This is a genomic window from Vreelandella nigrificans, from assembly GCF_002374315.1.
Taxonomy (GTDB): domain Bacteria; phylum Pseudomonadota; class Gammaproteobacteria; order Pseudomonadales; family Halomonadaceae; genus Vreelandella; species Vreelandella nigrificans.
The window spans coordinates 57,672-173,014 of the sequence record NZ_NWUX01000005.1; the positions used below are offsets into that span (position 1 = coordinate 57,672).

General features: G+C 54.1%; 102 protein-coding genes (2 of these 102 cut by a window edge). 53 read left to right on the plus strand and 49 right to left on the minus strand.

The window, feature by feature from the left end; genetic code table 11:
* Window positions 1-1,300: the 3' portion of a PepSY-associated TM helix domain-containing protein gene (locus CPA45_RS08200; protein ID WP_096651075.1), read on the plus strand. The gene continues 68 nt to the left of window position 1, outside the view; only the last 1,300 of its 1,368 coding nucleotides appear in the window; the start codon falls outside the window, past its left edge; its stop codon occupies window positions 1,298-1,300.
* Window positions 1,301-1,319: 19 nt separating this feature from the next.
* On the opposite strand, the gene CPA45_RS08205 is transcribed toward CPA45_RS08200, so the two are convergent.
* The 4 genes from CPA45_RS08205 to CPA45_RS23070 all read right to left on the minus strand — a co-directional run bounded on the left by CPA45_RS08205 (window position 1,320) and on the right by CPA45_RS23070 (window position 3,766).
* Window positions 1,320-1,913 (minus strand): SCO family protein, encoded by a 594-nt coding sequence (locus CPA45_RS08205; protein WP_096651076.1) that lies wholly within the window; start codon window positions 1,911-1,913, stop codon window positions 1,320-1,322.
* 2 nt (window positions 1,914-1,915) lie between these two features.
* The gene (locus CPA45_RS08210) at window positions 1,916-2,464 is read right to left on the minus strand and encodes a copper chaperone PCu(A)C (protein ID WP_096651077.1); all 549 of its coding nucleotides are present in this window, start codon (window positions 2,462-2,464) and stop codon (window positions 1,916-1,918) included.
* Window positions 2,465-2,533: 69 nt separating this feature from the next.
* Entirely contained in the window at window positions 2,534-2,926 is a 393-nt protein-coding gene (locus CPA45_RS08215) for a hypothetical protein (protein ID WP_096651078.1), read from the minus strand.
* Between the two features lie 210 nt (window positions 2,927-3,136).
* A complete protein-coding gene (locus tag CPA45_RS23070) occupies window positions 3,137-3,766 on the minus strand; it encodes a TetR/AcrR family transcriptional regulator (RefSeq protein WP_096651079.1) in 630 nt (209 codons plus the stop codon).
* 286 nt (window positions 3,767-4,052) lie between these two features.
* On the opposite strand from CPA45_RS23070, the gene CPA45_RS08225 reads away from it, so the two are divergent.
* From CPA45_RS08225 to CPA45_RS08260, 8 genes are all read left to right on the plus strand, one after another.
* The gene (locus CPA45_RS08225; protein ID WP_096651080.1) at window positions 4,053-5,852 is read left to right on the plus strand and encodes an ABC transporter ATP-binding protein; all 1,800 of its coding nucleotides are present in this window, start codon (window positions 4,053-4,055) and stop codon (window positions 5,850-5,852) included.
* Window positions 5,846-7,615, plus strand: coding sequence for an ABC transporter ATP-binding protein (locus CPA45_RS08230; protein ID WP_096651081.1), 1,770 nt, complete (start codon window positions 5,846-5,848; stop codon window positions 7,613-7,615). Before CPA45_RS08225 ends, CPA45_RS08230 begins: the two co-directional genes overlap by 7 nt.
* Entirely contained in the window at window positions 7,615-8,586 is a 972-nt protein-coding gene (locus CPA45_RS08235; RefSeq protein ID WP_279628803.1) for an ABC transporter permease, read from the plus strand. Before CPA45_RS08230 ends, CPA45_RS08235 begins: the two co-directional genes overlap by 1 nt.
* Window positions 8,586-9,533, plus strand: coding sequence for an iron chelate uptake ABC transporter family permease subunit (locus CPA45_RS08240; RefSeq protein ID WP_096651082.1), 948 nt, complete (start codon window positions 8,586-8,588; stop codon window positions 9,531-9,533). Before CPA45_RS08235 ends, CPA45_RS08240 begins: the two co-directional genes overlap by 1 nt.
* Complete coding sequence (locus tag CPA45_RS08245; RefSeq protein ID WP_096651083.1) at window positions 9,530-10,306, plus strand: iron ABC transporter ATP-binding protein; 777 nt, start codon at window positions 9,530-9,532, stop codon at window positions 10,304-10,306. The genes CPA45_RS08240 and CPA45_RS08245 overlap by 4 nt, the downstream gene beginning before the upstream one ends.
* Window positions 10,303-11,310 (plus strand): siderophore ABC transporter substrate-binding protein, encoded by a 1,008-nt coding sequence (locus CPA45_RS08250; RefSeq protein WP_096651084.1) that lies wholly within the window; start codon window positions 10,303-10,305, stop codon window positions 11,308-11,310. Before CPA45_RS08245 ends, CPA45_RS08250 begins: the two co-directional genes overlap by 4 nt.
* A gap of 121 nt (window positions 11,311-11,431) precedes the next feature.
* Window positions 11,432-13,720, plus strand: a complete 2,289-nt coding sequence (locus tag CPA45_RS08255) for a TonB-dependent receptor (protein WP_279628804.1) — start codon at window positions 11,432-11,434, stop codon at window positions 13,718-13,720.
* A 375-nt stretch (window positions 13,721-14,095) separates the two neighbouring features.
* Complete coding sequence (locus CPA45_RS08260) at window positions 14,096-14,872, plus strand: enoyl-CoA hydratase/isomerase family protein (RefSeq protein ID WP_096651085.1); 777 nt, start codon at window positions 14,096-14,098, stop codon at window positions 14,870-14,872.
* A gap of 141 nt (window positions 14,873-15,013) precedes the next feature.
* Here the strand turns inward: CPA45_RS08260 and CPA45_RS08265 are convergent, their stop codons facing one another.
* Together CPA45_RS08265 and CPA45_RS08270 are read right to left on the minus strand one after the other, a co-directional pair.
* On the minus strand, window positions 15,014-17,056 hold the full coding sequence (locus tag CPA45_RS08265) for a TRAP transporter permease (protein ID WP_096651086.1): 2,043 nt from the start codon (window positions 17,054-17,056) through the stop codon (window positions 15,014-15,016).
* Between the two features lie 58 nt (window positions 17,057-17,114).
* Window positions 17,115-18,296 (minus strand): TAXI family TRAP transporter solute-binding subunit, encoded by a 1,182-nt coding sequence (locus CPA45_RS08270; RefSeq protein ID WP_096651087.1) that lies wholly within the window; start codon window positions 18,294-18,296, stop codon window positions 17,115-17,117.
* A gap of 344 nt (window positions 18,297-18,640) precedes the next feature.
* Between CPA45_RS08270 and CPA45_RS08275 the strand changes: the two genes are divergently transcribed.
* Together CPA45_RS08275 and CPA45_RS08280 are read left to right on the plus strand one after the other, a co-directional pair.
* Window positions 18,641-19,441 carry an IclR family transcriptional regulator gene (locus CPA45_RS08275; RefSeq protein ID WP_078089396.1) on the plus strand — a complete coding sequence of 267 codons (801 nt, stop codon included), beginning with the start codon at window positions 18,641-18,643 and terminating at the stop codon, window positions 19,439-19,441.
* Window positions 19,442-19,703: 262 nt separating this feature from the next.
* On the plus strand, window positions 19,704-20,633 hold the full coding sequence (locus CPA45_RS08280; RefSeq protein ID WP_096651088.1) for a 2-hydroxyacid dehydrogenase: 930 nt from the start codon (window positions 19,704-19,706) through the stop codon (window positions 20,631-20,633).
* Window positions 20,634-20,637: 4 nt separating this feature from the next.
* Here CPA45_RS08280 and CPA45_RS08285 read toward each other — a convergent pair whose 3' ends face one another.
* From CPA45_RS08285 to CPA45_RS22825, 3 genes are all read right to left on the minus strand, one after another.
* Entirely contained in the window at window positions 20,638-22,332 is a 1,695-nt protein-coding gene (locus tag CPA45_RS08285) for a long-chain fatty acid--CoA ligase (protein ID WP_096651089.1), read from the minus strand.
* 131 nt (window positions 22,333-22,463) lie between these two features.
* Window positions 22,464-22,949 (minus strand): PaaI family thioesterase, encoded by a 486-nt coding sequence (locus CPA45_RS08290; RefSeq protein ID WP_340640131.1) that lies wholly within the window; start codon window positions 22,947-22,949, stop codon window positions 22,464-22,466.
* A 141-nt stretch (window positions 22,950-23,090) separates the two neighbouring features.
* Window positions 23,091-23,249 carry a hotdog family protein gene (locus CPA45_RS22825; RefSeq protein ID WP_165771526.1) on the minus strand — a complete coding sequence of 53 codons (159 nt, stop codon included), beginning with the start codon at window positions 23,247-23,249 and terminating at the stop codon, window positions 23,091-23,093.
* Window positions 23,250-23,442: 193 nt separating this feature from the next.
* Here CPA45_RS22825 and CPA45_RS08295 point away from each other — a divergent pair, with 193 nt between their 5' ends.
* The 3 genes from CPA45_RS08295 to CPA45_RS08305 all read left to right on the plus strand — a co-directional run bounded on the left by CPA45_RS08295 (window position 23,443) and on the right by CPA45_RS08305 (window position 28,123).
* Entirely contained in the window at window positions 23,443-24,564 is a 1,122-nt protein-coding gene (locus CPA45_RS08295) for a dienelactone hydrolase family protein (RefSeq protein ID WP_096651091.1), read from the plus strand.
* A gap of 200 nt (window positions 24,565-24,764) precedes the next feature.
* Window positions 24,765-26,858, plus strand: a complete 2,094-nt coding sequence (locus CPA45_RS08300; protein WP_096651092.1) for a 3-hydroxyacyl-CoA dehydrogenase NAD-binding domain-containing protein — start codon at window positions 24,765-24,767, stop codon at window positions 26,856-26,858.
* A gap of 80 nt (window positions 26,859-26,938) precedes the next feature.
* On the plus strand, window positions 26,939-28,123 hold the full coding sequence (locus CPA45_RS08305; RefSeq protein ID WP_096651093.1) for an acetyl-CoA C-acyltransferase: 1,185 nt from the start codon (window positions 26,939-26,941) through the stop codon (window positions 28,121-28,123).
* A gap of 164 nt (window positions 28,124-28,287) precedes the next feature.
* On the opposite strand, the gene CPA45_RS08310 is transcribed toward CPA45_RS08305, so the two are convergent.
* From CPA45_RS08310 to CPA45_RS08360, 11 genes are all read right to left on the minus strand, one after another.
* Complete coding sequence (locus tag CPA45_RS08310; RefSeq protein ID WP_096651094.1) at window positions 28,288-29,244, minus strand: NAD(P)H-dependent flavin oxidoreductase; 957 nt, start codon at window positions 29,242-29,244, stop codon at window positions 28,288-28,290.
* A 517-nt stretch (window positions 29,245-29,761) separates the two neighbouring features.
* Window positions 29,762-30,469, minus strand: coding sequence for an urea ABC transporter ATP-binding subunit UrtE (urtE, locus tag CPA45_RS08315; RefSeq protein WP_096651095.1), 708 nt, complete (start codon window positions 30,467-30,469; stop codon window positions 29,762-29,764).
* On the minus strand, window positions 30,469-31,305 hold the full coding sequence (gene urtD / locus CPA45_RS08320) for an urea ABC transporter ATP-binding protein UrtD (protein WP_096651096.1): 837 nt from the start codon (window positions 31,303-31,305) through the stop codon (window positions 30,469-30,471). The genes urtE and urtD overlap by 1 nt, the downstream gene beginning before the upstream one ends.
* Complete coding sequence (urtC, locus tag CPA45_RS08325; protein ID WP_096651097.1) at window positions 31,302-32,474, minus strand: urea ABC transporter permease subunit UrtC; 1,173 nt, start codon at window positions 32,472-32,474, stop codon at window positions 31,302-31,304. The genes urtD and urtC overlap by 4 nt, the downstream gene beginning before the upstream one ends.
* A gap of 3 nt (window positions 32,475-32,477) precedes the next feature.
* Window positions 32,478-34,094 (minus strand): urea ABC transporter permease subunit UrtB, encoded by a 1,617-nt coding sequence (urtB, locus tag CPA45_RS08330; protein ID WP_096651098.1) that lies wholly within the window; start codon window positions 34,092-34,094, stop codon window positions 32,478-32,480.
* A gap of 115 nt (window positions 34,095-34,209) precedes the next feature.
* Window positions 34,210-35,571 (minus strand): urea ABC transporter substrate-binding protein, encoded by a 1,362-nt coding sequence (gene urtA, locus CPA45_RS08335; protein WP_096651099.1) that lies wholly within the window; start codon window positions 35,569-35,571, stop codon window positions 34,210-34,212.
* Window positions 35,572-36,015: 444 nt separating this feature from the next.
* A complete protein-coding gene (locus CPA45_RS08340) occupies window positions 36,016-37,503 on the minus strand; it encodes a tripartite tricarboxylate transporter permease (RefSeq protein WP_096651100.1) in 1,488 nt (495 codons plus the stop codon).
* A gap of 48 nt (window positions 37,504-37,551) precedes the next feature.
* A complete protein-coding gene (locus CPA45_RS08345) occupies window positions 37,552-38,034 on the minus strand; it encodes a tripartite tricarboxylate transporter TctB family protein (RefSeq protein ID WP_096651101.1) in 483 nt (160 codons plus the stop codon).
* 119 nt (window positions 38,035-38,153) lie between these two features.
* Window positions 38,154-39,149, minus strand: a complete 996-nt coding sequence (locus tag CPA45_RS08350; protein WP_096651102.1) for a tripartite tricarboxylate transporter substrate binding protein — start codon at window positions 39,147-39,149, stop codon at window positions 38,154-38,156.
* A 301-nt stretch (window positions 39,150-39,450) separates the two neighbouring features.
* On the minus strand, window positions 39,451-40,182 hold the full coding sequence (locus CPA45_RS08355) for a response regulator (RefSeq protein WP_096651103.1): 732 nt from the start codon (window positions 40,180-40,182) through the stop codon (window positions 39,451-39,453).
* Between the two features lie 26 nt (window positions 40,183-40,208).
* Window positions 40,209-41,903: an ATP-binding protein gene (locus CPA45_RS08360; RefSeq protein WP_096651104.1), complete on the minus strand. Its 1,695-nt coding sequence runs from the start codon at window positions 41,901-41,903 to the stop codon at window positions 40,209-40,211.
* Window positions 41,904-42,101: 198 nt separating this feature from the next.
* On the opposite strand from CPA45_RS08360, the gene CPA45_RS08365 reads away from it, so the two are divergent.
* Window positions 42,102-42,848, plus strand: coding sequence for a DUF481 domain-containing protein (locus tag CPA45_RS08365; RefSeq protein ID WP_096651105.1), 747 nt, complete (start codon window positions 42,102-42,104; stop codon window positions 42,846-42,848).
* 22 nt (window positions 42,849-42,870) lie between these two features.
* Here the strand turns inward: CPA45_RS08365 and CPA45_RS08370 are convergent, their stop codons facing one another.
* The 3 genes from CPA45_RS08370 to CPA45_RS08380 form a co-directional block, all read right to left on the minus strand.
* Window positions 42,871-43,641, minus strand: coding sequence for an ABC transporter permease (locus tag CPA45_RS08370; protein WP_096651106.1), 771 nt, complete (start codon window positions 43,639-43,641; stop codon window positions 42,871-42,873).
* A gap of 99 nt (window positions 43,642-43,740) precedes the next feature.
* Window positions 43,741-44,523 carry an ABC transporter ATP-binding protein gene (locus tag CPA45_RS08375; protein WP_096651107.1) on the minus strand — a complete coding sequence of 261 codons (783 nt, stop codon included), beginning with the start codon at window positions 44,521-44,523 and terminating at the stop codon, window positions 43,741-43,743.
* 2 nt (window positions 44,524-44,525) lie between these two features.
* On the minus strand, window positions 44,526-45,596 hold the full coding sequence (locus CPA45_RS08380) for an ABC transporter substrate-binding protein (RefSeq protein ID WP_208858471.1): 1,071 nt from the start codon (window positions 45,594-45,596) through the stop codon (window positions 44,526-44,528).
* Between the two features lie 413 nt (window positions 45,597-46,009).
* Between CPA45_RS08380 and CPA45_RS08385 the strand changes: the two genes are divergently transcribed.
* Complete coding sequence (locus tag CPA45_RS08385; protein ID WP_096651108.1) at window positions 46,010-47,542, plus strand: BCCT family transporter; 1,533 nt, start codon at window positions 46,010-46,012, stop codon at window positions 47,540-47,542.
* Window positions 47,543-47,578: 36 nt separating this feature from the next.
* On the opposite strand, the gene CPA45_RS08390 is transcribed toward CPA45_RS08385, so the two are convergent.
* Both CPA45_RS08390 and folK read right to left on the minus strand, forming a co-directional pair.
* Window positions 47,579-48,400 carry a flagellin N-terminal helical domain-containing protein gene (locus CPA45_RS08390; protein WP_096651109.1) on the minus strand — a complete coding sequence of 274 codons (822 nt, stop codon included), beginning with the start codon at window positions 48,398-48,400 and terminating at the stop codon, window positions 47,579-47,581.
* Window positions 48,401-48,474: 74 nt separating this feature from the next.
* A complete protein-coding gene (folK, locus tag CPA45_RS08395; RefSeq protein WP_340640136.1) occupies window positions 48,475-48,909 on the minus strand; it encodes a 2-amino-4-hydroxy-6-hydroxymethyldihydropteridine diphosphokinase in 435 nt (144 codons plus the stop codon).
* 237 nt (window positions 48,910-49,146) lie between these two features.
* Between folK and CPA45_RS08400 the strand changes: the two genes are divergently transcribed.
* Complete coding sequence (locus CPA45_RS08400) at window positions 49,147-49,893, plus strand: SDR family oxidoreductase (RefSeq protein WP_096651205.1); 747 nt, start codon at window positions 49,147-49,149, stop codon at window positions 49,891-49,893.
* Window positions 49,894-50,080: 187 nt separating this feature from the next.
* Here the strand turns inward: CPA45_RS08400 and ybiO are convergent, their stop codons facing one another.
* From ybiO to trhO, 5 genes are all read right to left on the minus strand, one after another.
* Complete coding sequence (gene ybiO / locus CPA45_RS08405; protein WP_096651111.1) at window positions 50,081-52,456, minus strand: mechanosensitive channel protein; 2,376 nt, start codon at window positions 52,454-52,456, stop codon at window positions 50,081-50,083.
* A gap of 164 nt (window positions 52,457-52,620) precedes the next feature.
* Window positions 52,621-53,052 (minus strand): YqaA family protein, encoded by a 432-nt coding sequence (locus tag CPA45_RS08410; RefSeq protein ID WP_096651112.1) that lies wholly within the window; start codon window positions 53,050-53,052, stop codon window positions 52,621-52,623.
* 13 nt (window positions 53,053-53,065) lie between these two features.
* Window positions 53,066-53,890, minus strand: coding sequence for an IclR family transcriptional regulator (locus tag CPA45_RS08415; protein WP_096651113.1), 825 nt, complete (start codon window positions 53,888-53,890; stop codon window positions 53,066-53,068).
* Window positions 53,891-54,002: 112 nt separating this feature from the next.
* Window positions 54,003-54,809 (minus strand): enoyl-CoA hydratase, encoded by an 807-nt coding sequence (locus CPA45_RS08420; RefSeq protein WP_096651114.1) that lies wholly within the window; start codon window positions 54,807-54,809, stop codon window positions 54,003-54,005.
* A 109-nt stretch (window positions 54,810-54,918) separates the two neighbouring features.
* Window positions 54,919-55,902, minus strand: a complete 984-nt coding sequence (trhO, locus tag CPA45_RS08425; protein WP_096651115.1) for an oxygen-dependent tRNA uridine(34) hydroxylase TrhO — start codon at window positions 55,900-55,902, stop codon at window positions 54,919-54,921.
* A 218-nt stretch (window positions 55,903-56,120) separates the two neighbouring features.
* On the opposite strand from trhO, the gene CPA45_RS08430 reads away from it, so the two are divergent.
* A complete protein-coding gene (locus tag CPA45_RS08430; protein WP_096651116.1) occupies window positions 56,121-56,810 on the plus strand; it encodes a pirin family protein in 690 nt (229 codons plus the stop codon).
* A 64-nt stretch (window positions 56,811-56,874) separates the two neighbouring features.
* Here CPA45_RS08430 and serA read toward each other — a convergent pair whose 3' ends face one another.
* Window positions 56,875-58,119, minus strand: coding sequence for a phosphoglycerate dehydrogenase (serA, locus tag CPA45_RS08435; protein WP_096651117.1), 1,245 nt, complete (start codon window positions 58,117-58,119; stop codon window positions 56,875-56,877).
* A gap of 282 nt (window positions 58,120-58,401) precedes the next feature.
* Here serA and CPA45_RS08440 point away from each other — a divergent pair, with 282 nt between their 5' ends.
* The 5 genes from CPA45_RS08440 to CPA45_RS08460 all read left to right on the plus strand — a co-directional run bounded on the left by CPA45_RS08440 (window position 58,402) and on the right by CPA45_RS08460 (window position 63,024).
* On the plus strand, window positions 58,402-58,692 hold the full coding sequence (locus tag CPA45_RS08440) for an exodeoxyribonuclease VII small subunit (RefSeq protein ID WP_096651118.1): 291 nt from the start codon (window positions 58,402-58,404) through the stop codon (window positions 58,690-58,692).
* Window positions 58,686-59,579: a (2E,6E)-farnesyl diphosphate synthase gene (gene ispA / locus CPA45_RS08445; protein WP_096651119.1), complete on the plus strand. Its 894-nt coding sequence runs from the start codon at window positions 58,686-58,688 to the stop codon at window positions 59,577-59,579. The genes CPA45_RS08440 and ispA overlap by 7 nt, the downstream gene beginning before the upstream one ends.
* Window positions 59,580-59,610: 31 nt before the next feature.
* Entirely contained in the window at window positions 59,611-61,533 is a 1,923-nt protein-coding gene (gene dxs, locus CPA45_RS08450; RefSeq protein WP_096651120.1) for a 1-deoxy-D-xylulose-5-phosphate synthase, read from the plus strand.
* Window positions 61,534-61,563: 30 nt separating this feature from the next.
* Window positions 61,564-62,325, plus strand: a complete 762-nt coding sequence (gene djlA / locus CPA45_RS08455; RefSeq protein ID WP_096651121.1) for a co-chaperone DjlA — start codon at window positions 61,564-61,566, stop codon at window positions 62,323-62,325.
* Window positions 62,326-62,394: 69 nt separating this feature from the next.
* Window positions 62,395-63,024 carry a glutathione S-transferase family protein gene (locus CPA45_RS08460; RefSeq protein ID WP_096651122.1) on the plus strand — a complete coding sequence of 210 codons (630 nt, stop codon included), beginning with the start codon at window positions 62,395-62,397 and terminating at the stop codon, window positions 63,022-63,024.
* Here CPA45_RS08460 and trhA read toward each other — a convergent pair.
* From trhA to ribA, 4 genes are all read right to left on the minus strand, one after another.
* Entirely contained in the window at window positions 63,017-63,733 is a 717-nt protein-coding gene (trhA, locus tag CPA45_RS08465) for a PAQR family membrane homeostasis protein TrhA (protein ID WP_244287560.1), read from the minus strand. The genes CPA45_RS08460 and trhA overlap by 8 nt on opposite strands.
* 95 nt (window positions 63,734-63,828) lie before the next feature.
* Window positions 63,829-64,161 carry a zinc ribbon domain-containing protein gene (locus tag CPA45_RS08470; protein ID WP_096651123.1) on the minus strand — a complete coding sequence of 111 codons (333 nt, stop codon included), beginning with the start codon at window positions 64,159-64,161 and terminating at the stop codon, window positions 63,829-63,831.
* Window positions 64,162-64,242: 81 nt separating this feature from the next.
* Window positions 64,243-65,475, minus strand: a complete 1,233-nt coding sequence (gene fmdA / locus CPA45_RS08475; RefSeq protein ID WP_096651124.1) for a formamidase — start codon at window positions 65,473-65,475, stop codon at window positions 64,243-64,245.
* A gap of 452 nt (window positions 65,476-65,927) precedes the next feature.
* Complete coding sequence (gene ribA / locus CPA45_RS08480) at window positions 65,928-66,563, minus strand: GTP cyclohydrolase II (RefSeq protein ID WP_078089436.1); 636 nt, start codon at window positions 66,561-66,563, stop codon at window positions 65,928-65,930.
* A gap of 229 nt (window positions 66,564-66,792) precedes the next feature.
* Between ribA and hemE the strand changes: the two genes are divergently transcribed.
* The 8 genes from hemE (at window position 66,793) to CPA45_RS08520 (ending at window position 74,898) form a co-directional block, all read left to right on the plus strand.
* A complete protein-coding gene (hemE, locus tag CPA45_RS08485) occupies window positions 66,793-67,908 on the plus strand; it encodes a uroporphyrinogen decarboxylase (protein WP_096651125.1) in 1,116 nt (371 codons plus the stop codon).
* The gene (speE, locus tag CPA45_RS08490) at window positions 67,905-68,765 is read left to right on the plus strand and encodes a polyamine aminopropyltransferase (protein WP_096651126.1); all 861 of its coding nucleotides are present in this window, start codon (window positions 67,905-67,907) and stop codon (window positions 68,763-68,765) included. Before hemE ends, speE begins: the two co-directional genes overlap by 4 nt.
* Window positions 68,766-68,859: 94 nt before the next feature.
* The gene (locus CPA45_RS08495; protein WP_096651127.1) at window positions 68,860-69,870 is read left to right on the plus strand and encodes an amino acid ABC transporter substrate-binding protein; all 1,011 of its coding nucleotides are present in this window, start codon (window positions 68,860-68,862) and stop codon (window positions 69,868-69,870) included.
* A 238-nt stretch (window positions 69,871-70,108) separates the two neighbouring features.
* A complete protein-coding gene (locus CPA45_RS08500) occupies window positions 70,109-71,134 on the plus strand; it encodes an amino acid ABC transporter substrate-binding protein (RefSeq protein ID WP_096651128.1) in 1,026 nt (341 codons plus the stop codon).
* A gap of 114 nt (window positions 71,135-71,248) precedes the next feature.
* On the plus strand, window positions 71,249-72,439 hold the full coding sequence (locus CPA45_RS08505) for an amino acid ABC transporter permease (protein ID WP_096651129.1): 1,191 nt from the start codon (window positions 71,249-71,251) through the stop codon (window positions 72,437-72,439).
* Between the two features lie 21 nt (window positions 72,440-72,460).
* On the plus strand, window positions 72,461-73,561 hold the full coding sequence (locus CPA45_RS08510; RefSeq protein ID WP_096651130.1) for an amino acid ABC transporter permease: 1,101 nt from the start codon (window positions 72,461-72,463) through the stop codon (window positions 73,559-73,561).
* Between the two features lie 85 nt (window positions 73,562-73,646).
* Window positions 73,647-74,375 carry an amino acid ABC transporter ATP-binding protein gene (locus CPA45_RS08515; RefSeq protein WP_078090379.1) on the plus strand — a complete coding sequence of 243 codons (729 nt, stop codon included), beginning with the start codon at window positions 73,647-73,649 and terminating at the stop codon, window positions 74,373-74,375.
* 124 nt (window positions 74,376-74,499) lie between these two features.
* Complete coding sequence (locus CPA45_RS08520; protein ID WP_078089444.1) at window positions 74,500-74,898, plus strand: RidA family protein; 399 nt, start codon at window positions 74,500-74,502, stop codon at window positions 74,896-74,898.
* Between the two features lie 35 nt (window positions 74,899-74,933).
* Here the strand turns inward: CPA45_RS08520 and CPA45_RS08525 are convergent, their stop codons facing one another.
* Window positions 74,934-75,527: a histidine phosphatase family protein gene (locus CPA45_RS08525; RefSeq protein ID WP_096651131.1), complete on the minus strand. Its 594-nt coding sequence runs from the start codon at window positions 75,525-75,527 to the stop codon at window positions 74,934-74,936.
* Window positions 75,528-75,688: 161 nt separating this feature from the next.
* Here CPA45_RS08525 and phnD point away from each other — a divergent pair, with 161 nt between their 5' ends.
* The 8 genes from phnD to CPA45_RS08565 all read left to right on the plus strand — a co-directional run bounded on the left by phnD (window position 75,689) and on the right by CPA45_RS08565 (window position 85,964).
* Window positions 75,689-76,678, plus strand: coding sequence for a phosphate/phosphite/phosphonate ABC transporter substrate-binding protein (phnD, locus tag CPA45_RS08530; RefSeq protein ID WP_096651132.1), 990 nt, complete (start codon window positions 75,689-75,691; stop codon window positions 76,676-76,678).
* Between the two features lie 58 nt (window positions 76,679-76,736).
* Window positions 76,737-77,543 (plus strand): phosphonate ABC transporter ATP-binding protein, encoded by an 807-nt coding sequence (gene phnC, locus CPA45_RS08535; protein WP_078089447.1) that lies wholly within the window; start codon window positions 76,737-76,739, stop codon window positions 77,541-77,543.
* Window positions 77,530-78,342: a phosphonate ABC transporter, permease protein PhnE gene (gene phnE, locus CPA45_RS08540; RefSeq protein WP_096651133.1), complete on the plus strand. Its 813-nt coding sequence runs from the start codon at window positions 77,530-77,532 to the stop codon at window positions 78,340-78,342. Before phnC ends, phnE (CPA45_RS08540) begins: the two co-directional genes overlap by 14 nt.
* Window positions 78,336-79,145 carry a phosphonate ABC transporter, permease protein PhnE gene (gene phnE / locus CPA45_RS08545; RefSeq protein ID WP_096651134.1) on the plus strand — a complete coding sequence of 270 codons (810 nt, stop codon included), beginning with the start codon at window positions 78,336-78,338 and terminating at the stop codon, window positions 79,143-79,145. The genes phnE (CPA45_RS08540) and phnE (CPA45_RS08545) overlap by 7 nt, the downstream gene beginning before the upstream one ends.
* A gap of 78 nt (window positions 79,146-79,223) precedes the next feature.
* Entirely contained in the window at window positions 79,224-79,655 is a 432-nt protein-coding gene (locus CPA45_RS08550; RefSeq protein WP_078090380.1) for a host attachment protein, read from the plus strand.
* 90 nt (window positions 79,656-79,745) lie between these two features.
* Window positions 79,746-81,605 carry a methyl-accepting chemotaxis protein gene (locus CPA45_RS08555; protein ID WP_096651135.1) on the plus strand — a complete coding sequence of 620 codons (1,860 nt, stop codon included), beginning with the start codon at window positions 79,746-79,748 and terminating at the stop codon, window positions 81,603-81,605.
* A 24-nt stretch (window positions 81,606-81,629) separates the two neighbouring features.
* Window positions 81,630-83,756 (plus strand): methyl-accepting chemotaxis protein, encoded by a 2,127-nt coding sequence (locus CPA45_RS08560; RefSeq protein ID WP_096651136.1) that lies wholly within the window; start codon window positions 81,630-81,632, stop codon window positions 83,754-83,756.
* Between the two features lie 351 nt (window positions 83,757-84,107).
* A complete protein-coding gene (locus tag CPA45_RS08565) occupies window positions 84,108-85,964 on the plus strand; it encodes a methyl-accepting chemotaxis protein (RefSeq protein WP_096651207.1) in 1,857 nt (618 codons plus the stop codon).
* A gap of 123 nt (window positions 85,965-86,087) precedes the next feature.
* Here CPA45_RS08565 and CPA45_RS08570 read toward each other — a convergent pair whose 3' ends face one another.
* Window positions 86,088-87,014, minus strand: a complete 927-nt coding sequence (locus CPA45_RS08570; RefSeq protein WP_096651137.1) for a LysR family transcriptional regulator — start codon at window positions 87,012-87,014, stop codon at window positions 86,088-86,090.
* Between the two features lie 184 nt (window positions 87,015-87,198).
* On the opposite strand from CPA45_RS08570, the gene CPA45_RS08575 reads away from it, so the two are divergent.
* Window positions 87,199-87,975: a ferredoxin--NADP reductase gene (locus CPA45_RS08575; protein ID WP_096651208.1), complete on the plus strand. Its 777-nt coding sequence runs from the start codon at window positions 87,199-87,201 to the stop codon at window positions 87,973-87,975.
* 193 nt (window positions 87,976-88,168) lie between these two features.
* On the opposite strand, the gene glnK is transcribed toward CPA45_RS08575, so the two are convergent.
* The 3 genes from glnK to CPA45_RS08590 all read right to left on the minus strand — a co-directional run bounded on the left by glnK (window position 88,169) and on the right by CPA45_RS08590 (window position 90,407).
* Window positions 88,169-88,507: a P-II family nitrogen regulator gene (glnK, locus tag CPA45_RS08580; RefSeq protein WP_009098335.1), complete on the minus strand. Its 339-nt coding sequence runs from the start codon at window positions 88,505-88,507 to the stop codon at window positions 88,169-88,171.
* A gap of 267 nt (window positions 88,508-88,774) precedes the next feature.
* On the minus strand, window positions 88,775-90,022 hold the full coding sequence (locus CPA45_RS08585; RefSeq protein ID WP_096651138.1) for an ammonium transporter: 1,248 nt from the start codon (window positions 90,020-90,022) through the stop codon (window positions 88,775-88,777).
* Window positions 90,023-90,068: 46 nt separating this feature from the next.
* Entirely contained in the window at window positions 90,069-90,407 is a 339-nt protein-coding gene (locus CPA45_RS08590) for a P-II family nitrogen regulator (RefSeq protein ID WP_096651139.1), read from the minus strand.
* 361 nt (window positions 90,408-90,768) lie between these two features.
* Between CPA45_RS08590 and CPA45_RS08600 the strand changes: the two genes are divergently transcribed.
* The 6 genes from CPA45_RS08600 to CPA45_RS08625 all read left to right on the plus strand — a co-directional run bounded on the left by CPA45_RS08600 (window position 90,769) and on the right by CPA45_RS08625 (window position 99,587).
* Complete coding sequence (locus CPA45_RS08600) at window positions 90,769-91,104, plus strand: accessory factor UbiK family protein (protein WP_096651141.1); 336 nt, start codon at window positions 90,769-90,771, stop codon at window positions 91,102-91,104.
* Between the two features lie 190 nt (window positions 91,105-91,294).
* Window positions 91,295-93,445 (plus strand): TonB-dependent receptor, encoded by a 2,151-nt coding sequence (locus tag CPA45_RS08605; RefSeq protein WP_244287553.1) that lies wholly within the window; start codon window positions 91,295-91,297, stop codon window positions 93,443-93,445.
* A gap of 50 nt (window positions 93,446-93,495) precedes the next feature.
* On the plus strand, window positions 93,496-94,482 hold the full coding sequence (locus CPA45_RS08610; RefSeq protein ID WP_096651209.1) for a helix-turn-helix transcriptional regulator: 987 nt from the start codon (window positions 93,496-93,498) through the stop codon (window positions 94,480-94,482).
* A 150-nt stretch (window positions 94,483-94,632) separates the two neighbouring features.
* A complete protein-coding gene (locus CPA45_RS08615; protein ID WP_096651143.1) occupies window positions 94,633-96,735 on the plus strand; it encodes a TonB-dependent siderophore receptor in 2,103 nt (700 codons plus the stop codon).
* A 309-nt stretch (window positions 96,736-97,044) separates the two neighbouring features.
* A complete protein-coding gene (locus CPA45_RS08620; protein ID WP_096651144.1) occupies window positions 97,045-97,962 on the plus strand; it encodes an ABC transporter substrate-binding protein in 918 nt (305 codons plus the stop codon).
* Window positions 97,963-98,078: 116 nt separating this feature from the next.
* On the plus strand, window positions 98,079-99,587 hold the full coding sequence (locus CPA45_RS08625) for a YifB family Mg chelatase-like AAA ATPase (RefSeq protein ID WP_096651145.1): 1,509 nt from the start codon (window positions 98,079-98,081) through the stop codon (window positions 99,585-99,587).
* On the opposite strand, the gene CPA45_RS08630 is transcribed toward CPA45_RS08625, so the two are convergent.
* On the minus strand, window positions 99,584-100,159 hold the full coding sequence (locus CPA45_RS08630) for an NADPH-dependent FMN reductase (RefSeq protein WP_096651146.1): 576 nt from the start codon (window positions 100,157-100,159) through the stop codon (window positions 99,584-99,586). The two genes, CPA45_RS08625 and CPA45_RS08630, sit on opposite strands and share 4 nt — an antisense overlap.
* 35 nt (window positions 100,160-100,194) lie before the next feature.
* Entirely contained in the window at window positions 100,195-101,175 is a 981-nt protein-coding gene (locus CPA45_RS08635) for an alpha/beta hydrolase (protein WP_096651147.1), read from the minus strand.
* A gap of 209 nt (window positions 101,176-101,384) precedes the next feature.
* Between CPA45_RS08635 and CPA45_RS08640 the strand changes: the two genes are divergently transcribed.
* Window positions 101,385-103,559 (plus strand): malate synthase G, encoded by a 2,175-nt coding sequence (locus CPA45_RS08640; RefSeq protein ID WP_096651148.1) that lies wholly within the window; start codon window positions 101,385-101,387, stop codon window positions 103,557-103,559.
* A gap of 113 nt (window positions 103,560-103,672) precedes the next feature.
* Window positions 103,673-104,080, plus strand: coding sequence for a PaaI family thioesterase (locus CPA45_RS08645; protein WP_096651149.1), 408 nt, complete (start codon window positions 103,673-103,675; stop codon window positions 104,078-104,080).
* A gap of 95 nt (window positions 104,081-104,175) precedes the next feature.
* On the opposite strand, the gene CPA45_RS08650 is transcribed toward CPA45_RS08645, so the two are convergent.
* The 5 genes from CPA45_RS08650 to CPA45_RS08670 form a co-directional block, all read right to left on the minus strand.
* Window positions 104,176-105,144 carry a substrate-binding domain-containing protein gene (locus tag CPA45_RS08650; protein ID WP_096651150.1) on the minus strand — a complete coding sequence of 323 codons (969 nt, stop codon included), beginning with the start codon at window positions 105,142-105,144 and terminating at the stop codon, window positions 104,176-104,178.
* A 94-nt stretch (window positions 105,145-105,238) separates the two neighbouring features.
* Window positions 105,239-106,234 (minus strand): ABC transporter permease, encoded by a 996-nt coding sequence (locus CPA45_RS08655; RefSeq protein WP_096651151.1) that lies wholly within the window; start codon window positions 106,232-106,234, stop codon window positions 105,239-105,241.
* Window positions 106,231-107,757: a sugar ABC transporter ATP-binding protein gene (locus CPA45_RS08660; RefSeq protein ID WP_096651152.1), complete on the minus strand. Its 1,527-nt coding sequence runs from the start codon at window positions 107,755-107,757 to the stop codon at window positions 106,231-106,233. The genes CPA45_RS08655 and CPA45_RS08660 overlap by 4 nt, the downstream gene beginning before the upstream one ends.
* Window positions 107,750-108,916, minus strand: a complete 1,167-nt coding sequence (locus tag CPA45_RS08665) for a Gfo/Idh/MocA family protein (RefSeq protein WP_244287554.1) — start codon at window positions 108,914-108,916, stop codon at window positions 107,750-107,752. Before CPA45_RS08665 ends, CPA45_RS08660 begins: the two co-directional genes overlap by 8 nt.
* 26 nt (window positions 108,917-108,942) lie before the next feature.
* Window positions 108,943-109,998, minus strand: a complete 1,056-nt coding sequence (locus CPA45_RS08670; protein ID WP_096651153.1) for a sugar phosphate isomerase/epimerase family protein — start codon at window positions 109,996-109,998, stop codon at window positions 108,943-108,945.
* A gap of 372 nt (window positions 109,999-110,370) precedes the next feature.
* Between CPA45_RS08670 and CPA45_RS08675 the strand changes: the two genes are divergently transcribed.
* Window positions 110,371-111,417 carry a LacI family DNA-binding transcriptional regulator gene (locus CPA45_RS08675; protein ID WP_096651154.1) on the plus strand — a complete coding sequence of 349 codons (1,047 nt, stop codon included), beginning with the start codon at window positions 110,371-110,373 and terminating at the stop codon, window positions 111,415-111,417.
* A 9-nt stretch (window positions 111,418-111,426) separates the two neighbouring features.
* Here CPA45_RS08675 and CPA45_RS08680 read toward each other — a convergent pair whose 3' ends face one another.
* On the minus strand, window positions 111,427-111,801 hold the full coding sequence (locus tag CPA45_RS08680; RefSeq protein WP_096651155.1) for a DUF423 domain-containing protein: 375 nt from the start codon (window positions 111,799-111,801) through the stop codon (window positions 111,427-111,429).
* 147 nt (window positions 111,802-111,948) lie between these two features.
* Here CPA45_RS08680 and thiS point away from each other — a divergent pair, with 147 nt between their 5' ends.
* Genes thiS through trmB form a run of 3 tightly spaced genes read left to right on the plus strand, consistent with a single transcriptional unit; the run spans window position 111,949 to window position 113,759 of the window.
* Window positions 111,949-112,170: a sulfur carrier protein ThiS gene (gene thiS / locus CPA45_RS08685; RefSeq protein ID WP_078090385.1), complete on the plus strand. Its 222-nt coding sequence runs from the start codon at window positions 111,949-111,951 to the stop codon at window positions 112,168-112,170.
* Between the two features lie 32 nt (window positions 112,171-112,202).
* Window positions 112,203-112,997: a thiazole synthase gene (locus tag CPA45_RS08690; protein WP_096651156.1), complete on the plus strand. Its 795-nt coding sequence runs from the start codon at window positions 112,203-112,205 to the stop codon at window positions 112,995-112,997.
* Between the two features lie 12 nt (window positions 112,998-113,009).
* Window positions 113,010-113,759: a tRNA (guanosine(46)-N7)-methyltransferase TrmB gene (gene trmB / locus CPA45_RS08695; protein WP_096651157.1), complete on the plus strand. Its 750-nt coding sequence runs from the start codon at window positions 113,010-113,012 to the stop codon at window positions 113,757-113,759.
* Window positions 113,760-113,956: 197 nt separating this feature from the next.
* Here trmB and CPA45_RS08700 read toward each other — a convergent pair whose 3' ends face one another.
* Entirely contained in the window at window positions 113,957-114,883 is a 927-nt protein-coding gene (locus CPA45_RS08700) for a LysR family transcriptional regulator (protein WP_096651158.1), read from the minus strand.
* 223 nt (window positions 114,884-115,106) lie between these two features.
* Between CPA45_RS08700 and CPA45_RS08705 the strand changes: the two genes are divergently transcribed.
* Window positions 115,107-115,343: the 5' portion of a Bug family tripartite tricarboxylate transporter substrate binding protein gene (locus CPA45_RS08705; protein WP_096651159.1), read on the plus strand. It continues 729 nt past the right edge of the window; 237 of the gene's 966 nt are visible here — the first part of the coding sequence; it begins with the start codon at window positions 115,107-115,109; the stop codon falls past the right edge of the window.

Consider the following 115,343-nt stretch of genomic DNA (forward strand, 5'->3'; position numbering starts at 1 on the left):
GCACTTTTATGCTGGCCTGCTGATACTGCCCTTTTTGATCATCCTTTCCATTACTGGGGCACTTTATCTATTCAATGATGAGCTGGATGCGCTGATCCACTCTGACCTTAAGCGCGTAGCAGTGCAGGAAGCCACTCAGCCACCTGCCACGTTGGTCAACGTTGCACTGGATGCCCACCCTGGCACCGCAGTGAAATACACCTCTCCACCCACCCCAGAAAGCTCTGCGGAGGTCACCGTGAACGCTCTCACTGGAGAGCGACTAGCCGTGTATGTGAACCCTTACACCGCTGAGGTACTGGGAGCGCTGGATGACCGTGGCACCATCATGTGGACGGTACGCTACTTACACAGCCTCAAGTACTTCGGGCCAACAGCGCGTAAGTTCATCGAAATTGCTGCGGGCTGGTCAATCCTACTGGTGGGCACTGGCATTTACCTTTGGTGGCCACGCGGTAAAGGGTCAAGCGGCCTGGTGAGTGTGCGGGGAAAACCCAAAAGCCGAGTCTTTTGGCGTGATTTACACGCTGTGCTGGGCATTTTTGTCGGCGGTTTTATTGTTTTCCTTGCTCTCACTGGGATGCCTTGGTCAGGCGTGTGGGGCGGCAAGGTGAATGAGTGGGCCAACGGTAATAATTTTGGCTATCCAGCAGGCGTTCGGGTTGAAGTACCAGTGTCTAATGCATATCTGAGCGACCAGGGGCTAACCAGCTGGTCGCTAGAGCAGGCTCGCGTGCCGGAGTCCACGCCACCCGCTACCCCATCGCCACGCATTGGTCTTAATAATGCAGTAGCAGCGTTCGAACAACTGGGCTTGCAGCAAGGTTATGCAGTGAACCTGCCCACCTCGGCGGCGGGAGTTTACACTGGCTCGATTTACCCTGATGACTTAAGCCAGCAGCGTGTCATTCACCTTGACCAGTATAGCGGCGAGCCGCTGCTGGATATGAGCTACGCCGACTACGGCCCGCTGGGGCGATGGCTGGAATTTGGCATTAATGTTCATCTAGGCCAACAGTTTGGCCTAGTGAACCAGCTGTTTCTGCTGGCAGTCTGTCTAGCCATCGTGCTTATGTGTGTTGCCGCCGGGGTAATGTGGTGGAAGCGGCGACCTTCAGGCAGCATGGGAGTCCCACCATTACCGGCCGATAAGCGTATTTTCCGCGGCCTTATAGCGACTCTAGCCATTGGCGGGGTGATATTCCCACTGGTCGGTGCCTCGTTGATCGCCATGCTGCTGATTGATTGGTTGGCCGTGCGACCTATTCAAGAGCGCCGCCTCACCAAGCAAACCATCTGAGCTTTTCAAACTGCCATCCTCATGAGGATGGCAGTAGCTGCTCCAGTGATGCCTGAGTCTCATCCAGGTCGAAGCCATAGGCCAAAGTGCCCACGACACTGCCTTCGCGATCCAATAGATAGGTGGCAGCTGTATGACTGATGGTGTAATCGCCTTGCTCCATAGGCACACGCTCGTATTGCACCCGATATGCGTCGGCAATCGCGTTAATTTGTGCCTCGTTGCCTGATAGGCCACGAATTCGCTCATCGAAGACCGAGATGTAGCGCGCCAGCTGTTCTGGGCCGTCACGCTCCCAGTCCAGGGAAACAAAGAGATAATTGAACTGGTCGGCCTGATTGCCCAACTGCTGAATCAAACGTGTGAGATTGAACAGCGTGGTTGGGCAAACATCTGGGCAGTAGGTAAAGCCAAAAAACAGCAGGGTTGGCTTCCCGACCAGATCATCTTGCGTAACGACCGAACCTTCAGTATCAACCAACTGAAATTGACCACCCATCTCAGCCAGCGGCGGGTTGGCGGCCTGTCGGCCAAACACCGCAAAAAACACCGCCAGCGTTAGCAACAGTACTAACGAGCCGATGGAAAGCAGGGCAACGTCACGGCGCTGCATATTTAGTGCGCCATGTGCCCGTGCTCTTCATGGTGCTCTTCATGATGGCCGGCGTGAGCGCCTTCGCCCTCAGGCGAAGCTCCAACTGGCACCACCTGGAGTTCGGCCTCAATACTCTCCGCGTATTGGAATTCAAGCGTTATGGGAATTGGCTGCCCCTCAACGATGGGTGAAGCAAGCTCCATAAACATTAGGTGCAGGCCACCTGGTGCCAATGTCACCGACTCACCTGCAGGAATTTCGATACCACCGGGCAACGGCGCCATGCGCATGACATCGCCGTCCATTTCCATGGTGTGCAACTCAACGCGGTCGGTGATGGATGTCGTCGCCCCTATCAGGGTGTCGTCAGCATTACCATGGTTGGTGAGGGTGATAAAACCACCGCCCGCGCCTGCGCCCGGCGGCGTAGCACGGATCCAGGGCTGCGTTACTTCAATGGCCGGGGCTTCGCCGTCCGACAGCTCATGGTGTGTACCATCATGGTGGGCATACAGCGCTGAACTCATCAATAAAAGGGTGGATAGCAGTGCACTACGCAGCATTAACATAATCAACTCCATTCAATAACGATCAGTAGCAACGTGCCGATATGGCAGCCATTGCGAAGTAAACAATCATCAGCTTGAAGTGATTACTAAAGGTGGAGCTCGTGGATAAAAAAGCGCAAACAAACGATGGGTTTGTGTTGCGGGTTCTGCGCTTTGAGGAGAGAGGCTCTCACCAGGCAGATAGACAGCCCCTTGGGGCATACCTGCCAATGCCGCTCCCAACGTGCAGGCTGACTGGCACAGCAGATTATTCAGCTCGCTGGCACTTGTTGCCTCCGAAGAGGTGTTTTGTAAACCATGGGGGTCACACAGAACAAACAGTGGTGACGTACTACCATCGCCGAGTACCGCCGCCTGGGCATAAGACCCCAGGAGGACATGCAGCATAAGGACGTATGAGACAAGAATGGCCACAATGCCACTCTTATTTCGGTCACTTAAAAAGCGCTGCATATTCGTCATTGTTAAGTAGCTACCCTTGCCTACGTTTTATTTTTAAAATGATGGCTGATCAGCAATATAGCCGAATGATCACTTAAATACAGGCTCTTAACGCATTACAACTTGATAAAACGCCTAACCAGCACACTACGGGAGCTGGCTTCTGTTTGAGTATTTTGTTTATCGTAAATATCGTGCAGTGATCATAGCCCAGAAATCATAGTCCAGAAATCATAGCTCAGACTTAGGCAAGCAGTTGTCTTTTAGCATGGCAAGCGCGCCTATGATGAGCGCATGCATGCCCTGAATTAACTCAGCCTCCATTTCAGCTTCTTCCTCCTCTCGGGCGGCATCCACAACAGGCTCTTGGCCTGCCACCGAATATACCGTGTCGGCCACAGCGATACAGTGGAATGCCACCGTCGCAAGTAGCCAACGTGCCTGCTCCTTTGAAATCCCATAGACAAGCGCGAGGTGGCTTTGATGCTCATCGATTTTAGCGATCATCGGCTGGGTTGCCGCTAGCCGACGTATCACGTACGGCGTTAACCCAGGGTGCGCTTTGACAAACTCACGTATCGACGTTGTGAACGTGAACAGATACTCCTTCAGCCCGCCCGGCTCGTCGCCGTAAGCGCGTGGAATTTTCCAACGGCTGAATATCTCCTCGGCGACTAGGCACTTAAGTGCCTCCAGGCTGGCGACATGCTTATAGAGCGCCATATGGCTGACGCCCAGAGCGGCGGCAACACCCACAAAAGTGATGTTAGGTAAGCCGATTTCGATACCCGCGTCAGCGATCCGCTCAAGCGTGATAGTAGGGGGTCGCCCACGTGCTTTAGGCCGTTGTGGCGCTTTCATATCTACTCCTTGAACAACCTTCCATAGCTACTCCTTGAACAACAGCATTCTCCCCATGAAGCCATTTGCTCTCTCCTATCGTCAATTAGATTAGTTTAGCAGCATGAAACAAATATTGAATTAGTTTATTGCCATGCAACTAATTTTCGATTAATTTACACAAATGCAACTAATTATCGTTCTGGTTCGCTCGGGAGCCCTATGACTGATCTGTCGTGTGCCTTTGAAGACAGCAATGCGATGAAAGCCAATCCAATACTTTTGAATTGCTGAGTGCTGCCTTTTCATGAGTACTAATACACCTTTGACCCAATCCAAGAACCCTATCCGTCAGGTACTAGGCCCTATACGGGGACGGCTAATCATCGCCGCGCTACTGGCTAGCCTTGGCACGATGCTGACACTGGTACCACTGGCAGGCATCGCCCATATCGCCAACATTCTGTTTGCTAACGCAGACACCACAAAGCTGACGATAGGACATATAGAGACCGAAATCTGGTGGACAGTCATTGCCAGTGTGGTGTGCGTCTTCGTCGGTATGGCGTTGATGCTCGCTGGCGAACTAACGGCACACTTGGCTGATAACCGTATGACTCATTATCTGCGTTTGGCAGTCATACAACGATTAGCTCAGGTGCCGCTAGGCTGGTTTACCAGCCGAGCATCAGGCGAAGTGAAGCAGGCGATGCAAGATGATATTGCCACCCTACACAGCCTGGCGGCGCACTTCTACACTGCGGTGGGGAGAGCTTCGGGGGCACTGCTGGTTTCGGTGATTTACCTTTTCGCGCTGGATTGGCGGATGGCAATTATCGCGCTACTGCCGTTACCTGGATTCTTGCTGTTCCTACGCCGAGCCATGCAATCCAGTGACGTAAACATGCATGAATTCGTTACTCGGCTGGAACGCATTAATAGCACAACCACTGAGTTTGTCAGCGGCATCCCGGTGGTCAAGGCATTCGGTGTTAACGGCCAAGCACATAGCAACTACCAAAAGGCAGTCGATGACTTTGCCCAAGCTTTTGACCGTTTTACCCGTCCTCTAGTGGCATTGATGGCCCATGCCCATGCGATGGTGACACCGGTAACGGTGCTGGGTCTGGCGCTGGCTGTTGGCACACTGTTCATAGCCATAGGCTGGATGACGCCAGTTGAAATACTGCCGTTTGTTCTAGTGGCGCCAGGCATCTGCGCTCCGTTACTACTATTGCATACATTACTACACGATTTGGGCAGTGCTGCTGGCGCAGCCCAGCGGGTACTAGCGCTGCTGGAAACACCCATACTGGAGCAACCCAACCATAACCAGCAGCAGCTTCCCTCAGGTCATGAGATCCGTTTCGAGAGTGTGAGCTACGCCTATAGTGACTCGCACAGGGCGCTATCGAACATCAACTTCACCCTTAAACCTGGGACGGTCACAGCCATCGTTGGGCCATCAGGTGCGGGAAAATCAACCTTGGCTAAGCTGCTACTGCGCTTTTTTGATCCTACACAAGGATGCATCACGCTGGGCGGAGTAGATCTACGCCACCTTGAGACGTCGGCACTCTATCGGCACATTGGCTTTGTACTACAGGAAGTTCGCCTGATCCACGCCAGTATCCGCGACAACATTGCATTGGGCCGCCCTTCGGCTAGCCAGCAAGAGATTGAAGATGCGGCACGCGCTGCGAACATTCACGAACGTATTCTAGCCCTGCCACACGGTTATAGCTCGGTGGTTGGTGAAGACGTACAGCTTTCTGGCGGTGAGCAACAACGTGTGAGTATTGCACGCGCCATATTGCTTGATCCCCCCGTACTCGTTCTCGATGAAGCCACAGCGGCTACAGATGCTGGCAACGAAGTAGCCATTCAGGAGGCTCTGTCACGTTTCACACAGGGCCGTACGCTGCTGGTCATCGCCCATCGTCTCGACACGGTAAAGCACGCCGACCAAATCCTGGTGCTCGATAACGGCACGATCATCGAACAAGGCTCCCATCAACACTTATTGGCTCAACGAGGTCTGTATACGCGGCTATGGACACTGGGCGACTACGCAACAATTACGGAGCCGAAGGTGCCGTCATGCTAAAGATGTTTATTCAACTACTAGGCAAAGATCTGGCCCTTTTCCGTCGCTACGTATATATGGCCCTCATCTATGGTGTTCTTTGTGGCCTGACAGTTACCGTACTTGTGCCGATTCTCACCCAATTGCTGAGCGGCAACTTGCCCGCAGCAGTGCCATGGCTCGTCGTACTACTAATTGGTATCGCCACCTGCTGGGGTTTACGCCGATACGTGGAACAAGCGGGGGTGCGTGTAGGCGTTGCCGTACTTCAGGGCGGGCGCCACCGGCTAGGTGAGCATGTGGCGCGTCTGCCCGTGGGCTGGTTTACACCATCGAATACCGCACGGCTTAGCCACGTTGCCACCCAGGGTATGATGGCTGTGGCTCAGCTTCCAGCACACGTGTTCACACCAGTTATTACCGGCGTAGTGGCACCGGTGATCATTATTATCGCCTTATTCGTGTTACATGGGCCGCTGGGGCTGACTGCGCTGGTGGCGTTGCCGCTACTGGCGGGTGTTTTCTTTCTCACGACAAAGCTTGCACGGCGTGCTGACAATGCCTTCCAACGGCACTTTGCTGATACCAGCCAGCGCGTGGTCGAATTTGCTCAAGCCCAGTCCGTATTACGCGCTTTTAGTGGTGAAAGTGGCAGTACACGTTTTCTTGAAAAAGCGGTCGCAAAACAGCACCGCTCGGGAGTGAGGCTGGCCTGCCTTTCAGCGCTGTCGGCGCTGCTCAATGCCTGGACGGTACAGGTTGTGTTCGCTGTGTTGCTGGTCGTAGCAATGCTCGGGATGAATATTCACCTGGGCGGCACGCTAACAGAAGAAAACATCATTGGTGCCACTATCGCGCTGCTGCTGGTAAGTCGGCTCATCGACCCACTGTTGGAAGTCGCTAATTATGGCGAAGTCTTACGCAGCGCACGTGGCCAACTTGATGAAATACATCACATATTATCAGCTACCCCCTTACCTGAACCCAGAGCACCACGCTCGCCCTGCAGTGCTGCGATTGAGCTGCGTGACGTGCATTTCCGCTACGCACCAAGGGAACCAGCGGTACTAAACAGCGTGAGCCTATATATCGCCCCCGGCAGCATGACAGCACTTATCGGCGAATCAGGCTCAGGAAAAACCACGCTAGCACGGCTGATCGCACGTTTTTTCGATGTAGAACGGGGCAGCATTTTAATTGGTGACGTGGATGTACGGCAGATGTCCAGCGTTCATCTAGCCAGTCAGATCAGTCAAATATTCCAGGATAACTATCTGTTTACTGGCAGTATTGCCGACAACATTCGGATCGGTAAACCTGATGCTAGCGACGCCGAGATGACAGAGGCAGCGCATCAGGCTGGCGTATCTGAAATTATCGAGCGCCTGCCTCAAGGCATTGACACCCAGGTTGGCGAAGGAGGCGCCCGCCTTTCCGGCGGCGAACGCCAGCGTATCGCTATCGCTCGGGCATTAATTAAAAATTCGCCCATCCTGCTGGTAGATGAAGCGACTGCCGCGCTAGATGCGGAGAATCAGGCAGCCATTGCCGAGGTGCTTGCACAGTTGCGTGGCCACCGCACGATCTTAGTGATCGCACATCAGCTTTCCACAGTGGCAATGGCAGATCAGATAGTCGTACTTGATGGTGGCCAAATCGTTGAGCAGGGCTCACCCGAGCAGTTGCGTGCCAGCCAGGGGCGCTACGCACAATTTCTTAGCCAGCGACAAGCCGCGAAGGGGTGGCGTATCACCCAGGATGACGCTGATGGAGCGTGCTCCTGATGCGCATGTATCTAAGACGTATGCCTCTGATACATATTTACCTGCCCGGTCTATTTGTGATCCTGTGCGGCATTTCACTGCTGGTTGGCGCTCAGCAGATAACTTGGTCACAGCTGTTCATGCTGTCAGACGACGCCTGGCTGACACTGACCGCCAGCCGCCTGCCACGCCTGATAACAGTAGTGTTGACGGGAGTGGGCCTAGCTATCTGTGGCGTAATCCTGCAACACATTGTGCGTAACAAATTCGTTGAGCCAGCGACCACTGGGGGGCTAGATGCAGCGAAGCTCGGTATTCTCGTCTCACTGACGCTGACACCTGGAATTAGCACAGGCGGAAGGATGCTTTTCGCGCTGACCTTCTGCTTCGCGGCGAATCTAATTTTTATCGCTATCATCCGCCGCATCAAGTTCAAGAACGCCGTTCTCATTCCGGTCATTGGCCTTATGTATGGTGGCGTTCTGAGCGCCATTGCTGAGTTCTACGCCTATCGTTACAACATCCTGCAAAGCATGCAGGGCTGGCTACTGGGAGATTTTTCCAAGGTTGTTCAGGGCAACTACGAAATCATCTACCTGATCCTGCCAGTTGTTGTGCTTACCTATGTCTATGCCCACCGTTTTACGGTGCTTGGGATGGGCGAAGAGATCGCCACTAGCCTAGGGGTGAGCTACTTAGCAACGGCGGCAATCGGCCTAATTCTTGTGGCTTTCACCGTGTCGGTCACGGTCATCACCGTTGGGACAATCCCTTTCGTCGGGCTAGTCATCCCCAATCTGGTCGCGCTGTACTACGGCGACAACTTAAACCGGACCCTACCCGCTGTTGCGCTGGCAGGCGCCTCTCTACTGCTAGTCTGCGACATTTTTGGTCGCCTTCTTATCTATCCCTTTGAGGTGCCCATTGGCTTGACCGCAGCCAGTGTGGGCGGCCTGCTATTTCTGGTGCTCATCGTCGGGAGAAAAAAGTGATGCCTAACGTTACTCGGCACGCTATCTGGATAGTGATCATCATCTTAGCGATAGCCTTTGTATTTATTCGCTCTGGCTTCGATTTTGACTATGTCATCCCTAAACGACTCACACGATTGGCCGCCATAATGATCGGTGGAGTGTGCATAGCCTGGTCGGCAATTTCATTCCAGACCATCACCGGAAATCGGATACTGACACCAGCGATCATGGGGTACGAGGCCGTCTATCTGCTGTTCCAGGCCCTTTTGATTCTGGTGATGGGGGCGCGAAGCCTGACGGTTCTCGGCACGCACGGTAACTTCTTCCTCTCTATCCTGCTGATGCTCACCTATTCATGGGCTATTCATCGTTGGCTTTTCCGAGAAGGTAGAGACAACGTGTATTTCCTGCTCCTTGTGGGGCTGGTGCTAACGATGGTAATCGGTACTTTCACTCAGTTTGTTCAGCTAAAAATCAGCCCCGGCGAGTTTTCCATTCTCATGGGCTATAGCCAAGCATCTTTCGGCAAGGCCGGGCCTAGCCAACTACTCTACTCAGCTCTCCTCGTTGCCATGATCTGCCTAATGGGTATTAAGACCCTGTCGACACTCGATGTCCTCTCGCTGGGCCGGGAGCAGGCTATTTCCCTGGGAATCGATTACCGACGGTACGTGCAGCTCCATCTCGCATTGATTGCAGCGCTTGTGGCGGTTTCAACCAGCCTGCTCGGCCCTACGGCGTTTATGGGGATATTCGTTGCCAATACCACCTATGCACTGGCCCGAACGTTTAAACATCGAGTCACGCTCCCCACGGGTAGTGCCATTGCCATCGGCATTTTCATCCTCGCCCAGCTCTTGGTCGAACATATCTTCAACTACAAAACTACCGTCGGCATCCTCGTTAACCTGGTTTGCGGCGCTTACTTCCTCACGCTGATGGTGCGCACGCGAGGCACTGCATGATCACCGTAAAAAACCTGCATAAAACCTATGGCAGCAGCAGTGTTGTTTCCAATGTAAATGTCCGCTTTCCGGCACAGCAGCTGACATCGCTTATTGGCCCCAATGGGGCAGGCAAAACGACGCTGCTAATGATGATCGCGCGTCTGCTAACGCCGACCCAGGGTGAGATTTTCCTTGAAAACCGTAGCGTCTCAGATATCCGCACCAGCGAGTATGCCAAGCATGTAGCCACCTTGCGTCAGGCGCCTGAGTTTAATCTGCGCTTGACGGTCGAGGAGCTTGTTGCTTTTGGGCGCTTCCCCTACAGCCGTGGCGCACTAACAAGTAAAGACCGCTGGGTGATTGATGAAGCTATCGCGTTTCTATCGTTGGCATCACTACGTAAAGCCTACCTTGATGAGCTGAGCGGTGGTCAGCGCCAGATGGCTTACCTAGCCATGACCATCGCTCAGCAGACGAATTGCTTGCTGTTGGATGAGCCGCTGAACAATCTCGATATAAAGCATGCCGTCCAGATTATGCGTGCGCTTCGCCGCCTCTGCGACGAGTACGGGCGCACCGTCATTCTGGTCGTTCATGACATCAACTTTGCCGCTAACTACTCGGATCACATCGTCGCCATGAAAGGGGGAGAGGTTCATTGCGTTGGTGCCGTTACGGAGGTCGTGACTGAACCACAGTTACGTGAACTCTACGGGCTGAATTTCGAGGTCACCCATAACGAGCACGGATGCTTATGCAACTACTTCACACCATCAGAGGCATTGGAATGAGACGAAACCTTAAAAACAGCTATTGGGTATTGGGCCTGATCATTGCCACTATGGCTACGATACAAGGGTGCGACCAAAGAGCAGCAAAACCTGTTTCGGCAGCGGTACAGTCGACTTCAGACAGCTCCCCGAAGCCGGAGGACTTCACGCCCGTTACGGTTCAACACGCGCTAGGCACGACCGTGGTTGAGCATCTGCCGCAACGTGTAGCGGCACTCGACATGAATGAAGTCGATTTTCTCGACCAGTTGAATATCCCCATCGTTGGCATGCCGAAAGATTTTGTTCCCCACTTTCTCAGCGAATACCAAGATGCCCCTGGTATTCAGGACCTGGGGGCCATTGTGCACCCCAACTTGGAACGAGTTCATGCGGCTCGCCCTGATCTGATCCTGATCACCTCGCTACAGGCGAACCACTACAACGAGCTGACCGAGATAGCTCCGACTATCCATTTCGATGTGGATTACCGCAATAGTCAGGCCAACCACATAGAGGTCATCAAAGACCACCTCATGATGCTGGGGAGGATTTTCAATAAAGAAGGTATTGCACGTCAACAAGTCGCTGAGCTAACTAATAAAGTTGAGGAGACCAGGCGCGTTACCCAAGGCCGCCCTGAAAGAGCACTTGTCCTGCTGCACAACAACGGTGCTTTCAGTTCCTTTGGCGTGCAGTCCCGCTACGGCTTCATTTTCACTGAATTCGGCGTGCAGCCTGCTAGTCCAGGGGTCGACACCGGCCTGCACGGCCAACCAATTTCCAGCGAATTCATCCAACAGGCCAATCCCGACATCATCTATGTAGTGGACCGAACGGCCGTGATGGAGAACCACTTCGCAATGGACGCCGAGCGCATGGCTAACCCACTGATACGCCAAACCAACGCTTGGAAGAACGGCCGAGTGATCTTTGTCGATGCAGAGGCCTGGTATATCACTGCTGCCAGCGTTAGCTCTCTGGCGATTATCGCCGACGAGATTATCGAAGGTTACCAAGACTGATTGATCGTCGGGTCTAGCCAAGCACTAAAGCGCATTTACTCACCGTCCGGTTAAGCATTTTACTGCTCGCTTGCGAGGCACGGTGAAAGCTCCCCCCTGTCTCACACAAAAGGAACCCAGCATGACCAGACACTCCTACAACCTGCTCACTGCACGTCCTATACCACAGATGTCGCGCCTATATTCCGCCTTTGAAATCAGCCACCAAACGGTAGCGAAGAGAACGCTACAGTTAGCCTTGAGCGCAAGCACAGTAGTGGCGTTGGCTACACCGGCGCTGGCACAAATGGAGGCTGAGTCAGTAGCAACGCCGCATGGCTCGAATGCATCGGCAACCCCGGTTACTCAGACAGCTGGAGGTGTTATCACACTGGCACCTGTCACGGTGCAGGGAGAAGCTGCCTCAGCGGCCAACGCTTACGCTGGTGGTCAGGTAACTTACGGCAGCCGCGTAGGGTTCTTGGGCGACAAGGACTTCATGGAAACGCCATTCAGCGTGATCAGCTATACAGACAGTTTCATAGAGAACCAACAAGCCAGAAGTATTACCGATGTGATTGCTGCCACCGACCCCTCCGTATTCAGCAACGGTGTTACCGGCGCATGGAGCGAAAACTATTCCATACGCGGATTTAGCTCCAGCACCAGCGACGTCACCCTAGGAGGCCTTCACGGTATGGCACCGTATTACCGCACCTCGCCGGAGATGTTTGAGCGTATCGAGGTACTCAAAGGCCCCTCAGCACTGCTCAACGGCATGCCCCCAGGCGGCTCTGTGGGCGGCGCTATCAACTTAGTACCCAAGCGCGCAGGCGACGAACCCCTGACGCGCTTAACAACAACCTATATGTCCGACGCACAATTCGGCGGACACATCGATGTGGGACGTCGATTAGGCGAAGAACAGCAGCTTGGCATTCGTTTTAACGGCGTCTACCGGGATGGGGAGGGAGCTATTAACCAGCAAGAGTCGGAAGTTCAAATGGGTTCCCTGGGGCTGGATTGGCGTAGCGAACGCTTGCGGCTTTCCGCAGATCTATACAGTGCCGACGACCGTGTAGACGGCCCAACACGCGGTATTAACTTAGCCCCCGGCTTAGCCGTGCCTCATCCGCCTAAGCCAAACACCCTGATTAACCCCGACTGGGCATTTGCCGAAACACGGGATAAAGGCGCGATCATTCGCGGTGAGTTTGATTTTACCGACGAAATCATGGCCTATGCTGCTCTCGGCACCAGCGAGACGAACTACTCATACAATGGCGCGATGTCAGCCCAAGTTCTCGACACAGCGGGTAATTACCGAACCAGCATTGGGCAACTGGCTTTCGATGTGGACAAAACATCCTCAGAAGTAGGATTGCAAAGCAGCTTTCAGACCGGTGGTATAGGCCATCAATTGACCATAAATGCCACCCATTACGAACAGCAACAAAATGACTATGGCCGCAGAACGGTGCCAGGCGCGGATTGGACCACCAATTTATATAATCCCACTTGGGGACCGGCAGCCGAGTTCATCACGCCGCACATCTCCAAAACGGAGTTACGTCTGAATAGCTACGGCTTGGCGGATACTCTCTCCTTTGCCGAGGACCGGGTACATCTGACGATCGGTGTCCGCCGCCAGGAAGTGGTTAGCGATACTTATAGTGTCACGACCGGAGCACGTACATCCCGCTATGATGAGAGTGCTATCACACCAGCCACTGCACTGCTAATCAACGCCACGGACAATGTTTCCTTATACGCCAACTACATTGAGGGGCTAAGCCAGGGGGCCACGGCGCCGATAACTGCGGCTAACGCAGGAGAAGTGTTTGAGCCCTACAAGACCAGACAAAAAGAGATCGGAGTCAAACTTGATCTTGGCGAATTTGCTCATACATTCAGCTTGTATGAGATCACACGCCCCAGCAGCTATACCGACCCCGTTACCAACATTTTCTCCTTCGGCGGTGAGCAGCGCAACCGGGGCGCGGAATGGAGCTTTTTTGGCTCCCCCTTACCCAGCATGCGCTTGATGGGCGGGATCGCTTATGTTGATCCTAAACTCACCCAAACCGCAGGCGGCATCAATCAAGGCAATCAGGCTACCGGCATACCCGACCTACAAGCCAAGCTCGGCACAGAATGGGATGTACCCGCGTCACAAGGCTTGACACTGATGGCCAACGCCACCGCCATGTCCGAGCAATATATCAATGCCGACAACTCACTCTCTGTGCCAGGGCACACGATTTATGATGTTGGCGCACGCTATACCACCAATATTTCCAGCCATCCGCTAACGTTGCGGGCAAATATCAATAATGTAACGAACAAGGCGTATTGGGGAATGCCACTACTGTCCAGCTTAGCCCTGGGCGCGCCGCGCACCTTCATGCTTTCGGCTACATTGGACTTCTAAACATCACGACGATGACGTTTGGTTTTTATAGTCACTTAGGCAATTTGCCAAACGCCCAATGTAAACCCTAGGGTTTAAACCATGCGCCCGCCTTTATGATGAATAAAAAATGAGGCGGGCGCATAAACCGGCTGTGGATAACTTAAACCGTCAGGTATTGCTTCTACTGAGCGCGACCACTCTCAGCTCTCAGATTCATTGTCTTGCCCGCCATTATTCCGCATTGCGGTATTTTATTTCGACATATTGACAGCTATATAAGTCGTCTTCATTATTTCACCAAGCGCGAGCGGTAATGAAAGGCTCGAAAGTATCTCTGGACGGCAGTGCCAGCCATCACTGGCGCTAGACCCAACTATCAAAATGGAGCATATAATGTCCCCACCCAGCACCAGTAGCGGGCTTGTGGAACATCGTATCGAGCTTGGTATTGTCGAGCTCGGCCTGGCACGCCCCGAAGTGAGAAACGCCCTGAACGAGGTCACTGCCATCGCCCTGTGCGAGCGCCTGCAAGCGCTCGCACAGGATCCCACAGTGCGTTGCGTGATTCTGTATGGCCTAGGGCAGGCATTCTGTGCCGGGGCTGACCTCGGTGAATTCGACACCGGCAACCAGCGTCTGGCCAGTGAACGCCTAGCCACCCTCTTCGAGCCGGCGCTAAACGCTATGGTGGCAATGGATAAACCGGTGATTGCTGCCGTCAGTGGCGCAGCGGCTGGTATCGGCGTCTCCTATGTGCTGGCCAGCGATCTGGTGGTGATGGGCAAGTCTGCCTACCTAAAGCTAGCGTTCATCAATATTGGATTGATCCCCGATGGCGGTGCCTGCTGGCACCTAGCACACCGTCTGGGCCACGCCCGGGCCTTCGAGCTGACAGCCATGGCCACGCCCATCGACGCCGCACAATGCCTGTCGCTAGGGCTCGCCAACCGGGTCGTCAATGACGGTGAAGAACTGGCTGAGGCCCGGCAGCTTGCCCAGGAGCTGGCATCCCGCTCACCCACGGCACTTGCTGCTACCAAGCACGCCCTGCGTGAAGCAAGCCAACTCACCCTACAGGAGACTATGCGTCTGGAGGGCCAGTTGCAGGATCACTGCAAGAGTGCCCCCGACTTCCAAGAACGGGTCCAGGCCTTTCGTCAGCGCCGCTAATGGTATTTTCGTTTATTGCTCGCCTACTATCCCAGCATAAAAGACCCGGGCCGCTTGGGCGGCTCGGGTCACGTCAATAGTTACCCTTCAATAGTTACCATTCAATAGTTACCAGGGTGGAGGGGAAAGAAAGTAGAGACGTCAGAGCGTGAAGTGTAAGGCCTCTCCCGTCGCCTTGCGTTGCCCCAGGACGATTAAGGCGCCGAGAGCCACTAGCGTCAGGGCCGAGGCAGCCAGAGTGCCATGCCCAACCCCCAGCATACCGCCCCCTGGGGCCGCCAATAGCAGGCCGCCGCCCAGTACCAAGACACGCGCAACCCAACCGAGCGCGCCGTAGCCCAGTTGACCGATACCGATCAGGTAGCCCTGCAGCGCCGCCGATAGCAGCCAAACCCCAAGCAGGGCGGTCACTAGTACAGTGAAGATCTCGACCACTGAGCCCTGCATCAGCAGCGCCGGGTTGAAGACGAAGAAGAAGGGAATGAAATAGATGATAGTGCCCAGCCGCATAGCCTCGAAACCAGCGCGCATGGCCGAGACCTTGGCCACACTAGCGGCGACGAAGGCGGCCAGCGCCACCGGAGGTGTGATGAAGCTCAACATACCCCAGTACATGATGAACATATGCGACGCCAGAGGATCGAGCCCGGCCCGGATCAGCGCCGGCGCCAAGATAATCGCCAGGAAGATATAAGCGGCGGTTACTGTCATGCCGATTCCCAGCACGAAACTGGTCAGGGCTCCCATCACCAACAGAATCAGAACACTGTCGCCAGCCAGGTAGACCAGGTCATTGGTCAGGGTGCCAGCCATGCCAGTGACCTGGAGAGCACCAATGATCAGGCCAATTGCCGCCAGGATGCCACCAAGTTCGGCGAGAATGCCGCCAATACTCTGCAGATACTGCCCCAACTCCTTGAACGACCAACGGTGCCGGGTGAACTGGTTGATCACCAACAGCAGCGCCGTGGCATAGAAAGGTGCCGTCGCCTCACGCTGCATGAAGATCAACATCCAGACCAGCAGGGCGAAGACGAAGAGAAAGTACCAGCCCTCCTTGAACACATCGCCCAGGCGCGGCAACTCTTTCTCCGGCAAACCATGCAGCTGATGGCGTGCCGCATAGGCATCGATCTGCATAAACAGGCCGAAAAAGTAGAGCAGCGACGGGATGCTCGCCGCGATCGCCACCGTGGCATAGTTGACTCCCAAAAAACTGGCCATCACGAAGGCCGTAGCCCCCATGATCGGAGGCATCAACACACCACCGGTGGAGGCACAGGCCTCGACACCGGCGGCATACCCTCGCGAGAAGCCGATGCGGCGCATCGCTGGAATCGACAAAGGGCCGGTGGTCAGCACATTGGTGACCGGGCCGCCGCTCATGGAGCCCATCAGACCGCTGGAGAAGATGGCGACCTTGGCAGGCCCACCGCGGGTTTTGCCCAGCAATGCAAAGGCCAGATTGATAAAGAAGCTGCCCGCGCCAGTATGCTGAAGGGACACCCCGAAGAGCAGGAAGCCGAAGAGCAACAGAGCCGCCACCCGCATGGGAATACCGAACAGGCTCTCTTCGCTCATGACATGGAAGGTAGCGGCTTCCCCCAGTCCCATGCTAACGCCAGAGATAACATCCGGCATTCGATCGGCATAGAGGGGATAGAGGGAGCAGACCAGCACGATGACGAAGATCGGCCATCCTCCGGTACGGCGCCCCGCTTCGAGCACGACCGACCAGGTCGCCAAGGAGAGCCAGATGCCTAGATCGGGAGCAGCATACTCCCAAGCCTCGAAGATGATGCGTTCCGTATTCCAGGCATAGTAACTGAACATCGCCGCGATCACGGCGATGATCACCATGTCATACCAAGCCACCCGATCAATGGCAGAGCGCCGAGTGGCCGGGAAGTAGATGAACACCATCGACAGGATCAGGCCAGCGTAGATATAGAGGTAACGCGCATCTTGCATCACCTCGCCAATCAGGAATCCGAGATTGAAGATCTGGTTGATGGCCAGCACGATCAGAGTGCTGACCATCATCATTATCGCGATGCGCCAGGGGCGTGCGAGGCGGCGGTAACGCACAGCATATTTTGCCTCGAGGTCGTCACCCTCCTGAGCGGAGATTATTGGAGATTCGGGGCGTGGAGAGTCCTGCTGAGAGTCCTGCTGATAGGCCATAATGGATAACCTAGTGGTAATGAATGAGGCGGGCCCCAGTGCAGGCAGGCCCAGTCGACTACCAGCGTTCAGGGATCGTGATCAGCCCATTCGCCTCGACCACTCCATCACGGGTCTCCCTCCATGCGGCCCTGAAGGCGTAGCCATCGCGAGGGGCATCCTCAATGAACTCTTGCCACGCGGCTTGCAAGATCTCTTGACGCTTGAGGTTCTGCTGCTGGTTATCCTCAGCCGCCTCAGTCCAAATACCAATCTCCTGGAAGTAACGTACCGTCCCGTCATGGAAGGGAACGAAGGTGGTCTCCAGGCCCTGACGGTCCAGGGCCCACCCCTCGGCGCCGGGAGCGCTGTCCTTGTAATCGTCATAGTGCTCCATCATGGCCTTGGTCATGCTGTAGACCAGGGTCTCTTCCTGATCCGCCATGGTGATAAGCATCGGATACGGTGAAGTGAAGACCTCAATGCCTGCTTCGGGATCGATAGTCGGTCCCTGCACCGCCACATGTGGCACGTACCAGGGCAAGCCGGAGCGTACCCGTTGCACGGCCTCCTCATCGTCATGCGGGAAGGCGGCGAACTTCAAGCCCCTGGGGCTCGACTCAACACGCAGGAAGGAAGCCGAGTTGCAGGAACCGCCCGCAGCATCGGCGCGGCCCTCGATGATCGCCTCGATCGACCCCGGATAGCCGCTAACCTCGACCCGTTCAACATCGTCCCAGGTCATATTGGCATAGGAGAGCAGCGCTGCGGAGGCGTTGTTCAACGAGGGCGCCCCCTGGACATAGGTCAGACGTTTGCCACGTAGATCTTCAGCGTTCTCGATGCCAGCATCAGCGGCCGTAGCAAAGGTGAAGGAGCAGCCATCGGAGATGTTCCATAGCGCAACGCGCACAGGCTGTGGCCCCCAGTCACGTACACTGAAGTCATACATCCCCTCCTGCGCATAGGCCGCCTCAGAACCCGAGGCGGCAAAGTCGACTCGCCCGCTCCTCAAGGGGTGGAGACGAGAAACATCGTTGCGACCCGGCAGGACACGCAGATTCACACCATAGTGGTTCTGCAGCACACTGCCGATTCCCACCGCCTGGCTGTAGCCCGACGTGCCTGTGGGATAGGCCGACCAGGCCAGGGTACTGGGCAATTCGATCTCAGCCGCGCCAGCGGTCATGCTTGCCAACGTACTGCCCAAGAACAAAGCCCCCATCGCACCAACGAACATCACCTTATTGAGTTCTCGCATCACCCACACCTCATTATATCTTTTTGTTAAAGGCCCACTGATTCGTACCGGTAATCTAGCGCTCTTTCCAGCGCCCCTGATCTTCAGAATCTATATAAAATCAATTTTGCATTGCGGAACCTTATTTTGATATACATAGGCAACGGTAGGAGGAGTTCTCTCCAACGTCAAGCTCAACTGCTCGTCGTATGACCTATGCTCCAGCTGATGCCCCAGCAGATATTACTTGTTCAGCCACGGCGACAGCCCCGAGAGGCTGGCAAATGGGCGGATCTCCTACCATCCCTGCATCGAGATATGCGATACTAAATTCCACTCAGACCCATGGCCCCGGAGTCCAGCCCATGCCTCAACCTCCCCACCGTGATGACGATCAGGAATCAGCGGCCAAGGATCGTAACTTTGTCACCGCCCTGGCCCGCGGGTTGGAGCTACTGCGCTCCTTCGGCGCCGGTGAGGAGTACCTCGGCAATGCAGAACTCTCTCAGCGTACGGGGATCCCCCGCCCGACGGTGTCGCGCCTGACTCATACCTTGACCCAGCTCGGCTACCTCAAGCGCAACCCACGCTTGGAGAAGTATCGGCTCGGCCCCGGCACCCTGGCGCTCGGTTACCGCTACCTGGGGAATCAGGGCATCCGCGAGATCGCCCGCCCCCACTTGCAACGACTTGCCGATGCCACCGACTGCAACGTCAGCCTAGGCGCCGCCGACCGCAACGACATGACCTATATCGAGACCTGCCACGGCAGCGGTCCCTTGATCATGCGCCTCGACGTGGGCTCTCGGCTGCCCATCGCTATTTCGGCGATGGGACGTGCCTGGCTATGCGGCATCTCTGCGCAGCAGCGTGAGCAATTATTGGAAAGACTACGCAGTGAACACCCCAGCGACTGGCCCCGCCTGGAGCAGGGGATTCACAAGGCCCTCGAAGAGTACGCGACCTACGGCTTCTGCCTGTCCGAGGGGGAGTGGCAAAGAGAAATCAGTGGTGTTGCTCTCCCCTTGGTTCTAGAAGATGGTGCCGAGGTGCTGGCCATCAACTGCGGCGGCTCCTCCCTACGCCTCAGTCACCGTATCCTGGTCGAGAACCTCGGCCCTCGACTCAAGGATCTGGCCCAACAGATTCGCGACGACCTCAGATAAGACGACGAGCGCCCTCTGGCGCTCCCTCTCGCATAACAGATCGCCCCAACCTTTGCCTTATCTGCCGACCGACAGCGGCGCCAGAACCGGGGACGATTGCCCACCCCGAGTTCTTCCTGTATCTTCGATAGCAACAAAAATCAAAATACAGTTCCGCAGTACAGAACAAAGAGCCCATCGCCATGCCGTCCACGGACTCACCCTCCGATAAGACGGCCAGCAAAAAAGTTGTACTGCGCATTTCTCAACAAGAGGCCATGGCATGAAAATCCTGTTTGTCGCAAAAGCCCCCAAACCCGAGCGCTGGACAAATCTAATCCAAGCCTGCCTCCCGGATGCCGAGATCCGCGTCTGGGATCCTGACATGCCGGTCTGGCACGCCGATTACGCCATCGTCTGGCAGCCCCCGGCCGCCCTGTTTGAGAAGGAAAGGGGCCTTAAGGCCATCTTCAACCTGGGGGCGGGTATCGATGCTCTGCTCAAGGTGCCCAACCTGCCAAGCGAGCTCCCCGTGGTACGTCTGGAGGATGCTGGCATGTCGGTGCAGATGGCCGAGTACGTGGCCTATCACGTCATCGAGACCAGCCGGGAAATGAAGGGCTTCCGCCAGCAGGAGGCCGCCGGGGAGTGGAAACTGCGCCGTCCGATCCAGCGCAGTGAATGGCCGATCGGCGTACTCGGATTGGGACATATCGGCCAGCGGGTCGCTCGGACCCTGGCGGCGCTCGACTATCCCGTTTACGGATGGGCTCGCAGCGCCCACGCCATCGAGGGCGTCACCAGTTTCGCCGGGGACGCGCAGCTCGATGCCTTTCTAAGCGAGACTCGCGTGCTGATCAACACGCTGCCGCTAACCGACGCCACCCGCGACCTTATCGACTACACCCTGCTCTCCAAGCTCAAGCCCCAGGCCTGTGTGATTAATGTAGGGCGCGGCGAGCACCTCGTCGACGACGACCTGTGCCGCAGCATCGCAGAGGGGCAGGTCAGCCGCGCGGTGCTCGATGTCTTCCGCCAGGAGCCACTACCGGCGGAACACCCTTTCTGGAGCATGTCGGAAGTGACTATCACGCCACATATCTCCGCCCGCACCCTGCGCGAAACCACCATCGACCAGATCGCTGGCAAAATCCAGGCCTTAGAGGCGGGGGAGCCCATCACCGGTATTATCGATATCGCACGGGGTTACTGACGCCTTACCCCGGGCCTGCCTGGTCAGATCCATGTCCAGCGTGTCTGGCCGTCTCCTGATCCTGCAGCACCCTCCACATCAGCTTGCCGGTGGAGGTGCGCGGCAGGTCGCTCATAAACTCGACCTGGGCTGGCACCTTGTAGGCAGCCATCTCCTGCTGGCACCAGTCGATGACCTCCTGCTCAGTCACGCTCCCCTCGACCTCCTCATGTAGCACGATGCAAGCCTTGACTGCCTCGCCGCGGCGCGGATCAGGAGTCGAGATGACGCAGCACTCACGAATCGCCGGATGGCGGTACATCAAGCTTTCCACTTCGGATGGCCAGACCTTGAAGCCCGAAGCATTAATCATGCGCTTGACCCTGTCGACCAGGAAGAAATAGCCTTCCTCGTCGTAGTAGCCAAGATCTCCGGTGCGGAAGAAGCGCTTGCCCCCCAGCTCAATGAAAGCGCGGACAGTCTCCTCGGGACGCTTCCAGTAGCCCTGAAAGATCTGTGGGCCATGACTGACGATTTCGCCCACCTCGTTAACGCCCTTCTCTTCCCCGCTGGCGACATCAATGATCCGGCTATCAACATCGAATACAGGGACACCCAAGCATTGAGCCTTGGGGCGCTCCGGCGGATTAATATGAGTCGCAGCGATGGTTTCTGAGAGACCATAGCCTTCGACATAAGCCAGGCCGGTCAGATGGCGCAGCTTCTCCTCGATGGCCTCAGGCATGGCCGCCCCACCACCGCCAATACTCTGCAAGCTGGAAAGGTCGTAACGCTCCACTTCAGGATCGGAGAGAAAGTCGATCGCCATGGTGGCAATATTGCCCCAGGAGGTGATGCGGTAGCGCTGGATAAGCGTCGCCGCCACCCTACGGTCCCAGCGCGTCATGACCACCGCCGTTCCACCAGTGTAGATGGGAGCGTTCATACCACTCTGCATACCGGTGACGTGAAAGAAGGGCAGCGTCGCCAGCACGACCTCCTCGCAGGTATTCCGCAGCCAGACGCTGCGGTGCAGAGCAGTAGCCATGGACGAGCGATGCGTATGGGCACAGCCCTTCGGGGCGCCCGTGGTGCCCGAACTGTAAGGCATGACGCAGAGGTCGTCGGGTCCAGCGGTATGCTCGCCCGGCAGGTAGCCAGCTTCCAGCGCCTCTCGCCAGGCCACGCCACCGACGAAGTCGGGCGCTCGCATAGGGGCCTGAACCTCCGCCGGTAAAAGCAGGTCCGTCGCTTGCCACAAGTAGTCACCATAGGCGGTAACAATCACCTGCCGGAGCTGGGCCCGTCCCACCAAGGGCACGATCTGGCCCACCAGTTCCTGACCACACAGACACAGCACCGCCTCGGTATCGGCCACATAGTGCTCAAGCTCCGCGGTCTGGTTCATCGGATTCACCGGCACCACCATCGCATCAGCGCGCAGGATAGCGTAATAGGCGATGATGAATTGCGGTGAGTTCTGCATATACAGCAACACCGGTTCCCCCTTGCCGACGCCCTGAGCCTGTAGGAAACCAGCCAATGCCTCCACCTCGCGCAACAGCTCGGTGTAGGTGATCCGTGTGTCGTAATAGATGATCGCTGGCTTATCCGGATAGCGCCGGGCCGAGATCTCCAGGTTAGTAAACAGGCTGGTCTCGGGAAGGCGCAACTGCTTGGGAAGGCCTCTCGGCCATACGGCATGATGACGGGTAAACATGAAATCCCGATCTCCTGTTTTTATTTGTTCAGAGGTTCGTCAAACCCAAGATCAAGCAATCGCCTGATTGGAGCGCTCAAACATGGTGCTTTTTTTGTGATTATCGAAATTGGCATCAAGGATTCACTACCTTACGAGACAGCGTCCTCGCTACCCGAACGTAGTCGGAAGGTTCCCTCGCCCATGGCGAGCAGCTGCCCTTGCTGATCGCGGATCTCTCCAGAGCTATTGAAGATCCGTCGCCCACCGGCGCGCTTGACGCCTATTGCACGGATCACCCCGCCGCTGCACTGGCCGGTGAAGGTCGTGGTCAGCGATAGCGTCAGCGCCCGTCGCACACGCTCGGGGTCCGGGCATTGCAGCCCAGCATCAGCCATGACGATATCCAGCAGCGACATAAGCACACCGCCGTGAACAACGCCGGAACGGTTGAGGTGTCGGGACTCAAGCACCAGTTCGATCACCGCCTCATTCTCGTGCAGGCTGACCAGACGGTAGCCAAGCAGATCATGGAAGCCAGCCGATTCCGTCGCCGCGTGTTCATTGGACGGTGACCCTGCTTGCGATAATTCCACTATCCTTCTCCTCTTATGGCAGTGGGGCTGCAGCGCTTTCACACCTTCACCCCAGATAGGTTGCGCAAGACCAAGCCATACTGCCGCCTGCAGCAACAATTCAATCTGTCATGCTCTCACTCAAAGCGTCAAGTATTCAGAATACAGTTTTGCTTTGCAAAACCATCAATACCACCGCATATCTCAAACTGAGGGCTGAAAGGTTCGCTCATCGGCAGGCATTCTGGCGCGCAGAGACTCCCCGTCGATATCGAGAAACTCAATCCCCAGATGAGCGATCAGTGTGCCTTGCGCACGTTCTTTCAGCACCTCCAGCGTTGGTGTTACCTTCCAGATGGTCATCGATTTAGTCCCTCATATTGCGGCTGTTGGATGTTGGCTGCCCATTTGCTTGGTAAGCATTCGGGCTTCAATAAATATCGCACAGCAAAACCAAATTCCAAATATTTTCTTTCATGACAGCTTCCCGTATGCTCAAGATATGGCGCCGTGTTGGCGTCAATAACGAGCTCCCTTCATAACAAAGGAAAGCAGCATGCCCAAGGTCAGCGCAGAGCGAATTCTTCCAGCTTCGCCAACACCAAGTATCCACAAGACACACAAGCAAGCAGCGAGGAAAGCGCTTGTGCAAACATGCTCCGCCATCGCAATATCAACAGCATGTATCGTCATTTGGTCTAGTCATGCCCAGGCCAGCAACTTCGATGATGAACGCTGGACATTGTCGAGCGGAGCCGCCGGTGAGGTTGTGCGTTTTCAAAGCGCTGACCCAGCAACACGCCACGACATGATCGCTGGCAACATAGGGGAATCGATTGACCTTGAAGGCCAGTTATATCTCCCAGAAGGTGATGGTCCCCATTCAGTCGTGGTCTTCATCCCCGGTAGCACCGGTGTTCGGCCAGGCCAGGATGTGCTCCACGCCGAGAGGTTAATGGCACACGGTATCGGTTCTTTCGTAGTTGATCCGTTCGGTCCCCGAGGCTTGGAAAGCACCGTGGACGACCAGTATCGGCTAAGCTGGGCAGCTACCATCTACGACACGTTCGCCGCCTACAATTACCTAGCGCAGCGCGATGATGTCGATGTCGAATCCCTTGGGGCCATTGGGTTCAGCCGTGGTGGTTATGCGGTACTACAGGCCGCAATGCGCCAGTTCGCCGATCCGATTCTTGGCGAAGAAGCAGGTTTCCGCGCAATATTTTCTGCCTACCCATGGTGTGGTTCACAGTTTAGGCATCCCAATATCGGCGACTCGTACCTGCGTATCCTCATGGGCGACCAGGATGATTGGGTGTCGCCAATCCAATGCCAAGCCTACGAAAATGCCATCGCCCAGCACACCGACCGCTCCTCCATGCGCTTGGTGCCAGGCGCAGCACACTCATTCGACCGCACGAACCAAGGGATGATCGAGCTACCTGATGCGGTGAAAGCAACGCGCTTCCCGATCATGTACCTCAACGACGAGGGCGTGATGTTCGATTACCGTCATGAGGAATACCGGCAGGAATACGCGGATGAGTTCCCTGAGCACATCAGAGAGTCCAAGCTCTGGGATATCGGAGCTAGCTTCGGATCCACCTCGGAACTAGCGGAGGAGTTTGCTCAGGACATGGAGACTTTCTTCGTCGAAACCCTTAAGAGCGAATCGTAAGCTCACGATAGGCGATGCTTCTGGCATCTACCATGGCCATGGTAGGTGCCAGTTTGCTTGACAGAGCCCATTCGATATACCGCACAGCAGAATCCAATTCCAAATATTGCTATTTTGCAAAAACTTCGCGTATGCTCAAAACATGACGCCATTTTGGCGTAGATGAACAAACCCCATTATGTATAACAAAGGAAGGCATCATGTCTGAGGTCGTGAGTTATTCCCGTAAGGGTCAAGTAGGCATCATTTCGGTCAACTACCCTCCTGTTAACGCTCTTGGTCAGGCCGTGCGTAGCGGCCTGTTAGAGGCCGTGAAGCAAGGGCAAGCTGATGACGAGGCCGAGGCGCTACTACTGGTCTGCGAGGGCCGCACCTTCATCGCCGGTGCTGATATCCGCGAATTCAGCAAGCCACGTCAGGAACCCAGCCTGCCGGACGTTATTGAAGCTTTCGAGAACAGCACCAAGCCAATCATTGTCGCCCTGCATGGCACTGCTCTGGGCGGCGGACTTGAGCTGGCCATGGGCTGCCACTACCGTGTCGCGCTACCCAGTGCCAAGGTGGGTCTTCCCGAAGTAAAGCTAGGCCTATTACCAGGGGCGGGAGGTACTCAGCGTCTACCACGACTGTGCGGGGCCCAAAAGGCACTGGAGATGATCACCAGCGGTGATTTCCTCTCCGCCAGCGAAGCCTTGGAGCACGGTATCGTCGACGCAGTAACGGAGAGTAGCGATATCGCCGCTGAAGGGTTGGCCTATGCCGAACAGGCCATCACCAAGGGCTGGCCAGTCCGCCGCGTACGCGACCTCGAAGGTAAGCTGGAAACCGGCCGAGACAGTGATGTTTTCGAGCAATTTCGCACTACCCTGCAACAGCGCGCACGCAACCTGTTCTCCCCATTCAAGTGCGTGGATGCCGTGGAGGCTGCCTTCCAGCTGCCCTTCGAGGAAGGGCTGAAACGTGAACGGGAACTATTCCTCGCCTGCATGGAGTCTCCCCAACGCGCAGGCCTGGTTCACGCCTTCTTTTCCGAGCGTGACGTCGCCAAAGTGCCGGACCTTCCCACCGATACCCCAGTGCGCGACATCCAGCGGGTCGGTATCATCGGCGCCGGCACCATGGGCGGCGGTATCGCCATGAATTTCGCCAATGTAGGCATCCCGGTATGCCTGCTCGAAGCCCAGCAGGAGGCGCTGGATCGCGGCATAGCGATGATCCGCCAGAACTACGAGAACAGTGCTCGGAAGGGCCGCCTCACTACCACTCAAGTCGAAGAGCGCATGGCGTTGATTGAGCCCACTCTGAGCTACAGCGCTCTGGCCGACGTCGACTTGGTGATCGAGGCGGTGTTCGAAGACATGGCGATCAAGAAGCAGATTTTCTCCCGCCTTGATGAAGTATGTAAGCCTGGGGCGATTCTCGCTTCCAATACCTCGACCCTGAGCATCGACGAGATCGCCTCAACGACCCGACGCCCTGAAGACGTGGTCGGCATGCACTTCTTTAGCCCGGCCAACGTTATGAAGCTGCTTGAGAACGTGCGCGGAGAGAAGACCTCCGACGAGGTCAAGGCTACTGTTATGGCTATCGCCAAGCGCATCAAGAAAGTCGGTGTGCTGGTAGGCAACTGCTACGGTTTTGTCGGCAATCGCATGCTCCATCGGCGCGGCGCCGAAGCGATCCAACTGGTCAACGATGGCGCCACGCCCCAGCAGGTCGATAAGGTGCTGACCGATTTCGGCTTCCCCATGGGCCAGTTCGCCATGTCAGACCTAGCGGGTATCGACGTGGGCTACCGCATCCGCCAGGAGCGACGCAAAGCGGGCGAGGAGGTGCCTCCAACCTGGATGGACAAGCTGGCCGAACAGGGCCGTTTTGGCCAAAAGACCCAGGCTGGCACCTATCGCTACAAGGAAGGCAGTCGTAAGCCGATCCCAGACCCAGAGGTCGAAGCCCTGATTCGCCAGTTCCGTGAGGAACAGGGCATCACGGCACGCGCTATTGATGACCAGGAAATTCTCGAACGCTGCCTGTACGTGATGATCAACGAGGGGGCCAAAATTCTTGAGGAAGGCATCGCCACCCGCGCCCTGGATATCGACATTACCTGGATCTACGGCTATGGCTTCCCTGCCTACCGTGGCGGCCCCATGTTCTGGGCCGACCAACAGGGGCTTGAGCAGATTCTGGACGGCATTCGCCGCTTCCATGCTCAGCCAGGTGGAGAGCAGTGGCGCCCTGCACCACTGCTTGAGCGGCTGGTTGCCGAGGGCAAGCGCTTCGCCGAACTCTAAGCCAACCGGGCACTCGTTTTCTCTGCCCGGCTTACTCGCTTGGCACCTTTCTGTTATCACTCTTGTTAAGGAAACACCTCATGTCTGACGCCGTCATCGTCTCCACCGCCCGTACTGGGCTCGGCAAATCCTACCGTGGTGCGCTGAACAACACCCATAGCGTCGACCTCGCTGGCCACGTGATCCAGCACGCTGTACAGCGCGCTGGAATCGACCCCAGTGTGGTCGAGGACGTCATCCTCGGTGCTACCTTCCATGAAGGCCCGCAGGGTAAAAACATGGCCCGCTTGGCTGCCATTCGTGCAGGCCTGCCAGCTACCACCGCAGGACTCTCGATTAATCGCTTCTGCAGCTCGGGCCTGCAGGCCATCGCCCTGGCCGCCCAGCGCATCCAATCCGAAAAGGTCCCGGCGATGGTCGCGGGTGGGGTTGAATCAATCAGCCTGGTGCAGAACGACAAGCTTAACCAGTTTCGGGCCAGTAACGAGTGGTTGATGAAGCATAAGCCCGAGCTCTACCTTTCGATGATCGAGACGGCGGATATCGTGGCGAAGCGCTACGCTATTAGCCGCGAGGCCCAAGATGAGTACGCCCTCGCCAGTCAGCAACGCACTGCCGCAGCTCAGGAAGCCGGCCGCTTCGCTGACGAAATCGTGCCCTTCACTACCACCATGTTGGTGAAGGATAAAGAGAGTGGTGAAATCAGCAAACGTGATGTCACCCTGGAACGCGACGAGTGCAATCGTCCCGGTACGACCCTAGAAGGCCTGGCCAGCCTAGAGCCGGTACGCGGCCCTGACCAGTTCGTTACCGCCGGTAATGCCAGCCAGCTCTCAGATGGCGCCTCGGTTTGCGTAGTCATGGACGGCACCTACGCCCAGCGCCACAACATCGAACCGATGGGCATCTTTCGCGGCTTTGCAGTGGCCGGCTGTGAACCGGACGAAATGGGCATCGGCCCCGTCTATGCCATTCCCCGCCTGCTTAAGCGTCAGGGCCTGAGCGTGGATGACATCGACCTTTGGGAACTCAATGAAGCCTTCGCCTCTCAGGTAGTTTACTGCCGCGACAAGCTAGGCATCCCCATGGAAAAGCTCAATGTCAACGGCGGCTCTATTTCCATCGGCCACCCCTACGGAGTCTCCGGCGCACGCCTCACCGGCCATGCACTGATCGAAGGCAAACGACGCGGCGCCAAGTACGTGGTAGTGACCATGTGTATCGGCGGTGGTCAGGGGGCAGCAGGCCTATTCGAAGTTGTGTGACGCAACGTTGTGTGGTGCAACTTTGAAGTTCTGGTGCAACTTTGAAGTTCTAAAGCCTCAGTAAGGGCCGGGAACGGAGCGTCCGGTCTGCCATTGACAGCGATGGCAGACCGGGCGCCCCGTTCAGATAACAATCAGACCAGGAACAATCAGACCGAGAACAATCAGAGCACCAGACGCTCCCGGGCCGCACGATAGTCGCGCTCCAGCTCATCGACGATATCGGCAACACTCTGCATGGCGTCGATCCCGCCTACCCCCTGGCCAGCCCCCCAGATATCCCGCCACGCCTTAGGCTTGCTACCACCAGAAGAGCCATAGCGCATCTGCTGCTTATCCCCCGACGGTAGCGCATCCGGATCGAGGCCCGCTCGCTCAATGCTGGCTCGCAGGTAGTTGCCATGAACGCCGGTAAAGAGATCACTGTAGACAATATCGCCCGCCTGGGACTCGATAACCATCTGCTTGTAGGGCGCTACCGCATTGGCCTCATGGCTAGCGATGAAGCGAGTCCCCATGTAGGCCAGATCGGCACCCATTGCCTGAACCGCCAGGATCTGCTCGCCACGGCTGAGGGTTCCAGCCAACGCCAGCGGCCCGTCGTAGTGGCGTCGCACCTCACTCACAAAGGCGAAGGGGTTCAAGCGACCGCCATGGCCACCGGCTCCGCTGCAGACCAGGATCAGGCCATCCACGCCACAAGAAAGCGCCTTACGGGCATGACGCAGGGTGGTCACGTCATGAAAAACTTTCCCACCATAAGCATGCACCCGTTCCACAACTCGATCAGGCGCATGCAGGCTGGTAATCACCAGAGGCACTCGAAACTCGGCGCAGAGCGCTAGATCATGGTCCAGGCGGTCGTTGGTGGGGTGCACGATCAAATTGACCGCGAAGGGCGCTATCTTGCGGTCGGGGTGCGCCGCACGATCAGCCTCGAGCTCCTCGGTGATGCGAGCTAGCCAGACCGCCAGTTGATCGGCAGGTCGGGCATTGAGGGCAGGGAAAGCGCCAATGATGCCAGCGCGGCACTGGGCTAACACCAGCTCAGGCCCAGAAAGGATAAACATTGGCGAGCCGATCACCGGCAAGGTCAGGGAATCTTCGAAAATATCCAGCATGACTTACTCCGGGTAGCAAAAGGTCTCATAGACCTAGTTGGGATAAGGTATGACGAAACAAACTGCCCTGCCGACGAGACGATAGGGATAGGGACAAAGATGGGCATCAGAAGTCGTACCTAGCCGTGGCATTACCCGAGGCGTCCGACTCCAGGCCAGTGCGCAAATAGCCTGGGGATACTGCGCAGCGTATCGGCCCAAAAACTCTGCTAGGCACTCTTACATGACCGCACACCTCAGTCAATATTCAAAACACAATTCCGCAATACAAAACATGCCATAGGTTAATGACACTAAAATCAACAAAGTCTTCGCTGTTTTGTTAAAGCGTACTGAAGCAAGCAGGTACTCGGAGTATTCCTAGCCTTCTGTCCCCAGAGACAGTACTTGGCTGGGTAATCTCATATCGTGAAATAGGCGCTGCCAACGCACAGCGCTCAGGGAGGCCCTATACACCCACCATGTTGGTAGGTGTATGGGAGAAGAATATGTATGGGAAGAGAGGTGGGGTGAAGGCTTAAACCGTCAAGTGCTGCTTGATCAGCTCATTGGAGAGTTCACTGATATCGCCTTTGGCCACCGGGCGGCCTCGATCCATAATCACAAAGCGGTCGGCGTACTTACGGGCAAAGGGTAGCTTCTGCTCCACAAGTAATACCGTCAGGCCATCCTCTTTGATCAGTTGACGAATCACCTGGCCGATTTGCGCCACGATATTGGGCTGAATGCCCTCCCCCGGTTCATCGAGTATCAACAGTTTGGGCTCTATCACCAGGGCACGGCCAATGGCCAACTGCTGTTGCTGCCCACCGGAGAGGTCCCCGCCCCGACGGTGCTTCATCTCTTTAAGTACAGGGAACAGCTCATAGATCCGCTCAGGAATTTTTCTCAGCCCGTCGCGACGGGCGGCAAGCCCGGTGCGCAGATTCTCTTCCACCGTCAGTAGTGGAAATATCTGCCGCCCTTGGGGTACAAAACCAATCCCTAAGCGCGAACGTGCTTCAACGGCTTTTTTGGTCAGCTCGATCTCGCCGTCACCACTCTGATAGCGCAGCTGGCCGCTTTTCACCGCCACTTCACCCATAATGGCCTTCATTAAGGTGGTTTTACCCACCCCGTTACGGCCCATAACACAGGTGCACTGGCCTTCGGGAACGTCGAGATCCAAATCCCAGAGGGTGTGGCTTTCGCCGTAGAACTGGTTAAGCTTTTCAATCGCAAGCATTAGGCGGCCTCCTCGTCATCGGCACCCAGGTAGACCTCGACCACTTTGGGGTCACTGGCAACCTGATCCATGGTGCCTTCTGCCAGCACACTGCCCTGGTGGAGTACCGTTACCTGGCGGGCAATGGAGCGCACAAAGCCCATATCATGCTCCACCACCACTACTGACTGCTTACCGGCAAGCCCCGTTAGGAGTTCGGCGGTGCGCTCCATCTCCTGCTCGGTCATACCCGCCACGGGTTCATCCACCAATAGGAGACGCGGGCGCTGCATTAACAACATGCCGATTTCTAACCACTGCTTTTGGCCATGAGAAAGAATGCCTGCGAGCTGATGGCGAAGTGCAGCCAAACCGATGGTTTCCAGCACTTCATCGATACGGTCTTTAATCTCGCCGGTCATACGAGCGGTAAGCGTAGGGAAGATACGCTTGTCCGCCGCCATGGCCAGCTCCAGGTTTTCAAATACTGAGAGCGCTTCAAACACGGTAGGCTTTTGAAACTTGCGACCAATACCCAAACTGGCGATTTCCGGCTCGTTCATTTGCAACAGGTTATGGCGGCTACCAAACCATACGCTACCGCTGTTGGGCCGGGTTTTGCCGGTAATGATACCCATCATGGTGGTTTTACCCGCCCCATTGGGGCCGATAATGCAGCGTAGTTCGCCGTCATCAATGGTTAGATTCAGGTTATTAATCGCCTTAAAACCATCAAAGCTCACCGTGACATCTTCCAGGTACAGAATGGGGCCATGGCGCACATCCACCGGTGAAGCCTGCGGTGCCATAAAGTCAAACACCCGGTCACGCTGGGAGAGTGATTGCAGAAAACTCATGCGGAGACCTCCTCGGGCGTGTTGTTGGGCTTATCGGCGAGTGTGCTAGTGGCACGCTGCTTACGTTTGAGATGGCGAAACAGACCTGCCACCCCCTTAGGCAGAAATACCGTCACCAATACAAACATCGCCCCTAGCGCAAATAGCCAGGCATCCGGCATTACGCCAGTAAACACCGTTTTAGCGTAGTTGACGAGAATCGCCCCAATCACCGCGCCATACAGCGTGGCACGGCCACCTAAAGCCACCCATAGCACAATCTCGATAGAGAAAATTGGCGAGAACTCGCTGGGGTTAATAATCCCTACCTGGGGCACATAGAGTGCCCCGGCTAAACCCGCCAGCATGGCAGAAACTACAAACACAAATAGCTGGAAGCGCTCGACACGATAGCCAAGAAAGCGCGTGCGCGCTTCGGCATCACGGGTGGCAATACTTACCCGGCCCAACTTACTAGTGACAATCGCCCGGCAGAGAATGTAGCCAAGCCCCAGCGCCACACCGGTGGCCAGGAACAATCCCAGCCGGGTATCGTTACTGCGCAGATTGTAGCCAAGCAACTCGCGGAAATCGGTTAAACCGTTATTACCGCCAAACCCCATCTCATTGCGGAAAAACGCCAGCATTAAGGCAAAGGTGAGCGCCTGGGTAATAATCGACAGATAGACCCCGGTCACCCGTGACCGAAAGGCAAGAAAGCCAAACACCAGCGCTAACAAGCCCGGTGCTATCAGCACCATGGCGAAAGCGAACCAGGCCATATCAAAGCCTAGCCAGTACCAGGGCAGGCTGTCCCAATTTAAAAACACCATAAAATCTGGCAATACGGGGTGGCCGTAGGTACCGCGCTCACCAATTTGACGCATTAGATACATGCCCATGGCGTAACCACCAATGGCGAAAAAGGCGCCGTGCCCCAGGCTTAAGATACCCAAATAGCCCCACACCAAGTCCACAGCGACCGCCAGTAGCGCATAGCTTAGGTACTTACCGAACAGGTTAACGGTGTAGGCACCCACATGGAGCGGGTTATCCGGCGGCACTGCCACGTGCAAGATCGTCACTAGCGCCAAGGCGGCCAGTAGCACACCAAGAAAGATCTGCGTTGAGCGCTCGCTGAATGGGCGTGTTAGCCAAAAATTTGTCGATGATTCCGTCGTTAATGACATCGCTTAGCCCTCCGCAGCCCGGCCCTTCTGCGGGAAGAGTCCACGCGGGCGTTTTTGAATGAATAGGATGATAAATACCAGGACGATAATTTTGGCCAGTACCGCCCCTGCCCAAGGCTCAAGCACTTGGTTGATGACCCCTAGCGATAGGCCAGCGACCAGCGTTCCCCACAAGTTGCCCACGCCGCCAAACACCACCACCATGAAAGAATCAATGATGTAGTTCTGACCCAGGTTGGGGCCAACGTTAGTAAGCTGGGAAAGAGCAACACCGGCGAGACCAGCGACGCCGGAGCCTAATGCAAAGGTCATGATGTCCACGCGGGTAGCGCGAATACCCATAGAGCGCGCCATGGCGCGGTTCTGAGTCACGGCACGCACCTCAAGCCCTAACCGTGTGCGGCGCATGATCAGCATTAGGCTGGCAAACACCACCAGTGCGAAACCCAGCACGTACATGCGGTTAAGGGTCAGCGACAGTGCATCGTTAACCACTAATGAGCCACTCATCCACTCGGGGGTAATCACGGTGCGGTTAAGCGGCGAAATGCCGGTGCGCACCAGCTGCTGCAGAATCAAACTGATACCAAAGGTGGCCAGCAAGGTTTCCAGTGGGCGGCCTTTCAGGAACTGAATGACGCCGCGCTCGATAGCGATCCCTGCCAGCGCTGCGACCATAAAACCTGCGGGGATCGAGAGGAGCAGTGCCAGACCCGGTTGACCGGGTAGCAACTGCTGCATTGCCCAGGTGGTGTAGGCACCTAGCATCATTAACTCACCGTGGGCCATGTTAATCACGCCCATGACACCAAAGGTGATCGCCAGTCCAATCGCCGCAAGCACTAACACAGACCCCAAACTCAAGCCAAAATAGAGGGTTTCCAAACCGCGGTTTATTTTGAGATTTTGTTCAATGCTGACGAGTGCCTCATTAGCGGCGTCGGCAATAATCGGATCATCACCATTAGCTGCCCGACTAAGCGCTACTCGTACACGTGGGTGCAAGCTGCCACGCAGCGTTTCAACACCTTCTAGTTGGCCGTTCTCCACTTGGTAAATAGCTAATGCCTGGGTCAGCCTGCGCTGCACCTGAGCATCCTCTTCCTCAGCGATAAGCTCACTGAGCGGTTCGGCCAGCTCGTCGTCAACTTCACCTAATAGCCGAGTGGCTGAGGTGCGACGGCGTTCAACGTCTGGCGAGTAAAGATCCACCACGGCAATCGCGCTGCGCAGCTGATTACGCAGGGCATTATTAATACCGATACGGTCTAAGTCGCGGCGAGACATTTCGCCGAGTGGGTCGCCGGTTAAAGCATCAGCCACCGGCCACTCACGGCCACTGTTATCGAGCACTACCACAAAGCGACCATCATCGGCGCGCTGTAAGCGGCCATCCAACAGTGACTGTAGCCAGTCGCGGGCGCGCTTATCATCACTTTGCAAAATAGCGACAATCGCTGCGCTTTTGGCCGGGTAGGAGCTCGCGTCCAGTGCTTCTAGCAACTCAAGCGCGGCGGGGTCATCAGTAGTGTCAGCGGTGGAATCCGTTTGCGCCTGGGCAGTTACCGTGATGCCCAACAGCAGCAGACACAGCAGCCCTAAGGAAAGGAAACGCCTCATGGGGTTCTTCCTTTGGTTATATGAGAAGTGGTTATATGAGAAACCGTTATCTAAAAGGGGGAGGTAGCGTGCCCCCCACTACTCAGCGCTTGGCCAAGCAGCGAGGGATCATCATTTACTCAGCGAGCGCCGCTTCGGCTTCTTCTGCTGCGGTGCTGCCACCACAGGAGCCGTTCACGACATTGAAGTTGCCGCAGCGCATCGGTGCACGCCAGTCAGCAATCAGGTCACGTGAACCCGGTAGATAATCAGACCAGGCATCGCCCGCCACGGTAGACGGCGTTTGCCATACAACATCGAACTGGCCGTTATCCTGAATCTCTCCAATCAACACCGGCTTAGTGATGTGATGATTGGGCATCATGGCCGCATAGCCGCCGGTTAGGTTAGGCACCGTCACACCGATAATAGCGTCTTTCACTGCGTCTACATCCGTGGTGCCCGCTTTGCGAACCGCTTCGGCCCACATATTGAAGCCAATGTAGTGGGCTTCCATCGGGTCGTTGGTCACCGCATCTTCGTCGCCGGTGTAGTCGATCCAGGCATCGATAAAGTCATAGTTTTCGTCAGTATCAACGCTCATGAAGTAGTTCCAGGCGGCCAAGTGGCCGACCAGCGGGCCAGTATCAATACCGGTAAGCTCCTGCTCGCCCACTGAGAAAGCGATGACGGGGATATCACCAGCGTCAACGCCCTGGTTAGACAGCTCGGTATAAAACGGCACGTTAGCGTCGCCGTTAATCGTCGAAATCACCGCAGTGGGTTTGCCTTCCTCACCAAAACGACGTATTTCAGACACGATATTCTGCCAATCCGAATGGCCGAACGGCGTGTAGTTGACCATGATGTCCTCATCCGCGATGCCATGTTCATCTTTAAGGAAGGCTTCGAGGATGCGGTTGGTAGTACGCGGATAAACGTAGTCGGTACCCACCAGCGCGAAGCGCTCGATGCCGACTTCATTAATCAAATACTCAACCGCAGGAATCGCCTGCTGGTTGGGCGCTGCACCGGTATAGAAAACGTTTTCAGATGACTCTTCGCCTTCATACTGCACTGGGTAGAACAGCAGGCCGTTTAACTCTTCGAATACGGGCAATACGGCCTTGCGCGAAACCGAGGTCCAGTTACCGAACACTACGTCAACTTCGTGCTGGGCAAGTAGCTCACGAGCACGTTCAGCAAACAGCGGCCAGTTGGAAGCAGGGTCAACCACCACGGCTTCTAGCTGGCGCCCTAGCAAGCCACCGGCTTCGTTTTGTTGTTCAATCAGCATTTCGACAGTGTCTTTAAGCACCGTCTCACTGATTGCCATGGTGCCAGAGAGGGAGTGCAGAATACCGACTTTAATCGGGTCATTGTCCTGAGCGAGTACCTGGGCACTGGCACCCATAACGGCGGCGGCAATTAGTGCAGTAGTGAAGCGGCCGGTTAATCGTGCTGAGCGAGAGTGTGTCTTGCGTTGCAATGTGGTCACTTGAACCTCCTTGCACCCCATTGGCAGGGGTTTGTTATATAAGCTTCGTACGCCGGATGAGTCTTCACGGGTATACGTCCACTAGCCAATTGTGTGCTGCAAGGGCTGCGCCATTTTGGGACAAAATATTAATATCAAAGAACAATCAATCATTTACAAAAAATCAGCAATTAAATACGTCAACCAAGCGCACCAAAGTAACGCGTAACGTCTGCACGCAGTGCGCGCATCCAAGCCTTTCAGAGGGCGGCTTGCACCAACATAAAGCAACGGGGCTGTCGGGCTGTATTAGAGCTGCTTTTTGACGCGAAGCAGGTTTTACTTATTTACTTAAAAAAAACAGAAGGAGGCGTACATGATACGCCTCCTTCTGAAGGTTAATGCGAACAACGGCTTAGCTAGTACCTACGCTCACCATCTACCCGCATGTTAATTCGCTATCTGTTAAGCGCTCTTCTTACGGCGTTTCTTGAGCAGCGGTAGCGTCAATGAAAGCAGGGCTAACACTAGTAGAGCCAGTGAAATCGGCTTGTCGATAAAGATCATCCAGTCACCACCGGAGATTTGCAGCGCGCGGCGCATGGACTCTTCCATGATGTTGCCTAGGATCAGCGCCAGGATCAGCGGTGCCGCCGGGAATCCAAACAGGCGCATGCCTAAGCCAATCAGGCCAAAGCCAAGCAGCAGCAATAGATCAAACACGCTGAAGCTCATCCCGTACACACCAATCATGCAGAAGATTAAAATCAGTGACAGCAGCAGTGGCCGCGGCAGATCAAGGATTTTGGCGATTAGCGGAATCAACGGCAGGTTGAGTACCAACAGGAAGATATTGCCGATATACATACTAGCAATAACACCCCAGAAAACATCAGGGCGTTGTTCAAGCATCATTGGGCCGGGCGTTACCCCCATGACCAACAGCGCGCCAAGCAGTACCGCAGTAGTACCAGAACCAGGCACCCCTAGGGTCAAAAGCGGTACAAAGGAGCCGGTACAAGCAGCATTGTTGGCAGCTTCCGGCGCAGCGACGCCTTTAATATTACCTTTACCAAAGGTATCGCCATCTTTGGCAATACGCTTTTCCATGCTGTAGCCAAGGAACGAACCAATGGTGGCCCCTGCGCCAGGCAGTACGCCGGTAAAGAAACCAAGTACCGAGCTACGACCAATGGGACCTGCAATTTGCTTCATTTCACTACCCGAGAGCTTTAGCGAGCCAATGGCATTTCGCTTAGGCGCTTTACCACCGCCCCCACGTAGCAACATGTAAAAGACTTCCGCCAGGGCAAAAATGCCCAGGGCCACTACCAGAAAGTCGATACCATCAAGCAGCTGGATCGAACCAAAGGTAAAGCGCTCGGTACCCGTTTGTAGATCGATACCGATAATTGAGATCATCACGCCCACAACTGCCGCAATTAACCCTTTCACCAATGATTTATCCGACAGAGATACCACTGCGGTGAGGCCCAGCACCATCAATGCGAAATACTCAGGTGGACCAAAACTAACCGCTACCTTGGATAGCAGCGGTGCCACCAGCATTAAGAAGACAATCGAAACGGTACCGCCAATGAAGGAAGCATAGGCAGCAATGGCCAGTGCTTTACCTGCCATGCCTTGCTTGGCCATGGGGTAGCCATCGAATGATGTAGCTACCGTACCCGCCACACCAGGAGCATTGAGCAGAATAGACGAGGTGGAGCCACCAAAAATAGCGCCGTAGTAGACCCCTGCCATCAGGATCAGTCCTGACGAAGGCTCCATAGCAAAGGTAATCGGAATCATCAGCGCCAGCGCGCTAATCGGCCCAAGGCCTGGCAACATACCGATAATCGTGCCAGCAAACACACCGGCAAATACGTAAGCAATATTGATTGGCTCAAGCGCGATGCCAAAGCCATACATCAGATTGTTTAAGGCATCCATGGGAGTCTCTCTCTCAAAACCCGCTACAAATTCAACATCACGGTGTGATTAGAACGGCAAAACGCCGGTTGGAAGGTAAACATCCATTACCCGCGTCATGGTCAGATAAAGCACCAGCACCACACCTAATGATGTCGCTAGGTTGACCCCATGGCGGCGGTAGCCGTAATAGGCGGTTAGGCCAACGCACAGCAACGTTGAGGCAAGCACGAACCCCATTGGCACCAGCAGCAGCGCGTACGCAGCAATCGCCAGCGCTGTTATTACAACGCGAGCCCAGGGGGTTAACAGCAACGGGCCTTGGTTAGCCTCATGATCAATCTCGTCAGCACCCGCAAGTGGGGCTGGTTTTTCAAAAAAGAGCAGCACTGATAGCAACAGCAAAGCACCACCAAGCACTTTGGGAAACAGGTCAGAGTCAACCGGCCGTGGCAGTGGAAAGGAAGGGATTTGCCACGCCATTGCCAAATAGGCGGCAGCCAATAGCCCCAGCACAAGTGCCAGCCACTGGTTAGTGTTTAATCGAGTCATTTGGAGTCTCTCCGAAGGAGCCGTCGTTATTACGCCCAGGCCCTTGCGGTATCAAACGGAAGGTTCCGACGACAGGGCGTCGCCGGAATACCTCATCCGATACCTACAAAAGCAGCCAACTACTGGCGTAATAGGCCCAGATCACTTAACACGCTGCTAAATAGCTCTTTCTGCTCATCAAGGAAGGCGCCAAACTCTTCGCTATCTTGGTAAGCATCAATCCAGCCAAGCTGATCGCGTGCCTGTTGCCAACCGTCGGTTGCTAGCATTTCCGCAAAGAGGTTTTCGTAGTAGGCAACCGCTTCTTCAGGCATATCTGGCGTACCCATCACGCCGCGCCAGATATCAAAGGTGTAATCGACACCCTGTTCTTGATAGGTGGGTATATCCGCTAAGCTGCCGCTCAGACGCTCAGGCGCCGAAACGCCTAGTGCGCGTAATTGGCTACCTTCGCCCAGCTGGCCGGCGGACTCACCAGCACCGGTAATCACTGCTTCAACATGCCCACCCATCAGGTTGGTCATGGCATCGCCACCACCCGAGAACGGGATGTAGTTAACGCTAGAGGCATCTAACCCTGCAGCAGATGCAAGGCCTGCCACCGAAATATGGTCCATAGAGCCTGGGGCACTGCCGCCGCCAACGCTAAGACGAGGATTCTCTTTTAGCGCATCAAACAGATCATTGATGGTTTCATAATCAGAGTCTGCGGATACCAAAATAATCGAGTAATCGGTAATTAAGCGAGCAACCGGGGTAAAAGCAGTGTGGTCATAGCGCGATGCACCGGCAAGGGGCACCAGGATAATCGGCGGGCTGGTAGCAAACAGCTTGTGTGGGTTACCGCTATCACGGGCGATCTGAGCCCAGGCTACCGCGCCACCACCGCCAGGTACGTTAATGGCCGCAAAGTTACGCTCAGCCAGTTGTTCTTCTTGCAGTACACGGGAAACAGTACGCACAAGTGTATCCCAGCCACCACCAGGGTTAGCCGGAGCAACAAACTCGATGGAGCGACTTGGCGTCCACTCATCGGCCTGTGCGGCAGTCGTCATAGCTAGGGCAGCCATAGGAAGGGCAAGCACGGCTAAGCGCTTCAGGGAAAGCGTAGTCATTGGCGTTCTCCACAGTACATTGTTATTAAAAACATTGTTATTAAAACAGTTTTGTTATGAATACAGACTTGGTATTACAGGGCCGCTATTAATGCGGCGTTGTTATTTACACACTGTTTTACACTGCTGCTATTCACCCAGGGCGGTTAATCAGCGCTGATTAATACACGTCGGTTAACAGCCGTTTGTGTGGTTACACAGAGAACGTTAGAAGAACGCCACCCCTGGCGGCAAGCTTATGACCATAAACGACAAAATGTTCTTTCTGTGCGTTTTGTTCATTTTGTTCACAGCATATCCATCACAACGTTTCCACCCAGCCTTTTGCCGTATCTAATAACCGATAGCGCCGTTCAGGACGCCCAACATCACCATAGCCTAACTCCGCGTTAACAGCTTGTTCAGCCACTAAAAACTCCAAATAACGCCGCGCCGTTGAACGGCTGGCACCCATGGTGCGCGCCACCTGCATAGCAGTGAGTGAGTCCTGCGCTGCCGCTAGAGCATCCACCACCCGGCGCAGCGTCAATCGGTCAATCCCCTTAGGTAGCGAACGAGTAGCAAGCCGCTGTGGTTCGTTTGGCTGCAAGCGTGCCAACACATGGTCTAATTCATCTTGGTTCATTTCAGCGCGATTGGCCAATGCTTCTCTCTCACGGCGAAAACGGTTTAGCATTTGGCTCATCCGTGACGCTTCGATCGGTTTAATCAAGTAGTCGAAAACGCCACCACGCAGTGCCTCACTGATGGTTTCTACTTCCCGTGCTGCGGTTACCATCACAATATCGACATGCATATAGTCACGCCGAATAGCCCACAGTAGCTCTAGCCCTTCAACATCTGGCAAATAAGCATCTAATAGAATCAGTTGAATCGAGTCCGCGTGCTGCGCCATCAATGCTTTAGCTTCGCTACCGTTGCGCGCCATACCGACCACATAAAAGCCATCGCTCTGTTCAATAAAAGCCTTATGGATATCGGCAATGCGAAAATCGTCTTCGACGACCAAAATGCCGTACTGCGTCGCAGACATACTTACTCCTATTACTGGCGTCGTTATTATGATGAATGCTGCGTAGTCGCCACCTGGGCACACAGCGAACGGTCCAGCACAGCAATAAAGCACGCACCTCCCAGTTCGCTCTCTTCAAGCGTCACCGCACCACCATGCTGGCGACACAGCCGAGCAATAAGTGCCAGGCCAATACCACGGTGCTTGCCGGTTTTGGTCGAAAAGCCCTCCTCAAAAATCGACTCTGCATGCTCAGCAGGCACTCCAGAACCATTGTCTTCCACTTCAATCAGTAACTGCTCACCCAAGTCAGTAAAAAATAGGCGCACCTTGGGTACGTCGCCATTGGGACCATTGAGCGCAGCGTGGCAGGCGTTATCTAACAAATTACCGACAACACTCATCATTACTTCCTGCCCGGTAGGTGTTAGCGGGCAAGAGAGCGAGCTCTGCTCATCAATCTCCAGGGCCACCCCTAGCTCACGGGCACGAGTCAGTTTCCCCAATAGCGTACCGCTAAGCACCGCATCGGCTACATGGCGCATTAAAAAGCTCATCTGGGCCTGAGCACGCTCGGTTTCCTGATGAATAAGCGCCAGTGCCTCATCGATACGTTGCAGCTGGAGCAAGCCTGAAATGGTGTATAGCTTGTTAGAAAACTCATGTGCCTGCGCGCGCAGCATGTCCACATCACGACTTGCCTGAGTGAGCGCTTGGGAAAGGTCAATAATCTCTCGACGGCTACGAAACGTTGCTACCGCCCCTTCGATCTCCCCTTCATGCAAAATCGGCACACGGTTAACGACTACGGGGTGGTCACCCAGCCACATCTCCTGGTCAAACTCTTGTTCACCATGCCTTAAAACCTCCAGTAGCCGCGAATTAGGCACCACCTCGCGAATTGGCTCACCGAGCAATACATGCTCATCAGGCAGCCCTAAAAAGCGTCGCGCCTGCTGATTGACCAGGGTAATTTGACCATCGCGATTGACTGCCAAAATACCCTCGTGAATCGATTGTAAGATGGCCTCTTTTTCCATAGCCAAACGAGCAATTTCATAGGGCTCTAAGCCAAGGATGATCTTTTTCAGGTGCTGAGACAGCCAGTACGCTCCTGCAAAGCCCAGGGCAATCATTAACGCCACTAGCGCCCAACCTAAGTTGGTATGACGCCCCACATCCAGGGCCACGCGGTCCAGCATAAAGCCCACCGAAACCACACCGATGATGTTACCTTCTTCATCCCAAATAGGGGTTTTGCCCCGCATTGCGGTACCTAGGGTGCCAGTGGCCTCTGATACGTATGACTGGCCATAAATCAGCGCCTGGTCATTATCGTCACCCACCATGGGGTAGCCGATACGTTCCGGCACCGGATGCGAATAGCGAATTGACTGAGCATTACCGACGACGACATAGCGAGCGCCGGTCTCTTGGCGTACGCGTTCAGCAAGCGGCTGTATAATCAGCGCCGGATTGGGAGTGGAGAAAGCATTCACTATCTGCGGCATGCCTGCCACAGTTTTAGCTACCGCCAGCGCCCTCTCGCCCATTTGATTGGTAATGATTTCCGCTTTACGGTGATTGAGGTAAGTACCTTGGGCCAGCAGCATACCCGCCAACAGTAGGCCTACCAGCAGCATGACCTGTAGGCGAAAGCTACGTTTATACCAGCGCCGTTTAGCGCGGGTGCGGCGCCAGCGCTGTAATTCAGCCAGCGTTCGGGGGCGGGAAGCGGTCATAATGGAACTCACAGTGCGCAATAACGCCATTATGGCACGCAGCGCCAAGCGACGTTAGTTGTTGCACCGTTACGCCAGGTTTCGTACGAAGCCTGGGCTACCTGCATAGCAGCCATGTTGCCGCATCTATATACTCGCCCTTATTATGCGCACCATCGGTAGATACTCGCCCCGTCCCTACACTCAAGGAGGAGTTACGTGCCAAGCCTTTTAAGATGTATCGTGCTGGCAGGCTGCTCGCTGTGGGCTACCACCGCAACAGCTAGCCCGTTTTATGCACCACCACCGCCCCAAGCAGATGCCCCCATATTCAGTGGCGATGCAGAACTCGGCTTTAACCAACTTTCGGGAAATACCGATAGCCGCACGTTAATTGGCAAGACGCGCCTAACCTGGATTACTGGCGACTTTACCCACTCGCTGCGTGGAGAGGTACGCAATGTAAGTAAAGGTGGGGCAACAAGCGCTGAACAATACTTACTAGCCGGGCGCGAGCGCTACGACTTCAATGGCCCTCACTATTTGTTTGGCTTTGCCCGCTGGGAGAAAGACCGCTTTGCTGGCTACGACCAACAGCTCTCCGTCATTGGTGGCTATGGCCGACAAATTATCGATGGCGAGCGGCACTACCTTTCACTTGAAGCGGGGCCTGGTTATCGTCACGACCGGCTGCGCGAAGACGATAATGAGCAGCTTGGAGTAGCATATTCAGCGCTCGATTATCGTTGGGAGTTTTCACCGAATGCTGATTTCAAGCAGGAGATGTCACTGGAGTACACCGACGAAAACACAACATCGCGCTCCTTATCCGCTCTTACGGCACGCTTGAACGCGCGTATGTCGTTACGCCTTTCCCATGAGATCAAGCGTAACTCTCAGCCCCCGGAAGATGCCAGCGAGCGCACCGACCACACCACCAGTGCCTCTCTGATGTACCGCTGGTAAGCATTACCTGCCAGAAAGCACATTAACGATCCTGCCCTCTATGGGCCCAGCCGGTCATGCGCTTTTCAAGCAGTGCAAATAGTTCATACATCACCATCGCCATGGCACTGATCACTAATAGCCCGGCAAATACCAGCCCCATTCGCATCTGCGAACCCGCACTCATCATCAGGTAGCCAATCCCCTGGTTGGAGGCTACCGTTTCCGATACCACGGTGCCAACAAATGCCAAGGTAATGGCGACTTTCAATGAAGCAAAAAAGTAGGGCAAGGAGCGCGGTAACCCTACTTTCAGCAGCACATCCATGCGGCGTGCACCTAAAACACGCAAGACGTCTTCCATTTCCGGTTCAAGCGTTGCGAGCCCCGTCGCCACGTTAACCACAATAGGGAAAAAACAGATTAAAAATGCGGTAAGAATCGCGGGCACCGAACCAATGCCAAACCACACTACAAGAATCGGTACAAACGCCACTTTCGGGATCGCATTAAACCCCACTAGCAGTGGATAACAGGCGTTATATAAAAAGCGTGATGAGCCAATGATAAAGCCCAGCACTAGCCCCACCGCCACTCCTAAACCAAAGCCAATCAGCGTCGTCCAAAAGGTTTGCCATGAGTGCTTGCCGATTGGCCCCGCATAGGTCACCAGCGCCTGGGCGGTTTCTAAAGCGCTAGGAAAAATGAAGCTGGGGACGTTGAATAGACGCACTGTGGCTTCCCACACCAAGACCAGCGCGGCAACGGCAATCCAAGGGGCTAGCCGTTCGATTAGCTTGCTCTTTTTCGTCATAACCGTCCCCTTTGGTTACGTACTTGTTTAAGTACTTTTTGTTTAAGTACTGTTTGTTTAAGTATTTGTTATTTAATCACTTATTGTTTAAGCATCTGGTTAAGTACTGCGCACATCACCAATCTGAGCGCGCAGCGACTGCACCAGATCAATAAACGGTTTTTGGTAGGTGGTTTCCAGAGCACGAGGGCGCGGTAGGGTAATGTTGCGCTTCTCAATCACCCGCCCTGGACGGCGGCTCATCACGTAGACCGTATCAGCGAGAAACGCCGCCTCACGCAAGTCATGGGTGACAAGCACAACGGTAAAGCGCTGCACGTCCCATAAGTCACGCAGCACACACCACAGTTCTTCACGGGTAAAGGCATCCAAGGCGCCAAACGGTTCATCAAGCATTAATAAGCGCGGTTGATGGATCAGTGCTCGACAGATGGAAGCACGCTGCTGCATCCCACCCGATAATTGCCATGGATATTTATCTTCATACTCGGCAAGGCCAACGGTCTTCAAGAGCGTGCGAGCCCAGCCTTTAAACTCCTCGCGACGTTTACGAAACTGATGCCGATAAGGTTTAACAATCTCCAACGGCAGTAAGACGTTATCCAAGGTAGTGCGCCAAGGCAGCAAGTTGGCATTTTGAAATGCCATGCCCGAAACCTTCAGTGGTCCGGTGACCGGCAGACCATCAACCTGAATCGCTCCTGCCGTAGGCGCATGTAACCCCGTGCAGAGCTTCATAAACGTCGACTTACCACACCCGGATGGGCCCACGAAGGCGACAAACTCGCCTTCGTGGATGTTCAGATTGATATCTTCAATGGCATTGCCCGAGCCATCGTAGGCAAGACTGACGTTATCAAAGGTCACGAAAGCTGCCGACATGCTTATTCGCCCTCTGCCGTAAATAGCCTGCGCTCTTCCTGGGAGGGTAAGTAGCTTGGGTTAAACACTTGGTCTGGCGACGGTATAGAAGGCAGGTCATAAGCGTCGGCCACCAGTTGAATCGCCTCAATCAAGCGCCCTTCATCCACACCTCCCACGCCATTTTCACGGGCATCAGGGGTATCAACAACACTCTCCAGAGCCAACTTCAAACGACGGATTTCCATGTCCACATTAATCAAGCCGTCACGGTTTTTGACGTATTCAATGGCGGCTTCTGGGTCAGCAATGGTTTCGCCGAGCGCACGATTGAAGGCACGCAGAAAGCCCTGCACCGCTTCTGGGTTTGCTTCCGCAAAGGATTCACTGGCGATAATAGCGTTGCCGTAGAGCGGTACGCCGTATTCAGGGAACGGCAGAATGGTGAGGTCATCTTCACTCATGCCGCGCTCTTCAAGGTTAAGCAAGCTGGTGAAGTAGAATCCGGTAATGGCGTCCACATCACCGCGGGTCAGCAAGGTTTCGCGCAGTGTGGGATCGACGTTTTGCCACTCCACCGCATCGTGTTCCAGCTCATTGGCGGCGGCAAATACGCCCCAAGCTCGATAACCGGTATCAAAGGCCGGGGCGGCGATGGTTTTACCGACTAAATCAGCCGGGCTTTCGATACCGCGATCCTTACGGGCAAATACGGCGGCAGGTGTACCGTCATACACGATATACACGCCTTGAATACCAGGGCCATTGGGATTTTCCGCCAGAAACTCCACTAATGCATTGAGGTCACCAAAGCCCATTTCATAAGCGCCGGAGGCTACACGATTAATCGCCCCGGCAGAGCCACTGCCAGAGTCAATCTGTACGTTGAGCCCCTCATCAGCGAAGTAGCCTTTCTCTGCAGCCATCAAAAACGGTGCAGCAGGGCCTTCAAACCTCCAATCCAACTGGAAACGTATCGATGTGGTCTCGGCAAGTGCGCTTATTGGCAGCAGTGATAAGGCTGTAGTCAACATAGTGAAGGAGCGCAGACCCACAGGAAACGTGCATTTCGGCAATACAAAGAGAAGCGACATTGGCAAAGCACCTTGTGTGCACTATTTTCTTTGCTGCTGCATCAACGCTGCCAAACTTTGTTTTTTATCTATTTATCAATTGGTTGCAAATAACGAGCCAACCTCTCTCGCGTACACATCCTCCAAAACAGTGCACTCAGACAGTTCTATGCACCATTTTTAAGCAATTTCACCTCAGATATTAGACTTTCGTCTACTCCATAGATATACTGTGCTCAGTTTCCTGTCCTCGCGCCATTCCTTGAATGGCGCTTTTTTTTATCTGCTGTTTTGTTTTATCAGCTTTTATCAATTTCTTTATCAACTTTTGCATTAACTCTTGCATTAACTGGGCAGTGTTAAGCCGCTTAACGATGTGCGTTTGATAGGCCCGCTATTTTAGCCTCCCCTTGCTCCCCTAAAAGGTGTTCCACATGAACCAACCCGCCTCTAATGGCGACAGCACTAATGCTGACGGCTCTGCGCGGCTTGCGCTCGGCGATCCTATTGTTTTGCTCTTAAGCATCGGCTTTATCATCGCCTTCCTAGCCCTATCACTTTACGACGTGGAGTTAGTCGCTGAGAGCATCAGTAAAGGCTTTGCCTGGACAGCATTAGCCCTGGGTAGCTACTTCCAGGTGCTTCTTCTACTCACTTTCTTTATTGCCATCGGCCTAGCAATAACACCTGCGGCTAAAGCCAAAATCGGCAACTTAGATGTACCAGAAATGAGCACATTTAAGTGGCTATCCATTATTTTGTGTACGTTGCTAGCAGGTGGCGGGGTGTTTTTTGCAGCTGGTGAGCCGATCTACCATTTTATTGTGACGCCACCCGCCTTCGACAGTGAGCCGGGCACTATTCCTGCTATCTCTAATGCATTGGCACAATCATTTATGCATTGGGGGTTTATCGGCTGGGCGGTGCTGGGCTCACTAACGGCCATCGTGCTTGCCCATGCCCACTATGTGAAAGGCCAGCCACTACAGCCACGTACTCTGCTCTACCCGTTATTGGGGGAGCGGCTCATGCGTGGCCCCTTGGGTGGGATCATTGATGCTTGCTGCGTTATAGCCGTTGTCGCCGGTACAGTGGGCCCTATAGGCTTTTTAGCAACTCAGGTAAGTTTTGGCCTGCACGAGGTGTTTGGTCTACCCAATAGCTATACCAGTAAATTAGCCATATTAGCGGTGTTAGCCAGTATGTACGTGCTTTCGGCCATGAGCGGTGTCCATAGAGGCATGCAGTTACTTAGCCGTTTCAATGTGTTTCTGGCTCTGGCGGTGGGTGCTGTCATCATGGTGTTCGGCCCCAGCCTGTTTTTATTCAACAGCTACCTTTCTAGCATGGGGGTCTATATAAGTGATTTCTTACCCATGGCGACCATGACAGCAGAGACTGCCCCCGCCTGGTTTATCGGTTTTGGTCCGTTAGTGGCTATTTTTGTAGCACGGATTTCCCGCGGACGCAGTATCCGTGAAATGATTATCGCGGTTGCGATCCTAGCCCCTATTGCCACAACGGTGTGGTTTACCCTGCTCGGTGGATCGGGGATTCACTACCAGTTGACCGGTGCTATTGACCTTACCGATGCGCTTAATAACTTCCAGTTTGATGTAGCAACGCTAACCGTCGCCCAGGCATTACCGGGCGGCGCGTGGATGACATTGGCTATTTTAGTGTTAACAACGATATTCGTAGCCACCACCGGTGACTCGATGAGCTACGCCATTGCAGTCGTTGGGGCGGGTCACGACAACCCAAGCCCCTATATACGGGCTTTCTGGGGAATCGCCATGGCAATCATGGCGGCAGTGCTTTTGTATATGGGCGCTGGCCAAATATCAGCCCTGCAGCAGTTTATTGTGATTACTGCTATCCCAGTGTCCTTCATTCTACTGCCCTCACTGTGGGACGGTCCTAAAGCGGCCTACGCCATGGCCCGGGAACAGGGCATTATTGAGTAGCACTGAAGCTCGGCCATCCTTGCTTATAGCCCTTGCTTATAGCCCTTCCAGCAGCCGCAAAATCATCTGTGGCTGTTGGTTGGCCTGGGCCAACATCGCAATGCCTGCCTGCTGCAGAATCTGTGCGCGAACAAAGTTAGAGGCTTCCTTGGCATAGTCAGTATCTTGAATACGCGAGCGGGCGGCAGATAGATTGACGATACTGTTGTTCAACCCATCAATCACACTTTCAAAGCGGTTCTGCACGGCGCCCAAATAACTGCGCTGTTGATCTAACCGCTTGATAGCTTCATCGACCATATCAATAGGCTTTTCCGGCCCACTGTAATCTTCCAGTACGCTTAAGCCCTCCAGCCCCAACCCCTGCAAATTCATTGCTTCAAAACGTACTGCAATGCTGTCACCAGGGTTAGCGCCAACCTGAATATTCAGTGTCTTGGTATCGTTAAACAGCCCAGTACCGTTGAAGTTACTTTTCCCGGCAATACGGTCAATCTCTTCCAGACGCTGACCAATCTCGGTTTGAATAGCAGCAAGATCGTTAGAAGAGTTGGTACCGCTAGCAGCCTGTACGCTCAGTTCACGGATACGCTGCAAGTTGTCGTTGATTTGGTTAAGCGAGTTCTCAGCCGTCTGCACCATGGAGATGCCATCATTGGTGTTACGAATCGCTTGATTCATACCTTTGATTTGCGCCGTCATGCGATTGGCAATCGCCTGACCAGCGGCGTCGTCCTTCGCGCTATTGATACGCAGCCCAGACGACAGACGTTGCATTGCGGTCTGCATGGCCTGCTGGCTACCGCGCAGATTATTCTGCACAGTAAGCGACATAAGATTAGTGTTCAGGCTGAGCAACGCGCGCCTCCGGGAGAAATTAGCCCACCTCAATTCTGGCAGCTATAGCGCTATTATCGGCCCAAAAGCGAACATCATGAGTTTTTTTTCGGTTTCAGCGTTCTACCACTGCTCGCCAGCACTTCGTCAGCAGGCCCACGTACATAGTCATATTGGTAGTAGGCTTCATCTACCACCTCTCCATCCCACGCCACGATGTCTAGGTCCATGGTTCTTGGGCCAGACTTAATTGGCCCACGTATGCGACCAAGGCGGTCTTCAACTGCTTTCAGGTAGGCGCGAAAGTCAGCGTAACTGAAGGAGGTACGCACCAGCAGCGCAGCATTGAGAAAGTCGGGTTGAAGCTGATAGCCCACTGGCGAGGTATGAATCACCTTGGAGTTTGCTATCAACTCGCACTCCCGCTCCAGAATGGCTAGCGCTTTTACGTAGTGCTGCTCAGGCTCAATATTGCTACCTAAAGAAATCAAGCATTCATGGTCCGAACAAGCGATTGCGTGTGACGACATTGCTGGCATAACGGCACCCAACCTAAGAGGCATGATTCATAACGGCAGTCGCGAAGGTAAGGGAGAAAAATCGCAACGCCATTTGCAGTAACAATCGGGAAAAGCTCGCTAAAGTTAATTCTCTAGAATAGCTCGGCAAAAAAATTGTTCAACCCCTGTACAGCTGGTTGACAAACGCTGGGTACACGCAGAGAGTCAAAACGGATGTTGATGCTTATCAACCACAAGGGAACTACTATGCTTACACCTGCTGCATTAGTAACCGGTGGGGCAACCCGCTTAGGTCGTTGTTTTGCCGAAGCCCTGGCAGAAAAAGGCTACGATATTGCTTTGCATGTCAATAGCTCACGAGGTGAAGCCGAAGAGGTCGCTCAGGTAATTCGCCAAAAAGGACAAGCGTGCGGAATACTGCCCTGCAACTTTTTAGAGGACTCACTGGAAGAGTTGGTTGGCTGCGCCAAACAGCATTTTCCAGGCCTTAACGTGCTGCTTAATAGTGCATCGGCCTACGAGCCAGCCCCCATTGCAGCCACCAATATGGCGTTGTTGGAAAGCCAGTTTAGGGTCAATATGTTTACCCCTCTGCTGCTAACACGCTACTTCGCCAATATTGTGGACCACGGTCAGGTCATCAACATCATTGACAATAAAGTGGCCTACCATCAGTACCCTTATGCAGCATACTTATTATCTAAAAAAAGCCTTGCCGATATGACCCGAATGGCGGCGCTGGAGTTTGCACCGCGCCTACGCATTAACGGTATCGCCCCCGGCGTGGTACTACCGGCTTCTCAGCGTACGAGCGACTACATTCAGTGGCGTATCGAGGGCACTTTACTTAAGCATCAAGGGAACCCCGAACATCTTATACAAGCATTATACTATCTATTGGATAACGATTTTGTAGCGGGACAAATACTGTTTGTAGATGGTGGCGAATCGATCAATATCGAGGGGCGTCATTCTGAGAACTACTCTACGTAAGACTTTGTATATAAAAACTTTGTATATAAAGACCTTGTGTCTAAAAACTTTGTGTAACTTCTGTCTCGCAACGCAGCAGGGCCGCCCTAAGGCGGCCCTGCTTTATACAACTACTCCACTGCTCTCTCTATTCTGCTCGGGGCTAAATAGCGAGGAGAAATAGAGAGGAGAAATAGATAGGAGAGGCCTAATCCTCGTCGAAGTCCCCTTTGAACTCTGGGTTTGACTTGGAGCGCGGGTCATCTTCCCCCGCACGACTCGCATCACCTGAGCGCGGCTGCCCACCGGGGCGACCATCAATATCAAAGCTTTGCTGCATGATACGTAGGTTGGCAGGCGGTGCTTCACCCTCTTTACCCACGCCAAAGTAGAGCGTGGTATGCGGGAACGGAATCTCAATACCAACATTATCAAAGTGGATTTTCACTAAGCGGTTGTAGGCACGTCCGATCGCCCACTGCATGCCGGGGGTGGTTTTGATCCGCACGCGGATATTTACTGCGCTATCTCCAAGGCTAGTGACACCCGCCACTTCAAGAGGCGCCAGGATGCTCATTTTATGGTCTTCACTAGCGGCCAACTCATCAAACGCATTACGCAATTGAACGATGGCATCATCGATGCTTTCACGGTAGGCAATGCCATACTCGCCAACGTGGTAGCCAAAGTCACGCATATAGTTGGAGACAGTATCAACGCTGGAGAACGGCACAATATGGTACGTGCCATTGACGTCACGAATACCTACTGAGCGAATACTAAGCCGTTCTGCCGTACCAGTGATCCCTCCAAGTGTCACCACATCGCCAGTATTCATGGCGTTTTCAACCTGAATAAAGACGCCTGTTATGACATCTTGCACCAACTTCTGGGCACCAAAGCCAATCGCTAGACCCAGGACACCGGCACCAGCAATTAACGGCCCAATATTGATGCCGATTTCAGACAGTACGATCATACCTGTGATGGTCACCATCGCGATGGCAAGCGCATTACGAAACAGGCTCAGCAGCGTTTTAGCTCGCGGGGATGGCTCACCATGGCCCGTTTCTGGGTTAAGCTTATGCTCAATCAAACTAGCAAGCCCAAGCCATACCCCCAGAGCAACAATCAAGATAATCGCAACGCTGAGCAGGTTGCCAACCAAATTGGCTCCCCTTTCCGACGCGTACCAAGCCTTCAGGTTAAAGGCTCCCCAGGCATCCAGCACCACCATAATTACCGCTACTAAGATAATCGTGCGTAGCACTCGCAGAGCATTAGGAACATAACTGTTTAACCGTGCCTCAAGTAGCGGTAACTTACGGCACAAGTCGTCAGAAAGTTGAATACGACGCCCGATAGTCTGGCTTAATAACGCCGAAAGCAATATACCAACGACTACGGCAGCCAGAGTTTTCAAGGTCGCGAACAGGACAAATGGCAGCGCATCTCCTGGACGAAGCAAAATAAGTACGAATACCACCAGAAAATAGAGTAACGCAAATAGGTGCCAGGTACGTGCAAACAGCTGTAGCGAGACACGGGTGGCAGTTAGCGTTGAGCGAGCCCCTATCTCATTAAGGTTATCCCGCAGACGAGCGCGGTTTTTAAGCACGACACCCACTGCATAAGCGAACGCAAGCACCATAATCACAGTGCCTAGCAACTGACCAAGGGCAAATGCCAGGTAGTAGTTGACCAACGGCACCACGACCATTAGGCCGTAACCTACCATGCCGATTAGGCGTGCTATCCAGCGGTTCCAGTAGGAGGCTTCTTTGGCTGAAATAGGCAGTAGGCGCAGCCCCTCATAACGCGAAGAAAACAGCATTCGCATGGCGGCCTTGAGTAATTCAATAATTAGGAAAGCGTTTAAAAACAGCGAGGCACGAGTAGACAACTCACCCGTTTCGCCAACGGCAAAGGTTGCCAGCAAGTTACCACCGACATAAGCAAGGGCGACTAGCAGCACATCAATGACCGCTGCAAGAGCAACACACAGCACCAGCCGAAGTACCGGAGTTAGCCCATTGCCATACTGAGACCAGCCGCTGACTTTAGTAAAAAGAGGCTTGGCAAGCCGGCGGAATACCATGAACATCGCAAAGGTTGCGACAATAACGATACCGAGGTTAATAGCTGCGCTAACAAACGCAGATACATCAAAGGTGCCAGCCCCTTGGCCGCTCAGCAAGCCACCCAGTAGCGCAAACGCCTGCTCTAACTGCACGCCAACGTCACTCACCACTCGACTGGTCAGTTCTGCTAGCTGGCGAGGCAACGAAACATGTTCAGGCGCTATATCGCTACCCTGGGCTGCCGCTTCCGGTGATAACTCATTTGCCAGCCCAGCAGGTAGCGCTGTGGCTTGGCTACGCAGTAGCTCTATTAGCTCTTGGCGCCCCTGCTCATCTTCTAACAGGTCTGCTAGCGCCGCGTAAGAGGGAACCTCCTCCGTAGCTTGGGTGTTATTTTCATTTTCTGCCGTTAGCGTTGTTTGCGCCAAAGCAGGCGTTGTAATAAGAGCAAACAGCGCTAACATCCAGACGCTTAGCCAGGGTAATAAACGTAGTGGCGTCACACCTTAACCTCCCTTAGGTGAGTAAACTTAACAATCAACCGACTGTCTTGTTGAACACATAGCATAGTGCACCTTGGGTGGATGCAAACCTTGTATAACGATAGCTTAGAGTAGCATGGGATAATCCAGGACATGCCTTATCGGCTAACAATAACGGCCAGATATCAGCTACACAGCGGTGCCAGCCACTGGTGGGCCAGGGCGAGTACTAAGGCATAACGTGCGCCTTTGGCAACCACGATCCACAGTAGGGCTCGCCACCAAGGCAGTTTGAAAACACCCGCAAGCACTGTCAATGGGTCGCCAATAATAGGCGCCCACGAGATCAATAAACTGTACTCGCCGAAGCGGTGATACCAGCGCTCAGCTCGCGCTAGGCTGGTAGGAGAAGCAGGGAACCAGCGGCGATCTTGAAACTTTCGGGCATAACGCCCCATCGCCACGTTAATCATACTGCCGAGGGTGTTGCCCGTAGTAGCAACTAGCCACAGGCCTAACGCTGGCTCACCCAAGCACCACAACCGCGCCAACCACACCTCAGAACCACCGGGTAGCAGTGTGGCACTGGCCAACGCTACCCAAAACAAGCTAAACATGGGGTACTAAACCTTAGCTGCGAGGTACATGGCCGCCTAACTGTAGGGTGATTTCATCGGCAATCCTGCGCACTAGTGCACCCAGCACTAGCAAGCGCTCTTCGGGGATGCGCGCCATTGGGCCAGACACTGAAATGGCTGCCAAAGGCGTGCCATGTTCATCATGAATGCAAGCAGCTACACAGTGCAGTCCCACTGCGTGCTCTTCACGGTCGCAGGCAAATCCTTGAGCACGGATGGCAGCCATTTCCGCTAGCAGTGCCTCAGTTTGATGCAGCGTATTGTCAGTGACCCGTCCAAGCGCATAGCCTTTAAGCAGCTCGGTGCGCTCCTCATCATCCATCCACGCCAGCAGCGCCTTACCCACGCCCGATGCATGGAGCGGGGCGCGAGAGCCTAAACGCGTGATCATACGCATCATCTGCGGCGACTCATGCTGGGCAAGAAACACTGCCGTTGCGCCATCACGTATTCCCAAATTGGCAGTTTCACCGGTTTCTGCGGTTAAGCGGCGTAAAAATGGGCGGCTTTTAGCGACGACGTCGCGGGCTTCCAAAAAGCTGTTACCAATGCGAAACATTTTCACATCAATACGCCATAGCCCCTGCTCGCTCTCCTGGGTCACGAACCCCTGGCTTTGCAGTGCTTGCAGTAAGCGGTGGGTGGTGGAAGGCGCAAGGTCGGCCATTTCTGCCAACTCTGAAAGGGCTAGCCCAAGCGGGCTAGCGGATAAATACTCAAGCAGCGTGAGGCCACGCACCAACGATTGGCTGTGTCCACCGCTTGCTTTGGTGGCTCCTGCCGGACGTCCAACAGATCTGCGCTTGGCTTCACTCACCTTATTCTCCCCTGAAGGCGCCTCTCAGGCGTAAAGGGGGTGAGGATAGCGTGCCTTATAGACGTTGTCGCGTTTACGGAAACAAATTCCATCAATGTAGATAGGCGCCTTACTAACGGTGGCTCCATTGAGGTTTACGCTTGGCAATAAATGCATCGATGCCTTCTGCAACGTCTTCTGCCTGCATGTTGCAGGCCATGGTCTCCCCGGCAAAGGCATAGGCCTCATCCAAGGGCATGGTTAGTTGGCGGGAGAACATTGCTTTACCGGTGCGCACCGCTACTGCACTTTTAGCGCAGATACTCTCGGCCAAGGCTTCAACGGCGTCATCCAGCGCGTCATCGTCGGCAACACGGTTGATTAGCCCCCACTCGGCAGCCTGGGCAGCGCTGATAAACTCACCGGTTAATAGCATTTCCATAGCCCGCTTGCGGGCCACATTGCGCGATAACGCCACCGCTGGCGTTGAACAAAACAGTCCCACGTTAATACCTGACACCGCAAAGCGCGCACTGCTAGCAGCCACCGCCAAATCACAACTGGCGACTAACTGGCAACCCGCCGCTGTAGCAATACCCTGAACTTTGGCAATCACTGGCACGGGCAAATGCACAATTGACTGCATCACCGCGCCACAGCGGGCAAACAGTGCTTGGTAGTAGGCTTTATCGGGGTTGGCGCGCATCTGTTTTAAATCGTGACCAGCACAAAACGCTTTCCCATTCGCGGCCAGCACCACACAGCGCACTTGCTCATCCTCGGCAATGTCGTTCAGGGCAGCTTGTAGTGCCGAGAGCATCACTTCAGACAGCGCATTAAAACGTTCAGGCTGGTTTAGGGTGAGGGTGGTGATGCCTTTAGCATCAACGCGATGCAACACATTAGAAGGCGCCAGCGGTGTATCTTGAAAGGTAGACATGGAAAGCTCCTAGACGGCATAGATGCACGTGAGTCTAGCGCTTTACGAGGTAAGTAGTGCTTAGATACGACCAAAGTGGCCTCTTGCTTTGCAAGAGGCCAGTGGCTGTTTACGCTTTTTCGGGAATGTTAATGAGATCTTCCTTACGGCCACCCTTACGATGGTTGTAACCCAGCGGATGCGGCTCACCACGTGCCTTAGCCAGCTCGATTTGACGCTGACGCTCACGGGCAGCAGCGCGGGTTTTCTCGGGCAGGGAGTCGATACAGTGGGGGCAGCTAATGCCTGGCTCATAGGCCGATGACTGCATATCCTCAATGGAAATGGGCATCCGGCAAGCGTGGCACTGCTCATGCTCCCCTTCGCTAAGGTCGTGACGCACAGTAACGCGGTTATCAAATACAAAGCACTCACCACGCCAAAGGGATTGCTCTTCCGGAACTTTTTCAAGGTAGTTCAGCACACCACCTTTAAGGTGGTAGACCTCTTCAAACCCCTCTTTAAGCATAAAGCTGGAGGCTTTTTCGCAGCGAATACCACCGGTGCAGAACATTGCGACTTTCTTGTGCTGTTCAGGGTTGTAGTGCTCACGTACGTACTCAGGAAACTCGCGGAAAGTGGTGGTTTTAGGATCAACAGCCCCTTCAAAGCTGCCAATCGCCACTTCGTAATCGTTGCGGGTATCAATCACCAGCACTTCAGGGTCGGCGATGATATCGTTCCAGTTTTCTGGCTCAACGTAAGTACCCACGGTGTCGTTGGGATCGATATTCGGCACCCCTAAGGTGACGATCTCTTTTTTCAGTTTAACTTTGGTGCGGTAGAACGGCGGCTCGTCGCAGAATGACTCTTTATGGTCGATATCACTCAAGCGTGGGTCGGCAGTCAGCCAGGCCAGCAGGGCATCAATACCCTCGCGGGTGCCAGCGACGGTACCATTAATACCCTCTTTGGCCAGTAGTAAGGTGCCTTTCACACCACTATCGACCATGGTTTGGCGCAGCGGCTCGCGCAACGCTTCAAAGTCGTTCAAGGTGACAAATTTATACAGCGCCGCCACCACAATGGGCGGCGTTGGGGCAGGTGACGTCATGGTAAAACTCCTGGTAGTCGCCCTCGCAAAGGGCGGACCGGGTTACAAGAGGCGCATATTTTAACGAAAAGCGGGTAAAAAGTTCAGCAAAACATCAGCGCGATGCCCAATCGTCGATTTATTCGATGTTACCGTATAGAAACCTTCACCCCACGCCCTTCTGAGCTGGCCTTATAGTAACGGCATTACTTTTGCGTTACTGACCTTTGGGAGACCTCATGAAGATTCGTCGTTCTAACGAGCGGGGCTACGCCGACCACGGCTGGCTGCGCTCTTTCCATACATTCTCTTTCGCCAATTATATGGATCCCAGCCACATGGGGTTCCGTGCGCTGCGGGTGATCAATGAAGATCGCGTAGGCCCAGGCCACGGCTTTGGCGCCCACCCCCACCGGGATATGGAGATTATCTCCTACGTACTGGAGGGCGAAATGGAGCATAAGGACAACATGGGCAACGGCGAGGTCATGCGCCCCGGCGATGTGCAACGTATGTCAGCGGGCACCGGCGTACTGCACAGTGAGTTCAACCACTCCAAAGAGAACGGCCTGCATTTCCTGCAGATTTGGATTGAGCCCGCCCAGCGCGGTATCACACCTAGTTATGAGCAGAAGGCCTTCCCTGCTGCTGAACGCCAGGGCCAGTGGCGCTTAGTGGTATCTCAGGAAGGGCGTGACGGGTCGGTAAGTGTCAACCAGGACGTCAATCTTTACACAGGCTTGTTTGATGCTGGCGAGCACGCTACTACACCAGCTACCCGCTATGCATGGCTACACGTGGTGAAGGGCACGGTGGAGGTTAATGGTGAAACGCTAAACGCCGGGGATGCGGCGGCGTTTACGCCAGATGAAGCGTTCAGCGTGGCGGGTGTTGAAGCTGCCGAAGTGTTGCTCTTTGATTTGGCGTAAGCCAGCAAGTCCACAACGAGAAACGGCCCCGTCGGGGCCGTTTCTCGTCTATCACAAGCACTACCTAGCTATTATGCGCCGAGTAAAGCGCACGGATTTTCAGCGTATGCTCGACTTGCCTTAATGCTTCCAACGCCTGGGGGCCGTAAGCCTTGTCCACGTCAATGACGACATAGCCCACTTTATCGTTGGTTTGCAGGTACTGCCCCGAGATGTTGATACCGTTTTCAGATAGCACACGGTTGATCTGGGAAAGCACGCCAGGTACGTTGTCGTGAATGTGCAGCAGGCGGTGCTTGTCCGGGTGGGCAGGCAGCGCCACTTCGGGGAAGTTGACCGACGTTACCGTGGTGCCGTTATCGGAATAAGTAATCAGCTTTTCGGCGACTTCAATACCGATATTCTCCTGGGCTTCCAGAGTAGAACCACCGATATGCGGAGTCAGGATCACGTTTTCCAAGCCACGCAGCGGGCTTTGGAACTCTTCGTCGTTACCTTTCGGCTCCACCGGGAATACATCAATGGCGGCACCGTTAAGCTTGCCTGCCTTAATAGCATCCGCCAACGGCTCAATTTCCACTACACTACCCCGGGCTGCGTTAATCAAGATGGCGCCATCTTTCATGGCAGCGATCTCTTTAGCGCCCATCATCCAGCGGGTTGAGGGCAGATCCGGCACATGCAGGCTGACCACATCCGAGCGCTCAAGCAACTGCTCAAGGCTTGGCACCTGGTTTGCGTTACCCATACCTAGCTTGGTGATGACATCGTAATAGATGACGTTGAACCCCAACGACTCGGCCAATACAGAGAGCTGAGCACCGATGCTACCGTAACCAACGATGCCCAGGGTTTTGCCCCGCGCTTCGTGGGAGTTTTTCGCAGACTTTAACCAGCCACCCTGGTGGGCACGAGCATTTTTCTCAGGGATACCGCGCAGCAGCATAATCGCTTCTGCCAGCACCAACTCAGCGACCGAGCGGGTGTTAGAGTAAGGCGCATTAAACACGGCGATACCGCGCTTCAGTGCGGCTTCCAAGTTGACTTGGTTGGTACCGATACAGAAACAGCCAACGCCCACCAGCTTCTCTGCCGCGTCAAACACTCGCTCGGTCAACTGCGTGCGGGAACGAATGCCGATGAAGTGAACGTCACTGATCTTCTCGATCAGCGCTTCTTCATCTAACGAGGTCGGCAGAAGCTCGATGTTCTCGTAGCCTGCGTTGTGAAAATTGTCCACCGCGCTTTGGTGGACGCCCTCGAGTAGCAGGATCTTGATCTTGCTCTTGTCCAGGGACGTTTTGGCCATGGCTGAATCAACCTCTATGGTCGGCGGCAAGCGCCGTGTATCGGTTCACGGAAGGCCAATATAGTAGCACAGCACCTGCTGCTCTCGACGCCCTGAGATGATGAAAAGTGTACGCTTTCAAGATGAACGCTGCGCAAGTCGAGTAATACGCTACCGGATGAGAGCAGACGCCACCCCCTTGCCTCGGTGTATACTGTGCGTTTGTTTTTAGTAGCACGACTGCAGCTCCACTCGTCGCCCTCCACTACATCGGGGCACCCGAAAAACAGTAGGCATTTCCCAATGAGCGAACATATACCTCCAGAGCAAGATTTTGCCGCAACGGTCTCGCAGTTAGAGACCCTAGTGGAACGCCTTGAGTCCGGCGATCTCTCATTGGAAGATGCGCTGACCGCCTTTGAGCAAGGCGTACGGCTAACCCGCGATGCCCAGCAGCGACTAGATGCCGCAGAACTTAAAGTACGCGCCTTAAGCGAAGACCGCGACGGCCGACTGAAGGTAGCCCCTTTTGCTACCACCCCAGATAATGCCCAGGAAAATGGGGACGACAGCGAGGAAACGCCGCCATGGTAACCGCTAATGCGTCACGGCTAACCACACTGCACCAAATGAGTAACGCTAGGGTAGATGCTACGCTAGCAGCTCTATTCGACACGCGACCAGCCGTCGAGCCCCGTCTGGAAGCAGCAATGCGCCACGGCCTATTAGTCGGTGGCAAGCGTCTGCGGCCACTGCTTGTCTATTTAGCTGGGCAAGCACTGGGGGCTAACGATGAAATTCTGGACGCACCGGCGGCGGCTATTGAGCTGATTCACGCCTATTCACTAATCCATGACGACTTACCCGCCATGGATGACGATGACTTGCGGCGCGGCCAGCCTACGGTACACAAAGCCTTCGATGAGGCCACTGCCATTCTGGCAGGTGATGCACTACAAGCGCTGGCCTTTGAAGTACTGGCCCGCCATCCACATCCCCGGCTTGGCAGCATGGTAACCACCCTGGCCGTCGCTGCTGGCCGGGACGGCATGGTTGCGGGCCAAGCATTGGATCTTGCCGCCGTTGGCGGTCATCCCGATGTCGACGCGCTGGCACATATGCACAGCCATAAAACCGGTGCACTAATTGTGGCCGCAGTCCGCCTTGGTGGGCTGTCCGCTGTTGATGAGCATGACCCCCGTTTAGCTGCGCTCATTCGCTACGCCCGCGCCATTGGACTAGCCTTCCAGATTCACGATGATGTACTCGACGTGACGGGGGATACCGCTACCCTGGGTAAAACATCCGGCGCCGACGCCGCTCGCGCCAAGCCCACTTACCCAAGCCTGCTCGGGCTTGCAGGCGCGCAACGCAAAGCCAATACGCTTATTGATGAAGCCATTGCCGCACTTGCCCCGCTTGGTGAACAAGCTGCACCGCTGGCCGATCTTGCTCACTATATGATCGAGCGCGACCACTAAACGATGTCCATGAAAACGTACCCATGAAAACATGCCTATGAAGCTGTTCGACGAGATACCCCGCGAGCGCCCAGCGACGCCGCTGCTCGACTCCTTTGATCACCCCGCCGCCCTGCGCGCAATGAATATTCAACAGCTTGCCCAGCTGGCAGACGAACTACGCGCTTACTTACTGTATAGCGTGGGAGTTTCCGGTGGCCACTTCGGTGCAGGTCTGGGTGTGGTTGAGCTTAGCGTGGCACTGCACCACGCTTTCCATACCCCTAAAGACCGGCTGGTATGGGATGTAGGCCACCAAGCCTACCCGCATAAGATTCTCACTGGACGTCGTGAAGCAATGCTCAGCATTCGCCAGCACGGCGGCTTGGCGGCCTTCCCACGCCGAGCAGAATCCGAGTACGACACCTTTGGTGTAGGCCACTCCAGCACCTCGATTTCCGCCGCGCTCGGCATGGCACTGGCAGCCAAAGCGCAAAACGACCCTCGTCGGGTATGCGCAATTATTGGTGACGGTGCGCTCACTGCTGGCATGGCGTTTGAGGCGCTGGCCCATGCCGGCCATGTTAACGCCAACATGCTCGTCGTACTAAACGACAACGAAATGTCGATCTCCGAAAACGTCGGCGGCATCGCTACCTATCTGGCACGCGTACTCTCCAGCAAGCCCTACCTCAAAATTCGCGAAGAGAGCAAAAAGGTACTTTCCCACCTGCCCGGAGCCCTTGAGCTTGCCAGACGTACCGAAGAGCACATGAAGGGCATGGTGAGCCCCGCCACGCTATTTGAAGAGATGGGCTTTAACTACGTTGGCCCCATCGATGGTCATGATTTGGAAGCACTGACCAGCACGCTGAACAATCTGCGCGATGCAGATGGCCCACAATTTCTGCATATCAAAACAGTCAAGGGTAAGGGCTTCCTGCCCGCTGAGGCGGACCAAATTGGCTACCATGCCATTACCAAGCTGGAAAAACCCAGCGCGACCAACGATGCACCGCTGGTAAAAAAACCGGCTGAGCCAAAAGCGCCGAAGAAAAAGTACTGCAACGTCTTTGGTGACTGGCTGTGCGATATGGCCGCCGCTGATTCGCGACTACTGGGCATTACCCCGGCCATGCGCGAAGGTTCGGATCTAATTCGCTTCTCACAGACCTACCCTGAGCGCTACTTTGATGTAGCCATTGCCGAGCAGCATGCAGTCACCTTGGCTGCTGGCATGGCCTGCGAGGGTATGAAACCTGTGGTAGCGATCTACTCCACCTTTTTACAGCGCGGCTACGACCAGTTAATTCACGATGTAGCCGTACAGGATCTGGATGTTACCTTTGCCATTGACCGGGCTGGGCTAGTAGGAGAAGACGGCCCGACTCACCACGGCAGTATGGATCTTTCCTTTTTACGCTGTGTTCCCGGCATGGTGATTTTAGCCCCCGCCGATGAGGCCGAGTGCCGTGCCATGCTGAGCGCCGCGTACCACTACCCCGGCCCTGCAGCCGTGCGCTACCCTCGTGGTAACGGGCCTGGCGTGGAAATTCCCGCGCACCTTGAGCCCCTAGCCATTGGTCAAGCCGAGGTACGCCGCCACGCTGCACACGACGGCGTGCGCATCGCCCTGCTGGCGTTTGGCAGTGTTAATAGCGCCGCCGCCGAGGTCGCCGCAAAGCTCAACGCCACCCATATCAATATGCGCTCGATTAAACCGCTGGATCGCGATGCCGTTCTGTTCGCCGCCGACGAGCATGAACTCCTCGTGACCTTGGAGGAGAATGTGATTGCCGGTGGAGCGGGTAGCGCAGTGAACGAGCTATTGAACGCTGAAGGTGTCCAGGTTGAAGTGCTCAATCTCGGCCTACCTGATAGCTATGTGGAGCATGGCACCCCGGCTGAGCTGTTGCGCGATTGCGGCCTGGATGCTGAAGGCATTGAACACGCCATTCGCACCCGACTACCGTGACCTGATTACTCTTCAATAATTGAGAACGTCATGCTATTTCTAATTATCTTGTTCGCCCTGATTGGCCTAGCTGTTGGTGGCTCTTGGGGCCTGCTGATAGGGGCGGGCCTGGGCTGGTGGCTTGGGCGTGGTATTCGTCGCCGCTTGAATATCGCCCGAATGCGCATCCAAGAAGGCTTTCTAGAGTCGATTTTTTCGGTGATGGGCTGCCTGTGCCAAGCCGACGGCAAAGTGACCAAAGGCGAGCTGGACATTGCCGAAAAGCTGTTTGACCAGATGCATCTCCAGGGTGAGCAGCGTACCAAAGCACGGGCTGCCTTTGAGCGTGGTCGCGCCGATGACTTCAATCTCGATGCCGAATTGGCCAGTGTTAACCGCCTGACCCAACGCCAACCAATTTTGCGTCAGGTCTTTTTGCAGGTTCAGCTAACGGCCATCGCCGCTGACGGTGTGCTTCACCCCGCTGAACACGAAATGATTGTGCGTGTTGCCCGCGGCGTTGGTTGTAGTGAAGCAGAAGTTCAGCAGATTGAAGCTATGCTGCACGGTGCAGCCGCAAATTCTCAGGGTTCAAGCGAAGAAGCGCTAAAAGATGCCTATCGCGTCTTAGGGGTGAACGAAGATGCCAGCGACGCCGAGATCAAAAAAGCCTACCGCCGCTTGATGAGCCAAAACCACCCAGACAAACTGGCTGGCAAAGGGCTACCGGAAAGTATGCGAGAGGTGGCCCAAGCGCGCACTAGCGAGATTGGTAATGCTTATGAGCGTATCCGTAACGCCCGTGGCCAGTAGATCATGACAGCCTCCAGAACACTCGCTACAGTGGAACTTTCAGCGCACTAATACTTACAAGGAATTGGTATGATCACGCTATACAGTTTTCCTAACTCCCGCTCAGTACGAGTAGCCTGGACGCTTGAAGAACTTGGCTTGGCGTATAACTGCCAGCATGTGGCGCTGGATAAGGGCGAAGGCCAGTCCGCCGAACACCTGACGCGCCATCCAGATGGAAAAGTGCCAGTATTGGAAGATGGCGAGCTAACGCTGTTTGAGTCAGCACCTATCTGCCGTTATCTTGCCGAACAGTACGGCGATGGGAACTTGCTGCCATCTAATGCCACAGAAAGGGCTCAAGTAGACCAGTGGGTAAGTTTTATCGTCACCGAGATTGAACAACCATTGTGGCTTCAGGCTAAGCATAAATTTGCGCTCCCCCAGGATAAGCGCGTGGCAGCGGTGCTGCCCACCGCTGCCTGGGAGTTTCAGCGCGCCTTGCAAGCTCTTGAGCGGCGCCACGATAGCAAGCAAAACCTGGTAGGCGACTCCTTCACTCTAGCAGATCTATTCCTTGCCCATACCTTAACGTGGGCCGCCAGCATGAAGCACCGCCTGCCCGAATCACTTACGAGCTACCGCGAGCATCATATGCAGCGTTCCGCGGTCGCCCGTGCCATGGAAAAAGAGCAAACGGCGGCACAGGGCACTATGTAACCACCGCGTAGGGTAGAACGGCGCTGTAGACAGCAAAGTAGTGGCAGACACTCCCTGCAACCACGAATAGATGCCAAATAGCATGGTTGTAGGGAATCGCACGCACAGCGTAGAAGATAACCCCTAGCGTGTAGGTTATTCCTCCCGCAGCCAGTAGAACGATACCAGCCGTTGATAAACTGGCCGCCACCTCTCCTGACGCCAGCACGATCATCCAGCCCATAAGCAAATAAATCGCCACGCGTAAGACCGCAAAGCGCTTAGGCCATAGCAACTTGCAGGCAATCCCAACTAGTGCCAGCAGCCACACGGCTGCAAATAAGACCCACCCCGTTGGGCCGCGCATGTTGACTAGCAAAAAGGGTGTGTAAGTCCCTGCGATAAGTAGATAAATCGCACAGTGATCAAGCAGTTGAAAGCGCTGTTTCCAACGCTGATGAGGGATTCCGTGGTAAAGCGTTGAAGCGGTGTAAAGCAGGACTAGTGTGGTGCCATACAGGCTAAAGCTAACTATTTTCCATGGGTCGACACGGGCGGTGAAGCTCGCCGCCACCAGCAGCACGACCATTCCTACCAAGCTGAGCACAGCCCCAATACCGTGGGTGATGCTGTGCAGATACTCTTCCACAGTGCTGAACTCACCCTGCTCTTCGGGCAGCGCTTCACACTGCCCTTTCACTTCACTCCGCCCTTTCACTACGCCTTTCATTTTGGGCACTGCTAAAACCTCCTCACTCAATATCCCCTTACGCTCAATATCTCCCTTATGCTCAATATTCACACCGCTGGCATGGTCGATGTCAATCAGTGGCTAATCATCCATGGGCGTGCCGAAGGAAACATTTTATTACCTTCCGCCGTATAAAATACCTGGGGTTTATGACGTTCTCGATGACAACAGCCGTTCTCATGCTCACTATGCTGGTTCCCATGCCTAGGCTCGTGGGCAGCTTTCTCATTTCGTGCCAAGGCAGCTCGCTTTGTCGGATCCATCATTAATAATTGTGGAGCGACCAGTAGTACTCGTGGTGACAGCGTTCCACATGTTGGGCAAGCACAGGCCTCACCTGACTCAAGCACGGGAACCAGTTCGTGGAATAAGCCATGAGCAGCACATTTATAGTCGTAAAGAGGCATCCTACTTTCTCCTTATTTAGCATCTATTTTAAACCGGCAGTGATGTTGAAATATCACTGCCGATCTCGACGCAATTACGGCTCAAGGCTTGTCCTTGGAGAGCGGTAGGTCAGTTCCCTGAGCGACCTGGGCGCCGGGTCCATTGGCATTTGGCTTCACGTCAATCTCAAAAATATCCGTTGGTAGCCAAAGCGTTGCGCAAGCATTGGGAATATCTACAACACCGCTAATGTGGCCCTGTACGGGCGCGCACCCTAGCAGCGAGTAAGCCTGAGCGCCGGTATAACCAAATTTTTTGAGATACTCGATAGCATTGAGAACCGCCTGACGGTAAGCCACATGCACGTCCAAGTAGTGCTGCTTGCCTTTTTCGTCTACGGATACTCCTTCAAAAATTAGATAATCATCGTATTTAGGCGTAATAGGGCTTGGTTTAAAAATAGGATTTTTGATGGCGTACTTATCCATGCCGCCTTTGATCAGGTTAACCCGCAAGTGGATCCAACCGGCCATCTCAATGGCGCCACAAAACGTTATCTCCCCATCACCTTGGCTAAAGTGCAAATCGCCTACCGATAACCCCCCATCCTTAACGTAAACGGGGAAATAAATCGTCGATCCTCGTGATAAGTCTTTGATGTCACAGTTTCCCCCATGTTCTCGGGGCGGCACTGTCCGGGCACCTTCAGCCGCTGCTTTCTGCTTGGCTGTACCCGTTAATTTCCCCATATGGGCTGTATCAGCATAGGGCAATGCGGCTAATTGGGGGATACGATCAGGCTCGGTATCATAGAGTTCTTTTTCTCGCCGATTCCATTCATCCAGCATCTCTTTAGAGGGTAGGCAGCCAATCAAACCGGGATGGATCAGACCAGCAAACTCCACACCAGGAATATGCCGGGATTTGGTGAACATGCCATTAAAGTCCCAAATCGACTTTTGTGCTTCTGGGAAGTGCTCGGTGAGAAAACCACCGCCATTCTGCTTGGAAAAGAAACCGTTAAATCCCCACTGACTCTCTTTAAAGGTACCAATATCAAGAATATCGACAACCAGCAAATCGCCAGGCTCTGCTCCCTCAACCCCTACGGGGCCAGATAAAAAATGCACCTGTGTTAAGTCAACGTCGCGTACATCGTCCGCGTTATCATTATTATGGATCTGCCCGCCTGTCCAATCATGACACTCAATAATAAAGTCGTCGCCGGGCTTCACCATACTGGCCATGGGGATATCAGGATGCCAGCGATTATGGATCTGTTCATTCTCATAGGGGGACTGGTTAAGGTCGATTTTGATGATCGTTTCAGCCATGACACCTACCTCTCAAACGTAACGTCGAGTCATCGTTTTTATGGGAAGCGGCCTCTCATCTCCCACTAGCCTCCCACATCCCACTATGTAGCGTAGTTACTCGGTCAGTTATAAGCTAATTCGCCTTGGTAACTATCTCCTAACAGGGTTTGCGAGAGAAGGTTTGTGAGGGAAGGTTTGTGAGAAAAGGCTTATTAGAAAAGGTTTGGGGAGAAAGTTTTTGGGAAAAGACTCGTGGAGTAAGGTTCGCGAGGTATCAAAACGAAAGCTTTAAAACAGGGGGATGCCAAGCCGATGACTGTTCACCATCGGGGCTTGGAAGATATTGGCCAGATCCTGGACCGAAGCCCAAGAACGGCTACAAAGCATTTAGTACAAGCCTTGCGAAAGCTCGGTGTTACAAACCGTCGTACACAGCAACACTAGCATTTCGATATGTAGAGCAAAGCACTCTAGCTCTTGCGCTCAATATCCACATCGCTGGCATGTTTAAAATCCTCCAAAGCCATCATGTGGCCAAGCTTGCCAGCTTTCGTCGAGAGGTAGTGTTCGTTGTGCGGGTTCAAACCAGTGGTGATCGGCAGACGCTCGGCCACATTCACCCCGTCGCGGGTTAAGGCATCGACCTTGCGCGGGTTATTCGTCATCAGCTTGAGGGCGGTGATCCCCAGGTGGTTGAGCATTGGCACGCAGAGATCGTAACGGCGCATGTCAGCGCCAAAGCCAAGCTGTTCGTTGGCCTCGACCGTATCCGCACCTTGATCTTGCAAGTGATAAGCACGAATCTTGTTTAATAGGCCAATCCCGCGCCCCTCTTGGCGCAAGTAGAACAGTACGCCGCGCCCTTCTTCAGCGATGCGTTTGAGTGCTTCTTGCAACTGATAACCACAGTCACAGCGCATAGAGAACAACGCATCACCGGTTAAACACTCAGAGTGCACGCGCCCTAAAACCGGCTCCCCGCCACTCACGTCACCGAGCGTTAGCGCAATATGGTCTTTACCCGTGGCCTCGTCTTCGAAACCATGCATAGTGAATGTGGCCCAGGGAGTGGGCAGCTGAGAAGCAGCAATGAAGCGGATGGTCACAGGTTACCTCGCTGATTAACCAAACCAGTTAACCACACCAGTGTTGGCAAAGTGATCATATAGTTTACCAGGAAGCGGCTGCCGCCTCACGGTATCGTGTCGGTATGGAATGCGGATAAAATTTGATCGAACACGACGATTTTAGCCAAGGATGACGCCGCGATGCGTTCTATCTTCAAGTACAATGGCTACCTTACAATGTGGGCAAATTTCTCAAGAGCAAGTGTCTATGACCACCACACCTTTGCAAAACGATCGTTTTCTTCGCGCGCTGGCACGCCAGCCAGTTGACCGCACTCCGGTGTGGATGATGCGTCAAGCCGGTCGCTACCTGCCGGAATACCGCGCCAGCCGGGCAGATGCCGGTAGCTTCATGGACCTGTGCCGCAACCATGACTTGGCCTGCGAAGTCACCCTACAGCCCTTAGAACGCTACCCGCTTGACGCCGCTATTCTGTTCTCGGATATCTTGACGATCCCTGACGCGATGGGGTTAGGACTCTATTTTGAAACCGGCGAAGGCCCGAAATTCAAAAAAACTGTGCGTACGCCGCAAGAAGTGGCCGCGCTGAGCGTACCCGATGCAGAACGCGATCTTGATTACGTCATGCGGGCAGTATCAACTATCCGCCGCGAGCTTAATGGCCGCGTACCGCTGATTGGTTTTTCAGGCAGCCCCTGGACGCTGGCTACCTACATGGTGGAAGGCGGATCCAGTAAGGATTTCCGCCACCTGAAAACCATGCTTTACGATACGCCAGACACCATGCACCAGTTGCTGGACATCCTGGCCCACGCGGTGACCGACTACCTTAACGCCCAAATTCGTGCGGGCGCGCAGGCGGTACAGATTTTTGATACCTGGGGTGGCGCGCTTTCGACACCGGCCTACCTTGAGTTCTCGCTACGCTATATGGAGCAGATTGTCTCTGGGCTAATCCGCGAGCATGACGGGCGCCGCGTACCGGTGATTCTGTTTACCAAAAACGGTGGTCAGTGGCTTGAGCATATCGCCTGCGCCGGTGCTGACGCATTAGGTATCGACTGGTCCACCGAGCTTTCCGATGCCCGCGCGCGGGTCGGCCATAAAGTGGCTCTGCAAGGCAACCTTGATCCCAACGTGCTGTTTGCACGGCCTTCTGCGATTCGTGCAGAAGTAGCGCGGGTGCTGGAAAGCTACGGCCATGGCCCTGGCCATGTGTTTAATCTTGGCCACGGCATCAGCCAATTCACTAACCCCGATAATGTCACCGCCTTTATGGAGGCGCTGCACGATTTAAGCCCTCAGTATCATCAGGGCATCACGACCCAAACGAGCGGCCAATGCTCAGGAGCAAAGCAATGAGCGAATTACGCGACGACCAGTGGTTTACCGAGGTCTTTGATAGTCACGGCAGTGCTTTCTCGCTGAAAGTCTCTGAAAAACTGCTGGATGTACAAAGCCCTTATCAACACCTGGAAGTGTATGCCACCGAAACCTACGGCAACCTAATGGTGCTGGATGGCTGCGTGATGCTGACCGATCGCGACAATTTTCTCTATCATGAGATGATTGCCCACCCAGTCCTGTTCACCCATCAAGACCCCAAACGGGTGGTGATTATTGGTGGCGGCGACTGTGGTACGCTCAAAGAGGTACTGCGCCATCCAGGCGTTGAAAAGGTCACTCAAATCGATATCGATGAAGAGGTTACCAAGGCCGCTGAGCGCTTCTTCCCCGCTCTAGTGGAAGCCAACGGCGACCCACGTGCGGAACTACTGTTTGCCGACGGCGTAAAATGGGTAGACGATGCGCCGGATGAGAGTATCGATGTGCTGATTATCGACTCCACTGACCCAGTTGGCCCCGCTGAAGGGTTATTTAAAACCGATTTCTTGAAGCGCTGCCACCGCATTCTAAAAAATGGCGGTGTGATGGTTCAACAGAGCGAATCGCCGCTCTACCACAGCGGTTCGATTATTCGCGAATTGCGCAACGATATGTGTGAAGCAGGCTTTGATAGCGTTGCCACCCTACCTTTCCCGCAGCCGGTCTACCCTTCTGGCTGGTGGAGTGTGACCCTGGCAGGCAAAAACACCAATGTGGAAAGCTTTCGCGAACAGGCTGCCGCCAACCACGAAATGCCGCTACAGTACTACACAGCAGATGCCCACCGTGGTGCACTAGCGCTGCCGCCTTTTATTCGTAAAGCCTTCGCGTAAGTTAAGCGCGAAGTTGCCATCAGCGAAGGCCGGGCACTGCTCGGCCTTTTTTGTGCTTTTAGGTTAGTTTCGCTACTCACGTTAAGGAATAAAAATGAAAAACGTTCGTTGGTTGGGATTAGGGCTAAGCATATTGGTACCTACAGTGGCCATGGCCAGCACATTGGAAACCGTGCAAAACCGCGATAGCGTTCGCTGTGGGGTTAACGCTGCTCAACCCGGTTTCTCATCGCTGGATGATGATGACCAGTACAGGGGGCTTGATACTGACGTGTGCAGGGCGATAGCTGCGGCTGCTCTGGGGGATGCGACAAAAGTAGATTTCGTACCCCTGGATTCCGTGGAGCGCTTTACCGCACTGCAGTCTGGCGAAGTCGATGTACTATCCCGTACCACTACCTGGACATCGAGCCGCGATACCACGCTTGGGATGCACTTTACCGGTGTCAGCTATTACGATGGCCAAGCTTTCATGGTGGCTAGCGACCTTGGCGTACAGAGCGCCAAAGAGCTGGATGGCGCAGCGGTTTGCACCCAATCAGGCACCACCAGCGAGCTTAACCTTTCCGATTACTTCCGTGTCAATGGCATGACCTATGACCCGGTGGTGTTTGATGCTCCTGAACAGTCGATTGCCGGCTTCGAAGCGGGCCGTTGTGACGTACTAAGCTCGGATGCTTCCCAGCTGTATGCCCAACGCATGCAACTTTCCGACCCAGATATGGCAGTAGTGCTACCGGAAATCATCTCGAAAGAACCGCTTGGCCCCGCTGTACGCCAAGGCGATGATCAGTGGTTTAACATCGTGAAGTGGTCACTCTTTGCCATGCTCAACGCTGAAGAGCTGGGCGTTAGCCAGGAGAATGTGGACGAACAGCGCGAATCAGAAGATCCCGATGTGATGCGCCTGCTGGGGAAAGACGGTAATTTTGGCGAAGCCATGGGCATTGAGGCCGACTGGGCGTACCAAATCGTCAAACAAGTAGGCAACTATGCCGATATGTATGATCGCAATGTGGGCGCTGGATCAGAGTTTAACATTGCACGTGGTTTAAACGGCCTTTGGAATGACGGCGGCATTCAGTACGCACCACCGATTCGCTAGCCTTTTTTATAAGGCCTATCAAATAGTTACGTCTATGCATTAGCGGCAGCGCACCAAAATAGTGCTTGTGATAGCCGCTAATGCACTTTCTTGCACCACAACTTTGGTAGGCACTCGCCTCTTTTGCGTTGAAAAGCGCTGAATCTTACTGCATATCCTTTCTGGCATCTTCCTTGCTAGCTTTTAGTGTCATGCACCTGCATGCATAACGACATTAAATCGAGGAAGGGGAACTACCATGCTTAACAAGAAACACTTGGTACTGCTTGCATCAGCTGGTGTTATTACCGTTGCTGGTGTCGCGACTGCTCACGCCAGCACGCTGGATGACACGCGTTCCCGCGGTGCTGTGCAGTGTGGTGTAAGTGATGGCTTGCCAGGCTTTTCCGCTCCTGACGATAGTGGTGAATGGCAAGGTCTCGACGTAGATGTATGTCGTGCCGTAGCGGCCGCAGTACTTGGCGATGCGGATGCGGTTAACTATATCTCGTTGAATGCTGTTGAGCGTTTCACCGCCCTTCAGTCTGGTGAAGTCGATATCCTTTCACGTAACACCACTTGGACCACCACCCGCGACACCACCCTGGGCTTAAATTTCACCGGCGTTAACTTTTACGACGGCCAAGGCTTCATGGTTTCCACAGATTTAGGTATTTCCAGTGCGTCTGAGTTAGACGGCGCCGCGATCTGTATCCAATCAGGCACAACGACGGAGCTAAACCTAGCTGACTACTTCCGTGCTAACGGCATGGAGTTTGACCCCATTGTTTTCGATACCTCTGAACAGACCGTGGGCGGCTTCCAAGCTGGCCGTTGTGACGTTCTCACTTCAGACACCTCTCAGTTGGCCGCACTACGTATTCAGTTAGACGACCCGTCTGCCGCGATGATTCTGCCTGACGTTATCTCTAAAGAGCCGCTGGGTCCTGTTGTTCGCCAAGGAGATGATCAGTGGTTCAATATTGTTAAGTGGTCGCTGTTCGCAATGCTTAACGGTGAAGAGTACGGTGTGACCAGCGAAAATGCTGAAGAAATGCGCGACTCTGATAACCCTGATGTTGCTCGCCTGCTTGGCCAAGACGGCAACTATGGCGAAGGCATGGGCCTAGAGGCTGATTGGGCTTACAACATCCTTAGCCAAGTAGGTAACTATGGCGAAAGCTTTGAGCGCAACGTAGGTATGGATTCCCCCCTGGAAATCGAACGTGGCGTTAACGCCCTTTGGAACCAAGGTGGCTTCCAGTACGCACCGCCGATTCGCTAAGCGTCTCGCTTGACCCTGGCCCGCCGCTCTTTTCCGTTGCCTATTCAAGGGCATAGGTTTCAAGAGTATAGGCGGGCCATCTGATTGACCTGCCGTATCGCGGAGACGCTACCCATGTCCGTAAGCCCCAACACTCGCCCAGTTGGCCAAAAGCCGCCTTTCTGGCGGGATCGTGCAAAACGTGCACTTATTTTCCAATTGCTTCTAGTGGCTGCTGTTGCTGCCTTTTTGCTCTACATCGTCGGCAACACTCAAGACAACTTATCCGCACGCGGAATTACCACCGGGTTTGGTTTCCTAGGCAACACCGCAGGCTTTGGAATAGTACAGAGTTTGATCGACTACTCTTCTCAAAGCACCTATGGCCGCACTTTTTTGGTTGGCCTATTGAATACGCTATTGGTGGGTGGCCTAGGGGTCGTTGCCGCCACTTTTATTGGGTTTATCGTCGGCATTGCCCGCCTATCGCCCAACTGGCTACTGGCTCGCCTTGCTACTGCCTATATCGAAACCTTTCGTAATATTCCGCTGCTGCTACAAATTTTCTTTTGGTACTACGCAGTGCTACGCACTCTACCCAGTGCCCGTGACAGCTTAGCCTTTGGCGAAGTTATTTTCTTAAACGTGCGTGGGCTCTACCTACCTGAACCTCTATTCGAATCGGGCTTTGGCTTAATCCCTGCAACGTTTATCGTTGCCATCATCGCCAGCATTGCGTTGGTTATATGGAACAGGCGCCGCCATGAAGCCACCGGTAAACGCCTGCCGGCCTACTGGATTTCATTTGCGCTCATTTTTGGTTTACCGCTGCTGGTGATGTTTGCCACTGGCGTGCCAATCACCTGGGATGTACCGGAGCTACGTGGTTTTAACTTCCGCGGTGGTATAACGGTGATTCCTGAGTTTCTTGCTCTATGGCTAGCGCTATCGATTTATACCGCGTCGTTTATCGCTGAAATTGTACGCTCAGGTATCCAAGCCATTTCCCACGGACAAACCGAGGCCGCCCAGGCCCTCAGCCTACCGCGTAATTTAGTACTACGCTTGGTGGTCATACCACAGGCGCTGCGTGTCATTATTCCCCCGCTTACCAGTCAATACCTGAACTTAATCAAGAACTCATCGCTAGCCACCGCCATTGGTTATCCCGACCTTGTCTCGGTGTTTGCTGGCACCACGCTGAATCAGACCGGCCAAGCCATCGAAGTTATCGCAATGACCATGGCGGTTTATCTGACCATCAGCCTGCTGGTGTCCATGTTTATGAACTGGTTCAACGCCCGTGTGGCGCTGGTTGAACGCTAGGCCGATGGCGAGGAAACACAGATGATTCATAACCAAACGATAATCGAACAGCGGCCAGCCCCCAGTAGTTCGGTGGGGCCAGTTGCCTGGCTGCGCGGCAATCTGTTCAACGGCCCGATTAATACGATCTTTACGCTAATTGGCTTGTATATATTGTATCTATTGGTGGTGCCCACCGTGCAGTGGGCATTTATCAACGCCAATTGGGTAGGCACAACCCGCGACGACTGCTCCCGGGAGGGCGCCTGCTGGGTATTTGTTAACGCTCGCTTTACTCAGTTTATTTATGGCCTCTACCCGCGCACAGAAATCTGGCGCGCCAACATCGTATTTGCGGGCTTCTTTACCCTGATTGCTTGGCTGGCAATACCTCGCCTACCCTTTAAACGCTGGGTAGCGGTATTTGCCTTAGTGGGCTTCCCTGTCGTGGCCTACGTGCTGCTGCATGGCGGCTACTTTGACCTGCCTCGCGTACCAACGCACCGCTGGGGCGGTTTAATGCTGACCCTGCTGCTCGCCACTGTGGGTATGGTGGGGGCTCTCCCGATTGGCATTGTGCTGGCCTTGGGCCGACGTTCCAACATGCCCATCGTTAAAAGCTTTTGCGTGGTATTCATCGAGTTCTGGCGGGGCGTGCCACTCATTACCGTGCTGTTTATGGCCTCGGTAATGCTGCCTCTATTTTTGCCCTCAGGGATCAGCGTTGACCGCTTAGTACGTGCGCTTATCGGCCTGACACTGTTCCAAAGTGCCTATATGGCCGAAGTGATCCGCGGAGGGTTGCAGGCCATACCGAAGGGGCAAGAAGAGGCCGCTGCAGCCCTTGGGATGACCTATTGGAAACGCATGGGGCTGATCGTGTTACCTCAGGCATTGAAGATGATGATTCCCGGTATTGTTAATACCTTCATCTCGCTATTTAAAGACACCACTCTGGTGATGATTATTGGATTGTTTGACCTACTGGGCATCGTACAAGCGGCACTGTCCGACTCTCGCTGGCTAGGCTTCTCGTTGGAGGGCTACGTATTTGCCGCCTTCATGTTCTGGATCTTCTGTTTCAGCATGTCGCGCTACAGCCAATATTTAGAACGCAAGCTGCACACCGGCCATAAGCGCTAACGCCGCTTTTATTAACGATTTTTAGCAGGATGACGACATGACTCAAGCAGCCACCAACATCTCTGGCACTAGTACTTCTGACCTGATGGTTGAAATGCGCGGCGTTAACAAATGGTACGGCGATTTTCACGTGCTACGGGATATCGACCTGGAAGTTAAGCGCGGCGAGCGTATCGTTATTTGCGGGCCGTCAGGCTCGGGCAAATCTACAATGATTCGTTGTATCAACCATTTAGAAGAGCACCAGCAGGGTGACATCGTTGTGGGGGGGATACCACTGACCCAGGACGTCAAGCGTATTGAACAGATTCGCCGTAGCGTGGGTATGGTATTCCAGCATTTCAACCTGTTCCCTCACTTAACCGTGCTGGAAAACTGCTGTATCGCGCCGATGTGGGTGCAGAAAAAACCACGCAAAGAGGCCGAAGAGGAGGCCATGCGCTACCTGGAAAGGGTACGTATTGCCGAGCAGGCTAAAAAGTATCCTGGCCAGCTCTCAGGGGGCCAACAACAGCGTGTCGCCATTGCCCGCTCGCTGTGTATGCACCCCGATGTGATGCTGTTCGATGAGCCAACCTCCGCCCTTGATCCTGAAATGATCAAGGAGGTGTTGGACGTAATGGTTGAGCTAGCCAAAGAAGGTATGACCATGCTCTGCGTTACCCATGAAATGGGTTTCGCAAAGACGGTGGCCGACCGCGTGATTTTTATGGACCAAGGGCAAATCATTGAAGAGAACGCCCCAGAACCCTTCTTTAACAACCCGCAGTCCGAACGTACTCAGCTGTTCTTAAGCCAGATTCTTGGGCATTAATCCACAGCCACAACGCCAAAGCAGCTGTTGATAAGTAGTTAATTATGGGCCTCGCTTGAGGCCCATAATGCTTCAAAGGCGTTAGAAACGCGTTATTAACAACAGCTCAAAAAAGGATAACCGAATGATTGAAAAGCTGTTTATTGACCGCGCCCCTCAGCCTATTGCCCCCTTTTCTCACGCCTGCCGAGTTGGCGATCTGGTATTCATCACAGGACAAATGCCAACGGTGCCGGAAACCAATGAAATGCTCTTGGGCACCTTCACCGAGCAAACTCACCGAGTGATGCAGAACCTAGCGATTGTGTTGGAAGAAGTTGGCAGCGCCTTCGAGTATGTGGTTCAGTCCCGGGTATTTATTACCAATATGGGCCACTTCGAAGAGGTCAATAAGGTTTACGCCAGCTACTTCCCCCAGCCACTACCCACCCGCACCTGCATTGGCGTCACAGGCCTTGCTGGCGGTGCCGATGTGGAAGTCGACATGATCGCCTGGATCCCACCTGCAGAAGGCAACAATTAGCTGCGTGACTGCCTCCCAACGATGGTTTGCATCAACTAACTACCGAGCGCCGTTATGCTGGCAGGCAGCAGAGCAGGCTGCTCACGGTGGAGGCTTAAGGGTTTATTTGCCAAGGCGGTGAGCAGTATCTGCAGCGGGTCGCCGTGGCTAACCACCAGCACCGTTTCGCCTTCACACTGCTGCTCCAGCTCCTCAATCACTGCACGCATCCGCGTTGCCACGCTGCTGGCCGACTCCACCCGGTGCTGCTGATGGGTAGCATCCTGAGCATCTAGTTCCCATATATCAGGGTAGTGGCGATCCGCTTGCCCATCTAATTCGCCAAAGTAACGCTCACGCAGGCGTTCCTCTTTCTCCAGTGCTAAGCCGAAAGCACTGGCGACTCTTTCTGCGGTTTGAGTCGTACGCAAAAAATCCGAGTGCACCAACCGCGTCGGGATTGCCCACTGCCAGTCCTTCACCACATCCAGCAGTTGCTGTTCTCCCTGTGCAGAAAGCCCAAAAGCGCTAAGCCCGCGTTCAGGCGAGCTAATAATTAAGCCTTGCTCATTGGCCTGACTGTGACCGTGGCGCATTAATAAATAGCGGTTTCGCCAATGGTATGAGGCGGTATGGAAAATATTTGACATAAGTTTGTCATAAACCCTAGATTGAAGGTGTTCGTTTTCGAAAAATAAACATTTAACTCCTTAAATGTCCATTTGCGAAACGCTCTAGTGGTGCCACTAACACTCATTTAGTGCTGCGCAGTGGTCGGAAACTATAAAAATAACGTTCTTAGAGGTTTCTCATGACAACATCATGTTTTAGTAAGCGCCCGCTTGCCATGCTGACGGCTGCATCGCTACTGCCCTTCGCCCTGTTCTCTACCCAAGCGCTTGCCAATTGCGAGCGCGGCGACCTTGATACTATCTACTGTGACGAAGATGGCGATATGGTCGCCGACCGGCCTAGTGACGAGTCCCAGTGGGCAAACCCAAGCACGCTTATCTTTGCCTACACCCCCGTAGAAGATCCTGCCATTTATACTGATATATGGCAGCCCTTTATCGACCATTTATCTGAAGTCACCGAGCGCAATGTGCGCTTTTTCGCCGTTCAGTCCAACGCTGCGCAGGTGGAAGCAATGCGCAGTGGACGCCTGCATATTGCCGGATTCTCCACCGGCCCAACGCCGTTTGCCGTTAATCTAGCGGGGGCGGTGCCCTTCGCATTGATGGGCTCTGACGACGGTCAGTTCGGTTACACCCTGCAGATGTTCACCCATGTGGACTCCGGAATTGAAAGCCTTGAAGACCTTAAGGGTAAACGGGTAGCCCATACATCACCTACCTCTAACTCCGGCAACTTGGCTCCTCGTGCCTTACTACCTGAACTGGGTATTACGCCCGAAGAGGATTATGAAGTGGTCTACTCCGGTAGCCACGACCAATCCATGCTCGGCGTAGTAGCGCGAGACTACGATGCAGCGCCAGTTGCCTCTGAAGTTGTCGAACGTATGGCGGCGCGCGGTCTCTACGATGAGGAAGATGTCAGGCTAATTTATGAGTCAGACCGTTTCCCCACCACATCTTATAACTACGCCCATAACCTTCACCCAGACTTGGTTGAGAAAATCGAAGAAGCTTTCTTTACCTTCGACTTTGTCGGTACCGAGCTTGGCAATGAGTTCGAGGGGGTCGAGAAATTCATTCCTATCAACTACCAGGATAACTGGCAGGTGATTCGCACCATCCAAGCCGCTAATGGCGTGCGCTATACGCGGGAAAACTTAGAGTAACCCGTGCCCGCGCCGCGCACTGCGGCGCGACTTTTCGTCTATCGATGGAAGCGAACACATGCTGGAAATTAATAACTTGGTCAAACGCTATGGCCAGAGCGAGGCAGTGCTGAAAGGCCTTGATCTCAAGGTAGAAGGCAACAGCGTTGTTTCTATCGTAGGTGCATCAGGTGCTGGTAAAAGCACCATGCTGCGCTGTATCAACCGCTTGGTAGAGCCTACCTCAGGCTCGATAAAACTCAATGGCACCGAGCTGGTTAATCTGAAGGGTGCTGAGTTGCGTCGCGCTCGACGCAAAATAGGCATGGTGTTTCAGGGTTTTAACTTGCTTGACCGACTAACCGTGATGGAAAACGTCTTGGCTGGGCGGCTTGGCTACGTCAACCTCTACCAAGCCATCACTCGCCGCTACCCTCAAACCGATATTGAGCGCGCCTTTAGCCTGATGGAGCGCGTCGGGATCGCTCATTACGCCAATAAGCGCGCCGACGAGCTGTCTGGTGGCGAACGCCAGCGAGTGGGTGTAGTGCGAGCTCTGATGCAAGAGCCTGAAGTACTGCTGGCCGATGAACCGACGGCCTCACTAGACCCCCGCACCTCCGAACAAATCATGATGCTACTCCAGAGCCTTGCCAGCGAGCTTTCGCTACCGGTGCTAATTAACATCCATAATGTGGCCCAGGCAAAAACCTATACCGAACGGATTGTTGGCCTGCGTCACGGCAAGATGATTTTCGATGGCCTACCCGCCGATTTCAATAAAGAGGCTCTCGATGCCATTTATGGTGGTATTGAAGCACCGGATGAAACGGTTTCCGAGCAGCCGTATAGCTCTGCGGAGGTAGCTCGCCATGACTCCGCCTGACCCCCAGCCCAGCGTGCCACGCACCTGGAAAAAACCACCTTTTATTGCCAACCCATTGGTTCGCTACGGCATTATCATTGTTGCAGTGGTTTATCTGGTGTGGGCGTTCGGCTCGTTACCGTTTAACTGGGCGCGTATATCCGAAGGTATTCCACGGGCAGCGCGAATCTTCAGTGGTGGCTTTCCGCCAAGCTTTGAGCGCTTTGGCCTACTACTCACCGGATTTAAAGAGAGTTTCCAAATCGCCATTCTGGCAACGCTTTTGGGTGTATTGCTCTCTATTCCCTTTGCGGTGATGGCAGCGCGTAATATTGCACCTATGCCGATCTACTTAATCGGCCGCTCGGTGATCATTATTTCGCGCAGCTTTCATCCGGTGATTGTGGCCATTTTATTCGTAGCGGCGGTCGGTTTTGGCCCACTAGCGGGTATTTTGACGCTCACTCTCTACTCCATTGGCTTTGTGGGCAAACTACTAGCCGAAGAGATTGAGGAGATCGATTGGGGCCAGGTTGAAGCGATGCGTGCAACCGGGGCTGGCTATTTAGCCACGCTGTTTTATGCGGTTTTCCCGCAAATCCTGCCGCGCCAAGTGGGCCTTTCCATGTATCAGCTGGATAGCAACCTACGTGCCTCTGCGGTGGTAGGCATTGTCGGCGCCGGCGGTATTGGCGGCACGCTAATGAACGCGTTTGGACGCTACGATTACGACTTCGCCTTTGCCATTTTATTGATCATTATCGCGGTTATTTTGCTCAGTGAAGGCATTAGCGGCTGGGTGAGGAAAAAAATATGGTAGATCACGCACAGCAACTTGCCGACCGGATTTGGCAGCGCTACGACCGTAAAACACGGCTGATTCGCTACGGCATACTGCTCGCTACTCTAATGGTGGTAGTTTGGGCAGTTCGCGATATTGATATCTTTTGGCCGTGGGTTTGGGATGCCCCCAACCAAATTTCGAGCTTGGGCGCCCGCATGTGGCCCCCTAGCCCGGCAGGGCTTAACAACATTTTCAATGCGCTGCTGGAAACGGTGCATATCGCTACCTTAGCCACATTTTTAACTATCTTTTTAGCGCTTCCCGTCGCCTATATTGCCGCCCAAAACACTACGCCTAACCGCGCCTGTCTGTGGCTGGGGCGCTTTATTTTGGTCTCGAGCCGTTCGGTCAATACGATTATCTGGGCACTGCTGTTCGTAGCTATTTTTGGCCCAGGTGTACTGGCTGGGATTTTGGCGATTGTGTTCCGCTCCATCGGCTTTATTGGCAAGTTAATGGGCGAGGCAATTGAAGAGATTGACCGCAAACCTGTGGAAGCTATGGAAGCCAGCGGCGCATCAAAAGCCAAGGTGATTGTCTACGCGATTGTGCCTCAGGTTATGCCAGCCTTTTTTGCCATCGTGATTTTGCGTTGGGACATTAACATTCGCGAATCCACAGTGTTAGGGTTGGTAGGTGCAGGGGGAATCGGTGTGATTCTGCAAGGAGCCATCGATACCTTTGCCTGGCCAACGGTTGCCACCATTCTGATAGCAATTATCGCATTGGTGCTAGTTGGTGAAGCTATTACCAGCCTGCTGCGCAGCAAGGTGCTATAACCCGCCGTAAGCGTTTGACCAATGGTCAAACGCTTGCCATGGTTAAAGAGTAACTAACGACATGGAGGACGTATGACGATGACAACCTATATCGTGGTTGCCGATGCTGCCCGCGCACGTATTTTTACCCGCGATGCGCTTAACCTTGTAGAGAAAGAGAGCTTGATACACGCAGAAGGTCGGCTGCATGAGGGGGATTTGATTACCGATCGTCGCGGTGCCGATGTACATGAGTCTATGTCCACTACGTCACGTTCGTCAGGTGAAGAGGGCGCTGCCTCCCGGCATGAAAATGAGCTATTTGCTAAAGAGGTGGCCCAACGTCTTTATACCGCCCGGGTAGAAAACAGCATGGAAAAGCTGATTATGGTGGCACCACCGAAATTTTTAGGGCTTTTGCGTGAAAAACTTGATAACCCTACCCATAAGCTGGTTATTCACACGCTATCTAAAGACCTAAGCAAAGCACCAATGGCAGATATCCAAAACGCAGTCAGCGATTTACGTTAAACGAATCAACGCTGCATTATCATTTCACATTAAAGTAGCGGTCGCTCTCGCCGATAGAAATTTGGTACCCAGCCAATCTTGAGAGCGACCATGTTTTCCTCCCTTCGCGCACGAATCTTACTCGCTGCACTCACGGCCATCACCCTTGCTCTGATCGTTAACGGTATTGCCAGCTACACCACGGTTAAGCACCACAATGCTCTACAGGTTAGCCGCAACTTAAGCGCTGTAGTAGATGGTAATACTCAGGCAATTAATGAGTGGTTTAATGCCCGCTATACAATGCTTGCCAGCATGGAAGATGCAGTAGATAGTGAAACACCGCTCTCAGCACTGCGCCAGCTATCCGATTCAGGCAGTTTTATGACCGCCTATATCGCTTACCCTTCCACATCAGACGCTGTCTTTTCTGATGGGTGGCAACCACCCGGTGATTACGACCCACGGCAACGCCCTTGGTATCAGGGCGCAGCTAATGCACAAGATACGATTATTACGGCCCCCTACGTCGACGCACAGACGGGTGGGTTAATTGTCACTTTCGCCCGTCCTTTCTATCGTAATGGGCAGCTTGCCGCCGTTATAGGCGCCGATATCACTGTCGGTGACGTCATCGATATCGTATCCAGCATTGCTCCAACCCCCTCCAGCTTTGGCTTTTTAACCACGGAAAATGGCACTCTGGTCGCACATCCAAACGCCGCACTGACCCTAGAGCCTGCCACCGTTTTAAGCAACGAGCTCACCAACGAACATCTAGCTCAGATAGTACAAGCCAATGAACCCCAAGCACTTTCACTGCAAGACAGCAGCAAGCTATTGATGGGCAGTACCGTTGGAGGCAGCACCGGCTGGCGGTTAGTTGTTGCACTGGATGAGCACGAAGCTACTGCTGGTCTGCGCGCTATTGCGACTACCTCGATTATTACCCTGCTGATCGTAGCCGCCATTACCGCCATAGTGTTTGGCATGCTGCTGTCACTGCTGCTGCGCCGCTTGCTAGGAGTACGCAATGCCATGGATAACATTGCTACCGGTGAGGGCGATTTAACCCAGCGCCTACCGGAAGAGGGCAACGATGAAGTCAGCCACATAGCCAGTGCCTTCAACCGTTTTGTCGGCAAAATGGAAAGCGTATTAATCGATGTACGCTCCAGCAGCGAGTCGGTTCACCACGCTGCTAACGAAATCGCCATGGGTGGTCAGGATTTGTCACGCCGTACCGATAATGCTGCCTCAAGCCTGCAGCAAACATCCGCCTCAGTGGAACAGATCACTAGTACGGTACAGCACACCGCTGCCTCGGCCCAGGAGGCGAATAAACTCTCCCATAGCGCCTCAAAAGTGGCTAAAGAGGGGGGACAGGTAGTGGCCAATGTAGTCACCACAATGGAAGATATTTCCCAAGCTTCCAATAAAATTGGCGAAATTGTCACGCTGATGAACAGCATTGCCTTTCAGACCAATTTACTCGCCCTTAACGCCTCGGTAGAAGCTGCTAGGGCAGGCGAACACGGCCGTGGCTTTGCCGTGGTAGCCGATGAAGTACGCAAACTGGCTGGACGCAGCAGCGAAGCCGCCAACGATATACAAAAACTGATTGAAGATTCGCAAAGCAAAGTTAATAACGGCACCACCCTAGTACAAAACGCTGGCGCCACCATGCAAGACATCGTCGCCCATATCACACGCGTCACCGATGTACTGGAGGAAATCAACTCCGCCACCAGTGAGCAGAGTGATGGCATCAAGCAGGTCAATATCGCAGTGGCTGAACTGGACCGTATGACCCAGGAAAACGCCGCCATGGTAGAAGAGTCCACCACTGCCGCCGAACACTTGAAAGAACAGGCTGAGCACCTCTCGGGCACCATCAGTAGTTTTAAACTTTCCCACGCCGCCACGCCTGCCCTACACGTGTCCTATCAAGCATCTGGCAGACATACTTAGTCCTATCTACTGAGGCATTACCCCATGCACTTTCGCTCGTTACGCTCTTTTGTCTTGGCCTTGGCTGGGCCCTGCCTACTCGCCATTGTGATCGCGCTGGTGGTGTATAACTTAATCGCCGCCGCACGCACTCAGCAAACGGTGAGTGAACACACCCAAGAGCTAATGGAAAGTGCACTTGATGCCCGCTTAAACGCCATTGCCGATGCGGAGGGTGGGCGTATTCAGCGTGAATTGGATAAAGCCATGACACTTGCCCACCAGCTTGCAACTACCAATGCGCTAATGGGGATGCAAGATAGCGAGGGGCAACGTGCACTATTTCTAAGCCGCCGTCAGCTATCGAATCTGGTACGCCAAACTCTCGCTGATAACCCAGACCTTATAGATGTCTATATTGGCTGGGAACCTAATGCGTTTACTAACGACGCCCGCTACGCTAACAACGAGCGCTACGGTAATAATAGCGATGGTCGCTTTATGCCCTGGTGGTTTCGCAACGACGATGGCTCACTATCGCTAGATCTGTTAGGTGACGTCGAAGACGACACACTTCTTCCCAATGGTATACGCCAAGCAGAGTATTATATGTGTCCGCGAGAGACGTTAGCGCCCTGCATTATTGACCCTGCAGCTTACGATTTTGGCGGTGTCACTCAGCTAGTTACCTCTTTTAATGCCCCTATCCTGGTAGATGGTGAGTTTCGAGGTGTGGCCGGGATCGATCTCTCTGTCGACTTCATCCAAACGCTGCTGAGCGATGCCAACCAAGCACTGTACAACGGTGCAGGCCGCATGGTGCTGGTCGCGGGACATGGAATTCTGGTGGCGGACACCGCCAAAAAAAGCGGTCTTGGCGAGCCCGCCAGAGACGTGCTAAGTAACCCACTCTTATCAGGCATTGAGCAAGCTACTGCTCAGGGTAGCTTGTATAGCAGCAAGAGTGACGGCATGTTAGAGCGTTACTTGCCCCTCCATCTTGGCAATACCTCACAGCCTTGGGTGCTAATGTTGCAACTACCTGAAGCAGTTGCGCTGGCCGAGTTAAATAATCTGCAGGGTGTGCTTAGCGAACAGCGCCAACAAAATACCTTCGGTATGACCTTGGTCGGCCTGCTACTGGCCGCACTGGGCGTAATAGCACTATGGTGGATCGGAGGGCAGATCGCCCGTCCGTTAAAGCGGCTAGCTACGCGGATGCAAGAGATCGCTACTGGCAATGGCGACCTTACCCAACGCTTACCCGTTATGGGCCGCGATGAAAGCGCCGCCTTGGCCGAGCAGTTCAATGCCTTTGCTGAAAAAATTCAGACGATTCTGCTGGATGTACGCTGCAGTAGCGAAGCCGTCAACCGCGCAGCGAATGAGATCACTCAAGGCGGCCACAACCTCTCAAGACGCACCGACCAAGCAGCAGCTAGCCTGCAACAGACATCAACTGCAATGGAGCAAATCAGCAGTACTGTTGGACACACTACCCAAGCTTCTCAGGAAGCTAGCGGGCTTTCCCAAACGGCTTCCCAACTAGCCTCCCGTACCGATAGTGCCTTCAAGCAGGTAGTGTCGACCATGGATGAAATTCGCTCAAATTCAGATGAAATTCAGAATATTGTGAGCGTGATTGACGGCATTGCCTTTCAAACCAATCTGCTTGCCCTGAATGCTTCGGTAGAAGCCGCCCGAGCTGGCGAACACGGCCGAGGCTTCGCGGTAGTGGCTGATGAGGTGCGCAAACTGGCTGGGCGCAGTAGCGAAGCAGCTAAAGATATTCGCCAGCGCATTGATACGTCAGCGGGGAAAGTGGAAAGCGGCACCCAAATGGTTCGCGATGCCGAAACCGCTATGCATGAGCTAGCGGATAGCGTTACCCGAATCACGCAGATGCTTGGCGATATCAGCACGGCAGCACGAGAACAAAGCGATGGCATTAGCCAAGTCAGTATCGCAGTGTCCGACTTAGACCAAATGACTCAACAGAATGCCGCACTTGTGGAAGAATCGACAACCGCAGCTGAGCAGCTTAATGCTCAAGCAGATAGGTTGGCAGCGCTTGTTGGTGGCTTCAAATTGAGCGAAGCGACACAGGAGGCACCACGCGCACTGCCTAATTCAACGCGGCCTACAGAGAGGCTCGACGCCCCCCGGAGGTGATTTGCGGATCACCTCCCATCTATATTCTTAACGACTTTCTTAATCACTTGCTTAACTACGTCCTTAACTACGTCCTTAACTACGTCCTTAACTACGTCCTTAACTACGTCCTTAACTACGTCCTTAACTACGTCCTTAACTACAGGGGCCTCACTATGAGGCCCCTGTGTCGTTATGTTTCCTACATTAACTTAACCGTATCAAATCTGTACTTCTTTCGTTACGCACCTAGATAAGTATGCACACACTCCTAAAGTCGCATCCACCGAAGCCGATAGCATGCCTGCAGATATTACATGCAAGGTGGCCTACCCCTGGCCTTATTTTTTCTTGAATAGCGAGACTTTATTCATGCTGTCGTCCTTACGCTTGCGCATCCTGACGATCACTCTGATGGTGATCACGCTAGCACTGACCATCAACGCTTCGGTCAGTTATCTGACCTTACAGACTCACAATGAGCAGCAGGTGGTCCAGCAGCTGGCATCCGTCGCACAGGGTAACGCTCTGGCGATTGAAGAATGGGTTGCCGCACGCACCGCTATGCTTGAAGCAGCGCGTGCTCCCATGATTGATAATGACCCGCTATCGCCCCTCGTCCAACTGGCAGAGTCAGGCGGATTCCTGGCAGCCTTTTACGGTCAATCCAATGGTAGACATCTCTCTTCCGATGGCTGGATACCGGGTAATGATTACGACCCGCGCCAGCGTGACTGGTACCAAGCGGCCATAAAACAGGACGGAACCATCATTTCATTGCCTTATGTGGACGCTAACAGCAACCGCTTGGTAGTTACCTTTGCTACACCGGTTAAACGAAATGGGCGCCTACATGGGGTTATTGGCGGAGATGTAGTGATCGACCAGTTGGTCAACCAGGTCAATGCTATTCAGCCAACACCATCCAGTTTTGCCTTCCTGAGCAGCGGCGGCGAGACGCTGATCGCACATCCTGACGCTGCGCTAACCCTTAAGCCACTAAGCCGGGTTAGTGCGGCCTTAACAGCAGCCACCATAGGAAAGTTAAACACCACTCGTAACGCCTGGGAGTCCATTCAGGTAGACGGTGATACCAAGCGGCTTTCTACCTCCCCTATTGCCGGTACTGACTGGGAACTCGGCGTGGCGCTGGATGAACAGGAAGCCACTGCAGGCTTACGCGCCATCATTAAGTCCTCATTAATCACACTGCTAGCTATCATCGCCATCACAGCCCTGCTATTAAGCCTATGGCTCAAGCATACTTTCTCAGGCCTCGAGCGGGCCAGGGATGCCCTGGATGATATCGCCAGTGGTGAAGGTGACCTAACCCGCCGGCTACCAGAGCAGGGCCGTGATGAAGTGGCTCAGATTTGCGGTGCCTTCAACCGCTTTGTGAGCAAAATGGAAGCCGTATTGATGGATGTACGCACCAGCAGTGAATCGGTGCACCATGCGGCCAACGAAATTGCGATGGGGGGGCAGGATCTATCACGCCGTACTGACAACGCAGCCGCCAGTCTTCAACAAACCTCTGCCTCCATTGAAGAGATCACCAGTACCGTTCAGCACACCGCCGCCTCGGCCCAGGAAGCCAACAAACTCTCTAAAACCGCCACTGAGGTAGCCAACGAAGGCGGCAAAGTTGTGGCCAATGTCGTCACAACGATGGAAGACATCACACGCGCCTCCGATAAGATCGGTGAAATTGTCACATTAATGAACAGCATTTCGTTCCAGACCAACCTTCTCGCCCTTAATGCCTCAGTGGAGGCCGCCCGCGCTGGCGAGCATGGTCGTGGTTTTGCGGTAGTGGCCGACGAGGTACGTAAGCTAGCTGGGCGCAGTAGTGAAGCAGCCAATGATATTCAAAAGCTAATTGAAGACTCTCAAACCAGGGTTAATAACGGCACCGCGCTAGTACAAAACGCAGGCGTCACTATGCAGGATATCGTTGCGCACATTACCCGTGTTACCGATGTTTTGGAGGAGATCAACGCTGCGACCAGCGAACAAAGCGAGGGTATAAAACAAGTCAACATCGCGGTTGCCGAGCTTGACCGCATGACGCAAGAGAACGCCGCTATGGTGGAGGAGTCCACGACGGCTGCCGAACAGTTGAAAGAGCAGGCTGACCATTTAACTGTCACGATCAGCAGCTTCAAACTGTCTCAACACCCGCCGGCTCCGCTGACATTAAACTCGCCGGCAACGTTGTTATCATACTAATGCTGACATCGTACTAATGCTGACATCGTACTAATGCTGACATCGTACTAATGCTGACATCGTACTAATGCTGACATCGCACTAACGCTGACATTGTACTAACATTGCCAGCGTATTCAGAGGCTAAGGAATCGGTGGCAACGGGATATCATCACTGCGCTTGGCACCCGCCGTCATCTCTCGGCAAAGCCGCAGGAACTCTCGCACCCCGGTGGTGAGGTACTTGTGGCGATGCCAAATAAACGTGAACTGGCGTTTTAAGTCTAATTCCGGCGTTGGCAGCGGTACCAAGCTACCGCGTCGGAAAGCATCTCGCAGCGCTAGCCTGGACACACACCCGATACCTAGCCCTGACTCCACAGCCCGTTTAATGCCTTCCGTATGCTCAAGCTCCAGCAACGTATTAAAGCGGCTGCGCCGGTGGCGCGCTGCCTGTTCAAGGGTCATACGCGTACCAGACCCCTCTTCACGCATAATCCAGTCTTCGCGCAGCAGTTGCTCCAGCTCCAGGTGCTCGCGCCCCGCCAGTGGGTGGCGTGGCGAGCAAAACACGCACAGCTCATCCTCCACCCAAGGCTGGCTGATAATCATATCGTCGTCGCACTGGCCTTCGATCAGCCCCAAATCAAGCGAATGCTGACGCACCCCCTCAATAATATGCCGCGTGTTACGCACAGCTAAACGCACACGACTGCCGGGGTGGCGCTGCATAAAATCGCTAATCAGCAGTGTGGCTAAATAGTTACCAATGGTCAGCGTTGCCCCTACATCCAGCGTCCCTACACCCTGCTGGCCGCGCAGCAACTCTTCCACCTCTTCAGCCCTATCCAGCAAAGCAACCGCTTTGGGCAGTAGCTGAAAGCCTAGCGCATTAAGCTTCAACCGCTTTCCCATCCGATCAAGCAGCTGGCAGTCGAACTGACGCTCAAGCTCCGCCAGCGCCGTGCTGGTGGCGGACTGCGACATAGCAAGCGCACGCGCCGCATGGGAAACACTTTCGTGCTGAGCGACGGCAACAAAGACTTCCAACTGGCGCAAGGTGTAATGCATGGCAATAGCTCATGTATCCAGAAGAGTGCTTATCTATTTTTTAGATAAGTGTTATCAGTATAATTCGCTTAACAGATATACCACCCTTTATTTAGAATTAGCAGCATCACATTCAGCTATCTTTTATTCTTTTTTAGAATATGGCGGACGAGGCTTAGGCCACTCTGCCCTTGGAGAAGTCAGCATGAGCAAGTTTGCCCTAGAAGAAGTCCTCAGCGTCCATCACTGGAACGACACCCTGTTCAGCTTCCGCACCACTCGCGAACGCTCACTACGCTTCAAAAATGGCCAGTTTGTGATGATCGGCCTAGAAGTGAATGGCAAACCGCTGATGCGTGCCTACTCCATCGCCAGCCCCAACTACGAAGATCATCTGGAATTCTTCAGCATCAAAGTGCCCGATGGCCCGCTGACGTCACGCTTACAGCACTTAAAAGTGGGTGATCAAATCATGGTCAGCCGCAAGCCCACGGGCACACTGGTATGCGATGACCTTCTGCCAGGCCGTAATCTCTACATGCTCTCCACCGGCACCGGTTTGGCACCGTTTATGAGCCTGATTCAAGATCCTGAAGTTTACGAACGCTATGAGAAAGTAGTGCTGGTTCACGGTGTCCGCGAAGTATCTGAGCTGGCCTACGCCGACTTCATCACTAAAGAGCTGCCTGCCCATGAATACCTTGGCGAAGATATCGCCGCCAAATTGGTTTACTACCCGACCGTTACTCGCGAAGAATTCCACACCATGGGCCGTCTGACCGACCATATCCGTTCGGGCAAGCTGTTTGAAGACACTGGCCTTCCGCCAATTGACCCGCGCCAAGACCGTGCGATGATCTGCGGCAGTCCTGCCATGCTGGATGATACCAGCGCCCTGCTAGACGAGTTGGGCCTGAATATTTCCCCGCGCATGGGCGAGCCGGGCGACTACGTGATTGAGCGAGCATTCGTCGAAAAGTAATTCCGCCTCAGTTCTTGTAACGAAACGCCCCGCTAAACAGCTAGTTTGGCGGGGCGTTTTAGTAACTCAAGGTTTTAGTAACTTAAGACAGCTGCTTAAAACAGCTAAGTCTCTCGCAGCTACACAATGTCGCTAAAAACCTTGTCGCTACAAACCTAGTCTCTACAAACCTAGTCGCTACACATAGCCTGAGCTACACCGCGTCTTTACCGGTTTCGCCGGTACGGATACGGATCACCTGCTCTAGCGGCATCACAAAGATTTTGCCGTCACCGATTTTTCCGGTGTTGGCAACCTGGGTAATAGCATCGATCACCTGCTCGGCCATATCGTCATCCACTGCCACTTCCAGCTTTACCTTAGGCAGAAAGTCCACCACATACTCCGCACCACGGTACAGCTCTGTATGGCCTTTCTGACGGCCAAAGCCTTTTACTTCCGTTACCGTAATGCCCTGCACGCCGATATCAGAGAGCGATTCGCGTACGTCATCAAGCTTAAACGGCTTGATAATGGCTGAGATCAATTTCATTGCGACATCCTCTAGCTTGGTGGCCTGTTGTATAAGGTTGGCGGGCCACTGCGGTTAGCAAAGTTCGTTACCCGTTAGTGTTAAGCATACACCGCTATCGACAGAGAATAAAAAGCCTGCGCAAGAGTTATGAATGGCAATTATCTAGAACAGTCTTGAATCGCAGCAATGAATGACGACAACGGAGAATAGAGGTAGGCATAACAAACAGGCCTCCCACAAAGGGGAGGCCACAGCAGCGCGCCAACTTACTTCATTAGCGCAAGCTTATTTCTTAACACTAAACTCAGGGTAAGCTTCAAGACCGCACTCAGCGATATCAACACCCTCATACTCTTCTTCTTCGCTAACACGGATACCCATGATGGCTTTCAGCACCAGCCATACCACCAGGCTCGCCAGAAAGACCCAGGCAAAAATGCCAACCATGCCGATAATCTGCGCTCCAAAGGTAGCATCACCATTGGACAGCGGCACGGCCAAGCAGCCCCAGATACCTACCACACCGTGTACCGAAATCGCACCGACTGGATCATCCAACTTCAGCTTATCGAGCATGACAATCGATAGTACAACGATCAGACCACCCACCATACCGATCAGCATAGCTCCGAAGGCTGAAGGCTCCAGGGGCTCAGCAGTGATCGCCACAAGGCCCGCCAGCGCACCGTTAAGCGCCATGGTCAGGTCAGCTTTGCGGAACCACAGTTTGGCTAGAATAAGCGCGGCAATCACACCACCCGCAGCTGCCGCGTTGGTATTTACCATGACTTGAGCCACGTTGTTCGCTGAATCGACGTCTGACATTTTCAGCTCAGAACCACCATTGAAACCGAACCAACCCATCCACAGAATAAACGTACCTAACGTTGCCAGCGGCAGATTGGCACCAGGGATTGCCCGGATACTACCGTCACTGCCGTACTTGCCCTTACGTGGCCCTAGCACCAACACACCCGCTAATGCCGCTGCAGCACCAGCCATGTGAACAATGCCTGACCCCGCAAAGTCGGAGAAGCCAATGGCATCAATCCAACCACCACCCCAGGTCCAGTAGCCTGAGACCGGATAAATGACGCCAGTCATCACAACGGCGAAGGCTAAAAATGCCCATAGCTTCATGCGCTCAGCAACCGCACCAGAAACGATCGACATCGCAGTAGCGACAAACACTACTTGGAAAAAGTAATCCGCACGCATGGAGTAGTAAGGTGCGTCATCACCACCAGCCGTCACTGCATCGACGCTATTCTCACCGCCAATCAAGAAGCCTAAGTTGGGTATAAAACCACCTTCAGTACTGGAGTACATCAGGTAATAACCCACTAACAGGTACATGGTGCAGGCGATCGCAAAGAGTGCGATGTTCTTAGTCAGAATTTCGGCGGTATTTTTAGAGCGCACCAAGCCAGCTTCTAACATTGAGAAGCCAGCAGCCATCCACATGACTAGCACGCCGCAGATTAGAAAATAGAAAGTATCGAGTGCGTAACTCAGCTCTGCAAGCTCGTTCATTGTCAGTTCCCCGTTAACCATAGAAAGAAGTTATTAGCTGGCTGGTTTACACAGCGTCGGCGCCACGCTCACCTGTACGGATACGAATCACATCTTCAAGGGGCGTTACAAAGACTTTGCCGTCACCGATCTTACCGCTGTTCGCTGCTACACAGATCGCATCCAGCACACTCTCTAAACGCGCGTCATCTACAGCCACTTCAACCTTTACTTTGGGAAGAAAGTCGACCACGTACTCGGCTCCCCGGTATAGCTCGGTATGCCCCTTCTGACGGCCAAAACCTTTTACTTCAGTGACCGTAATGCCCTGAACGCCGTTATCCGCTAATGCCTCACGGACGTCGTCGAGCTTGAATGGCTTGATGATGGCGGTGATGAGTTTCATCCCGTATCTCCCCTGCTGGAATTAAGTCCTGCTAGATTAGTAGCGGCACAGCCGCCAAAATAAGCACCTGAACCGATAATGCGCATACCGTGCCAGCAGATTTTTTTCTCTTATAAGTCAACCGACTACTCACTAGCCAGGCGAGTATTTAGCGTTTAATTTGGGCAAAATCATCTCTGCAGCACTGCTGCCGCACCAAAACAAAGCATAAGCAAATGTTGCCTGCTCCATTTCGATGCAAACCAGGCGCTCAGCAGGAAAAGCACTCAGCGCATGCGAATTCGCCAACTGTTGCGTATCCTTACGGATAAGCCGTTTTTTATATGAGTTCATTTAGCTAGTTATTAAGGAGAGAGCCGCTATGGCGCCTCAAGATCGCATTAGCCGACTGGCCCAGCAGATTGGTGACCGTTTACAGAACGCTTCCCAAGCGCCTGAAGAGATTCAAAAAGGTGTACAGCAAGTAGTACGTGGCGCCTTTGACCGTCTAGAGCTCGTCTCTCGGGAGGATTTTGATATTCTGATGGATGTGCTGCAGCGCACGCGCTCGCGGGTCGAGGCGTTAGAACGCCAGGTTGCGAACCTGGAGGCAGCCGTGGAAGCGACTGCTACCGCCACAACACCACTTGAAGCTGAAGCGCCGCCAGCTCCTGCCCAAAAAGCGTCAAATACAGCTGAGAAAGATAAGCCAGCGTAACGCGTAAGCCTTATCTTATTAGCAGCAGCAATAGAAAATTAGCAGCAATAGGACAATAGCCTGTTGCTGCACCTCCCCTACAGTCGGGGCTCGCTTAGCAGAAAGAAAATACGAATTACTATCATTGACTTTGTGTTTCGTGGTGATACTCTCCGTTCCTGATTTCCTTACTATTTTCGGACTGTTCACCATGCCCGCCCCGTCTTTTACAACGCCGTCTTCTGCCATGGCTGCGCTTATTGGTACCGGCCTGCTACTGAGTTTTTCCAGTGGAGTTTCCGCCCAAAGCACGACGTCTGGGTCTTCGCTAAACGCCACCACTGAGGAGACCATGGTTGTTGTAGGCTCCCGCACTCCGACTCAGATCAGTCAGATACCCGGGGCTGTCTGGGTGATCGACAAAGAGATGCTGCAACAACAGACCCGCAATGGTGCAGACCTCAAGACGGCATTGGGGCATCTGGTGCCGGGGTTGGATCTGGCACCGCAAGGACGCACCAATTATGGGCAGAACATGCGTGGCCGAGGCGTGCAGGTACTTATCGATGGCGTATCGCTGAACAGTTCACGTGGACTCTCACGTCAATTCGATGCTATCGATCCATTCAATATCGAGCGTGTGGAAGTCCTCTCCGGCGCCAGCAGTCTATATGGTGGGGGCGCAACGGGAGGCTTGATCAATATCATTACGCGTAAGGGTGAAGAAGGCCTGAATTGGCGCACGGAAGCAGGCATTACCACCGGCTTTAACAACAGCGATGACCTAGACCGACGCTTGTCACAATCGGTCAGCGGCGGCAATGAGCGGGTTCAAGGCTACCTGGGTACTGCAATAGGGGATAACGGTCGCCACTATGACGGCCAGGGCCAAGAGATCTTTCCCGATATCGCCCAAACCGACCTCCAGGACAATCGCAGCATCGATATACTAGGTAACCTATCCTTCCGCTTGACGGACGAACAGAGCTTGGAACTGGGCGCCCAACTATACCGCTCCGGCTACGAAGGCGACCGGGGTGTTTACTTCCCCAACCTCAACGCTGCCACCCCCAACTTGAACGATGCCGAAATTCGCGACGGCTATCGTTCACAGCGCGACCCGGAAACCGATCGCAAGCTCGTCAACATCAACTATCACCACGCTAACCTATGGGGGCAAAATTTCTACCTACAGGCGTTCCATCGTGAGGAGAAATCCAGTTTCCAGGCATTTCCTTACTCCGTCTCGCATGGACTGCAGTTCCGCGCATCACAACAAAATACCAATTTAAGCGGTATCAAGGCGCTGTTCGAGTCGCACTTGGGTGATGACGTTTCGCTGACCTACGGCCTAGATCTGGATCGCGAGAAGTTCGATGCCAGCCAAATGCTGTTCGATACCAATGTATCGGATGCCACCGGTGGCCTAGTGCAGCAAGCATCTGGGGTCGAACCCCGTTATCCAGGCTACCAAGTGGACGGGCTCTCGGGCTTCATCCAGGGCGACTGGCAAGCCACTCAGGCACTTAAACTTTCTGCTGGAGTGCGTCAACAGCACATGGATGTCGAAGTGGATCAGTTCCAGGGTATCCCAGGTGGCAAGAATGACTATAAAGCGACACTGTTTAATGCCAGTGCCCTTTATGACTACGGCAATGGGCACCAAAACTGGCTGCAGTTCAGTCAGGGGTTCGAGCTACCAGACCCCGCCAAGTACTACGGTAAGAGTCCCGACGTGAGTGTCGGCAACAACCCATTGTCTGCTATCGAGACGGATCAGGTGGAGCTAGGCTGGCGCTACCAGGGAGGCAGCTGGACGGCCCAAACAGCGCTTTACTACGCTTGGTCAGATAAAGCGGTTGAGAACGCCGAGGATCTAAGCGTCAGCGTAGTGGACGAAAAGAAACGCGACTTTGGCCTGGAAAGTGCCGTAACCCGCTACTTCGACAACGGTATAGAGATAGGCGGCACGCTACACTTAGTGCGCTCCGAGCAGGAGAACAACGAGGGCAACTGGGAGAAACGTGACGCCCGCTATGCATCGCTCTCCTCATCTACTGCCTTTATTGGCTGGACCGATTATGTACGTTCGGCGCGTTTGCAAGCCAATCATGCCTTCAACTTGAAAGACGATGCTGATCGCAAGATCGACGGCAATACCACCCTCGACGTCTCCTTCAGCCAAGAGACCAATTTTGGTACCGTCAGCCTGGGTGTGCAGAACCTGCTTGATGACCAGTACTCAACCGTCTGGGGGCAGCGAGCCGCGATGTTCTACTCTCCCTACTACGGCCCAGAGTACCTCTACGACTACCAAGGGCGCGGCCGCACCTACACTCTAAACTGGTCGATGGCTTACTGAGCCTCCGACCAGCTACACGCAGGCAGCCGCCCAAGGGCGAGGTAATGGTAATGGCTACCCCCGGCACACTAGCATCCTGTTATGTACCGCTTACCACCCATGACCTGCAGGCACTTGGTGAGCGCTTCGGGATCGACTACCGCTTTCCCGAAGCGTCTGAGCGTTCCCAGCTAGCGCCTTGCGTTGCCCAGGGTCGGGTGGTGGATGTTGAGATCGACCCTGCCCTACGTGTAACGCATTCAGACCTTAACGTTCTACACGCCTACGCTTCCAAGTCTCAGCGTAGCGTTCCGTGGTTTCTCAGCGTCATACTTGAGGGCTGCATTCATGTAGGGCTAGGTCGCCAGTCGTTTCAGCTACAAGCTGGCGATGCCTTCAGCGCACACTTCAATGAACAGACCGGGCTCGAGGTTTTCCAACCCGCACCACAACGTTTGCGCATCCTCAATGTATCGGTGCTATCTTGTGCCGACCTCATCTCTTGCCCGCCCATCAGCCTGCCTCCACCGGCAGCGGCAGCGCCAGTGCTCCATACCTGGCATGTGCCGCCACTGCTTCACCAAAGTATTGAAGCGGCATTGGCTTCGAACTGGCCAGTAGAGCGCCAGCGCTTATTATGGCAGGGCCTGGCACTACAGTTACTCGCACACGGATTGCCAACCACCAGCCTTGAGTCCAGCGAAAGTAAAGCGGGCCACGCACCACCGGGCCTTTCCCATCGCGATTACCAACGCCTAGAACGATTACGTAAACAGCTTGAGCACTCGCCTAGCCAGGAGTATCAGCTGGCGCAATTAGCCCGAGATGCCGCTATGAGCCCCAGCAGCCTGCGCGATAAGTTCCAGCGCTGTTACGGCTGCTCAATTTTCGACTACCTACGACGCTGCCGCCTGACCCAGGCACAGGTGTACTTACGCAAGGGCTATAGCGTGCAGCAAACCGCCCACGCCTGCGGCTACCGCCATGCCAGCAACTTTGCCACTGCCTTTAAGCGGGCCTTTGGTATCGCACCCCATGAGCTTCTGAACCGTCATTGACATCACCACCAGTCACCGCAAGTTCCGCTGAAAACAGTTTCTTGGCAGCCAGCATAACTGCTTTGTCATTTCGCATACCTTTACCAAACGATTAAGCGCAATAATTCTCATTAACACGCTGGATCATTGATTCTTCTCGCAGGTATCGCCATGTTCATCTCCCCTCACCGCTTTTTACGCTCTCCTTTAAGTACCGCCGTTATTGCGGCACTAGCGGTATCATCGGCTCACGCTCAAACAAGTACCGAGCTAGGTACCGTAACAGTCACTGCGCAGCAGGCCGCTACGAAGGTCACAACGCCGTTCATCGAAACACCGCAGAGCGTTTCCACGATTACTCGCGAGCAGATGGATCACCGTGGTGTCAATACCGTTCAGCGGGCCACTGACTATACGCCCGGCGTTTACAGCAACCAGGTAGGTGCCTCTAATCGCTTTGATTACCTAGTACTGCGCGGTTTTTCTGACGGCAGCTTGAGCAATACTTTTCTGGATGGCCTAAAGGTCATGGGCGATGCCAACTCCCATAGCACGATGCGCATCGACCCGTGGTTTTTAGACAGCATCGAAGTGGTGCGCGGGCCCGCCTCGGTGCTCTATGGTCGCGCCTCTCCTGGTGGGGTAGTGGCTCTGAATAGCAAACGACCAGAGTTTGAACAGGGCGGAGAACTACGTTTTCAAGTAGGCAATAACAACCAGCGCAGCGCCGCTTTTGACCTCACCGGCCCGATTGGCGAAGAGCAGCGAGTGGCCTTTCGTCTGACCGGTATTGCCAGCGCCGCCGATACCCAGTTCGGCCCTGCAGAGGAGGAGCGCTACGCCATTGCACCGCGGCTCACCTGGGACATCACCGACGACACCAGCCTGACGGTCGAAGCCTACTTGCAGGATGAGCCAGAAGGCGGCTACCACTCCGGCGTTCCCTACGAGGGGGCGGTGATAGCACGTAACGGACGCAAAATTAGCAATAACTTCTTTGACGGCGAAGAGGAGTACGACACCTACGAGCGTACCCAGCGAATGCTTGGTTACACCCTAGAACACCGCTTTAGCGATCAAGTCACCGGTCGCCAGTTACTACGCTACCTAAACTCCGACGTGGTGCTCAATCAGGTCTATGGTTTTGGCTGGACATCACCGGATTCTGACGAGCTCACCCGCTACTACTCAGGCAGCGATGAGTCTCTGGAAGCCTGGACCCTAGATAACCAGCTCGAAGCCAATATCAGTAACGGCTTCATGGACCATACACTGCTCTTCGGGGTTGATTACCAGCAGCGGGAGAATGAGGTGTCATGGCCGTCGGGGTATTTCCAGCCGATCAATGCTTTCAATCCTGTCTATGGCAGCGGCCCTATAGAGTTTTACGCGCCTATTCGCGAACACCATAAAATCGAACAAACCGGTGTTTACCTGCAAGATCAGATAGCGGTTGATAACTGGCGCGTTACCTTAGGCGGCCGATTTGACTGGGTGAATATCGACAACACCAACCGCGATAGCGATGTGACCAGCTCACTTAGTGACACCCAATTTAGTGGCCGTGCCGGGGTAGTTTACCTATTCGATAACGGCGTTGCTCCCTATGTGAGCTACTCCACCGCTTTCACACCCACTAGTTTTGTGGATGAACGCGGCGATTTGCTAGCCCCAATGGAAGGCGAGCAGTGGGAAACTGGTATCAAATTCCAGCCCAACGGTAGCCAAAGCCAGTTCAGCGCAGCGCTGTTCCATATCAGCCAAGAGAACGTCGCCACCAAAGAGCAGCCTTCTGATCCTTACCGTGCAGTGGGTGAGATCAAATCCCAGGGAGTAGAGCTGGAGGCACAAACCCGACTCACCGAAAACTTCTCACTGCAGGCAGGCTACAGCTTCACCGACATTACCTATGCCAAAAGCGATGACGGCAACCAAGGCAACAAGGCGATTTACGCTCCCCGGCATCAAGTTCAGCTGTGGGGTCACTATCAGGCCAACGACGGCTGGCTGAAGGGCGTGGACCTGGGAGTAGGTGTACGCCACTACGCAGATATCGCCGCGGACCGAGCCAACACCGCAACCGTGCCCGACTACACCCTGGTGGATGCCACTATAGGTTACGACCTAAGCCAACTCGGCGTTGAAGGGGTCGAAACGCGCTTAAATGTGAGCAACCTACTGGATAAAGAGTACGTGGCCTCCTGTAACTCACTGGAGTACTGCTACTTCGGTGCTGAACGCGGTATAACCGCCAGCGTACACTATCGTTTCTAAGCTACCATTTCCAAGCTACCATTTCTAAGCCATCGTCTCTAAATGACTGTTTTTAAGTCACTGTTCTTAGAGGCGGTTCTCAAAGGCTATTCTCAGAGACGGTGCTAAGAATTTGCTCTAAGGCTCATTAAGATCTCATGACGGTATCTGCCCAGGCCAGCGCACCTGGGCATTTTTTACTTGAATACAGGTTTGCAAACAATAAGTATTATCGTTTAAATGCAGCTCTTCTTTTTCGGATGGCCTCTCACGACTATGTGCCACACCATAACCATGCGCCACACCACGACTATGTGTTCCACCACGACTATGCGTTCCACCGCCCCTCACCGTCGAGCTCCCCTGTTCTCTTGGCTTGTGCGCAGCGGGCTATTTGTTGCTTGTCTGCTGGCCTTTTCTTCCGCCAAAGCCCAGTGGGCAACGGTCGACTGGACTATCGCCGAGACCTTGTTGGCCATTGACGCCCCTCTTAGCAGCGTCGCCCAGCAGAGTGATTACCACCAATGGGTTGGCGAACCACGCATACCCAACAGCGCCACCGATATGGGACTCCGTACTCAGCCCAACCTAGAGCTACTGGCCCAAGAGCCACCGGAACAGACGCTTATTTCACCCATGTTTGCCAATTTAACGCCTCGCCTGGAGCAAATCGCTCCGGTTAGCTCGTTTTCGCTTTATGCTCCTGGTAGCAACACCTGGGAAGAGATGCAAACCCTAACCCGCCAATTAGGCGAGTTAACCGAGCACCAACCCCAAGCAGAGCAGCTAATTGCAGAAACCCAAGCTTTAATGACCACTCTGCGTGAATCTCGGCCCCTCTCTCAGTCAGAAATCGCGCCGTTACTTATGGTGCAGTTTATGGATGCCCGCCACGTACGAGTGTTTGGAGAAAATAGCTTATACAACGCCGTTCTAGAGCAATTGGAACTGTCCAATGCCTGGCAGCAAACCACCAACGCCTGGGGGTTTGCACTGGTAGGCATTGAAGCACTGGCGCACTACCCCGAGGCCATACTGGTAATTATCGACCCACTGCCAACAGGGGTCGAGGAGCAGCTGGCAGAGAGCGGACTGTGGCAACAATTACTCCGCGCCAAACACCACAACCTGCTTCGACTACCACCGGTATGGAGCTTCGGCGCACTACCCTCCGCCCAACGCTTTGCCCGAGAGCTAAACGCAGCACTGGAGGCATCGCCTATCTATAGCCCTCAGCCCAATGACTAGCCAGCCTTGAGCGCTACCAAAGTCTTCTTAATTAAGGTAAGTTAACTACTGAGAATTAGGTAGATCAAAGCTGAATTGGACTTAAGATTGATACACAAAGTCAGCGAGGGAACGCGATGACATTAGCGATTGTTGCCACACGCGCAGGTGTTGGCTTGGACGCACCGGCAGTACACGTAGAGGTTCATTTAGCCAATGGACTGCCGGGCCTGACACTAGTGGGCCTACCGGAAACCGCCGTAAAAGAGAGCCGCGAGCGGGTACGCAGTGCGCTGGTCAATGCTGGATTCGATTTCCCTAACACCAAACGCATCACCCTGAACCTTGCCCCTGCCGACCTACCCAAAGAGGGAGGCCGCTTCGATTTACCTATTGCGCTGGGTATTCTTGCCGCTTCAGGGCAGATTCCAGTTGATGCGCTAGAAGGCATGGAGTGCGCTGGTGAATTGGCGCTAGACGGTAAATTACGCGCCGTGCCAGGCGTATTACCCTTCGCCTTGGCCACACGGCGAGCCAAAAAAGCACTGATTATTCCTCGCGCCTGTGCCAATGAAGCGGCGCTTGCCGGCGATTTACCCGTCTTGCCCGCCGACACCCTTTGGCAGGTAGTGGCTCACCTACTGGGCCAGGAGAAGATCCCGCCCTATCAGCTGTCTGCCTCCGTCAAATCCACCGCCCCCATGGCAGATTTAGCCGATGTACGCGGTCAACATCAGGCTCGTCGCGCTCTTGAAGTAGCAGCTGCCGGTGGCCATAACCTGTTGCTGGCCGGGCCACCTGGCACGGGTAAAACCATGCTCGCTAGCCGCTTGCCGGGTATTTTGCCGCCACTTTCCGAAGATGACGCGTTGCAGGTTGCCGCCGTGCGCTCCGTCTGTGGACTGCCCTTGGAAGCCGACTGGGGCAAGCGGCCCTTTCGTCAGCCCCACCATAGCGCCAGCGCCGCCGCACTGGTGGGCGGTGGCTCGAAACCTAAGCCTGGAGAAATCTCGCTGGCTCACCACGGCGTGCTGTTTTTAGATGAGCTGCCGGAGTTTTCTCGTCATGTGTTAGAAGTACTTCGGCAACCACTAGAAACAGGCACTATTCATTTGGCCCGCGCCAGCCATGAGCGCCGTTACCCAGCCCAGTTTCAGTTGGTAGCTGCTATGAACCCCTGCCCCTGCGGCCACTTGGGCGACCCACGCCAGCGCTGTCAGTGCAGCGCCAGCCAAATTCAACGCTACCAAGCACGGCTTTCCGGTCCGCTGCTAGACCGTATAGATCTGCAAGTGGAAGTACCAGCTCTACCACCAGAACAGCTTACTGCTCAAACCCAAGGCGAATCATCAGCCGCCGTGCGTGACCGGGTAATGGCCGCCCGTGAGCGCCAAATGGCGCGGGGGGCACTAAATAGCCAACTCAGCGGCAAAGCGCTGGAAGCCGCCTGCGCCCTCAATGATGAAGAGCGAACTTGGCTTGCAGGCGTGCTCGAAAAGCTCAAGCTCTCCGCCCGCGCCTACCATCGCGTACTGCGCGTAGCGTTAACGCTTGCCGACCTACAGGGAGAGCCCAAGCCCAGCCAACCACACTTTATCGAAGCCATCGGCTATCGGCAGTTGGATAGGCTTTTGAAAGGGGCTTAACGATGCGTTACCGCTAGCACGTCGACCAAACGCTGACAAAGTGTGTCGAGCCTTTGTCCAACGGCTTCATTAATCAACTCACCACCCTCACTGAAGGCGCTGCTGGCTTTAGGTAACGATAACGGTTGCGGTAGTACCGTGAGGCTGAGATTAGCTAGCAGTTGTTGACCAAGGGGCAAAGCACGGATGCCGCCCAAGCCACCAGGGGAAGCCGCCACCAGTGCCGCCCATTTGCCTGCAAACAGTTTTAGGCCGGGGGTATCGCCATAGGGCCGAGAGAGCCAGTCCAGCGTGTTTTTCAACAGCGGCGTGATAAAGCCGTTGTACTCCGGCGAGGCAATGAGCAGTGCCTGATGATCCGCCAGAATCTCGCGCAATTTCAGCACATTTTCTGGCATACCTTGAGCTTCAATGTCTTCATCAAACAGTGGGCAGGGATACGCTTTTAGGTCGATAAACGTCGCCTGACCGCCCAGCGCCTCAATGCGCTTGGCGGCTAATTTGGCGAGCTGTTTATTCAGCGATCCTTCTCGGGCACTGCCTGCAAATACCAGTATTTTGGGTGCTGTCATGCGTGATCCTCTGGCCATTAGTGACTGTCATCACATTAATGCACATTCTCGTCCATGGTTTCCACAAAGCTATCCAGCGCTTTAAACAGGACTTCTCGAATAGGTTCTGCTTCGTTGACTAAATGGTGGCGAGCTTCTGGGTGGCGATGAATCTCGGCGTTGGGAAACTTCTCCGCTAATACATCTAGATTCCACTGCCAATCGACAGTTAAGTCCTGCTCACCCTGCAAAATCAAGGTGGGTAATGGGTTGGGCTGCAACGCCAGCAGGCGCGGCATCCATCGGCGCATAGCGGTAACCCATGTCACGCTTAATCGCTCAGGCTGCAGTGGGTCATGGTCGCGCAGAAATTCCGTGAACTGCTCATCGGTGGAGTTGGGGCGATATTTGCGGGGTAGCCCCTTTACAAAGGGGCTGGCAATTAAGTGTAGCCAACTAGATTGATTCCAGCGCCAAGGGCGCACTAGCGGCGCTAACAACACAATTCCCGACCAACCAGCGGCTTCACGGCGGGTGAGTGCGTCGGTTGCCAGTATCGCCGCACCGGTACTTTGCCCAACCCCCAACCAGGGAGTGGGAGCCATGCTTTGCGCCTGCAAGGCTTCCTGCAAATGCTTTAAACAGTGCTGATAATCGTCGAAGTCTTCAATTTCGGCCCGCGGCCCGCTGGACAGTCCATGACCGGGAAGGTCCCACAGCACCACTTGCCACCCCTTGGCCAATAGACAGCTAAGTAAATGTCGGTAAAGCCCCAGGTGGTCAAAGTAACCATGGATGACAAACGCAGTGCCGGTTGGTGCTGGCGGGCTCCACACTTGGCACCACAAGGCAAAGCGGCCAGTATCAATAAACCCAGCGTGCACTTCACTGGTATCGTTTAGCAACGCTTCCAAACCGTAGTGGCGAAAGTAGTCATGCATGGCCACTGTTAGCGCTTCTCCAGGAGCTAGCCTAGAGAGCATTGATACGCCTGCCGCTTGCCGAAATAAGCCTTCCAAATGTTGGAAATCATGCATCAACGTCACTCCGTGAGCGCCACACTGTCCATTGGCAAAAATAAGGTAACCTAAGCTTCCTCTCTCATCATTTGGTCGAGCATTTTACTGCTTTAAGGCCACGGCTGTTTACATGCAGGTGCAGATGTGGAAGTATTTTCCATAAATGTACCTTTACCCTGACCGTGGCTCTTTTTATAACCCACGGGCACCTTCACAGGAGAGACCCCATGAGTGAGCGTGTCACGCGTCACCGTTTACAGGTGGCAGCCGACCTGGACCGTTTCATCAACGAGCAGGCTCTGCCGGGAACCGGCGTCGACGAGAACGCCTTTTGGGCCGGTGTGGATGCTCTGTTCCATGATTTGACCCCAAAAAACCGTCAATTACTCGAAGAGCGCCAATCTCTTCAAGAAAAGCTGAATGAGTGGCACCGCGAAAATCCTGGTCCGGTTAGCGATATGCCAGCTTACCGCAGCTTCCTGAAAAAAGTAGGTTACTTAGTTGAAGCGCCTAATAACGTCAAAGCATCGACCGCTAACGTTGACCGCGAAGTAGCCGTTCAAGCTGGGCCGCAGCTGGTAGTGCCAGTAAGTAATGCTCGCTACGCATTGAATGCTGCTAACGCGCGCTGGGGCAGCCTGTATGATGCCTTGTACGGCACCGATGCGATTTCAGAAGAAGGTGGCGCGGAGAAAGGCTCCAGCTTCAACCCGCAACGTGGCGCTAAAGTGATTGCCTATGCCCGTGGCGTACTCGACCGCGCGGCTCCGCTGGCAACCGGCTCCCATCGGGATGCCGTGAAATACGCCATTCGCGATGGACACTTGGTCGTCACCCTAGAAGGTGGGCGCGAAACCGGCCTAAAAGATTCAGGCAAGCTGATTGGCTTTAATGGCGAAGCAGCAAAACCCGAGTCGATTCTGCTCGCGAATAATGGCCTGCATCTGGAAATTCAGATTGATCCCAACGATTCAATCGGCAAAACCGACCCCGCGGGCGTAAAAGACGTGGTGGTAGAAGCAGCCCTAACCGCAATTATGGACTGTGAAGACTCCGTTGCTGCGGTAGATTCAGAAGATAAAGTCGGCGTTTACAGCAACTGGCTCGGCCTAATGAAGGGCGACCTGGAAGAGCGTATCGAAAAAGGCGGTAAAACTTTTACCCGCTCGCTGCACGCTGACCGTACTTGGCAAACCACCGATGGCGGTACAGTTACACTGCCGGGCCGTTCGCTGATGTTTGTACGTAACGTGGGCCATTTAATGACCACGCCAGCGGTGCTGGATGAGAGCGGTAACGAGCTACCGGAAGGCATCCTTGATGCAGTTGTTACCTCCCTGATAGCGCTACACGATCTGAAAAAAGACGCCGACCAGCCACGCAACTCGCGCACCGGCTCTGTTTATATCGTTAAGCCGAAGATGCATGGCCCTGCCGAAGTTGCCTTCGCCAACGAACTGTTTGGCCGCGTCGAAGACATTCTGGGTATGAGCCGCGACACCCTGAAAATGGGCATCATGGACGAGGAGCGTCGCACCACCGTTAACCTCAAGGCGTGTATTGCAGAAGCGGCTTCTCGGGTGGCATTTATCAATACCGGTTTCCTCGACCGCACTGGCGACGAAATGCATACCGCGATGGAAGCGGGCCCAATGGTGCGCAAAGGCGATATGAAGGGCGCCGCCTGGATCCAGGCCTACGAGAAGAGCAACGTCCAGGTTGGCTTAGCCTGTGGCCTGCGCGGCCGTGCCCAAATCGGCAAAGGCATGTGGGCCATGCCTGACCTAATGCACAGCATGCTGGAACAGAAAATCGGCCATCCCAAAGCCGGTGCTAACACCGCCTGGGTGCCTTCTCCTACGGCTGCGGCGCTGCACGCACTGCACTACCATCAAGTCAGCGTTACCGACGTACAGCGTGAGCTGGAAGCCCTCGGCGAGCCCGACTACCTGGATGACCTGCTAAGCGTACCTGTGGCGGAGAACGCCAACTGGTCGGATGAAGAGATTCAGCAGGAACTAGATAATAACTGCCAGGGTATTCTGGGTTATGTAGTGCGCTGGGTAGAGCACGGCGTAGGCTGTTCAAAAGTGCCAGATATTCACAATGTTGGCTTAATGGAAGACCGCGCTACACTGCGTATTTCAAGCCAGCATATCGCCAACTGGCTACACCACGGCATTATCGATGCACCACGTGTAGAAGAGACCCTTAAGCGCATGGCTAAGGTGGTTGACGAGCAGAACGCCGGCGACCCCACCTACACCGCCATGAGCGCTGATTTTGAAGGTTCTACTGCCTTTAAAGCTGCCTCTGACTTGGTGTTCAAGGGGCGCGTACAGCCTTCCGGCTACACTGAACCACTACTCCACGAGTGGCGCCAGGTGCATAAGGCGAAGTAAGCCAGCAAATAAGCACCTTCACATAGCCCCGAGGCTCGCTCCTTGGGGCTTTTTTATTTATGCTCATTGTCGTTAACGTAAAAGTAACATGCGCTACGCACAGGACAACAACAATGACCGTAATGACCACCGAGCAAATCGAACACTTTTTGGATGAAGTTTTTCCCCAGCGGATGGGCAAGATAGAGAGTGTGGGTGATATGAGCGCCACTATGCGCCTGAACATCAGCCATGAGCATCTGCGCCCCGGTCCTCGAGTTTCAGGGCCCACGATGATGGGCCTTGCCGATGTGGCGCTTTACGTGGCCATTCTGGCCCAGATTGGTCCTGAAGCCATGGCCGTCACCAGTGACTTAAACTGCCATTTTCTGCGCGCTGCATCCGGTGATCACGACATTATCGCCCGCGCAAAACTGATCAAACTAGGTCGCCGCCTGGCGGTGGGCGAAGTACAAATATTCTCAGCCAGCGACGAGACGCGCCCGGTCGTACATGTGACAGCAAGCTATGCGCTGCCGTAAACCGTACGAGCCAAATGCTGTGAAGTGAGTAATGCCGATGGCTGCGCCCTACGCGACACAGCCATCAAAAGAGCGACCCCTGGTTTTAAGAAGCTTTAATAAGCGGCGTCCGGCTCGTAGAACTCCTCTACGTTATCTGCAGTAATCAAGTCAGCGGCTAGAATCACCCGTGAAGGCACACCGTGGTACATATCGCCCAAGCGCTCACCTTTAACACCGTGAACCGCCAGCGCAATGGCTGAGGCAATCATGTTAGGTGGGTAGGTGACAGTGCCTTTTACCATCGGATGGTCGTCGCGGATCATCTCGATGACTGCCTGAGAACCACCGCCACCCACAACCAACTGAATATCGTCACGTTGGTTCTCTTCAATCGCCTGCAGCGCAGCGACCAACACGTCATCGTCCCCCGCCCAAATAGCATCCACTTGAGGGTTACTGCCCAATAGGTCTTCGGTAACGCTTAACGCCCGCTGGGGGTTCCAATCCGTATTTTGTGACGCCAGGATATTAATACCAGGATGCTCTTCCATCACACGATTAAAGGCATCTACCCGCTGGCTATTAATTGGAATCGGCGGCCCTTCCAGAACCAGGATATTCCCTTCCCCATTTAACTCCTCTGCGATAAAGCGTGCAGCTTGCTCCCCAAGCCCGGGGTTATTGCCAGCAAGAAACACATCTTGCGCAGGAGTTTCCAACTCCCGATCCACTACTACGGTGTAAATACCCTCTGCATAGGCCTCCGAGATAACCGACTGCAGCGTTGCTGGGTTGTACGGCAGGATAACCAAGGCATCCAAATTGCGGATCATTAGATCTTCCACGTTTGAGACTTGGGCCGTACCCGAGTTGGCGGAAAGCACGGTGAAGCTGACATCAGGATATTTCTCGCTCAACTCATCGGTGGCTTGCTGTGCCCACCACATTAAACCAGCGGTCCAGCCGTGGTCTGCCGAGGGCACGGTTACCCCTATGTGGTAGCTATCAGCGTTAGCTAAGCTCACCGAGCCAGCGATGCTTGCGGCGAGTACAGTTGTTTTAATAACACGTGAAATCTTCATTGTTATTGCTCCATTTCTAGCGTGCTTAGAGAGTAAAGCAACGGCTTCACCCGATATGGCCGCTGACCGCAAGATCATCACAGCCGAAAATGTATTAAGGCGTGCGCTTGTACTGCAGTAACACCGCCAGCAGAATCACACCGCCCTTCACCAGCCCTTGTAAATAGGGTGAGACCCCAGTCAAGTTCAGCATGTTATTGATAATGCCGAGAATCAGTGCGCCAATCACGGTGCCCCATACGGTGCCCCGCCCACCAGATAGGGCAGTACCACCAATCACCACTGCTGCGATGGCATCCAGCTCATAGAAATAGCCCGCATCGCTGGGGCTCACCGAATTGAGGCGCGAGGTCAGCATGATTGCAGAGAGACCGACACACACCCCGGCGATAACGAAGGTGGAAAGCACAATACGCTCGACACGAATCCCTGAATAACGGGCAACCTGAGGGTTTGCCCCGACGGCGCACACATGCCTGCCGTATGGGGTGTGGAATAGCAGCACGTGAGTGACAATCGCCAGACCAAAGAAGACCAACACCGGAATCGGCAGGCCCATAAAGAAGCCGCCACCTATATCGGAAAAAAATGGGTTGCGGGTCGAGACCTCCGCCGCATTGGTAAAGTAAAGCGCCAGCGATCTAAAGATCGACATACTGGCAAGCGTTACGACAAAGGCCGCAATGCGCCCCCGTGTTACCAGCAGCCCATTGAATAACCCAAAGAGCGCGCCAGCCACCACGGCTGCCAGCATGGCGAGAATCACCGCCTGAATAGGGTCACTGACGGCATTCACCACATAAAGCACGATGACACCGACCAGTGCCACCATGGAACCAACCGACAGATCAATGCCGCCTGCAATGATCACAAAGGTCATACCGATGGCAATAATGCCGGTATACGACACCTGACGCATGACGTTGGTAAGATTACGGGTGTTAAGAAAGTATTCGCTAGCCAGCGACGACACCACAAACAGCAGAATAAGCGCCACCAAAGGCGCCAGAATAGAAGTACTGATAGGGATCTGCCGCAGACGTTGAACGACGCGCTCGCCGACCGGCTTAGCCTGTTGTGACAAATTCATAGCGTGTCTCCCACGGGATTATTGTTCGTTTGCTGCCAAGCCCCGGCGGCATACAGCATGATCTGTTCTTCATTAATGTCGTCGCCGCTTAAATCGGCCGCGATACGCCCCTCACGCACCACCAGAACGCGATCGGCCATACCAATAATTTCTTCAAGTTCAGAAGAGATGACGACAACCGCTTTCCCTTGCTCAGTGAGGTCGCGAATTAAGCGATAAATCTGCTGCTTGGCACTAATATCGATGCCGCGAGTTGGCTCATCCAGAATTAAAATATCTGGCTCAATATCAAGCAGCTTGGAGAAGTAAACCTTCTGTTGATTGCCACCACTCAGCAGGCTAATGGGAGCCGCCAAATTAGACGCCTTGATGGATAAGCGTTGCTGATAGTGCTCGGCGCGACGGCGCTCAGCACCATGGCGGATTAAGCCCCGTACATAGCGTTTCAAGCTCAGAGATGTGATGTTCTGCATCACGTTGAAAGAGAGCTGCAAGCCTTTACCCTGGCGGTCTTCCGAGAGATACGCCAAGCCTCGTGCATGCGCCTCATTAGGCGAATGGATACTGACTGTCTCGCCGTCGATAAAGATATCGCCGCTATCCTTGCGCCTTAGCCCCATAATCGCTTCAGCGATCTCCGTACGCCCAGCCCCGACTAAACCGGATAGGCCCAATATTTCGCCATGGCGTACCTCTAGGTTGATATCGTAAAGCAGCGCTTTAATACCCAACCCCTGTACGCGCAGGGCCGGGGAAGCGCTATGCAACGTAGCCGACTTATCCGGATAAATTTGAGTAAGCTCACGGCCAACCATCTTACGGGCCATATCCTCTTCACTCAGCTTGCCGATAGCGCAGAAATCCACTTGCTTGCCATCACGCAGAATCAATAATCGACTGCAGAGTTCTTTCACCTCTTTAAGCTTGTGGGAAATAAATAAGATCGTCACGCCCTTGGCAACCAGTGAACGCACCACCCGAAACAACACGGCCACCTCACGGTCGGTAAGCACGGTGGTGGGCTCATCAAGTATCACGATGCGTGCGTCATTGACCAATACACGCGCAACTTCCACCATCTGCTTCTCGGCGACGCTAAGCCGCTCAATAGGCACGTCAGGGTTCATTGCCACTTCCAACGACGCTAGCAGCTCGCGGGTGCGGCGACGCATCCCCGCATGGTCAAGTAAGCCGCCACGACGCAGCTCCTGGCCCAGGAAAACGTTCTCGTAGACACGTAGCGTGGGTATCAGGTTGAACTCCTGGGGGATCATCGCCACACCGTGGCGACGCGCGGTGATCGGATCAAGGGCATTGAATGCTTGTCCGTCGAGCAACACCTGGCCCGCGCTCGGGGTGTAAATACCACTGATGATCTTAAGCAGAGTCGACTTACCCGCGCCGTTCTCACCAAGAATACCTACCACCTCACCCGGAGCTACCGAGAACGAGATATTTTCAAGCACCTGAACGGGGCCAAAGGCTTTGCCAATCCCCTCAAGGCGTAAGATAGGCTCACTCATTAGCGTCCTCCGCCCCCACTAACGCCGTCCAAGCGCCCTGTTTCTGGTTGGAATCCAGCGCTGCAGCGATAAAGCGCATTCCATCCACACCGTCATCAATACCGGGCAGCCAGGCAGAGGGCTGGTCTACCGATAGCTTATCGGCCAGGGCCTGATAAAGATTGGCAAAGGCTTCGATGTAGCCTTCAGGGTGACCGCCGGGCAGCCTAATGCCACGGCTCACTCCATCGCTCAATGCATCGTCACGGCGAGTTAATCGCTGACTAGGGCCATTAAGCGGTTTAAACCATAGCTCGTTGGGGGTTTCTTGCGCCCACTGAAGGCTTGCTTTCTCACCAATGACACGGATGCTCAGCTCATTTTCAAACCCTGGGGACGTTTGGCTAGCCCACAGCATGCCACGCGCGCCACCATTGAAACGCAGCAAGGCTTGAACGTTGTCATCCAATACACGCCCTGGAATAGCGGTAATTAACTCGGCACTTACTTCACTAACCCGCTGGCCACTAATGAACTGAGCCAGCTGGAACGCATGGACACCGATATCCCCCAGACAGCCCGCGGCCCCTGCCTGAGCAGGATCAAGCCGCCAAGCTGCCTGGCGGTTATCGTCTGGAGGTGTTTCACTCAGCCACTCTTGAACATACTCCACCTGCACATGGCGCAAACGGCCCAGTGCACCGCGGTCCACCAACTCACGAGCATGCTGCACCAGCGGGTAACCAGCGTAGTTATGGGCCAATAAGAAGCAGCGCTTGCTCTCCTCGACTGCTCGTGCCAATTGCTCTGCCTCATCCTGGGTCAACGTCATGGGCTTCTCGCACACCACATGCAATCCCGCTTCTAGCCCGGCCAGCGCCACCGGAAAGTGCAGATGATTGGGCGTCACAATGACGATAATCTCAGCCCCTTCCTCACGGGCAGCTTCTGCGGCCAACAGCGCGACGTGATCGGCATAGCAGCGGGCTTGTTCGATGCCCAATTCGAGAGCGGTAGATAAATTACGCTCGGCGTCGGAGGAGAACACCCCAGCAACCAGCTCAAAACGGTCGTCCAGACGCATGGCCATACGATGAACACCGCCAATAAAAGCCCCCTGGCCACCGCCGATCATTGCAACGCGCAGGCGGCGATGTACTTTACCCTGAGTTGTTATCATGGCTAGCTCCTTGATATTTGGCGTGTTCAATCGAGCCCTAAGAGCGCGCGGTTAGCTTGCCGGTCAGTACCGGCACCGGCGAAGTCGTCGAAGGAACGATCGGTGACCTGAATAATATGATCGGCAACAAAGCGTGCCCCTTCTTCAGCCCCCTGCTGCGGGTGTTTAAGCGCACACTCCCATTCGATCACTGCCCAACCATCAAAGTCGTACTGCGCCAACTTAGAGAAGATCGCCTTGAAGTCGACTTGGCCGTCGCCTAGAGAGCGGAACCGACCGGCGCGCTCCACCCAAGAGGTATAGCCGCCATAAACGCCTTGGGTAGCCGAGGCATGGAATTCGGCATCCTTAACGTGAAACATACGAATCCACGACTGGTAGCGATCAAGAAAGGCCAAGTGGTCAAGCTGTTGCAAAATGAGATGAGAGGGGTCGTAGAGCATGCAACAGCGCGGATGGTGATCCACAGCGTCCAGAAAACGCTCAAAGGTCGCGCCATCGTGTAAATCTTCACCCGGATGGATTTCGAAGCATAGGTCAACCCCAGCGTCGTCAAAGGCATCCAGAATCGGCTTCCAGCGTTTGGCAAGCTCGGCAAAGCCCTCCTCAACCAGCCCTGCCGGCCGCTGGGGCCACGGGTACAGAAAAGGCCACAGTAAGGCGCCTGAAAACGTACCGTGAGCACGCAAGTTTAAGTGAGCACTGGCACGCGCCGCGAGCTTGAGCTGCTCGACTGCCCAAGCTTGGCGCGCAGCGGGATTACCATGCAGCTCAGCGGGAGCAAAACCATCAAACAGGCTATCGTAGGCGGGATGCACCGCCACTAGTTGCCCTTGGAGGTGCGTGGAGAGTTCTGTGAGTTCTAAACCATGCTCCGCAAGCAGTGCTTGGATGGATTGGCAATACTCAGGGCTTTCGGCAGCACGTTCAAGATCAAAAAGGCGTTTATCCCAGGTGGGAATCTGCACCCCCTTAAAACCTAGTCCAGCTGCCCAAGCAGCAATAGTCTCCAGACTATTGAAAGGGGGCTCATCACTGACGTACTGAGCTAAAAAGAGCGCAGGCCCCTTGATCGTTTTCATCGAACACCTCAGAAATATTGTCGTTGTTTTGCCCAGGAGGCATCTTAATGTAATGCATTACATTGCAGCAGAGGGCTAGAAGGTGGTCAAGCACTACTAGGCCATCACCCATTGATACCTATATATTTTTATACTATTGAAAATAATGATTTTTTTACCTAAAAAGCCATAATTACATGTATGCTTTTTAGACAAAAGGATGATAAAAAAAGATTAATTCATTACCAGGGGGCTCTGTTTTAGCAGATAGCTCAGCGATAAATCATTTGAAATAGCACTTATCGGTGTAATGCTTTACATTAAAATATTATAAATAAGGTATTTACAGCTTATGTATATCGCGTCTCTTATCCCCACCATAAGAAGCGCGATATGCTAACCACCTCACTACCTGGCAGCCGGAATATTTACGCCATGCCCACCATTAAAGATGTTGCCAAGGCCGCACGCTGCTCCACAGCCACGGTTTCACGCACGCTAGCCTCTCCGGAAAAAGTCACTGAAGCGACCAGAGAGCGGGTGTCACGTGCTATTGCTGAAGTTGGTTACGCACCTAACGTGGCAGCGCGCAATCTACGCCGCGCCGAATCTAAAACAATCGTGGCGTTGCTACCCGACATCTCAAATCCCTTTTTCTCTGAGATTATCAATGGCATGGAGGAGGTCGCCCATCAGGCGGGCTATCAAGTATTGATCGGGGATTGCGAGCATGACCCTGCCCGAGCAGAGGCTTATTTTAGACTGCTGCCTACCAATCAAGCCGACGGAGTACTGCTACTCACCGCAGAAGTCCCTGTCAGCCTGGTCCAACAAGCAAGCGCCCAAACTAACTTCCCGCTGGTAATGGCATGTGAGTTTTTTGCCGATATTGATCTACCCACCATCACCATCGATAACTATCAGGCCGCCCGCCACGCTATCGATTATTTGGTATCGCTGGGCCATCGCCGCATCGTTACATTAAGTGGTCCTGCCGCTAATCCCATTTGTATCGAACGAGTACGTGGCTACCACGACACCTTAGCTGCCCACGGCCTGAGCGACGCCATTCATGTTGCCGAGGGCGACTTTGGGTTTCGTTCCGGCTATCTGCAAGGCCTAACACTGCTAGCGCCATCGAATACACGCCCTACTGCTATTTTTTGCCACAGCGACGAAATGGCAATTGGCGTCCTCAAAGCTGCCCGACAGCTGGACATCCCAGTGCCGGAAAAACTCTCGGTGATCGGTTTCGACAACATTGGATTTAGCGAGTACTGCGAGCCTGAGCTGACGACTATCAGCCAACCCCGAACTCAAATCGGCCAGCAGGCCATGCGGCTATTAATCAGCTTAATTAAGAATGAGCCCGCCGTTCGGCACCAAACGCTCAGTACTCAGTTAATCGTGCGCCAAAGCACAGGGAAAATTCAGTCCTAGCCTTAAGCTTTAAGCTTTAAGCGCCGTTATCGCCAATGCCAGCCAACCGGTCATGAGCAATAAGCCTCCGACCGGCGTCACCATCCCGAGGTTTAAGCCCGCCAGCGCCATCAGATAAAGCGAACCTGAAAATGCCATGATGCCCAGCACCCAGAGCATCAGCACAATATGCTGCCCTGGCAATGGGGAGCGGCTGCGCCAAGCCAACACTGAGAGCATAGCCAGCGTGTGCCACGCCTGATAACGTACGCCGGTTTCTACAATATCCACCATAGCAGCGCTGGCGCGTGCCGCTAAGCCATGGGCCGCGTAAGCACCAAGCATCACCATCAAGGCACCCGAAAGCGCCGCCACACACCACCACGTTTTATCAACTTGCTGCACGTTTCGCTCCTGTTCGCTGAATCAAGTGACTGCTGGTTGCTATATAATCGTAGAGGTATTCATGTTGCTGCATATGCATACCTTGCGCGGGTTGAAACCGCTACAATAGAGAACGTTTTGCCTCACCCACTGGGACGCTCACTGTTTATGCCTACCTTCAATGAGTCGATACAGCTTACGCTCAACGGCGAACCCTACGCCATTGCCCCCGGCCTAACCGCCGCTGATCTGGTTGATCAGCTGGGCCTTAGCGGGCGTCGTATCGCCGTAGAAATTAACGAGCAGATTGTGCCCAAAAGCCAGCTTGCCACCACCCCGTTAGCGGATAGCGACCAAGTAGAAGTGGTCCACGCTATTGGTGGCGGCTAGCGCTACCGCCTGTGCTTTTTAAAGGAACCACAATGACACAACTGACCGATACACCGTTCACTATCGCTGGCCATGACTTCAGTTCCCGGCTACTCGTGGGCACCGGCAAGTACAAAGACTTTACCGAAACCGGCGCAGCCATTGCCCAAAGTGGCGCAGAAATTGTCACCTTCGCCGTACGCCGCACCAATCTAGGTCAGGATGCTGACTCCCCTAACCTACTGGATGTGATTTCGCCAAAGCGCTACACCCTGCTACCCAACACGGCAGGCTGCTACACTGCCAAAGATGCGGTACGTACCTGCCGCTTGGCGCGTGAACTCCTAGATGGTCACAAACTAGTCAAGCTGGAAGTGCTAGGCGATGACCATACGCTTTACCCCAATGTAGTCGAGACACTCAAGGCTGCCGAAACACTGCTGGCTGATGGGTTCGATGTCATGGTCTACACCAGCGATGATCCTATTGTAGCGCGTGAATTAGAGGCTATGGGCTGCTGCGCTATCATGCCGCTGGGCTCACTCATTGGCTCTGGCCATGGCATTCAAAACCCACACAACGTGCGCCTAATTGTTGAGCAAAGCAGCGTACCGGTGCTGGTTGATGCGGGTATTGGCACCGCCTCTGACGCGGCCATGGCGATGGAGCTAGGCTGTGACGGCGTACTGCTGAATACCGCGATTGCCCACGCCCAAGACCCGCTGCGTATGGCTAACGCCATGAAGCTGGCTGTAAAAGCTGGCCGCGATGCGTTCTTGGCTGGCCGCATGCCGCGCCGCCAGAGCGCCGACCCCTCTTCGCCTTTTGCAGGCCGGATTAACGGCTGATACAGAGACACCATGACCGATACGAACGACACCGCGCCCGAAAGCAACGCCACTGGCCCTGAAAGCGCCGAAGCCCCGTTGCACCGCCGAGGTATTAAAAGCTATGTGATTCGCGCTGGGCGCATGACGCAAGCGCAAGGCCGCGGCTTGGAAGAGGTATGGCCGCGTTTGGGGCTGACCATCGCTGACGGCCTTCAGGACTTAGACACCCTGTTTGGCCGCCAGGCGCCCCGCGTGGTGGAAATTGGCTTTGGCATGGGCAATTCGCTGATTGAACAGGCCGAAACTCACCCAGATACCGACTTTATTGGTATCGAAGTCCATGCCCCTGGCGTTGGCAAGCTCCTGGATGAAGTCGATAAGCGCGGCCTGACTAACTTGCGCGTTTATCGTGAAGACGCCCTGGCAGTGCTGGAACAGTGCCTTCCCGAAGGCTCCTTGACCACGCTACAGCTGTTCTTCCCCGATCCCTGGCCGAAGAAAAAGCACCATAAGCGGCGCATTGTGCAACCCGCTTTTGTAGAGCTGATTCGCACCCGCCTGATGCCCGGCGGCACTTTCCATATGGCCACCGACTGGGAAGCCTATGCGGAGTGGATGGCCGAGGTTATGGAAGCTGCTCCCGGCTACGCAAATACCGCAAGTCCGGACACTGCCCCCTACGTACCACGCCCCGACTTCCGCCCGCTAACCAAGTTTGAAGCCCGCGGTGAAAAACTTGGCCATGGCGTATGGGATTTGATTTATCAGCGCAAAGGATAAGACACCGCCAGTGCTAAGCTCTCGTCTGCCGAACGTTAAGCTTTGGGTAGCAATTTTGCTAATCAAAAATGGCAGGCGAAAGCTGACAGAAGCTATATTCGACGGTGAAGTTCTTCCAGGTATGCGTGAATAATAGGTGCATTTTTGGATGCACTATTCAATTACACATTATCCTTCTGAATCTCATATGCTTTTTATTACTTCTGTATATCGAACGAAGTTAAAATACCCATTTTATGCAAACTATCGATCTCGGCGTATATCTCTTCGCAGAAAGACTCAGCCACGTTGCTTAACGGCTTGTGTTTAGATTTAAGTAAAGCTATTTCCCACTCGATGGTTGGCTCCATTGGCTTTGATACAACGGCTGTTCCCTGCAGCAACAACTCTGCAATAGGATCAATTACCGCCACCCCAAGCCCACGGTCAACCAACGCGCACACGCCGCGCATATGGCGCATTTCAGCGGCAATATGCCTTTTTATATCAACAGTCTGCATAATGTAATCCACCCTGGCGCGTAAAGGGCTATCGGCCATTAACTCTACAAACGTCTGGTTTTGCAGGCTGGTGATAGCCACCACATCCTGCTTAGCGAGTGGGTGCGTACGATGCATGATGCAGCGCGCAGAACAGCGCGCAAGACTCTTAACCTTTGCTCCATACGTGTCGGCTTCAAGCGTAATTCCCAGCGCTACATCACAGGTATTGTTGTCGATCATTTTAAGCAACTCTTGTAACCCAGCATCAATTACACGAACGCCGACATTCGGGTGGTTTTGTTTAAAGCGCTTAATCACATCGAGTAAAAAGGTATCGCAAAAAATTGGCTGGGCAGCCACTACGACACTGCCTAATTGATTATTAGAAATAGCGTCCGCGTCTTTCTGAATGTCTCGAATACTCGCCATTAATCGTAAAACGGAAGCGTGATACAAAAAGGCCTCTGATGTCGGTGAAAGCTGGTTACGGGAGCGTTTAAATAACGCAAAACCCAGCTCTTCCTCTAGCCCAATTAGTAACCGGCTTACCATTGACTGACTGATCCCTAATGTTTCGGCGGCCGCTTTTGTGGTGCCATGCTTCATGAAGGCATCAAAAGCCTCAATTTCTTTTATTTTCATTACGTTAATCTCTTTTAGTGATTTTTAACTAAATACACCGCAGATAAAAACAACCTTTATAAACAACAAGCTTGCAACTTTGACACACCACTAGAACAAAAACGAATGCCAAGCTTAATTGTTGCAACAATTTTCATACCTGTCTATGTTGAAAATGCAGGCTTACAAAACGAGTAACAAAACATCTAACAACCGCTATGCAACAACCGTTGCGGAGACAAGTATGAAACTCATCCCTAGCTTAGCGGCGGCAACGCTCCTCGCTGCCTCCACTGCCTATGCTCAGAACTACCCCTCTGGTCCTGTCACGTTAGTTGTGCCGTACGGCCCCGGCGGCGCCTCCGACCTTGCCGGTCGGGCTCTCGCGGAGTCTGCTCGCAAATATCTAGGACAGCCTGTCACGGTAGTTAATCAAGCAGGCGCTGGAGGCATGACCGGTGCCCGCGACGTAACGCGAGCA

What these genes read in the sequence shown, in the direction of transcription:
- CPA45_RS22825 (WP_165771526.1), bottom strand. Translation starts at nt 23,249, where the DNA reads ATGACCATCTGGAAGGTAACACCAACGCTGGAGGTGCTGAAAGAACGT.
- CPA45_RS08345 (WP_096651101.1), bottom strand. Translation starts at nt 38,034, where the DNA reads ATGACTCGATTAAACACTAACCAGTGGCTGGCACTTGTGCTGGGGCTA.
- trmB (WP_096651157.1), top strand. Translation starts at nt 113,010, where the DNA reads ATGACCGATACGAACGACACCGCGCCCGAAAGCAACGCCACTGGCCCT.
- CPA45_RS08440 (WP_096651118.1), top strand. Translation starts at nt 58,402, where the DNA reads ATGAGCGAACATATACCTCCAGAGCAAGATTTTGCCGCAACGGTCTCG.
- CPA45_RS08670 (WP_096651153.1), bottom strand. Translation starts at nt 109,998, where the DNA reads ATGAAAACGATCAAGGGGCCTGCGCTCTTTTTAGCTCAGTACGTCAGT.
- CPA45_RS08565 (WP_096651207.1), top strand. Translation starts at nt 84,108, where the DNA reads ATGCTGTCGTCCTTACGCTTGCGCATCCTGACGATCACTCTGATGGTG.
- thiS (WP_078090385.1), top strand. Translation starts at nt 111,949, where the DNA reads ATGCCTACCTTCAATGAGTCGATACAGCTTACGCTCAACGGCGAACCC.
- CPA45_RS08275 (WP_078089396.1), top strand. Translation starts at nt 18,641, where the DNA reads ATGCCTCAACCTCCCCACCGTGATGACGATCAGGAATCAGCGGCCAAG.
- CPA45_RS08280 (WP_096651088.1), top strand. Translation starts at nt 19,704, where the DNA reads ATGAAAATCCTGTTTGTCGCAAAAGCCCCCAAACCCGAGCGCTGGACA.
- CPA45_RS08570 (WP_096651137.1), bottom strand. Translation starts at nt 87,014, where the DNA reads ATGCATTACACCTTGCGCCAGTTGGAAGTCTTTGTTGCCGTCGCTCAG.
- urtC (WP_096651097.1), bottom strand. Translation starts at nt 32,474, where the DNA reads ATGTCATTAACGACGGAATCATCGACAAATTTTTGGCTAACACGCCCA.
- CPA45_RS08525 (WP_096651131.1), bottom strand. Translation starts at nt 75,527, where the DNA reads ATGTCAAATATTTTCCATACCGCCTCATACCATTGGCGAAACCGCTAT.
- CPA45_RS08660 (WP_096651152.1), bottom strand. Translation starts at nt 107,757, where the DNA reads ATGAGTGAGCCTATCTTACGCCTTGAGGGGATTGGCAAAGCCTTTGGC.
- CPA45_RS08310 (WP_096651094.1), bottom strand. Translation starts at nt 29,244, where the DNA reads ATGCTGGATATTTTCGAAGATTCCCTGACCTTGCCGGTGATCGGCTCG.
- CPA45_RS08555 (WP_096651135.1), top strand. Translation starts at nt 79,746, where the DNA reads ATGTTTTCCTCCCTTCGCGCACGAATCTTACTCGCTGCACTCACGGCC.
- phnC (WP_078089447.1), top strand. Translation starts at nt 76,737, where the DNA reads ATGCTGGAAATTAATAACTTGGTCAAACGCTATGGCCAGAGCGAGGCA.
- CPA45_RS08500 (WP_096651128.1), top strand. Translation starts at nt 70,109, where the DNA reads ATGCTTAACAAGAAACACTTGGTACTGCTTGCATCAGCTGGTGTTATT.
- CPA45_RS08625 (WP_096651145.1), top strand. Translation starts at nt 98,079, where the DNA reads ATGACATTAGCGATTGTTGCCACACGCGCAGGTGTTGGCTTGGACGCA.
- phnE (WP_096651133.1), top strand. Translation starts at nt 77,530, where the DNA reads ATGACTCCGCCTGACCCCCAGCCCAGCGTGCCACGCACCTGGAAAAAA.
- phnE (WP_096651134.1), top strand. Translation starts at nt 78,336, where the DNA reads ATGGTAGATCACGCACAGCAACTTGCCGACCGGATTTGGCAGCGCTAC.
- CPA45_RS08225 (WP_096651080.1), top strand. Translation starts at nt 4,053, where the DNA reads ATGAGTACTAATACACCTTTGACCCAATCCAAGAACCCTATCCGTCAG.
- trhA (WP_244287560.1), bottom strand. Translation starts at nt 63,733, where the DNA reads ATGAAAGGCGTAGTGAAAGGGCGGAGTGAAGTGAAAGGGCAGTGTGAA.
- CPA45_RS08470 (WP_096651123.1), bottom strand. Translation starts at nt 64,161, where the DNA reads ATGCCTCTTTACGACTATAAATGTGCTGCTCATGGCTTATTCCACGAA.
- CPA45_RS08505 (WP_096651129.1), top strand. Translation starts at nt 71,249, where the DNA reads ATGTCCGTAAGCCCCAACACTCGCCCAGTTGGCCAAAAGCCGCCTTTC.
- speE (WP_096651126.1), top strand. Translation starts at nt 67,905, where the DNA reads ATGAGCGAATTACGCGACGACCAGTGGTTTACCGAGGTCTTTGATAGT.
- CPA45_RS08550 (WP_078090380.1), top strand. Translation starts at nt 79,224, where the DNA reads ATGACAACCTATATCGTGGTTGCCGATGCTGCCCGCGCACGTATTTTT.
- CPA45_RS08650 (WP_096651150.1), bottom strand. Translation starts at nt 105,144, where the DNA reads ATGAAGATTTCACGTGTTATTAAAACAACTGTACTCGCCGCAAGCATC.
- CPA45_RS08215 (WP_096651078.1), bottom strand. Translation starts at nt 2,926, where the DNA reads ATGACGAATATGCAGCGCTTTTTAAGTGACCGAAATAAGAGTGGCATT.
- CPA45_RS08520 (WP_078089444.1), top strand. Translation starts at nt 74,500, where the DNA reads ATGATTGAAAAGCTGTTTATTGACCGCGCCCCTCAGCCTATTGCCCCC.
- CPA45_RS08300 (WP_096651092.1), top strand. Translation starts at nt 24,765, where the DNA reads ATGTCTGAGGTCGTGAGTTATTCCCGTAAGGGTCAAGTAGGCATCATT.
- glnK (WP_009098335.1), bottom strand. Translation starts at nt 88,507, where the DNA reads ATGAAATTGATCTCAGCCATTATCAAGCCGTTTAAGCTTGATGACGTA.
- CPA45_RS08340 (WP_096651100.1), bottom strand. Translation starts at nt 37,503, where the DNA reads ATGGATGCCTTAAACAATCTGATGTATGGCTTTGGCATCGCGCTTGAG.
- urtE (WP_096651095.1), bottom strand. Translation starts at nt 30,469, where the DNA reads ATGCTTGCGATTGAAAAGCTTAACCAGTTCTACGGCGAAAGCCACACC.
- CPA45_RS08355 (WP_096651103.1), bottom strand. Translation starts at nt 40,182, where the DNA reads ATGTCTGCGACGCAGTACGGCATTTTGGTCGTCGAAGACGATTTTCGC.
- CPA45_RS08510 (WP_096651130.1), top strand. Translation starts at nt 72,461, where the DNA reads ATGATTCATAACCAAACGATAATCGAACAGCGGCCAGCCCCCAGTAGT.
- CPA45_RS08205 (WP_096651076.1), bottom strand. Translation starts at nt 1,913, where the DNA reads ATGCAGCGCCGTGACGTTGCCCTGCTTTCCATCGGCTCGTTAGTACTG.
- CPA45_RS08235 (WP_279628803.1), top strand. Translation starts at nt 7,615, where the DNA reads ATGCGCATGTATCTAAGACGTATGCCTCTGATACATATTTACCTGCCC.
- CPA45_RS08645 (WP_096651149.1), top strand. Translation starts at nt 103,673, where the DNA reads ATGACCGTAATGACCACCGAGCAAATCGAACACTTTTTGGATGAAGTT.
- CPA45_RS08350 (WP_096651102.1), bottom strand. Translation starts at nt 39,149, where the DNA reads ATGACTACGCTTTCCCTGAAGCGCTTAGCCGTGCTTGCCCTTCCTATG.
- CPA45_RS08380 (WP_208858471.1), bottom strand. Translation starts at nt 45,596, where the DNA reads ATGTCGCTTCTCTTTGTATTGCCGAAATGCACGTTTCCTGTGGGTCTG.
- CPA45_RS08240 (WP_096651082.1), top strand. Translation starts at nt 8,586, where the DNA reads ATGCCTAACGTTACTCGGCACGCTATCTGGATAGTGATCATCATCTTA.
- CPA45_RS08620 (WP_096651144.1), top strand. Translation starts at nt 97,045, where the DNA reads ATGCGTTCCACCGCCCCTCACCGTCGAGCTCCCCTGTTCTCTTGGCTT.
- CPA45_RS08600 (WP_096651141.1), top strand. Translation starts at nt 90,769, where the DNA reads ATGGCGCCTCAAGATCGCATTAGCCGACTGGCCCAGCAGATTGGTGAC.
- CPA45_RS08640 (WP_096651148.1), top strand. Translation starts at nt 101,385, where the DNA reads ATGAGTGAGCGTGTCACGCGTCACCGTTTACAGGTGGCAGCCGACCTG.
- CPA45_RS08370 (WP_096651106.1), bottom strand. Translation starts at nt 43,641, where the DNA reads ATGACGAAAAAGAGCAAGCTAATCGAACGGCTAGCCCCTTGGATTGCC.
- CPA45_RS08210 (WP_096651077.1), bottom strand. Translation starts at nt 2,464, where the DNA reads ATGTTAATGCTGCGTAGTGCACTGCTATCCACCCTTTTATTGATGAGT.
- CPA45_RS08410 (WP_096651112.1), bottom strand. Translation starts at nt 53,052, where the DNA reads ATGTTTAGCTTGTTTTGGGTAGCGTTGGCCAGTGCCACACTGCTACCC.
- CPA45_RS08255 (WP_279628804.1), top strand. Translation starts at nt 11,432, where the DNA reads ATGACCAGACACTCCTACAACCTGCTCACTGCACGTCCTATACCACAG.
- djlA (WP_096651121.1), top strand. Translation starts at nt 61,564, where the DNA reads ATGCTATTTCTAATTATCTTGTTCGCCCTGATTGGCCTAGCTGTTGGT.
- urtB (WP_096651098.1), bottom strand. Translation starts at nt 34,094, where the DNA reads ATGAGGCGTTTCCTTTCCTTAGGGCTGCTGTGTCTGCTGCTGTTGGGC.
- CPA45_RS08360 (WP_096651104.1), bottom strand. Translation starts at nt 41,903, where the DNA reads ATGACCGCTTCCCGCCCCCGAACGCTGGCTGAATTACAGCGCTGGCGC.
- CPA45_RS08590 (WP_096651139.1), bottom strand. Translation starts at nt 90,407, where the DNA reads ATGAAACTCATCACCGCCATCATCAAGCCATTCAAGCTCGACGACGTC.
- CPA45_RS08575 (WP_096651208.1), top strand. Translation starts at nt 87,199, where the DNA reads ATGAGCAAGTTTGCCCTAGAAGAAGTCCTCAGCGTCCATCACTGGAAC.
- CPA45_RS08630 (WP_096651146.1), bottom strand. Translation starts at nt 100,159, where the DNA reads ATGACAGCACCCAAAATACTGGTATTTGCAGGCAGTGCCCGAGAAGGA.
- CPA45_RS08245 (WP_096651083.1), top strand. Translation starts at nt 9,530, where the DNA reads ATGATCACCGTAAAAAACCTGCATAAAACCTATGGCAGCAGCAGTGTT.
- CPA45_RS08460 (WP_096651122.1), top strand. Translation starts at nt 62,395, where the DNA reads ATGATCACGCTATACAGTTTTCCTAACTCCCGCTCAGTACGAGTAGCC.
- CPA45_RS08700 (WP_096651158.1), bottom strand. Translation starts at nt 114,883, where the DNA reads ATGAAAATAAAAGAAATTGAGGCTTTTGATGCCTTCATGAAGCATGGC.
- CPA45_RS08375 (WP_096651107.1), bottom strand. Translation starts at nt 44,523, where the DNA reads ATGTCGGCAGCTTTCGTGACCTTTGATAACGTCAGTCTTGCCTACGAT.
- CPA45_RS08635 (WP_096651147.1), bottom strand. Translation starts at nt 101,175, where the DNA reads ATGCATGATTTCCAACATTTGGAAGGCTTATTTCGGCAAGCGGCAGGC.
- CPA45_RS08285 (WP_096651089.1), bottom strand. Translation starts at nt 22,332, where the DNA reads ATGTTTACCCGTCATCATGCCGTATGGCCGAGAGGCCTTCCCAAGCAG.
- folK (WP_340640136.1), bottom strand. Translation starts at nt 48,909, where the DNA reads ATGTCGTCACACGCAATCGCTTGTTCGGACCATGAATGCTTGATTTCT.
- CPA45_RS08615 (WP_096651143.1), top strand. Translation starts at nt 94,633, where the DNA reads ATGTTCATCTCCCCTCACCGCTTTTTACGCTCTCCTTTAAGTACCGCC.
- CPA45_RS08305 (WP_096651093.1), top strand. Translation starts at nt 26,939, where the DNA reads ATGTCTGACGCCGTCATCGTCTCCACCGCCCGTACTGGGCTCGGCAAA.
- CPA45_RS08585 (WP_096651138.1), bottom strand. Translation starts at nt 90,022, where the DNA reads ATGAACGAGCTTGCAGAGCTGAGTTACGCACTCGATACTTTCTATTTT.
- CPA45_RS08295 (WP_096651091.1), top strand. Translation starts at nt 23,443, where the DNA reads ATGCCCAAGGTCAGCGCAGAGCGAATTCTTCCAGCTTCGCCAACACCA.
- CPA45_RS08385 (WP_096651108.1), top strand. Translation starts at nt 46,010, where the DNA reads ATGAACCAACCCGCCTCTAATGGCGACAGCACTAATGCTGACGGCTCT.
- hemE (WP_096651125.1), top strand. Translation starts at nt 66,793, where the DNA reads ATGACCACCACACCTTTGCAAAACGATCGTTTTCTTCGCGCGCTGGCA.
- CPA45_RS08270 (WP_096651087.1), bottom strand. Translation starts at nt 18,296, where the DNA reads ATGCGAGAACTCAATAAGGTGATGTTCGTTGGTGCGATGGGGGCTTTG.
- trhO (WP_096651115.1), bottom strand. Translation starts at nt 55,902, where the DNA reads ATGACGTCACCTGCCCCAACGCCGCCCATTGTGGTGGCGGCGCTGTAT.
- CPA45_RS08420 (WP_096651114.1), bottom strand. Translation starts at nt 54,809, where the DNA reads ATGTCTACCTTTCAAGATACACCGCTGGCGCCTTCTAATGTGTTGCAT.
- urtD (WP_096651096.1), bottom strand. Translation starts at nt 31,305, where the DNA reads ATGAGTTTTCTGCAATCACTCTCCCAGCGTGACCGGGTGTTTGACTTT.
- fmdA (WP_096651124.1), bottom strand. Translation starts at nt 65,475, where the DNA reads ATGGCTGAAACGATCATCAAAATCGACCTTAACCAGTCCCCCTATGAG.
- ispA (WP_096651119.1), top strand. Translation starts at nt 58,686, where the DNA reads ATGGTAACCGCTAATGCGTCACGGCTAACCACACTGCACCAAATGAGT.
- CPA45_RS08430 (WP_096651116.1), top strand. Translation starts at nt 56,121, where the DNA reads ATGAAGATTCGTCGTTCTAACGAGCGGGGCTACGCCGACCACGGCTGG.
- CPA45_RS08250 (WP_096651084.1), top strand. Translation starts at nt 10,303, where the DNA reads ATGAGACGAAACCTTAAAAACAGCTATTGGGTATTGGGCCTGATCATT.
- CPA45_RS08230 (WP_096651081.1), top strand. Translation starts at nt 5,846, where the DNA reads ATGCTAAAGATGTTTATTCAACTACTAGGCAAAGATCTGGCCCTTTTC.
- serA (WP_096651117.1), bottom strand. Translation starts at nt 58,119, where the DNA reads ATGGCCAAAACGTCCCTGGACAAGAGCAAGATCAAGATCCTGCTACTC.
- CPA45_RS08560 (WP_096651136.1), top strand. Translation starts at nt 81,630, where the DNA reads ATGCACTTTCGCTCGTTACGCTCTTTTGTCTTGGCCTTGGCTGGGCCC.
- CPA45_RS08515 (WP_078090379.1), top strand. Translation starts at nt 73,647, where the DNA reads ATGGTTGAAATGCGCGGCGTTAACAAATGGTACGGCGATTTTCACGTG.
- CPA45_RS08665 (WP_244287554.1), bottom strand. Translation starts at nt 108,916, where the DNA reads ATGATAACAACTCAGGGTAAAGTACATCGCCGCCTGCGCGTTGCAATG.
- CPA45_RS08605 (WP_244287553.1), top strand. Translation starts at nt 91,295, where the DNA reads ATGCCCGCCCCGTCTTTTACAACGCCGTCTTCTGCCATGGCTGCGCTT.
- CPA45_RS08690 (WP_096651156.1), top strand. Translation starts at nt 112,203, where the DNA reads ATGACACAACTGACCGATACACCGTTCACTATCGCTGGCCATGACTTC.
- CPA45_RS08495 (WP_096651127.1), top strand. Translation starts at nt 68,860, where the DNA reads ATGAAAAACGTTCGTTGGTTGGGATTAGGGCTAAGCATATTGGTACCT.
- dxs (WP_096651120.1), top strand. Translation starts at nt 59,611, where the DNA reads ATGCCTATGAAGCTGTTCGACGAGATACCCCGCGAGCGCCCAGCGACG.
- CPA45_RS08265 (WP_096651086.1), bottom strand. Translation starts at nt 17,056, where the DNA reads ATGGCCTATCAGCAGGACTCTCAGCAGGACTCTCCACGCCCCGAATCT.
- phnD (WP_096651132.1), top strand. Translation starts at nt 75,689, where the DNA reads ATGACAACATCATGTTTTAGTAAGCGCCCGCTTGCCATGCTGACGGCT.
- CPA45_RS23070 (WP_096651079.1), bottom strand. Translation starts at nt 3,766, where the DNA reads ATGAAAGCGCCACAACGGCCTAAAGCACGTGGGCGACCCCCTACTATC.
- CPA45_RS08400 (WP_096651205.1), top strand. Translation starts at nt 49,147, where the DNA reads ATGCTTACACCTGCTGCATTAGTAACCGGTGGGGCAACCCGCTTAGGT.
- CPA45_RS08610 (WP_096651209.1), top strand. Translation starts at nt 93,496, where the DNA reads ATGGCTACCCCCGGCACACTAGCATCCTGTTATGTACCGCTTACCACC.
- CPA45_RS08260 (WP_096651085.1), top strand. Translation starts at nt 14,096, where the DNA reads ATGTCCCCACCCAGCACCAGTAGCGGGCTTGTGGAACATCGTATCGAG.
- CPA45_RS08675 (WP_096651154.1), top strand. Translation starts at nt 110,371, where the DNA reads ATGCTAACCACCTCACTACCTGGCAGCCGGAATATTTACGCCATGCCC.
- CPA45_RS08655 (WP_096651151.1), bottom strand. Translation starts at nt 106,234, where the DNA reads ATGAATTTGTCACAACAGGCTAAGCCGGTCGGCGAGCGCGTCGTTCAA.